This is a genomic window from Streptococcus sp. HMSC034B05 (assembly GCF_001809055.1).
Taxonomy (GTDB): Bacteria; Bacillota; Bacilli; order Lactobacillales; family Streptococcaceae; genus Streptococcus; species Streptococcus constellatus.
Window position 1 is genome coordinate 1 of sequence record NZ_KV795581.1, and the last position, 115,343, is coordinate 115,343.

The 115,343-nt window shown below is 37.8% G+C and carries 113 protein-coding genes, 1 tRNA gene, 5 pseudogenes and 1 riboswitch (1 of these 120 running past the window's edge); of the genes and pseudogenes, 86 read left to right on the top strand and 33 right to left on the bottom strand.

Annotated elements, in window-relative coordinates:
• Positions 1–189: 189 nt before the first annotated feature.
• Positions 190–1,098, bottom strand: coding sequence for a LysR family transcriptional regulator (locus tag HMPREF2542_RS00005; protein WP_049476927.1), 909 nt, complete (start codon positions 1,096–1,098; stop codon positions 190–192).
• A gap of 190 nt (positions 1,099–1,288) precedes the next feature.
• Between HMPREF2542_RS00005 and HMPREF2542_RS00010 the strand changes: the two genes are divergently transcribed.
• The 11 genes from HMPREF2542_RS00010 to HMPREF2542_RS00060 all read left to right on the top strand — a co-directional run bounded on the left by HMPREF2542_RS00010 (position 1,289) and on the right by HMPREF2542_RS00060 (position 9,274).
• Positions 1,289–2,095, top strand: coding sequence for a dihydroorotate dehydrogenase electron transfer subunit (locus HMPREF2542_RS00010; protein ID WP_058669484.1), 807 nt, complete (start codon positions 1,289–1,291; stop codon positions 2,093–2,095).
• Between the two features lie 9 nt (positions 2,096–2,104).
• Complete coding sequence (locus HMPREF2542_RS00015) at positions 2,105–3,043, top strand: dihydroorotate dehydrogenase (RefSeq protein ID WP_070484069.1); 939 nt, start codon at positions 2,105–2,107, stop codon at positions 3,041–3,043.
• A 382-nt stretch (positions 3,044–3,425) separates the two neighbouring features.
• Entirely contained in the window at positions 3,426–4,121 is a 696-nt protein-coding gene (gene pyrF / locus HMPREF2542_RS00020) for an orotidine-5'-phosphate decarboxylase (RefSeq protein WP_058669485.1), read from the top strand.
• Positions 4,114–4,440 carry an inorganic diphosphatase gene (locus HMPREF2542_RS00025; RefSeq protein WP_037597116.1) on the top strand — a complete coding sequence of 109 codons (327 nt, stop codon included), beginning with the start codon at positions 4,114–4,116 and terminating at the stop codon, positions 4,438–4,440. The genes pyrF and HMPREF2542_RS00025 overlap by 8 nt, the downstream gene beginning before the upstream one ends.
• A gap of 10 nt (positions 4,441–4,450) precedes the next feature.
• Complete coding sequence (pyrE, locus tag HMPREF2542_RS00030) at positions 4,451–5,083, top strand: orotate phosphoribosyltransferase (protein WP_049480626.1); 633 nt, start codon at positions 4,451–4,453, stop codon at positions 5,081–5,083.
• Positions 5,084–5,333: 250 nt separating this feature from the next.
• On the top strand, positions 5,334–6,863 hold the full coding sequence (locus tag HMPREF2542_RS00035) for a glycosyltransferase family protein (protein WP_058669486.1): 1,530 nt from the start codon (positions 5,334–5,336) through the stop codon (positions 6,861–6,863).
• Complete coding sequence (locus tag HMPREF2542_RS00040; protein ID WP_003072551.1) at positions 6,860–7,075, top strand: YozE family protein; 216 nt, start codon at positions 6,860–6,862, stop codon at positions 7,073–7,075. The genes HMPREF2542_RS00035 and HMPREF2542_RS00040 overlap by 4 nt, the downstream gene beginning before the upstream one ends.
• 75 nt (positions 7,076–7,150) lie before the next feature.
• Entirely contained in the window at positions 7,151–8,221 is a 1,071-nt protein-coding gene (locus HMPREF2542_RS00045; RefSeq protein ID WP_058669487.1) for a PhoH family protein, read from the top strand.
• Positions 8,199–8,438, top strand: a complete 240-nt coding sequence (locus HMPREF2542_RS00050) for a DUF3781 domain-containing protein (RefSeq protein ID WP_003072556.1) — start codon at positions 8,199–8,201, stop codon at positions 8,436–8,438. Before HMPREF2542_RS00045 ends, HMPREF2542_RS00050 begins: the two co-directional genes overlap by 23 nt.
• A 12-nt stretch (positions 8,439–8,450) precedes the next feature.
• Positions 8,451–8,951 carry a GNAT family N-acetyltransferase gene (locus tag HMPREF2542_RS00055; protein ID WP_058669488.1) on the top strand — a complete coding sequence of 167 codons (501 nt, stop codon included), beginning with the start codon at positions 8,451–8,453 and terminating at the stop codon, positions 8,949–8,951.
• A gap of 2 nt (positions 8,952–8,953) precedes the next feature.
• On the top strand, positions 8,954–9,274 hold the full coding sequence (locus HMPREF2542_RS00060) for a TfoX/Sxy family protein (protein ID WP_058669489.1): 321 nt from the start codon (positions 8,954–8,956) through the stop codon (positions 9,272–9,274).
• Positions 9,275–9,490: 216 nt separating this feature from the next.
• Here HMPREF2542_RS00060 and ald read toward each other — a convergent pair whose 3' ends face one another.
• The gene (gene ald / locus HMPREF2542_RS00065) at positions 9,491–10,603 is read right to left on the bottom strand and encodes an alanine dehydrogenase (protein WP_058669490.1); all 1,113 of its coding nucleotides are present in this window, start codon (positions 10,601–10,603) and stop codon (positions 9,491–9,493) included.
• 131 nt (positions 10,604–10,734) lie between these two features.
• On the opposite strand from ald, the gene HMPREF2542_RS00070 reads away from it, so the two are divergent.
• The 36 genes and pseudogenes from HMPREF2542_RS00070 (at position 10,735) to HMPREF2542_RS00235 (ending at position 42,306) form a co-directional block, all read left to right on the top strand.
• On the top strand, positions 10,735–11,304 hold the full coding sequence (locus HMPREF2542_RS00070) for a GNAT family N-acetyltransferase (RefSeq protein ID WP_058669491.1): 570 nt from the start codon (positions 10,735–10,737) through the stop codon (positions 11,302–11,304).
• A 142-nt stretch (positions 11,305–11,446) separates the two neighbouring features.
• Positions 11,447–11,519, top strand: a tRNA-Thr gene (locus HMPREF2542_RS00075).
• A 41-nt stretch (positions 11,520–11,560) separates the two neighbouring features.
• Positions 11,561–12,276, top strand: a pseudogene (locus tag HMPREF2542_RS10015) (FAD-binding protein); the annotation flags it as partial.
• A gap of 285 nt (positions 12,277–12,561) precedes the next feature.
• Entirely contained in the window at positions 12,562–14,292 is a 1,731-nt protein-coding gene (locus HMPREF2542_RS00085) for an ABC transporter ATP-binding protein (protein WP_058669492.1), read from the top strand.
• A complete protein-coding gene (locus tag HMPREF2542_RS00090; protein WP_058669493.1) occupies positions 14,289–16,025 on the top strand; it encodes an ABC transporter ATP-binding protein in 1,737 nt (578 codons plus the stop codon). The genes HMPREF2542_RS00085 and HMPREF2542_RS00090 overlap by 4 nt, the downstream gene beginning before the upstream one ends.
• Positions 16,026–16,143: 118 nt before the next feature.
• Positions 16,144–16,641 carry an rRNA maturation RNase YbeY gene (ybeY, locus tag HMPREF2542_RS00095; RefSeq protein ID WP_058669494.1) on the top strand — a complete coding sequence of 166 codons (498 nt, stop codon included), beginning with the start codon at positions 16,144–16,146 and terminating at the stop codon, positions 16,639–16,641.
• Positions 16,622–17,026, top strand: a complete 405-nt coding sequence (locus HMPREF2542_RS00100) for a diacylglycerol kinase family protein (RefSeq protein ID WP_058669495.1) — start codon at positions 16,622–16,624, stop codon at positions 17,024–17,026. Before ybeY ends, HMPREF2542_RS00100 begins: the two co-directional genes overlap by 20 nt.
• Before the next feature lie 61 nt (positions 17,027–17,087).
• Complete coding sequence (gene era, locus HMPREF2542_RS00105) at positions 17,088–17,987, top strand: GTPase Era (RefSeq protein ID WP_058669496.1); 900 nt, start codon at positions 17,088–17,090, stop codon at positions 17,985–17,987.
• A gap of 48 nt (positions 17,988–18,035) precedes the next feature.
• Complete coding sequence (locus HMPREF2542_RS00110) at positions 18,036–18,410, top strand: ComEC/Rec2 family competence protein (protein ID WP_058669497.1); 375 nt, start codon at positions 18,036–18,038, stop codon at positions 18,408–18,410.
• A gap of 60 nt (positions 18,411–18,470) precedes the next feature.
• A complete protein-coding gene (locus tag HMPREF2542_RS00115; protein WP_058669498.1) occupies positions 18,471–18,947 on the top strand; it encodes an NUDIX hydrolase in 477 nt (158 codons plus the stop codon).
• A 28-nt stretch (positions 18,948–18,975) separates the two neighbouring features.
• A pseudogene (locus HMPREF2542_RS00120) lies at positions 18,976–19,530 on the top strand (GNAT family N-acetyltransferase).
• A 50-nt stretch (positions 19,531–19,580) separates the two neighbouring features.
• Entirely contained in the window at positions 19,581–20,105 is a 525-nt protein-coding gene (locus HMPREF2542_RS00125; RefSeq protein ID WP_058669499.1) for a mycothiol transferase, read from the top strand.
• 11 nt (positions 20,106–20,116) lie between these two features.
• A complete protein-coding gene (locus HMPREF2542_RS00130; protein WP_058670384.1) occupies positions 20,117–20,560 on the top strand; it encodes a GNAT family N-acetyltransferase in 444 nt (147 codons plus the stop codon).
• 7 nt (positions 20,561–20,567) lie between these two features.
• Entirely contained in the window at positions 20,568–21,392 is an 825-nt protein-coding gene (mutM, locus tag HMPREF2542_RS00135) for a DNA-formamidopyrimidine glycosylase (RefSeq protein WP_058669500.1), read from the top strand.
• Between the two features lie 3 nt (positions 21,393–21,395).
• The gene (gene coaE / locus HMPREF2542_RS00140) at positions 21,396–21,989 is read left to right on the top strand and encodes a dephospho-CoA kinase (protein WP_003069231.1); all 594 of its coding nucleotides are present in this window, start codon (positions 21,396–21,398) and stop codon (positions 21,987–21,989) included.
• A gap of 16 nt (positions 21,990–22,005) precedes the next feature.
• Positions 22,006–23,211: a multidrug efflux MFS transporter gene (locus HMPREF2542_RS00145; protein ID WP_186822119.1), complete on the top strand. Its 1,206-nt coding sequence runs from the start codon at positions 22,006–22,008 to the stop codon at positions 23,209–23,211.
• Positions 23,195–23,344, top strand: coding sequence for a 50S ribosomal protein L33 (rpmG, locus tag HMPREF2542_RS09385; RefSeq protein ID WP_003024746.1), 150 nt, complete (start codon positions 23,195–23,197; stop codon positions 23,342–23,344). Before HMPREF2542_RS00145 ends, rpmG begins: the two co-directional genes overlap by 17 nt.
• A gap of 39 nt (positions 23,345–23,383) precedes the next feature.
• On the top strand, positions 23,384–23,617 hold the full coding sequence (gene secG, locus HMPREF2542_RS00150) for a preprotein translocase subunit SecG (RefSeq protein ID WP_003024744.1): 234 nt from the start codon (positions 23,384–23,386) through the stop codon (positions 23,615–23,617).
• Positions 23,618–23,709: 92 nt separating this feature from the next.
• Positions 23,710–25,846: pseudogene (gene rnr / locus HMPREF2542_RS00155) on the top strand (ribonuclease R); the annotation flags it as partial.
• 165 nt (positions 25,847–26,011) lie between these two features.
• Entirely contained in the window at positions 26,012–26,479 is a 468-nt protein-coding gene (smpB, locus tag HMPREF2542_RS00160) for an SsrA-binding protein SmpB (protein WP_006267184.1), read from the top strand.
• 167 nt (positions 26,480–26,646) lie between these two features.
• Positions 26,647–27,351, top strand: coding sequence for a helix-hairpin-helix domain-containing protein (locus tag HMPREF2542_RS00165; RefSeq protein ID WP_058669502.1), 705 nt, complete (start codon positions 26,647–26,649; stop codon positions 27,349–27,351).
• The gene (locus HMPREF2542_RS00170; protein WP_058669503.1) at positions 27,335–29,563 is read left to right on the top strand and encodes a DNA internalization-related competence protein ComEC/Rec2; all 2,229 of its coding nucleotides are present in this window, start codon (positions 27,335–27,337) and stop codon (positions 29,561–29,563) included. Before HMPREF2542_RS00165 ends, HMPREF2542_RS00170 begins: the two co-directional genes overlap by 17 nt.
• A 79-nt stretch (positions 29,564–29,642) precedes the next feature.
• Positions 29,643–30,131, top strand: coding sequence for a DUF805 domain-containing protein (locus HMPREF2542_RS00175; RefSeq protein WP_082663089.1), 489 nt, complete (start codon positions 29,643–29,645; stop codon positions 30,129–30,131).
• A 90-nt stretch (positions 30,132–30,221) separates the two neighbouring features.
• A complete protein-coding gene (locus HMPREF2542_RS10020) occupies positions 30,222–30,362 on the top strand; it encodes a hypothetical protein (RefSeq protein WP_227743444.1) in 141 nt (46 codons plus the stop codon).
• Positions 30,363–30,806: 444 nt separating this feature from the next.
• Entirely contained in the window at positions 30,807–31,793 is a 987-nt protein-coding gene (locus tag HMPREF2542_RS00180) for a Gfo/Idh/MocA family protein (protein ID WP_037597080.1), read from the top strand.
• A gap of 24 nt (positions 31,794–31,817) precedes the next feature.
• Positions 31,818–32,471 carry a uracil-DNA glycosylase gene (locus tag HMPREF2542_RS00185; protein ID WP_006269516.1) on the top strand — a complete coding sequence of 218 codons (654 nt, stop codon included), beginning with the start codon at positions 31,818–31,820 and terminating at the stop codon, positions 32,469–32,471.
• An 8-nt stretch (positions 32,472–32,479) separates the two neighbouring features.
• Positions 32,480–32,950 (top strand): NUDIX hydrolase, encoded by a 471-nt coding sequence (locus tag HMPREF2542_RS00190; RefSeq protein ID WP_058669504.1) that lies wholly within the window; start codon positions 32,480–32,482, stop codon positions 32,948–32,950.
• A gap of 11 nt (positions 32,951–32,961) precedes the next feature.
• On the top strand, positions 32,962–34,236 hold the full coding sequence (locus tag HMPREF2542_RS00195; RefSeq protein ID WP_037597078.1) for a dihydroorotase: 1,275 nt from the start codon (positions 32,962–32,964) through the stop codon (positions 34,234–34,236).
• Positions 34,237–34,503: 267 nt separating this feature from the next.
• Positions 34,504–35,697: a methionine adenosyltransferase gene (gene metK / locus HMPREF2542_RS00200; protein ID WP_003069208.1), complete on the top strand. Its 1,194-nt coding sequence runs from the start codon at positions 34,504–34,506 to the stop codon at positions 35,695–35,697.
• A gap of 357 nt (positions 35,698–36,054) precedes the next feature.
• The gene (locus HMPREF2542_RS00205) at positions 36,055–37,314 is read left to right on the top strand and encodes a UDP-N-acetylglucosamine 1-carboxyvinyltransferase (protein ID WP_003042302.1); all 1,260 of its coding nucleotides are present in this window, start codon (positions 36,055–36,057) and stop codon (positions 37,312–37,314) included.
• A 78-nt stretch (positions 37,315–37,392) separates the two neighbouring features.
• Complete coding sequence (locus tag HMPREF2542_RS00210) at positions 37,393–37,944, top strand: GNAT family N-acetyltransferase (protein WP_003069207.1); 552 nt, start codon at positions 37,393–37,395, stop codon at positions 37,942–37,944.
• The gene (gene spxR / locus HMPREF2542_RS00215) at positions 37,937–39,214 is read left to right on the top strand and encodes a CBS-HotDog domain-containing transcription factor SpxR (protein WP_058669505.1); all 1,278 of its coding nucleotides are present in this window, start codon (positions 37,937–37,939) and stop codon (positions 39,212–39,214) included. Before HMPREF2542_RS00210 ends, spxR begins: the two co-directional genes overlap by 8 nt.
• Positions 39,215–39,238: 24 nt before the next feature.
• On the top strand, positions 39,239–40,096 hold the full coding sequence (locus tag HMPREF2542_RS00220) for a methionyl aminopeptidase (RefSeq protein ID WP_058669506.1): 858 nt from the start codon (positions 39,239–39,241) through the stop codon (positions 40,094–40,096).
• Between the two features lie 52 nt (positions 40,097–40,148).
• Positions 40,149–41,051 (top strand): YihY/virulence factor BrkB family protein, encoded by a 903-nt coding sequence (locus tag HMPREF2542_RS00225; RefSeq protein WP_058669507.1) that lies wholly within the window; start codon positions 40,149–40,151, stop codon positions 41,049–41,051.
• A gap of 86 nt (positions 41,052–41,137) precedes the next feature.
• Positions 41,138–41,599, top strand: coding sequence for a MarR family winged helix-turn-helix transcriptional regulator (locus tag HMPREF2542_RS00230; RefSeq protein ID WP_020997766.1), 462 nt, complete (start codon positions 41,138–41,140; stop codon positions 41,597–41,599).
• Positions 41,599–42,306: a B3/B4 domain-containing protein gene (locus tag HMPREF2542_RS00235; RefSeq protein ID WP_058669508.1), complete on the top strand. Its 708-nt coding sequence runs from the start codon at positions 41,599–41,601 to the stop codon at positions 42,304–42,306. Before HMPREF2542_RS00230 ends, HMPREF2542_RS00235 begins: the two co-directional genes overlap by 1 nt.
• A 67-nt stretch (positions 42,307–42,373) precedes the next feature.
• Here the strand turns inward: HMPREF2542_RS00235 and HMPREF2542_RS00240 are convergent, their stop codons facing one another.
• Entirely contained in the window at positions 42,374–42,817 is a 444-nt protein-coding gene (locus HMPREF2542_RS00240) for a GtrA family protein (RefSeq protein ID WP_058669509.1), read from the bottom strand.
• A 28-nt stretch (positions 42,818–42,845) separates the two neighbouring features.
• Positions 42,846–42,955, top strand: a riboswitch (PreQ1 riboswitch).
• Between HMPREF2542_RS00240 and HMPREF2542_RS00245 the strand changes: the two genes are divergently transcribed.
• A complete protein-coding gene (locus HMPREF2542_RS00245; RefSeq protein WP_058669510.1) occupies positions 42,953–43,462 on the top strand; it encodes a QueT transporter family protein in 510 nt (169 codons plus the stop codon). It overlaps the preceding riboswitch by 3 nt.
• A 55-nt stretch (positions 43,463–43,517) precedes the next feature.
• On the opposite strand, the gene HMPREF2542_RS00250 is transcribed toward HMPREF2542_RS00245, so the two are convergent.
• Together HMPREF2542_RS00250 and HMPREF2542_RS00255 are read right to left on the bottom strand one after the other, a co-directional pair.
• On the bottom strand, positions 43,518–44,567 hold the full coding sequence (locus HMPREF2542_RS00250; protein WP_003029822.1) for a PTS sugar transporter subunit IIC: 1,050 nt from the start codon (positions 44,565–44,567) through the stop codon (positions 43,518–43,520).
• 24 nt (positions 44,568–44,591) lie between these two features.
• Positions 44,592–45,539 carry a 2-dehydropantoate 2-reductase gene (locus HMPREF2542_RS00255; protein WP_003069195.1) on the bottom strand — a complete coding sequence of 316 codons (948 nt, stop codon included), beginning with the start codon at positions 45,537–45,539 and terminating at the stop codon, positions 44,592–44,594.
• 319 nt (positions 45,540–45,858) lie between these two features.
• On the opposite strand from HMPREF2542_RS00255, the gene ligA reads away from it, so the two are divergent.
• The 5 genes from ligA (at position 45,859) to kphA (ending at position 51,745) form a co-directional block, all read left to right on the top strand.
• Positions 45,859–47,817 carry an NAD-dependent DNA ligase LigA gene (gene ligA, locus HMPREF2542_RS00260; protein ID WP_022524662.1) on the top strand — a complete coding sequence of 653 codons (1,959 nt, stop codon included), beginning with the start codon at positions 45,859–45,861 and terminating at the stop codon, positions 47,815–47,817.
• A gap of 8 nt (positions 47,818–47,825) precedes the next feature.
• Positions 47,826–48,797 (top strand): diacylglycerol kinase family lipid kinase, encoded by a 972-nt coding sequence (locus tag HMPREF2542_RS00265; RefSeq protein WP_006269514.1) that lies wholly within the window; start codon positions 47,826–47,828, stop codon positions 48,795–48,797.
• Complete coding sequence (gene pulA / locus HMPREF2542_RS00270; RefSeq protein ID WP_058669511.1) at positions 48,798–51,098, top strand: type I pullulanase; 2,301 nt, start codon at positions 48,798–48,800, stop codon at positions 51,096–51,098.
• Between the two features lie 116 nt (positions 51,099–51,214).
• Entirely contained in the window at positions 51,215–51,487 is a 273-nt protein-coding gene (gene rpsP / locus HMPREF2542_RS00275) for a 30S ribosomal protein S16 (protein WP_003034395.1), read from the top strand.
• A gap of 18 nt (positions 51,488–51,505) precedes the next feature.
• Positions 51,506–51,745, top strand: coding sequence for an RNA-binding protein KphA (kphA, locus tag HMPREF2542_RS00280; protein WP_003001620.1), 240 nt, complete (start codon positions 51,506–51,508; stop codon positions 51,743–51,745).
• 59 nt (positions 51,746–51,804) lie between these two features.
• Here the strand turns inward: kphA and HMPREF2542_RS00285 are convergent, their stop codons facing one another.
• Positions 51,805–52,314, bottom strand: a complete 510-nt coding sequence (locus HMPREF2542_RS00285; RefSeq protein ID WP_058669512.1) for a transcription repressor NadR — start codon at positions 52,312–52,314, stop codon at positions 51,805–51,807.
• A gap of 38 nt (positions 52,315–52,352) precedes the next feature.
• Entirely contained in the window at positions 52,353–52,877 is a 525-nt protein-coding gene (locus tag HMPREF2542_RS00290) for an ECF transporter S component (protein ID WP_003034468.1), read from the bottom strand.
• Between the two features lie 140 nt (positions 52,878–53,017).
• Between HMPREF2542_RS00290 and HMPREF2542_RS00295 the strand changes: the two genes are divergently transcribed.
• The 5 genes from HMPREF2542_RS00295 to HMPREF2542_RS00315 all read left to right on the top strand — a co-directional run bounded on the left by HMPREF2542_RS00295 (position 53,018) and on the right by HMPREF2542_RS00315 (position 58,833).
• On the top strand, positions 53,018–53,881 hold the full coding sequence (locus tag HMPREF2542_RS00295; protein ID WP_058669513.1) for a GNAT family N-acetyltransferase: 864 nt from the start codon (positions 53,018–53,020) through the stop codon (positions 53,879–53,881).
• Positions 53,882–53,936: 55 nt separating this feature from the next.
• A complete protein-coding gene (locus tag HMPREF2542_RS00300; protein WP_006269549.1) occupies positions 53,937–54,569 on the top strand; it encodes a copper homeostasis protein CutC in 633 nt (210 codons plus the stop codon).
• Between the two features lie 12 nt (positions 54,570–54,581).
• Positions 54,582–55,253, top strand: coding sequence for an MmcQ/YjbR family DNA-binding protein (locus tag HMPREF2542_RS00305; RefSeq protein WP_003069177.1), 672 nt, complete (start codon positions 54,582–54,584; stop codon positions 55,251–55,253).
• 95 nt (positions 55,254–55,348) lie between these two features.
• Complete coding sequence (locus HMPREF2542_RS00310) at positions 55,349–57,091, top strand: ABC transporter ATP-binding protein (RefSeq protein ID WP_058669514.1); 1,743 nt, start codon at positions 55,349–55,351, stop codon at positions 57,089–57,091.
• On the top strand, positions 57,091–58,833 hold the full coding sequence (locus HMPREF2542_RS00315; RefSeq protein ID WP_058669515.1) for an ABC transporter ATP-binding protein: 1,743 nt from the start codon (positions 57,091–57,093) through the stop codon (positions 58,831–58,833). Before HMPREF2542_RS00310 ends, HMPREF2542_RS00315 begins: the two co-directional genes overlap by 1 nt.
• A gap of 30 nt (positions 58,834–58,863) precedes the next feature.
• Here the strand turns inward: HMPREF2542_RS00315 and HMPREF2542_RS00320 are convergent, their stop codons facing one another.
• A complete protein-coding gene (locus HMPREF2542_RS00320; protein WP_070484072.1) occupies positions 58,864–60,135 on the bottom strand; it encodes an aminotransferase-like domain-containing protein in 1,272 nt (423 codons plus the stop codon).
• A 236-nt stretch (positions 60,136–60,371) separates the two neighbouring features.
• On the opposite strand from HMPREF2542_RS00320, the gene HMPREF2542_RS00325 reads away from it, so the two are divergent.
• The 3 genes from HMPREF2542_RS00325 (at position 60,372) to rpsU (ending at position 63,617) form a co-directional block, all read left to right on the top strand.
• On the top strand, positions 60,372–62,675 hold the full coding sequence (locus HMPREF2542_RS00325) for a CAP domain-containing protein (protein WP_070484075.1): 2,304 nt from the start codon (positions 60,372–60,374) through the stop codon (positions 62,673–62,675).
• Positions 62,676–62,940: 265 nt separating this feature from the next.
• Positions 62,941–63,279 carry an ATP cone domain-containing protein gene (locus HMPREF2542_RS00330; RefSeq protein WP_003069168.1) on the top strand — a complete coding sequence of 113 codons (339 nt, stop codon included), beginning with the start codon at positions 62,941–62,943 and terminating at the stop codon, positions 63,277–63,279.
• A gap of 161 nt (positions 63,280–63,440) precedes the next feature.
• The gene (gene rpsU / locus HMPREF2542_RS00335) at positions 63,441–63,617 is read left to right on the top strand and encodes a 30S ribosomal protein S21 (protein WP_000048054.1); all 177 of its coding nucleotides are present in this window, start codon (positions 63,441–63,443) and stop codon (positions 63,615–63,617) included.
• Between the two features lie 115 nt (positions 63,618–63,732).
• Here rpsU and mscL read toward each other — a convergent pair whose 3' ends face one another.
• Entirely contained in the window at positions 63,733–64,110 is a 378-nt protein-coding gene (gene mscL / locus HMPREF2542_RS00340; RefSeq protein ID WP_006269480.1) for a large conductance mechanosensitive channel protein MscL, read from the bottom strand.
• Positions 64,111–64,264: 154 nt separating this feature from the next.
• On the opposite strand from mscL, the gene dnaG reads away from it, so the two are divergent.
• From dnaG to HMPREF2542_RS00385, 9 genes and pseudogenes are all read left to right on the top strand, one after another.
• Complete coding sequence (gene dnaG, locus HMPREF2542_RS00345) at positions 64,265–66,040, top strand: DNA primase (RefSeq protein WP_022525636.1); 1,776 nt, start codon at positions 64,265–64,267, stop codon at positions 66,038–66,040.
• A 2-nt stretch (positions 66,041–66,042) separates the two neighbouring features.
• On the top strand, positions 66,043–67,155 hold the full coding sequence (gene rpoD / locus HMPREF2542_RS00350) for an RNA polymerase sigma factor RpoD (protein ID WP_003031450.1): 1,113 nt from the start codon (positions 66,043–66,045) through the stop codon (positions 67,153–67,155).
• A gap of 18 nt (positions 67,156–67,173) precedes the next feature.
• A complete protein-coding gene (locus HMPREF2542_RS00355; RefSeq protein ID WP_003069160.1) occupies positions 67,174–67,503 on the top strand; it encodes a metal-sulfur cluster assembly factor in 330 nt (109 codons plus the stop codon).
• Positions 67,504–67,651: 148 nt separating this feature from the next.
• Positions 67,652–68,974 (top strand): annotated as a pseudogene (brnQ, locus tag HMPREF2542_RS00360) (branched-chain amino acid transport system II carrier protein); the annotation flags it as partial.
• Positions 68,975–69,114: 140 nt separating this feature from the next.
• Positions 69,115–69,825: a thiol-disulfide oxidoreductase-associated membrane protein CcdA2 gene (ccdA2, locus tag HMPREF2542_RS00365; RefSeq protein WP_058669521.1), complete on the top strand. Its 711-nt coding sequence runs from the start codon at positions 69,115–69,117 to the stop codon at positions 69,823–69,825.
• 16 nt (positions 69,826–69,841) lie between these two features.
• On the top strand, positions 69,842–70,426 hold the full coding sequence (locus HMPREF2542_RS00370; RefSeq protein WP_003069149.1) for a redoxin family protein: 585 nt from the start codon (positions 69,842–69,844) through the stop codon (positions 70,424–70,426).
• 12 nt (positions 70,427–70,438) lie between these two features.
• On the top strand, positions 70,439–71,548 hold the full coding sequence (msrB, locus tag HMPREF2542_RS00375; RefSeq protein WP_070484081.1) for a peptide-methionine (R)-S-oxide reductase MsrB: 1,110 nt from the start codon (positions 70,439–70,441) through the stop codon (positions 71,546–71,548).
• A 57-nt stretch (positions 71,549–71,605) separates the two neighbouring features.
• Positions 71,606–72,340 (top strand): response regulator transcription factor, encoded by a 735-nt coding sequence (locus HMPREF2542_RS00380; protein WP_006269551.1) that lies wholly within the window; start codon positions 71,606–71,608, stop codon positions 72,338–72,340.
• Complete coding sequence (locus HMPREF2542_RS00385; RefSeq protein ID WP_058669522.1) at positions 72,337–74,046, top strand: cache domain-containing sensor histidine kinase; 1,710 nt, start codon at positions 72,337–72,339, stop codon at positions 74,044–74,046. Before HMPREF2542_RS00380 ends, HMPREF2542_RS00385 begins: the two co-directional genes overlap by 4 nt.
• A 27-nt stretch (positions 74,047–74,073) precedes the next feature.
• Here the strand turns inward: HMPREF2542_RS00385 and HMPREF2542_RS00390 are convergent, their stop codons facing one another.
• The 3 genes from HMPREF2542_RS00390 to HMPREF2542_RS00400 are packed head-to-tail and all read right to left on the bottom strand — an operon-like array spanning position 74,074 to position 76,611.
• Positions 74,074–74,853 carry an ABC transporter permease gene (locus HMPREF2542_RS00390; RefSeq protein ID WP_058669523.1) on the bottom strand — a complete coding sequence of 260 codons (780 nt, stop codon included), beginning with the start codon at positions 74,851–74,853 and terminating at the stop codon, positions 74,074–74,076.
• Between the two features lie 2 nt (positions 74,854–74,855).
• A complete protein-coding gene (locus tag HMPREF2542_RS00395; RefSeq protein WP_058669524.1) occupies positions 74,856–75,635 on the bottom strand; it encodes an ABC transporter permease in 780 nt (259 codons plus the stop codon).
• Positions 75,628–76,611 carry an ABC transporter ATP-binding protein gene (locus HMPREF2542_RS00400; protein WP_058669525.1) on the bottom strand — a complete coding sequence of 328 codons (984 nt, stop codon included), beginning with the start codon at positions 76,609–76,611 and terminating at the stop codon, positions 75,628–75,630. The genes HMPREF2542_RS00395 and HMPREF2542_RS00400 overlap by 8 nt, the downstream gene beginning before the upstream one ends.
• 544 nt (positions 76,612–77,155) lie before the next feature.
• On the opposite strand from HMPREF2542_RS00400, the gene nox reads away from it, so the two are divergent.
• The 4 genes from nox to HMPREF2542_RS00425 all read left to right on the top strand — a co-directional run bounded on the left by nox (position 77,156) and on the right by HMPREF2542_RS00425 (position 82,919).
• A complete protein-coding gene (gene nox / locus HMPREF2542_RS00410; protein WP_049476875.1) occupies positions 77,156–78,529 on the top strand; it encodes a H2O-forming NADH oxidase in 1,374 nt (457 codons plus the stop codon).
• Positions 78,530–78,675: 146 nt separating this feature from the next.
• Complete coding sequence (locus HMPREF2542_RS00415; protein WP_058669526.1) at positions 78,676–80,232, top strand: ClC family H(+)/Cl(-) exchange transporter; 1,557 nt, start codon at positions 78,676–78,678, stop codon at positions 80,230–80,232.
• 184 nt (positions 80,233–80,416) lie between these two features.
• Complete coding sequence (gene guaC, locus HMPREF2542_RS00420; protein WP_037597040.1) at positions 80,417–81,400, top strand: GMP reductase; 984 nt, start codon at positions 80,417–80,419, stop codon at positions 81,398–81,400.
• A gap of 181 nt (positions 81,401–81,581) precedes the next feature.
• Positions 81,582–82,919 (top strand): MATE family efflux transporter, encoded by a 1,338-nt coding sequence (locus HMPREF2542_RS00425; RefSeq protein WP_049476873.1) that lies wholly within the window; start codon positions 81,582–81,584, stop codon positions 82,917–82,919.
• Between the two features lie 76 nt (positions 82,920–82,995).
• Here the strand turns inward: HMPREF2542_RS00425 and HMPREF2542_RS00430 are convergent, their stop codons facing one another.
• Positions 82,996–83,196 (bottom strand): 4-oxalocrotonate tautomerase, encoded by a 201-nt coding sequence (locus tag HMPREF2542_RS00430; protein WP_255313457.1) that lies wholly within the window; start codon positions 83,194–83,196, stop codon positions 82,996–82,998.
• 103 nt (positions 83,197–83,299) lie between these two features.
• On the opposite strand from HMPREF2542_RS00430, the gene HMPREF2542_RS00435 reads away from it, so the two are divergent.
• The 8 genes from HMPREF2542_RS00435 (at position 83,300) to HMPREF2542_RS00470 (ending at position 90,234) form a co-directional block, all read left to right on the top strand.
• A complete protein-coding gene (locus HMPREF2542_RS00435; RefSeq protein WP_006267725.1) occupies positions 83,300–83,905 on the top strand; it encodes a thymidine kinase in 606 nt (201 codons plus the stop codon).
• Entirely contained in the window at positions 83,902–84,981 is a 1,080-nt protein-coding gene (prfA, locus tag HMPREF2542_RS00440) for a peptide chain release factor 1 (protein WP_058669528.1), read from the top strand. Before HMPREF2542_RS00435 ends, prfA begins: the two co-directional genes overlap by 4 nt.
• Positions 84,981–85,811: a peptide chain release factor N(5)-glutamine methyltransferase gene (gene prmC / locus HMPREF2542_RS00445; RefSeq protein ID WP_070484084.1), complete on the top strand. Its 831-nt coding sequence runs from the start codon at positions 84,981–84,983 to the stop codon at positions 85,809–85,811. Before prfA ends, prmC begins: the two co-directional genes overlap by 1 nt.
• A complete protein-coding gene (locus HMPREF2542_RS00450; RefSeq protein ID WP_070484087.1) occupies positions 85,804–86,406 on the top strand; it encodes an L-threonylcarbamoyladenylate synthase in 603 nt (200 codons plus the stop codon). The genes prmC and HMPREF2542_RS00450 overlap by 8 nt, the downstream gene beginning before the upstream one ends.
• A 36-nt stretch (positions 86,407–86,442) precedes the next feature.
• Positions 86,443–87,699: a serine hydroxymethyltransferase gene (gene glyA, locus HMPREF2542_RS00455; RefSeq protein ID WP_070484090.1), complete on the top strand. Its 1,257-nt coding sequence runs from the start codon at positions 86,443–86,445 to the stop codon at positions 87,697–87,699.
• A gap of 1 nt (position 87,700) precedes the next feature.
• Positions 87,701–88,675, top strand: coding sequence for a nucleoid-associated protein (locus HMPREF2542_RS00460; RefSeq protein WP_049476867.1), 975 nt, complete (start codon positions 87,701–87,703; stop codon positions 88,673–88,675).
• Positions 88,675–89,277 carry a lysozyme family protein gene (locus HMPREF2542_RS00465; RefSeq protein WP_058669532.1) on the top strand — a complete coding sequence of 201 codons (603 nt, stop codon included), beginning with the start codon at positions 88,675–88,677 and terminating at the stop codon, positions 89,275–89,277. The genes HMPREF2542_RS00460 and HMPREF2542_RS00465 overlap by 1 nt, the downstream gene beginning before the upstream one ends.
• A gap of 111 nt (positions 89,278–89,388) precedes the next feature.
• Positions 89,389–90,234: an alpha/beta hydrolase gene (locus HMPREF2542_RS00470; protein WP_006269538.1), complete on the top strand. Its 846-nt coding sequence runs from the start codon at positions 89,389–89,391 to the stop codon at positions 90,232–90,234.
• 56 nt (positions 90,235–90,290) lie between these two features.
• Here the strand turns inward: HMPREF2542_RS00470 and guaA are convergent, their stop codons facing one another.
• Positions 90,291–91,850 (bottom strand): glutamine-hydrolyzing GMP synthase, encoded by a 1,560-nt coding sequence (gene guaA, locus HMPREF2542_RS00475; RefSeq protein ID WP_070484093.1) that lies wholly within the window; start codon positions 91,848–91,850, stop codon positions 90,291–90,293.
• 141 nt (positions 91,851–91,991) lie between these two features.
• On the opposite strand from guaA, the gene HMPREF2542_RS00480 reads away from it, so the two are divergent.
• The 4 genes from HMPREF2542_RS00480 to xerS all read left to right on the top strand — a co-directional run bounded on the left by HMPREF2542_RS00480 (position 91,992) and on the right by xerS (position 96,001).
• Positions 91,992–92,690: a GntR family transcriptional regulator gene (locus HMPREF2542_RS00480; protein WP_020997788.1), complete on the top strand. Its 699-nt coding sequence runs from the start codon at positions 91,992–91,994 to the stop codon at positions 92,688–92,690.
• A 115-nt stretch (positions 92,691–92,805) separates the two neighbouring features.
• Complete coding sequence (locus HMPREF2542_RS00485; protein ID WP_003069097.1) at positions 92,806–93,138, top strand: putative DNA-binding protein; 333 nt, start codon at positions 92,806–92,808, stop codon at positions 93,136–93,138.
• A 60-nt stretch (positions 93,139–93,198) separates the two neighbouring features.
• On the top strand, positions 93,199–94,740 hold the full coding sequence (gene ffh / locus HMPREF2542_RS00490) for a signal recognition particle protein (protein WP_058669534.1): 1,542 nt from the start codon (positions 93,199–93,201) through the stop codon (positions 94,738–94,740).
• Between the two features lie 190 nt (positions 94,741–94,930).
• Positions 94,931–96,001: a tyrosine recombinase XerS gene (xerS, locus tag HMPREF2542_RS00495; RefSeq protein WP_058669535.1), complete on the top strand. Its 1,071-nt coding sequence runs from the start codon at positions 94,931–94,933 to the stop codon at positions 95,999–96,001.
• A gap of 195 nt (positions 96,002–96,196) precedes the next feature.
• Here xerS and HMPREF2542_RS00500 read toward each other — a convergent pair whose 3' ends face one another.
• From HMPREF2542_RS00500 to HMPREF2542_RS00585, 19 genes and pseudogenes are all read right to left on the bottom strand, one after another.
• Complete coding sequence (locus HMPREF2542_RS00500) at positions 96,197–97,186, bottom strand: lipoate--protein ligase (protein WP_058669536.1); 990 nt, start codon at positions 97,184–97,186, stop codon at positions 96,197–96,199.
• Positions 97,187–97,197: 11 nt separating this feature from the next.
• Positions 97,198–98,904, bottom strand: coding sequence for a dihydrolipoyl dehydrogenase (gene lpdA, locus HMPREF2542_RS00505; protein WP_070484096.1), 1,707 nt, complete (start codon positions 98,902–98,904; stop codon positions 97,198–97,200).
• Between the two features lie 35 nt (positions 98,905–98,939).
• Complete coding sequence (locus tag HMPREF2542_RS00510) at positions 98,940–99,983, bottom strand: dihydrolipoamide acetyltransferase (RefSeq protein ID WP_070484099.1); 1,044 nt, start codon at positions 99,981–99,983, stop codon at positions 98,940–98,942.
• Between the two features lie 155 nt (positions 99,984–100,138).
• Positions 100,139–101,131, bottom strand: a complete 993-nt coding sequence (locus tag HMPREF2542_RS00515; RefSeq protein WP_058669538.1) for an alpha-ketoacid dehydrogenase subunit beta — start codon at positions 101,129–101,131, stop codon at positions 100,139–100,141.
• Between the two features lie 20 nt (positions 101,132–101,151).
• Complete coding sequence (locus tag HMPREF2542_RS00520) at positions 101,152–102,120, bottom strand: thiamine pyrophosphate-dependent dehydrogenase E1 component subunit alpha (RefSeq protein WP_058669539.1); 969 nt, start codon at positions 102,118–102,120, stop codon at positions 101,152–101,154.
• 161 nt (positions 102,121–102,281) lie between these two features.
• Positions 102,282–103,442: an ATP-grasp domain-containing protein gene (locus HMPREF2542_RS00525; RefSeq protein WP_058669540.1), complete on the bottom strand. Its 1,161-nt coding sequence runs from the start codon at positions 103,440–103,442 to the stop codon at positions 102,282–102,284.
• A 19-nt stretch (positions 103,443–103,461) separates the two neighbouring features.
• Positions 103,462–104,202 (bottom strand): esterase family protein, encoded by a 741-nt coding sequence (locus tag HMPREF2542_RS00530; RefSeq protein ID WP_058669541.1) that lies wholly within the window; start codon positions 104,200–104,202, stop codon positions 103,462–103,464.
• Between the two features lie 34 nt (positions 104,203–104,236).
• A complete protein-coding gene (locus HMPREF2542_RS00535) occupies positions 104,237–105,061 on the bottom strand; it encodes an alpha/beta hydrolase (RefSeq protein ID WP_006269503.1) in 825 nt (274 codons plus the stop codon).
• Between the two features lie 131 nt (positions 105,062–105,192).
• Positions 105,193–106,527: a methylenetetrahydrofolate--tRNA-(uracil(54)-C(5))-methyltransferase (FADH(2)-oxidizing) TrmFO gene (gene trmFO / locus HMPREF2542_RS00540; RefSeq protein ID WP_058669542.1), complete on the bottom strand. Its 1,335-nt coding sequence runs from the start codon at positions 106,525–106,527 to the stop codon at positions 105,193–105,195.
• Positions 106,528–106,701: 174 nt separating this feature from the next.
• Entirely contained in the window at positions 106,702–107,199 is a 498-nt protein-coding gene (locus HMPREF2542_RS00545; RefSeq protein WP_058669543.1) for a hypothetical protein, read from the bottom strand.
• Positions 107,200–107,260: 61 nt separating this feature from the next.
• Positions 107,261–109,354: a type I DNA topoisomerase gene (topA, locus tag HMPREF2542_RS00550; RefSeq protein WP_102989250.1), complete on the bottom strand. Its 2,094-nt coding sequence runs from the start codon at positions 109,352–109,354 to the stop codon at positions 107,261–107,263.
• Between the two features lie 85 nt (positions 109,355–109,439).
• On the bottom strand, positions 109,440–110,282 hold the full coding sequence (gene dprA / locus HMPREF2542_RS00555) for a DNA-processing protein DprA (RefSeq protein WP_037597009.1): 843 nt from the start codon (positions 110,280–110,282) through the stop codon (positions 109,440–109,442).
• A gap of 84 nt (positions 110,283–110,366) precedes the next feature.
• The gene (locus HMPREF2542_RS00560; protein WP_037597008.1) at positions 110,367–110,924 is read right to left on the bottom strand and encodes a sugar O-acetyltransferase; all 558 of its coding nucleotides are present in this window, start codon (positions 110,922–110,924) and stop codon (positions 110,367–110,369) included.
• 65 nt (positions 110,925–110,989) lie between these two features.
• Positions 110,990–111,203 (bottom strand): annotated as a pseudogene (locus HMPREF2542_RS09390) (CAT RNA binding domain-containing protein); the annotation flags it as partial.
• Positions 111,200–111,982, bottom strand: a complete 783-nt coding sequence (locus tag HMPREF2542_RS00565; protein ID WP_006267744.1) for a ribonuclease HII — start codon at positions 111,980–111,982, stop codon at positions 111,200–111,202. The gene HMPREF2542_RS00565 and the pseudogene HMPREF2542_RS09390, both read right to left, overlap by 4 nt.
• The gene (gene ylqF / locus HMPREF2542_RS00570) at positions 111,969–112,820 is read right to left on the bottom strand and encodes a ribosome biogenesis GTPase YlqF (RefSeq protein WP_058669545.1); all 852 of its coding nucleotides are present in this window, start codon (positions 112,818–112,820) and stop codon (positions 111,969–111,971) included. Before ylqF ends, HMPREF2542_RS00565 begins: the two co-directional genes overlap by 14 nt.
• A 119-nt stretch (positions 112,821–112,939) precedes the next feature.
• Positions 112,940–113,857 (bottom strand): MBL fold metallo-hydrolase, encoded by a 918-nt coding sequence (locus HMPREF2542_RS00575; RefSeq protein ID WP_058669546.1) that lies wholly within the window; start codon positions 113,855–113,857, stop codon positions 112,940–112,942.
• 3 nt (positions 113,858–113,860) lie between these two features.
• Complete coding sequence (locus HMPREF2542_RS00580; RefSeq protein ID WP_006269540.1) at positions 113,861–114,973, bottom strand: acyl-CoA dehydrogenase family protein; 1,113 nt, start codon at positions 114,971–114,973, stop codon at positions 113,861–113,863.
• Between the two features lie 22 nt (positions 114,974–114,995).
• Positions 114,996–115,343 carry the 3' end of a LysR family transcriptional regulator gene (locus HMPREF2542_RS00585; RefSeq protein WP_006269593.1) on the bottom strand. The gene runs 561 nt beyond the window's last position, so only the last 348 of its 909 coding nucleotides appear in the window; the start codon falls outside the window, past its right edge; its stop codon occupies positions 114,996–114,998.

The window sequence follows — 115,343 nt, forward strand, 5'->3', positions numbered from 1 at the left end:
TTTTGTAGCAAAGGGACTATTGTCCCAGACTCTTCAACGTTTTTTCCTGCTATTGCTATTTCACGATATAATAAAAACAAGTAAGCACAGGAGGAAATGGAATGAATTTTAAACAGCTATCTTATTTGGCTCTGTAATTTCTGTAGTGGGTAAAACTACTTTAGGAATTATGGAACCGATTTTGATAATTCACTTATCAAATTGAACTTCATTCAACAGATACTCAATGAATTTATCCCCCATTTTAGATAAGCTAGCTTTTTCATGTTTAATATAAACCAGCTCAATAGGGTCATCAATATCTAGTGGAATAGAAACAATATTGTCACCATTGAGATTACTATTTAGAATACCAGTTGCAATAGTGTAGCCATCAAGACCAATCAAAAGATTAAAAAGAGTTGCTCGGTCGCTGACGACGATGGACTTTTTATGGTGTTCTTGCGATAGGATTTCTTCTGAAAAGTAAAAGGAATTGTGGGTTCCTTGATCGTAGCTGAGGTAAGGAAAATCTTCCAAATCTGATAATTGGATCAGTTTCTTCTTTGCTAGAGGATTGCTCTTGCTAACAAAAATATGTGGCTGGGCAGTAAAGAGATGTGTGGCAAGCAAGTGATTATCATCTAGCATTTTAGAGAGGACATCGCGGTTGTAGCTGTTGAGAAACAGTACGCCAATCTCGCTGCGGAAATTTTTGACATCATCAATGATTTCCCAAGTTCGTGTTTCGCGCAAGAAAAGCTCATACTTTTCCATATCACTTTTTTTGAGCAGAGAAACGAAAGCATTGACTACAAAGGCGTAGTGTTGAGAAGAGACGCTGAAAAGCTCTCGATTGGCAACTGGATTTTTGTAACGTTCTTCTAATAACTGAGTCTGTTCTACCACTTGACGAGCATAGGAGAGAAATTCCATACCGTCTTTGGTCAGAGTAATACCTTTGGGATTGCGGATGAAAATCTCAATGCCCATTTCATTTTCCAAATCGCGCACCGCATTAGACAGACTAGGCTGGGTAATAAAGAGTTGCTTGGCAGCCTCGTTCATGCTGCCAGTCTCGACGATTTTAATAATATAGTGCAATTGTTGAATTCTCATAAACTTATTTTATCATATTGGAATTGACAAAACACATTTGAAGTTGTAAAATAGATTAAATTTAACCTTTAAGAAAGTCCAGCGAGGCTTCCAAGGTTTCGGGTGAAGGAAGAGTGAGAAAACCGACTCTTTATTTTCGTGAGGCCTTGTGTATATGCAAGGTCTTTTTTAATAAAGAAATGAGGTAGAAATGACAAGCAGCTCATGCGAGAAGAGACTCGGAAAAATCATGTTGGAAAAGATGACCATTGTGCACCAAGAGAAAATTGCTCCACGAATTTTTGCTATGGATTTACTAGGAGAAATGGTTGGCCAGATGCAGGTTGGACAATTTCTGCATATCCGAGTTCCAGATGATACAAAGCTTCTACGTCGTCCTATTTCGATTTCAGAGATTAACAGAGAACGGAAAATCTGTCGGATTATTTACAGGATAGAGGGAGCAGGTACAGAACTCTTCTCTCGGTTGGAAAAAGGTTTTCAGTTAGACGTCATGGGGCCTCAGGGAAATGGTTTTGATTTATCTGGTTTAGGTATTGCAGATACAGCTCTAATTATAGGAGGTGGGATTGGTGTTCCCCCCTTGCTACAAGTGGCAAAAGAATTATATAGCAAGGGAGTGAAGGTCACTTCAGTTCTTGGATTTGCAACAAAAGCAGTTGTCATTTTGGAAGAAGAAATGAAAAAATACAGTCGTGTCCTGATAACAACGGATGATGGTTCTTATGGTCGCAAAGGCTATGTTTCCTCCATTGTGAATGAGTTATCAGAAGATTTTACTGCGGTATATGCTTGTGGAGCTCCTGGTATGCTCAGATATGTGAATGAAACATTTTGCAGTCATCCGCGAGCTTACATTTCTATGGAATCACGAATGGCGTGTGGAATGGGGGCTTGTTATGCTTGTGTACTTCATGTTGCTGGCGAGGATCAAGCAGTCAATAAGCGGGTTTGTGAAGACGGTCCAGTTTTTGAGACTGGTACAATCGTGATGTAGGAGGTTGATATGTCTAACAGTCGTTTAGCAATTTCTCTTCCTGGTTTGGAATTGAAAAATCCAATTATTCCAGCTTCGGGGTGTTTTGGTTTTGGTCAGGAATATGCCAAATATTATGATCTCAATATACTTGGCTCCATAATGATTAAGGCGACCACGCAGTACCCTCGTTTTGGCAATCCGACGCCACGAGTGGCAGAAACACCAGCTGGTATGCTCAATGCTATTGGACTACAAAACCCTGGGGTAGATGTGGTGTTGACAGAAAAACTTCCTTGGCTGGCTCACCATTATCCTAGTCTTCCGATTATTGCTAATGTTGCGGGATTTTCTAACGAAGAATATGCTTTTGTTGCAGAAAAAATATCTAAAGCTCCAAACGTCAAGGCTATTGAACTTAATATTTCCTGCCCCAATGTTGATCATGGTAATGGGGGCTTGCTAATTGGTCAGGTGCCAGATTTAGCATATCAGGCTGCTAAGGCAGCGGTAGACGTGTCGGAAGTGCCAGTCTATGTAAAATTGACACCTAGTGTAGCAGATATTACACAAATAGCGAAAGCAGTTGAAGATGCAGGAGTTTCTGGTTTAACCATGATTAACACTTTAGTTGGAATGCGATTTGATTCAAAGAGCAGAAAGCCGATTATTGCAAACGGAACAGGTGGCATGTCGGGGCCGGCAATTTTTCCAGTTGCCCTGAAGTTAATTCGTCAGGTAGCACAATCTAGTAGTTTACCAATTATTGGTATGGGTGGAGTAAACTCAGCAGAAGCAGCCATTGAAATGTTTATCGCAGGAGCTTCAGCGATTGGTGTTGGGACAGCAAATTTTACAAACCCTTATGCGTGTCCTAATATTATTGAGGATCTACCTAAAGTCATGGATAAATACGGTATTGAAAGTTTGGAAAGCTTGCGAACAGAAATTAGAAAAAACTTGTTGTAGCCTCATTTTTTGCTTGACAATAGACGGAGTAAATTATAAAATAATTGAAATGGAACCTTTAAAGAAGTCCAGAGAGGCTACTAAGGCTGATACGGTTTAAAGCGGCAGTAAACTGTCAATTTTCGTGTAACCTTGCCTCAGGCAAGGTTTTTCTATAGCTCTTAAGAAGTTTGTACGAAGTGTGCTTAAAAGTTTCGGCGGGGATTTAAGACGATGGGTAAAGCTTTCGTTAGGAAGTGTCAGTAACTTTACTTCTATTGAAATTAAGTGGTCAGGATTAGCAAACGAAACCGTAGTACAGACAGTATTTCAAGTTATTAAGACCCTGTGTCCAAAGGTTAAAACGACAAACTGCCTATAAATTAAATAAGGAGATGAACCTATGCGTGAAGAACGTCCTATTATTGCTCTTGATTTTCCCTCTTTTGATGATGTTAAAACCTTTCTGGAACATTTTCCAAAAGATGAAAATCTTTATGTCAAAATTGGTATGGAATTTTTTTATGCTATTGGTCCAGAAATCGTTCACTATTTGAAAGGTTTGGAACACAGCATTTTCCTAGATTTGAAATTGCATGACATTCCCAATACGGTGCGCTCGGCTATGTCTGTTTTAGGAACTTTTGGAGTAGATATGGTCACTGTGCATGCAGCAGGTGGTGTCGAGATGATGCGGGAAGCTAAAAAAGTTTTGGGAGATAAAGCAAAATTAGTGGCTGTAACTCAGTTGACTTCTACTAGCGAAGCCGATATGCGAGACTGCCAAAATATCCAAACAACTGTTTCAGAATCGGTTGTCAATTATGCTTGCAAAGCTAAAGAGGCCGGCTTGGACGGAGTTGTGTGTTCAGCTCAGGAAGTTAAGCTGATTAAAGCGGCGACGTCAGAAGATTTTCTGTGCGTTACTCCAGGTATTCGACCAGCTGGTTCTGAAATTGGGGACCAAAAACGGGTCATGACACCGCAAGAAGCACATCAAATTGGTAGTGACTATATTGTGGTTGGACGTCCCATTACACGAGCTGCAGATCCAGTAGCTGCTTATCGCGCTATTAAGACGGAATGGATAGATGGCTAGAAAAGTATATCAAGCAATCATTGACAGACCCATCGGTTATCAAGATAGTTTTGGAAATCGTTATCCTATCAATTATGGTTATATTCCGAATTTGTTTGCTGAGGATGGTGAAGAGCAAGATGTTTACATTGTGTCGGAAAAGGTACGAGAACCGTTAGAATACTTTGAAGGAGAATTAGTTGCTGTTATTCATCGACAAGATGATGTTGAAGATAAATGGGTGTTAACTTTATCTAGCGAGATCGTCACTTTAGAAGACATAAAAGAAAAGACTTATTTTTTGGAACAATATTTTGATTCCACTATTGAATTATTATAAAGGAGAAATCATGACTTTAGCAAAAGATATTGCGCGTGACTTACTGAAAATTGAGGCTGTTTACTTGAAGCCGGAAGAGCCTTTCACTTGGGCTAGTGGCATCAAGTCTCCAATCTACACAGATAATCGTGTGACCTTGGCCTATCCAGAAACGCGGACTTTGATTGAAAATGGTTTTGTGGAGAAAATCAAAGCTGAATTTCCAGAAGTAGAAGTGATCGCTGGGACAGCAACAGCAGGTATCCCTCATGGTGCTATCATTGCTGACAAGATGACTTTACCATTTGCCTATATTCGTAGCAAACCAAAAGATCATGGTGCTGGAAATCAAATTGAAGGTCGAGTAAAAACAGGTCAGAAAATGGTCGTGATTGAGGATTTGATTTCAACTGGAGGGTCGGTTCTGGATGCGGTGTCTGCTGCTAAGCGTGAGGGGGCTGACGTCCTTGGAGTGGTAGCTATTTTTACTTATGAATTGCCTAGGGCAGAAAAGAATTTCTCAGATGCGGGTGTTCGATTGGTAACGTTATCGAACTACACTGAATTAATCAAGCTGGCAGAACAAGAAGGCTATGTTTCGGCAGAAGGCTTAGCTCTACTTGAGAAATTTAAACATGATCAAGAAAATTGGCAGGGATATTGATGAGGAAGTCCTTTCCCACGAAATGAGAGACTATTAACTTTTTCGTCCAATAAATTTGCAGCGAGATTTAATTTCTAAACTTATTTTTCTTCTTTTAACAATATTTGTTTATACACCACTCATGAGTTTTGGTATTTTAATTGACTTTTTTGTTCTGAGGATTCTGGGTCCAATTAGAGGTTAAGCAGCAATCTGATGATTGTTGTTTTTTTAAATAGAGAAACAAATTAGATTTTGATATAATGGTCCTATGCTAAAAATGTACTCTTTTTTCTTTGGAATCTTGCAAAAAATCATGTTCATTATGGGCTTGCATTGGTTTTTTACTGCTATTATTCATCTAGGGACAATTTCTAGTCTTGCTTTGATTGGAGCAGTCATACTAGTATTTCTAGCTTATCGTTATCTAGAAAATTTAAAAAAATGCTACCACTACATGATGAGACACAAAGTTGCTATTATGATAGCAGTGATTGTATTTCAGTTGGCAATGCTTTTGTCTGCTCAGTTGCTGATTCGGCGAGATGCAGCAGTTGTTTTCAATGGTGCTTTCAAGTACTCAAAAGAGACTTCTATTTCCAGTTATTTGACACGCAATCCTAATAACTTGTTTCTCTTTTTGTATGAGCGCTTTTTTTATAATATCTTTGGAAGCTCAGCTTTATGGATTTTGCAGGGATTAAATATATTTTATGCCGATATAACGGCACTCATTTTGTACAAGGGAATGAAAAAATATGTGAGTGAGTCTGCTGCTGATGTGACATTTAGTTTGTATGTCTTGCTAGTTGGCTTTTCACCTTATTTTTATTCGATGTACACGGATATATGGCCTCTTCCGCTCATTGCTTTACAAATATTCTTACTTTTTGATTTACTTGGGCTTCGATGGCAGGATAAGAGGGTACTCTTCATAAAGACAATCAGATTAGGTTTGATAAGTGGGCTTGCAGTGCTGATACGACCAACTGTGTTGATTGTTATTATGGCAGGTTTTATTTTGCTGTTGTTCAAAAAGGAATGGAAGAAATTTATCCTCATCTTTTTCACCTTTCTTCTATCGTTTGGCGTAACTTCTATCGGCGGAAACTATCTGAAAGCGACGCAAACAGAAGTGACATTGATACAAGAGAAAGGATTGTCTAAAAGTCCTCTGCTCTTTATTGACTTAGGGTTGACTTTTATTGGACACGATCAAGAAGACATGAAAGAGGGCTTGCTTCAATACATTGATGTGGATCAGAGAGAACAGTATAATAATGGAATGTTTAAGCAAGAAAATGTAAAAAAAGAAATCAAACGACGCTTAAAAGAATATTCGTTTTTGGGATTTCTCAATCATCTTTACTATAAGCATTCATTAACTGTTTCAGAAGGAACTTTAGGTTGGTTATATCGAGATGTGGAATATGAAAAAACGCCTTATATCTCCCCTCTTTATCCTTATACAAAAAAGAATCTTGTGGCACAGTTTATCAGAACTTATTTTTTGAGTGTGGATAAGAGTGAGTATCGCTATTATGAGATTGTGAAGCAAGTTGTTTGGATTGTGATGAGTGTAGGGATTATTTTTGCCTTATGGAAATATCATGCAGATGATAAATTGAATGGTATCAGTCTTGCAGTTTTTGGAGGTTTGTTGTTTTTGCTAATTTTTGAAGGTGGAAAGACGCGGTATTTGATACAATTTTTACCCCAAATCATCATGTTATCTGCATTAGGTTTGACTGAATATTTACCAGATTGGTTAAAAAGCAAGAAAGGAGAAAAGATAGAATGAGAAAATCATTTTATACTTGGTTGATGACAGAGCGCAATCCCAAAAGTACAGCGCCGAAGGCAATACTAGCCGATTTAGTTTTTCATGAATCAACTTTTCCTAAGCATACGGATGATTTTGATGAAATTAGCCGCTATTTAGAAGAGCATGCTGATTTTTCCTTTAATCTTAGTGATTTTGATGCGATCTGGGAAGAATATCAAGCGCATTAGTTCGGGAAAAAGATAGAATTTTCCGAATTACTTTGCTATAATAAAGTAAATAATGTGAAGAAAGAGGTTCTTTGTTTGCAAGAACATTCAGTAGAAATCATCCTACAGCATCCAGATGATACATTTCATCTTTTTGGTTCTAATGAACGTCATTTGCGTTTAATGGAACAGGAGTTGCGGGTGACGATTCATGCGCGGACAGAAATTGTCCAGATTATTGGTGAGGAGATGGCCTGTGAAGAAGCCCGTCAGGTTATTCAGGCTCTGCTAGTCTTAGTTAACCGTGGAATGACGATTGGAACACCAGATGTAGTGACAGCTATTACAATGGTCAAAAATGGTGAAATTGATAAGTTTGTGGCTCTATATGAAGAAGAGATTATTAAAGATTCTTATGGTAAACCCATTCGAGTTAAGACTTTAGGGCAGAAAATTTATGTTGATAGCATTAAGAACCATGATGTTGTCTTTGGGATTGGACCAGCAGGAACAGGTAAGACTTTTCTTGCTGTGACTTTGGCTGTGACAGCGCTGAAGCGAGGGCAGGTCAAACGGATTATATTGACCCGACCGGCGGTTGAAGCTGGTGAGAGTCTAGGATTTTTACCGGGGGATCTAAAAGAAAAAGTAGACCCTTATCTACGACCGGTTTACGATGCATTGTATCAGATTTTAGGCAAGGATCAAACAACGCGCCTTATGGAGCGAGAAATCATAGAGATAGCCCCCTTGGCTTACATGCGTGGACGAACATTAGATGACGCTTTTGTCATCTTAGATGAAGCGCAAAATACGACTATTATGCAGATGAAGATGTTTCTGACACGACTTGGTTTTAATTCTAAGATGATTGTCAATGGGGACATTAGCCAGATTGACTTGCCGAAGAATAGTAAATCAGGTCTCATTGATGCGACAGAGAAATTGAAACATATCAAGCAGATTGATTTTGTTTATTTATCTGCAAAAGATGTTGTCCGCCATCCTGTGGTAGCTGAAATTATCAAGGCTTATGAACATTCTACTGAAGTGACACATAGTCATTTTTCTAAAGAAGAACATTCAAGTTTGGCTAGTTCCGAAATCGTTGGCGACCCAATCAAGGAGAAGGAATCAGAAGATAATGAAGGAAATTCTCTTAGCTAATCTAGACAAGTTGCACACGACTGATTTTGGGAAAGTCCGTCTGCAAAAGAATCTGCTTTTGAGAGAGGAAAATCCAGTTTTATGGGCTAAGGGTTTTATCCAAAGATCTGAGACAAAGATTAGTCATAAAGAAAAGAACTTCTATGTGTCTGATAATTATATTGTGTTGGCCATCAATACATCGTCCTATACCATCATTATAGGACACAAAGAGTAGGGATTTTAAAAGATGATTGAACAACTATCTAGGCATTACAGCTGTAGGATACTAGCAGAAAAGGATGTTCCAAGTATTTTATCTTTATATGAAAGCAATCCTCTGTATTTTCAGCATTGTCCACCAGCTCCAAATTTGGAAAGTGTAAAAGAAGACATGGCTCGTCTGCCTGAAGGCAAGGCTAAGGTTGATAAATTTTATGTTGGCTTTTGGGATAGCTCTAACCTTGTAGCTGTTATGGATTTTGTCTATGCCTATCCTGATGAGGAGACAGTTTTTATTGGTCTATTTATGGTTGATCGGATCTATCAAGGGAAAGGTATTGGCAGCCAGATTGTGACAGAAGCGCTAACCTATTTTGCTAAAAACTTTCGAAAAGCACGTTTGGCTTATGTCAAGGGGAATCCGCAATCTCAGCATTTTTGGAAAAAGCAGGGCTTCAAACCCATTGGAAGTGAGGTCAAGCAAGAACTCTATACGGTTGTTATCGTTGAACAGAGCTTAAGAGGTTAGAAATGGCATCAAGTAAAAACTATTTGGAATTTGTTTTGGAGCAATTATCAGGATTAGATGATGTGACTTACCGTTCTATGATGGGAGAGTATATTCTTTACTTCCGTGGTAAGATTATTGGTGGTATTTATGATAATCGCTTTTTAGTTAAGCCAGTTCAAGCAGTCTTAGATAAGATTGCCCAACCCTCGTATGAGTTTCCATACGAAGGCGCCAAAGAAATGATTTTAGTGGAAGACCCTGAAAATAAGGTGTTTCTAGAAGATTTAATTTTAGCCATGTATGATCAATTGCCGCTACCTAAACCTAAAAAGAAAAAATAAATGGAATGAAGCAAAGAGGTGGATTTGAAAGCTCTTTTCTTATAGTTATACGACTTAAAATGATAAGTAAAAAAGAGTCTGGGACAATAGCGTCTCAGACTCAAATTATTTTTATAATAAATGAGCAGTGTAGTAGGTGATTGTTCAAAAAAACTGCTTAAAAGGTGGTGTATAGGACCTGCGAAGCAAGTTGGCATATCCTTTTATTTTCAAAATTTATACTAAATCATTGATATCGGTGTAGTCACGATTAAGCCCTTCTGCGACGGGTCGGCTAGTGAGATAACCTTTATAAGTAGTCACTCCTTGTTGTAGCCCCAAATCATCTGCTATAGCTTGTTCAAAACCTTTGTCAGCCAAAGCTTCAATGTAAGGAAGTGTTACATTTGTTAAAGCAAGAGTTGATGTGCGAGCAACAGCACCAGGTATGTTGGCAACGGCATAGTGAAGTACACCATGTTTTTCATAGACAGGTTCATCGTGAGTAGTTACACGATCAGCAGTTTCAACGACTCCACCTTGGTCAACGGCTACATCCACAATAACAGATCCAGGTCGCATTTTACTGACCATTTCATCAGTAACAAGCTTGGGAGCTTTGGCACCAGGGATTAACACCGCTCCAATCACTACATCGGCCTCTTTGACACTTTCAGCAATATTGAAAGAATTAGACATAAGGGTCTGAATTTGATGACCAAAAAGATTTTCTAGTTCGGATAGGCGTTTAGCGCTGATATCTAGAATAGTGACTTGAGACCCTAAGCCGAGAGCGATTCGAGCGGCATGGGTTCCGACCACACCACCTCCGATGATAGTGACTTTTCCTTTTGGAACACCTGGAACACCACCCAGTAATACACCAGAACCACCTTCTTGTTTGGTTAGAAAGTGAGCACCAATCTGTACAGCCATACGTCCTGCCACTTCACTCATAGGCACAAGTAAGGGGAGATTCCCCTCTTGGTCACGAACGGTTTCGTAAGCAATTCCTATTGTCTTGCTAATCGTCATAGCATCAGCTAATTCAGGCGCAGTAGCCATATGCAAGTAAGTGAAGAGCAGGAGATCATCACGTAAGAAGCTGTATTCAGTAACTAAGGGTTCTTTTACTTTGACAACTAGATCAGCTGCCCAAGCTTCCGCTGCAGTTGCAACAATTGTCGCTCCCTGTGCCTCATAGTCAGCGTCTATAAATCCAGAACCAAGCCCAGCTTTAGTTTCAACTAAAACCTGATGACCTTTTTGGACGATACTGTGAACACCAGCTGGCGTTAAAGCAACACGATTTTCATTGTTTTTAATTTCTTTTGGGATACCAATTAACATAGATTTCCTCCTTTTTTGGGATGTTTTTATTGTATATGAAAACGCTTTAAAAATCAAGATGAAATCAGAAAATATTGATTTAAGTGAATATTTGTGTTATGCTATGAGACAAAAAAGGAGGTTCATTCAAGATGGAAAGTATTTATCTAAAACTAGTTGAAAACCGAGTTGTAGAAACAAAGCGCTTACTTTTGAGACCTGTGACATTAGATGATGCTGAAGATATGTTTGAATATTCCTCTGATGAAGAAAATACTCGCTATACTTTTTTACCTAACAAAGACTTGGAAGAAACTAAAAATGTTATTGCTCGTTTATTTATTGGTCGACCGCTTGGAAATTGGGGAATTGAGTTAAAAGAAAATGAAAAACTGATTGGCAGCATTGACCTACACAAGCTAGATCCGGTCCTCAAAAAGGCGGCTATCGGCTATGTGATTCATAAGAATTACTGGAATCAGGGCTTGGCAACGGAAGCTTTGAAAGAAATAATCCAGCTGGCTTTTGAAAGTTTGGATATGAATATGTTGGTTGCTCTCCATGATGTAGAAAATCCAGCTTCAGGACGGGTTATGGAAAAGGCTGGTATGAAGTTTTCCCATATTGACCCATACGCAGCACTCGATGAGCACGAGGAAGGCCGAATTTCTCAAAGAGCTTATTATCGTTTGACAAAGAAAGATTATTTTGAAAAATACTGATGTGAATGTGAGATTTATAGGAAATTTTAATGGTGACTAGGTTCTTTTCTGGAACCTTCTAGCAAAATTTTTTTCTTTTAATGAAAACATTTTTCAAATCTATTGACAAGTACCTCTCTGCATGATATAGTAGATAGGGACTGCTGATTTAGCTCAGTTGGCAGAGCGCATCCATGGTAAGGATGAGGTCGCCGGTTCGATCCCGGCAATTAGCATGAAGAACAGGAAAAAGCCCAATTTTAATGGGCTTTTTTGCATTGGTGACGATATTAAGATATCAAATTCACCAGCTATTATGGGTGATGGTATTCTCTTAGGTCAAAGCGTTGGTACAGACCTAGTCGGTTTGGACTTCTATCAAATAATGCTGGTATCTGACCCGATTACAGGCGCCTCCGGCTAACTTCATCATGGTCAATACTTAAGGAAAACGTTTTGTAGATGAGTACGGTAGTCGGGATAAATGAGTTCAGGCAGCAATTGACAATGGTGGTTTTTTCTATCTGATTGTAGACGATAATATGAAAGAAACAGCTTATAATACAGTCAAGAAAAGATTGATGCACAGGTAGCACATGGAATGATTTACCGATCAGATAGTTTGGAAGAGTTGGCTTAACAGCTACAAATGGATCCACAGGTCTTTACCAAGACGATCACAGCTTATAATATTTATGTTGATGTAGGCTATGGTCCCGAATTTGAAAAAAGAGCTTTCGACCTCAAGGTTGAAAAGTCACCATTTTATGCCACTCCTTGAAAACCAGTCGTTCACCATACTATGAGCGGTCTTAAGATTGATACGAAAACGTATGTTATCAATAAGCAAGGACAAGTTATCCGAAGTTTCTACGCAGCTTGAAAGTAGCTGGCGAATTGCATGTTGGAAACCGTTTGGGTGGTAATTTCCTTACTGATATTTTTACTTTTGGACGTATTGCAGCCGAAATTGCTATTACAAAGAATTGTTAATCTTGATTTTAAGGCAGAAAATTCATTCAGTTTTGGGAGGATTTTTTGTAAATATTCTTGACAAGCATTTCTTTTAATGTTAAAGTATTAACTAATTAAAAGTAGAAAGGAGAATGTATCATGAATAATGTAAAACAAAACAGTACTCAGGTATATCATACGACAGAACTCCTTTCTAGCACAGCACTGTAATTTATTTTTGATGAAAAAATAAATAAAAACAAGTAAGCTCAGGACAGGTTTATTCTGTCTTGAGCTTTTTTGTGTGTTTAGGAAAGGATTAGGATGATTAAAAGTTTATTTGGATATATAAAAGAGCATAAATGGTTATATTTGTCCATTGCTCTGGTTTTACTATTGTATGATTTTACAATGTTGATTCCAACACAGGTAATTCAGCGTTTAGTAGATCATCTTTCGCATCATAGTTTGACACAGCAGAATTTAATTAGAGATGTTAGTTTGTTGGCTCTGGTGACGATTTGTAACTATCTTTCAGCTTACTATTGGCATTTAAAGATATTTCAATCGTCCATTGATTATAAATTTCTCATTCAAAGAAGAGCTTTTGAAAAATTGGTAGCTATGAGAATGCCTTTCTATGAAAAATTTCGTTCTGGTGATATTCTAACGCGTTTTTCAACAGATGTTGAAGGAATGATGGAGATGGCTGGTTATGGAATTGTAATTCTCTTATATGCTGGAGGTATGATTGTCTTTGTCATTCCGACCATGTTTTTTATCTCATGGGAAATTAGCTTACTGGCTATGATTCCGCTTATGACATTGATGATCTGGATTTATTTTCTTGGTAAAAAACAAGATAAACTAGTCGAAAATAATCGTGAAGCAGTGGCATCTTTGAATGATGAGGTGCTGGAAACAATAGAGGGAGTCCGAGTTGCGCGTGCTTATAGCAAGAAGACAACTCAGAAAGAACAGTTCCAATTGCGCACAAAAGCTTTATCTAAGGTTGGTGATCAAATTGCCAGCATTCAATATCTTTACGCGCCTCTCTCCTCTGTCTTTATCGCTTTATCAACGATTATTGTACTTCTTATTGGGGCTATTTTTATAAAAATGGGACAGTTAACAATTGGGCAAGTGATCGCTCTTCAATTGTATATGATTAGCCTTATTGAACCTTTTTGGATGTTGTCGGACTTTATCTTGGTTTATCAAACAGGGAAAACGTCTTTTAAAAAGGTCACAGAATTGATTGAAACGACAGATGATATGAAAATGAGTGGCAAAGAGGAGTTAAAACATCTTATCTCTATTCGTTTTCAGAATTATCATTTCACTTATCCACAAACAAAAAGACCTAGCTTGCGTAACATAGCTTGGCAAATTGAAGCAGGAAAGACGTATGGTATTGTTGGAAAAACAGGATCTGGTAAAACAACCTTAGTTCGTCAGCTTCTTCAGCAATATCCTGTTGGACGAGGTACATTTCAGATAAATGGAAAATCCGTCAGTCACTATTCACGTCCATCGATTGAAGCAATGATTGGCTATGTCCCTCAGGAGCATATTTTGTTCTCAAAATCTGTCAAAGACAATATTGCCTTTGGTAAGAGAAATGCGACATTAAGCGATATTGAGAAAGCTATTAAAACAGCAGCATTTTCAGAAGATTTAAAACGAATGCCAGACGGACTGGAAACTCTTATTGGTGAGAGAGGAGTGTCAATATCTGGCGGTCAAAAACAAAGAATTTCTTTAGCACGCGCCTTTATTAGACAACCAGAAGTCCTCATTTTGGATGATTCTTTGTCAGCAGTTGACGCTCAAACAGAGCGTCGAATTATCAAAAATCTTCAGGATATGCGAGCTAATCAGACAACGATCATTGTGACACACCGTTTGTCAGCTATCCAGCAGGCAGACTGGGTTCTTGTCTTAGAAGATGGACAAATTGTTGAAGAAGGGACACCGAACCAGTTGCTAAATAAAGGAGGCTGGTATGCCGAACAATATCAGCGGCAGCAACATCAGAAAGGAGGGAGCAAATGAGTATCATTAGTCGTTTATTAAAAGAACTAAGAGTTGTTCGAACTGCATTCTTTTTTGCGGTTGGAATTGCTGTTTTAGCAACGGTGACTAGCCAACTGTCTCCTCTCTGTTTGAGAAATATGATAGACGGACCGCTTACACAGATTGGAAGCGGAAAAGATCGTCAGGTTCAGCTTTTGCAATTAGCTGGATTATACATAATTGTTGTAGTTTTGGGGAGCATACTGACTTACTTAGGTGATCGCCTTTTAGCGCATTGTGGAAACAAAGTAGCAGAACATCTGAGGAATGAAGCTTATCAGGTTATGCAAAATTTGCCGATTTCTTACTTTGATGATAAACCAGCAGGTAAGATTGCAACCAGAATTGTAAATGATACGGAAACCTTACGAAGACAATTTTATGCTAGTTTGGTTAGTGTTTTGATTCAAGTTCTTCGGATTGTTTTTACCTACGCTCTATTGTTTTACCTTAGTCCACTTGCTGCCTCGGTACTTTTGCTATTGCTTCCTGCTTTTTATGGGATACAAGTATTTTATAAAAAACTAACGGACAAGCCGATGAAAGACTTTTATGATTCACGGAGTGATATCAATAATCAAGTGAATGAATTGATGCATGGAGCCAGCTTGATACAGTTATATCATCAGGAAAAAACAGTTCTTTCAGAATTTAATGCAACTGCTCGAAAAATGAGCCAAGCTGATAAACAAATTGTATGGGTGAGTGCTCTTTCGTCTTGGCCATTAACGGAATTTTTAAAAAATACAGTGCTTGCTGTCATTTTGACGATAGTTGGCCAGCAATTTTTAGGCGGTCGCAATGTCATTACCGCTGGTGTACTGTTTATCTATCTCAATTATATTATCAATTTATTTGAGATGATGGGTTTTCTGGTTCGGCTTTTCCCAAATGTACAACGATCATTGGAAACAGGAAAACGAGTTTTAGAATTGTTAGATCAACCTCAGGAAGAGGATGTAAAATCACAGTTGGCAGTTGTTAAAGGACAAGTTACATTTGAACATGTGAGCTTTGCATATGAGAAAGGCAAGACAGTTCTGCACAATATTAGTTTTAAAGCAAAGAAAGGAGAGACGGTTGCTTTGGTAGGACATACCGGCTCTGGAAAATCTTCTATCATGAACCTACTTTATCGTTTCTACGATCCTCAAAAAGGGAAAATCTATGTTGATCAACAAGATATTCAACAATATTCTCGTGAAAGTCTTCGTAGTCACATGGGGATTGTTTTGCAAGATCCTTATCTATTCACAGGAACACTAGCAACTAATGTAGCTATGAGCCATTCAGGTATCAATCGTGAAAAAGTTTTGGAATCTTTAGAAAAAGTCGGTGCAGGGGACTTGCTGGCTCGTTGTAAAGAAGGAATTGATGAGCCTGTAAAGGATAAAGGGGCAGCATTTTCGAGTGGTGAACGTCAACTGATTTCATTTGCTCGAGCTCTCTATGCTAATCCTCAAATTTTAATATTGGATGAAGCAACTTCTCATATTGATACAGAAACCGAAGAACTGATTCAAAAAGCAATGGCTGTTGTAAAGGAAGGGAGAACAACTTTTATCATTGCTCATCGTTTATCAACCATTCAAGAGGCAGATCAAATCCTGGTTATTTCTGAGGGAAAGATTGTAGAGCGAGGGCAACATGACACATTGGTAAAACAAAATGGAATCTATGCTCAAATGAGCCGTCTCCAGCAACAAGTATAAGTTTTGAAAGAAAAAATGTGCAATAAAGAGCAGAACTAAATAGTAAATGATTTATAAATCAGCCATCCCTAATTGAAATATGGTATAATGAAAATGATACTAATAAAGTGGGTGCATGATGTATATTGAAATCATAGATGAAACAAATCAAGTTTCGGAAAAAATGATAAAGCAAACGCAGGAAATTTTGCAGTTTGCTGCGAAGAAGATTGGGAAAGAAAATAAGGAAATGGCTGTAACGTTTGTCACAAATGAGCGTAGTCATGAGCTGAATTTAGAATATCGAGATACGGACCGTCCGACAGATGTTATTAGTTTGGAGTACAAGCCTGAGTTGGACATTGCCATTGATGAGGAGGACTTATTAAAAAATCCTGAGTTGGCGGAAATGTTAGAGGACTTTGATGCTTATATCGGAGAACTTTTTATTTCCATAGATAAGGCGCGCGAGCAAGCAAAAGAGTATGGTCACAGTTTTGAGCGAGAGATGGGGTTTCTTGCAGTGCATGGTTTTTTGCATATCAATGGATACGATCACTATACGCCAGAAGAAGAGGCGGAAATGTTTGGTTTACAGGAAGAAATTTTGACTGCTTATGGACTTACAAGACAATAAAAAAAACAAGCGCAAATGGAAGAATCGGGATGTCATTTCGAGTTTAGAATTTGCTCTGACAGGGATTTTTACGGCAATCAAAGAAGAACGTAATATGCGTAATCATGCCGTTTCAGCAGTTGTAGTGGTGCTTGCAGGCTTCCTTTTTCAGGTATCTGCGATAGAATGGCTTTTCCTTTTTTTGAGCATTTTTTTGGTTATCGCTTTTGAGATTATAAATTCGGCTATTGAAAATGTGGTGGATTTAGCTAGTGATTATCACTTCTCCATACGAGCTAAAAATGCCAAGGATATGGCAGCTGGTGCAGTTTTAGTAGTTTCTGGATTTGCAGTTGTGACAGGTTTGGTTATTTTCATTCCTAAAATTTGGAATTTGATTTTTTAAAGATTTGGAAATCGGGGGAGACTGCCGATTTTCTGTTATTTAGTGAAATAGAGGTGAAATAATGACTTTTAAATCTGGTTTTGTAGCCATTTTAGGACGTCCTAATGTTGGGAAGTCAACTTTTCTGAATTATGTCATGGGACAAAAGATTGCTATTATGAGTGATAAGGCTCAGACAACTCGTAACAAGATTATGGGGATTTATACGACAGACATGGAGCAAATTGTCTTTATTGATACGCCGGGAATTCATAAGCCTAAAACAGCGCTCGGTGATTTTATGGTAGAGTCTGCTTATTCAACGTTACGGGAGGTAGAGACAGTCCTGTTTATGGTTCCTGCTGATGAAAAGCGTGGTAGGGGTGATGATATGATTATGGAACGGCTCAAGGCAGCAAAAATTCCTGTCATTCTCGTTATCAATAAAATTGACAAAGTACACCCAGACCAGCTGCTGGAGCAGATTGATGATTTTCGGACACAAATGGAATTTAAGGAAATTGTGCCCATTTCTGCCCTGCAAGGCAATAATGTCCCTCGTCTGATGGAATTGCTGAAAGAAAACTTGGAAGAAGGCTTTCAATACTTTCCAGAGGATCAAATTACCGATCACCCGGAACGCTTTTTGGTTTCTGAGATGATTCGAGAGAAAATTTTGAAATTAACAGAGCAAGAAGTACCGCATTCAGTGGCGGTAGTTATTGAATCTATGAAACGTGAGGAGGAGACGGACAAGGTACATATTCGTGCCACCATCATGGTGGAGCGTGATAGTCAAAAGGGGATTATCATTGGCAAGCAAGGTGCTATGCTAAAGAAGATTGGTAAAATGGCACGCCGTGACATTGAAATCATGCTAGGCGACAAAGTCTATCTCGAAACTTGGGTTAAAGTCAAGAAAAACTGGCGGGACAAGAAATTGGATTTGGCAGATTTTGGCTATAATGAGAAGGAGTATTGAGGACGACTTTTAGGGACAGAGAATCTAACGTAGGAGAGGGAGAAGAAAATGGTTTATTCAATTTGGTTTACTACTTTAGATAAGGAAATAAAGGACGGCTTGCTTTGTAATCGTTATAAAGAGGATGAAGTAAGGTCTATCTACCATCAGTACTTAGAATTGAAAGAGCAACGGTACAAGGGATTCAAGACAGCTGGCGTGACATTAGTAGTTGTTCTTGTCTTAATGCCGTTGCTGGCGATATTTAGTGGTAGAGCAAATTTAATTTTCCTCATAGTACAATTATTCTTGGTGCCAATATTCGCTTTATTGTGTCTTGGTCTGGCTTATTATTTTATGTTTGGGATGTTTAGCCAACAATTGAGGAAAGCTATGAAAGTCCATTATGCTCATATTATAGAAGAAATGGATTATCAGAAATAGACAAAGCAATCAGAAAATAGAGTTGGTGGACTTTGGGTGGAAAGAGAAGGAGTATTAAACATGACTCAAGATTACATTTCCTATATCCGATCAAAAGTTGGGCATGACAAGGTTATTCTGACTTTTGCTGGGGGCATTTTGACGGATAAGGATGGATGCGTACTTTTGCAATTACGCGGTGATAAGAAAACATGGGCAATTCCAGGTGGTGCAATGGAGCTTGGGGAGTCCACGCTTGATACCGCTAAGCGTGAGTTTTTTGAAGAAACGGGAATTAAAGTACAAGCAACACGTTTTCTCAATGTTTATAGCAATTTTGAGGAAGTCTATCCTAATGGTGATAAGGTGCAGACGGTTGTCTTCATCTATGAGCTGGCGGCTGTTTCACCAGTAAATATTTCTGATTTTCACAATGAAGAAACCTTGCGTCTGGGTTTCTTTTCTAAGGAAGAAATTGAGAAGCTGGATTCTGTAAGTGATAAACACCGTTTGATGTTAGCGGAATATTTTGCAGACAGCTTTGCTCTGGGGCATTGAATAAAGAATAATGACGAGGTAAGATTTTATGAAACATATCGGAACACAAAGATTGTTAACAGAACGGTTGCTGCTTCGCCCTTTTGTAGCTAAAGATTACCTTGCCATGTATCGTAACTGGGCCTCTGAACCAGACAATCTTCGTCATATAACTTGGTCTACTCATGAGAATACTGACGTTACCAAACAATCAGTGGCTCAGTGGGTTTAACAATATCAAGATCTGGATTTTTATAAATGGGCGATTTGTCTGAAAGAAAATTCTGATGAAGTGATTGGCGATATTAGTGTGGTGGACATAGATGAAGATATTAATGCTTGCGAAGTTGGTTATGTCCTGAGTAAAAGATATTGGGGACGAGGTTTGATGACTGAGGCACTCCAAGAGGTGCTTTCTTATCTTTTGAAAGAAGCAGACTTTAATTGTGTCACAGCAGACTTTGTTACTAACAATCCTGCTTCAGGACGTGTTATGGCCAAGGCTGGAATGATATACGAGGCAACCTTTCGTAAAGCAGTATTTCATAAAGGGAAGATCAAGGATTTTTCCTCTTATGGAATTTTAAAATCAGATTTGCAGTGATAATAGATGTATTTTAGTGTTTGATACAGTTTAATAAAGGAGGCAGGACAATGGAATTTGTAGAACTTTTAGTGGAAAATGTAGAACGAGCTCAGGAGCGTTTTTTGTCTGTATTGGAAGGTTTGTCTTTAGAAGAGGTGAACGCTTTTCCACTTGTAGATACTGCTCCATCTATTAAGTCTATCACTTGGCTGACTTGGCATACGGCACGGGAGTTGGATTTCCAGATTGCTGATTTAGCAAAGACTAATCCAGTCTGGTTTTCTAAAGGTTGGAAGAAAAAATTTGCTTTGGATTTACCAGATGATACGGAAGATTGGCATCACACTCCTCAAGAAGCGCATAAAGTTGTGGTGACAGATATTGATTTTCTTAAAGGTTATCTGTCTGATGCGGTTGCGGCAACAATTGCTTATTTATCAAAGGTAAATGAAGATAGTCTGGATGATGTTGTCGATGAGAATTGGATTCCAGTTGTTAAACGTGGAAATCGTTTAGTATCTATCATTGACGATGCGGCTATGCATTCAGGTCAGACAGTATACGCACGCCGTTTACTAGGAAGAGAAGATTGAAAGAAATAATCATGATAGGAGAAATCCGAGAGGTAGAAAAATCTCAGCTAGCTGATTGGGCTTACTTTGCTCATTTAGCTTGGAAGACAGAGAAAAAGAAATTATTAGTAGCATTTTCTGAAGGAAAATTTCCTAATGAATTTTTGTACTACATAGAAGGAGAAGCCGTTGCTTGGGTCAGCTTATCTATGCGTTCGGAGTATGTGGAAGGATCGGAGCAACTTCCTGTCGCATATATTGAAGGCATAGCGGTAGTACCTGTTTTTCAAAGACATGGTATCGCTACTCAGCTTCTTGACTTTGCTCAGTCGTGGGCGACAGAAAAAGGAGTGTCTCAGCTAGCTTCAGATTGTGATATAGACAATGCAGTCAGTCAAGCTTTCCATAAGAAGGCAGGATTTAAAGAAATAAGTCGAACAGTCCATTACACGTTAAATTTGGATAAGAAAGGATAAAAATTTCATGCCTGAATTACCAGAAGTAGAAACGGTACGCCGTGGTTTGGAGCGGCTGGTTAAAGGAAAAGAGATTGAAAAGGTAGATGTCCGTTATACCAAGATGATTGGGACAGGGGTAGATACTTTTGTCTTAGATTTACCGAGACAAAGTATTGATGCTGTTGAGCGTCGGGGCAAATATCTGATTTTTTATTTGACAAATTGGGTGCTGATTTCGCATTTGCGCATGGAAGGAAAGTATCTTTTCTACCCTGAAGAGGCCCAATTGACTAAGCATTCTCATGTAATTTTTCATTTCACAGATGGCAGCAACCTCGTTTATCAGGATGTTCGGAAATTTGGTACAATGGAATTGTTGAAAAAAGAACAGCTGGATAGCTATTTTCTCTCTAAAAAGTTAGGACCAGAACCAACCGAATTAGACTTTCATTTACTATCATTTGCAACAGCTCTGAGAAAGTCTAAGAAACCGATTAAACCTTACCTATTGGATCAAACCTTAGTAGCGGGTCTTGGTAATATCTATGTGGATGAGGTTTTATGGCGGGTACAGATTCACCCAGCAAGAGCAGCCCAAAGCCTGAATAGAGCAGAAATGAAGCATCTGCGAGAACAAATTATTGCGGTCTTGCAGTTAGGAATTGAAAAGGGAGGCTCGACCATTCGCACTTATCGCAATGCTTTAGGAGAAGACGGCACAATGCAAGATTTCTTGCAAGTCTATGGAAAAACAGGGCAACCTTGCACTAGATGTGGTCATGAAATTGAAAAAATCAAACTAGCTGGTCGCGGAACTCACCTTTGTCCACATTGTCAAAAAATGAGGTAGGACATGGCAAAAATAATTGGAATTACAGGCGGAATTGCCTCTGGAAAATCAGTTGTAACAGACTTCCTGCGCTCTCAAGGTTATCAAGTGATTGATGCGGATCAGGTAGTTCATGAATTGCAGAAACCGGGAGGTCGACTTTATCAAGTTCTGTTGTCAGAATTTGGAACAGAAATTTTATTGGCAGACGGTCAATTGGATCGAAAAAAGCTAGGAGCTCTTCTCTTTAGTCGTCCCAATTTACTAGAGAAGTCCAGTCGCTTGCAAAATGATATTATTCGAGAAGAATTAGCTTTAAAACGTAATCAATTGGCAGCAACAGAAGAGCTTTTCTTTATGGATATCCCACTCTTATTTGAGCAGGAGTATGAAGATTGGTTTGATCAAATCTGGCTAGTAGATGTGAGCAAAGATACTCAATTAGAACGTTTGATGGCTCGAAATAATCTTAGTCAAGAAGAGGCTCAAAGACGCATAGCAGCTCAGCTTTCTTTGGAAGAAAAAAGACAAAGAGCTGAGATTGTGATTGACAATAATGGTGCGCTTTTGGCTACTTTAAAGCAGGTGCAGGCATTTTTAGACAAAGAAAGAAGATGATTTTATTAAGAATCAAGTGAATTGGAAACGGAATTTATGGATTGCTTGGCTGGGAAACTTTCTTGTAGGTTCTAGTATGTCACTAGTTGTTCCATTTATGTCTTTGTATGTGGAAGAATTAGGCGCTAGAGGCTCTATGGTTGAATTTTATTCAGGTTTAGCGGTTTCGAGTACAGCTTTGACAGCCGCACTTTTATCACCTGTCTGGGGGAGTTTAGCTGATAAATATGGTCGCAAACCAATGATGATTCGGGCAGCTTTTGCAATGACTTTTACGATGGGAGGCTTGGCTTTTGTGCCGAATGTATTTTGGCTCATTGTTTTGAGACTTTTAAATGGTGTGTTTTCTGGTTATGTACCTAATAGTACTGCTTTAATAGCTAGCCAAGCACCCAAAAAACATTCTGGATATGCTTTGGGAACATTGTCAACAGGTGTAGTAGCGGGAACTCTGATGGGACCTCTTTTGGGAGGTGTAATTGCACAAAGTTTAGGGATGAGAAATGTTTTTCTTTTGGTGGGATTTTTCTTATTTCTTGTTACTGTGTGGACCATTTTTGGGATAAAAGAAGATTTTCATCCCGTCTCTAAGGAAAAAGAAGTTTCGACCAAGCAACTATTTCAACGAATTCCTCAAAAATCAATCCTTTTTGGCTTATTTATTACTAGCATGGTGATTCAAATGATTGGGCAGTCCATTTCCCCTATTCTGACGCTTTATATCCGTTCTTTAGGACAAAAAGAAAATTTGTTATTGGTATCTGGTGCAATCGTTTCGGCAATGGGCGTTTCAAGCATATTTTCATCTAGTTGGTTGGGAAAATTAGGGGATAAAATAGGAAACCACCGTTTGCTCTTGCTGGCTCTCTTGTATAGTTTTGTTATTTATATTTTTTGTGCTAGAGCTGAAACACCACTTGAATTGGGAATTTATCGCTTTCTATTTGGATTGGGCACTGGAGCTCTTCTGCCTGGAGTTAGCTCTCTCCTCAATAAAATCACACCAAAAGAAGGTATTTCACGGATTTTCAGTTACAATCAAACTTTCTTTTATATCGGTGGTGTTATTGGGCCGTTAATGGGGTCAGCTATTTCTGTTCATTTTGGCTATCATTGGGTTTTCTATAGCACAGCAGGTTTAGCGTTATTGAACTTCTTCTTTTTATTGTTTAGTTTTAGAAAATATTTAGGAGTAAAGGAAATCAGTGCGAGTAAAAATTAATTTAAAGTGTTCTTCTTGTGGCAGTCAGAATTATTTAACAAGTAAAAATATGAAAACACATCCAGAAAAGGTTGAGGTATTAAAATACTGTCCCAAAGAAAGAAAAGTGACCTTACATCTTGAATCAAAATAAGTTTTATGGTAAAATGAATGAGATTTTAAGGAGTTTGATATGTATAATTTATTATTAACCATTTTATTGATTTTATCAGTATTTATTTTAATCGCAATTTTTATGCAACCTACAAAAAATCAATCAAGTAATGTATTTGACGCAAGTGCAGGAGATTTGTTTGAACGACCAAAAGCAAGAGGCTTTGAAGCAGTTATGCAGCGTTTGACAGGAGTGATGGTTTTCTTTTGGTTGTTGATTGCACTAATGCTGACAATCTTATCTAGTAAATAAAATGGGCTCTGACTTTGTCTTTGCCTATTTTTTCTGTATTAGGTGAGGAAAAAGTAACTTAAAGTTTAGAGAATATAAGAAAAAAGGAAAGAATGAAAGAAGAAATTTTAAACTATTTAAGAGAAAAGAAAGAAGCTAGTATGGATGAGCTGGCACAAAGATTAGGAAAAGAAAAAGCAAAAGACTTTAGAAATTTAGTTCAGACGATTTCTGAAATGGAGCGAAAACGTCAATTGACCTTTAGCAATGCTGGGAAAATCCAACTTCGTAAAGAAAAGCAGATGCTTACTTTGAAAGGGACCTTTCACGCCCATAAAAATGGCTTTGGCTTTGTTACCTTAAATGAAGAAGAGGATGATCTTTTTATTGGTCGCAATGATGTCAACTATGCGATTGATGGCGATACGGTAGAAGTTGCAATCACTAAGGTTGCAGATCGCAGCAAGGGAACGTCTGCTGAAGCGAAGGTTATTGATGTTTTGGAACACAGCTTAAAAACAGCAGTGGGTCAGCTCATCTTGGATGAAGAAAAGCCTAAGTATGCTGGTTATATTCGGTCAAAAAATCAGAAAATATCTCAACCTATTTATATCAAGAAACCAGCTTTGGTTTTGGATGGGACAGAAATTTTAAAAGTAGAGATTGATAAGTACCCGACTAAAAAACATGATTTTTTTGTAGCTACTATTTTGGATGTAGTGGGTCACAAGGATGATCCGGGTATTGATGTTCTGGAAGTTTTGGAGTCCATGGACATTGTGTCTGAGTTTCCAGAGAGAGTTTTGAAAGAAGCGTCAGCAATTCCGGATATGCCATCTAAAAAGGATTTTGAAGGTCGTTTAGATCTGCGTAATGAAATTACCTTTACTATTGATGGGGCGGATGCTAAAGATTTGGACGATGCAGTTCATATCAAGAAACTATCAAATGGACATTTTGAACTGGGAGTTCATATTGCAGATGTTTCTTACTATGTTCAAGAAGGTTCTGAATTGGACAAGGAAGCGCTCAATCGAGCAACATCTGTTTATGTGACGGATCGAGTAGTACCTATGCTGCCTGAGCGTCTGTCAAATGGCATCTGTTCACTCAATCCTAATGTAGATCGGCTGACGCAATCAGCCATCATGGAGATTGATCAAAAAGGGCGAGTTGTTAAGCATACTGTTACTCAAACAGTCATTAAAACTACTTTTCGTATGACCTATAGCGATGTGAATGACATGATTGCGGGAGACGAGAAAAAACGAGCAGCTTTTAAAGCGATTGTGCCAAGTATAGAGCAAATGGTAGAGCTTCATGCTATCTTAGAAACGATGCGTTTCAAGCGAGGAGCCCTTAATTTTGATACGAAAGAGGCTAAAATTTTGGTCAATAAGGCTGGACGTCCAGTAGATATTATTTTACGTCAGCGTGGCCTTGCGGAGCGTATGATTGAGTCTTTTATGTTGGTCGCAAATGAAACGGTGGCAGAGCATTTTGCTAAACTAAAGCTGCCCTTTATCTATCGGATTCACGAAGAACCTAAAGCTGAAAAAGTACAGAAGTTTATTGACTTTGCTTCTACCTTTGGAGTTCGAGTATATGGAACGGCTAATTCTATAAGTCAATCTGCTCTTCAAGATATTATGAAAGCGGTGCATGGTCAGCCCTATGAAGAAGTGCTATCTATGATGCTTTTGCGCTCCATGCAGCAGGCTCGTTACTCAGAGCATAACTACGGTCATTATGGTTTGGCAGCCGAGTTTTACACTCACTTCACCAGTCCAATCCGCCGTTATCCAGACCTTTTGGTTCATCGCATGGTGCGCGATTACGGGCGTTCTAAGGAAATAGCAGAGCATTTTGAGCAAGTCATTCCAGATATCGCTAGTCAGTCTTCCAGCAGGGAACGGCGAGCTATTGAAGCGGAGCGAGAAGTAGAAGCTATGAAAAAGGCTGAGTTTATGGAAGAATTTGTGGGAGAAGAATTTGATGGTATTGTGTCGAGTGTAGTCAAATTCGGTCTATTTGTCGAACTTTCAAACACAGTTGAAGGTTTGATTCATGTAGCTAACTTGCCAGAGTTTTTCCACTATAATGAACGTAATCTAACTTTGCAGGGTGAAAAATCCAGTGTTGTTTTTCGAGTCGGTCAACAGATTCGCATTAAGTTAGTTCGATCGGATAAGGCGACTGGTGAGATTGACTTTGAATACCTACCTAGTGAATATGATGTAATTGAAAAGAAAAAGCACTCCAAGTTCAGGCAAGACGGACGTCAACAGTCTTATCGCGGTGACGGAGAGCGAAAGAGCAAATCTTCAAAAGGAATCATTTCTAGGGATAAGAAATCAAAGAAAAGCAAAGGGAAGAAACCATTTTATAAAGAAATGACTAAGAAAGGAAGTAAGAATGGCAAAAGGAGAGGGAAAGGTCGTCGCTCAAAATAAGAAAGCACGTCACGACTATATTATTGTTGATACGATTGAAGCGGGCATGGTTTTAACTGGAACTGAAATTAAAAGCGTACGCGCTGCACGAATTAACCTAAAAGATGGCTTTGCTCAAATCAAAAATGGAGAAGTCTGGCTCAGTAATGTCCATATAGCTCCTTATGAAGAAGGAAATATTTGGAATCAAGATCCTGAACGTAGGAGAAAATTGCTGTTGCATAGAAAGCAAATTAAAAAATTAGAGCAGGAAACCAAAGGAACTGGGATGACTTTAGTTCCTCTCAAAGTTTATCTTAAAGATGGTTATGCTAAGTTGCTTTTAGGATTGGCTAAAGGGAAACATGACTATGATAAGCGCGAATCTATTAAACGTCGTGAGCAAAATAGAGATATTGCTCGGACTATGAAGACTTATAATATACGATAATATCCATTATATTACTCTCATTTTTTAATAGGGTGAAGTGTTTCATTGGTTAATCCTTATCAAAATTCTTTTTCTAATATCGCAAAAGCTGAAAAATTTTTTCAGCTTTTTTATTTATTTTACGAATAAACAGATAAAGTAAATTTTCATTCAGTTTAGGAGGAAAAATGTTAGAGGTAATCATCGCAAAAATAAAAGAGTATAAAATTTTAGTTGGTTTAAGCCTGATTGGTTTGATCATAGCAGGATTTTTTATGATGACTAGTAAATCTGCTAGACAATCTAATGTGGGAGATATTGCACAAGAGACCACAAATGCAAAACTAGAACGGAAAGAAACTTCAACTGAAACGAAGAAAAAACAACAGAAAGAAGAAACAGAATCTCAAAAGAATTTAGCGAGTGAAGAATTGGAATTTTTAACTGTAGATGTTAAAGGTGCTGTTAAAAATCCAGGTATTTATCAATTAAAAAAAACAAGCCGAATAAATGATGCTATCCAAAAAGCGGGTGGACTAACGACAGACGCTGACAGCAAATCTATCAATTTGGCTCAAAAACTAACAGATGAGGCTGTGATTTACGTGGCAGTTATGGGTGAAAATGTAACAAATGCTGCAAGTAGTAATGGACAAACTTTAACGACAGATACCAATGGAACTGCGGCACAAAAAGGGAATAAGGTCAATCTAAATAAGGCCAATTTGTCTGATTTACAGTCTATTTCTGGTATTGGACAAAAGCGCGCCCAAGATATTTTAGATTATCGTGAGGCAAATGGAAAATTTAATTCTGTTGATGATCTTAAAAATATATCAGGAGTTGGTGCTAAAACATTAGAGAAATTGAAAGAATATGTCACAGTGGATTAAGATATTTCCGATTAAACCAATTTACATTGCTTTCTTACTTGTCTGGCTATATTTTGCAATCTATCAAAGTAGCTGGTTGGCTTGGTTTTGTTTTATTTTTCTAATAATCCGTCTTTTTGTCCTTTATTCACCGAAAAAATGTTTCACAACTTTAATGTTTCTCGCTTGTTTTGCTGCTTTTTTCTTTGTTCGTAGAGAAATGGCAGAGTGGCAAACAAAAGCAGAACCTTCTTCTGTAAGACAAGTAGCAGTTCTACCTGACACGATTAAGGTAAATGGAGATTCGCTTTCTTTTCGCGGTAAAGCAAATGGACAGACTTATCAAATTTACTACAAATTGAAATCAAAAGAAGAACAGTTGGCTTTTCAAAATCTATCCAGTCTTGTCACATTAACTGTTGAGGGGGAATTTGAATCTCCTGAAAAGCAGCGCAATTTTTCTGGTTTTGATTATCAAGTCTATCTAAAAACACAAGGGATTTATCGAATTTTAAAGGTGGATCAAATTTTGTCTAGTCAAGATAGGGTTAGCTTCCAACCGTTTGAGTGGTTGTCTAGCTGGCGAAGAAAGGCATTGGTTTTCATTAAGAGAAATTTTCCAAATCCGATGAATCATTACATGACAGGGCTCTTATTTGGCGCATTAGAGACAGATTTTGATGAAATGAGTGATCTTTATTCTAGCTTGGGAATTATTCATTTATTTGCGTTATCTGGCATGCAAGTTGGCTTTTTTATGGAAGGATTTCGTAAGTTGCTTTTGAAGCTGGGACTTACGAAGGAAATGGTTCATAAATGCCAATATCCGTTTTCTTTCTTTTATGCAGGAATGACTGGATTTTCAGTATCCGTTGTACGGAGCTTAATTCAGAAATTATTGTCGCAACATGGTATCACTAAATTAGATAATTTTGCTTTAACAATAATAGTGTTGTCCTTGCTTATGCCATCTTTTCTTTTAACGGCAGGAGGAGTTCTCTCCTGTGCCTATGCTTTTGTTATTAGTGTTATAGATTTTGAAAGTCTGACTTCTTGGAGAAAAGTTGTGGTAGAGAGCAGTATCATTTCACTTGGTGTTTTACCGATTCTAATCTTTTATTTTGGAGAATTTCAACCTTGGTCTATTTTATTGACATTTGTTTTTTCACTAATTTTCGATATAGTGATGTTACCGGGTTTAACGCTGATTTTTCTCATTTCACCTTTCATAAAGCTCATTCAAGTAAATTTTCTTTTTGAAGGTTTAGAAAATAGTATTCGTTGGATAGCCAATGTCTTTGGCAGACCAATCGTTTTTGGACAACCTGGCTCGCTTTTGTTAGTTGTTATGCTGCTTGTACTGGCTATTTTGTATGATGTTAGAAAAAATAAAAAATGGGTGATATTGCTCAGCTTGTGTCTTGCTATACTATTTTTTATAACTAAATTTCCTTTGCAAAATGAGATCACAATGGTTGATGTTGGACGGGGAGATAGTCTTTTTTTGAGAGACTGGAAAGGTAGAAATGTATTGATTGACGTTGGAGGACGTGAAGAAATTAGAACAAAAGAATCTTGGCAAAAACGAACAACTAAATCAAATGCGGAGAAAACTTTGATTCCTTACCTAAAAAGTCGTGGTATAGATACGATTGATACTCTAATCTTAACAAATCCTAATGCAGATTATGCGGGAGATGTAATAAAAGTGGTTAAAAAGTTTGCGGTAAAGAAAATTTTTATTTCCAGAAGTAGTTTGAATGATGCAGACTTTTTAAATAAATTAAAGGAGACAAGGGCATTTGTTCATGTCGTAAAACAAGGAGACAAACTTCCTATTTTTGATCATCATTTGCAAGTTCTTTCTGGTACGAATAAGAATGATCAATCGCTAGTTTTATATGGTCAATTTTTTCGTACAAGGTTTTTATTTATGAGCAATTTAACAGAAGAGGATGAAGTAAAGCTAATGCAACTTTATCCAAAGCTAAAAACAGATGTCTTGAAGGTTGGGCAACATGGAGCCAAAAATTCATCACATTCAAAATTTTTACAGCAAATAGAACCGGCAGTTGCACTCATTTCTGTTGGGAAAAATAACCAATCCAAATCTCCGAATCAAGAAATGATAGAGCGATTGAATCGCTTAAATGCGAAGATTTATCGAACAGATGAACGAGGGGCGATCAAGTTTTCAGGATGGACAAAATGGCAATTAGAAACTGTTCAATAGTCAGAGTTCTAAAATTGAAATTCCGTTGATTTAGTAGGAAGAGTATGATATTTAAAAATAAAAACTTAGGAGATTTATTATGTTTACAGTTTATAAAAAGTTTTGGACTCATTATGCTGATTTTGAAGGAAAATCAACAAGACCTGAGTATTGGTGGTCTGTTTTGTGCAATGTGTTGATTACACTGCCATTTGGTATGATAGCTTTTGGGTCGATTTTAACTGCAACTTTCAACATTGTGCAACAAGCAGTTTACTATCGGGAAGAACTTGGTGAATTTGATCCAAGTGTTTTTATAGCTAGCTTAGGTTCTACATTTATTATCATTATTTTATTGAGTATTTTCTGGATAGCAACTTTAGTTCCAAATTTAGCAATTATTGTGCGTCGCTTGCGCGATGCTGGCTATCATTGGGCATTCATCTTTTTATATGTAGCTCCTGTACTTTTGATGTGGGTTCCACTTTTAAATATCTTAGCTGTTTTAGCTATGCTACCATGTTCTATCGCTTTGATTATCTTACTTTGTATGCCGACTAAAGAAGCGCAAACATCTACTGTTGATTAAGGACAATTTACGACACAACAAATACAATCTCAACAACCTGTTCAAACGCAACAATTTACTCAACCGCAAGAATCAGCACAATCTCAAGCGATGAAAACAGAAGTAACACCAGTTCAACAAGAAATGAAAGTGACAGAAATAACTGATCAAACTATTCAATCGGAAGAGGAAACTTTAGCCTCAGCAATCACGGAAAATGAACAATTTAAAAAAGATGAACTCGGACAATAGACGACATTTTACAGTTAAATAATTACATATAAAGAAAAGCCCATTGAATGGGCTTTTTAAGTTTACAATATTAAATAAGGATAGCAACTAGTTTTTATTAGGATCGTTATGAAAATCAATTATGAGGCAAATTATTGCAATAGCAAAAATAAATAATATGATTCCGATGATGATTTTTATCATCATATTTGAAAAGTAAAATAAGGCAATAAACAAGAGTAAAAATAAAATAAACCAAGACCACATAAGGTTGCTCCTTCCTCAGTTTATTATAACATAAAGAAATACTCTGATTTTATTCGATTGTTTATATAGAAAAGTATGTGTGTCCTTACAGTTTGATTTTAGAAGATTTTGATACAGGTAATATCTCTACATAAAAAGTCAGCTAAATGAAGGAAAATTTGGTATGATAAGAATAATCATGTAGCTAGGAGAAAGACTATGGAAAACAAAGTACGTTACAATTGGGCAACTTTAGGTACAGGTGTGATTGCTAATGAATTGGCACAAGCTTTGGAGAAATTGGGAGGGAAGCTTTATTCGGTTGCTAATCGAACATATCAAAAAGGCTTGGAGTTTGCACAAAAATACGGTATTGAAAAAGTCTACGACCAGATAGATGACGTATTTAGTGACGAAAATGTGGATATTATTTACATTTCCACGCCACACAATACGCATATTGATTTTTTACGAAAAGCACTAAAAAATGGAAAACATGTTCTATGTGAGAAGTCTATTACACTTAATTCTGAAGAATTAGAAGAAGCTATCTTCCTAGCGGAACAGCATCATGTTGTTTTAGCTGAAGCTATGACAATTTATCATATGCCGATTTATCGTCAATTAAATAAAGTAATTTCTAGCGGGCGATTAGGCGACTTAAAAGTGATTCAAATGAACTTTGGCAGTTATAAAGAATATGATATGACAAATCGTTTCTTTAATCGTCAGCTTGCAGGCGGAGCCCTTTTGGATATTGGTGTATATGCCTTATCATTTGTTCGCTGGTTTATGACATCTCGACCCAATCAAATTCTTTCACAAGTGAAATTTGCACCAACGGGCGTTGATGAGCAGGCGGGGATTCTTCTGACGAATGCTGAAGGAGAAATGGCAACTTTGACCTTGAGTCTCCACGCTAAACAGCCTAAGCGAGGAACAATTGCTTATGATAAAGGCTATATTGAAATATATGAATATCCTCGAGGACAAAAGGCGGTTATTACCTATACGGAAGACGGGCATCAAGAAATCATTGAAGCTGGAAAGACGAGTGATGCTTTAATGTATGAAATTCTTGATATGGAAGAAGCAGTAGCTGGTGACAAAGATGAGATGTACTTGCATTATAGTCGTGATGTCATGAAAATCATGACAGATTTACGAAAAGAATGGGGAATGACCTATCCTGAGGAAGAAAAGTAATTGAGTATAGAAGAGGAGAAAACAATGGAACACTCAGCTTGGCATAGTTTGATTAAGCAACAATTACCTGATGGTTATTTTGGTAAAATTAATTATTTTTTAAATCAGGTTTATTCATCAGGCACAATCTATCCGCCGCGTGAAAAAGTATTTAATGCGATACAAACGACTGATTTAGTAGATGTAAAGGTGGTAATTTTAGGGCAGGATCCTTATCATGGTCCGCGTCAGGCACAGGGGTTGAGTTTCTCAGTACCAGATGATATTCCAGCGCCACCTTCTCTTCAAAATATTTTGAAAGAGTTGGCAGATGACATTGGAATGAAAGAATCTCATGATTTGACATCTTGGGCGCGTCAAGGAGTACTGTTGCTAAATGCGAGTTTGACTGTTCCTGCTGGTCAAGCAAATGGGCATGCTGGTCAAATTTGGGAACCGTTTACGGATGCCGTTATTAAGGTTGTCAATGAAAAAGATACACCTGTTGTTTTTATTCTCTGGGGTTCTTATGCACGCAAGAAAAAAGCATTGATTACCAATCCAAAACATCTCATTTTGGAATCTCCTCATCCGAGTCCTTTATCGGCTCATAGAGGTTTTTTTGGAAGTAGACCTTTTTCTAAGACAAATGAATTTTTAAAAAATCAAGGATTAGAACCCGTTGACTGGTTAGTTTAGGAGGAGAAATGGTTAAATTAGCAACGATTTGTTACATTGACAATGGAAAAGAAATTTTACTACTTCATCGCAATAAAAAGCCTAATGATATTCATGCTGGCAAGTGGATTGGTGTTGGTGGTAAATTAGAAAAAGGTGAAACACCGCAGGAGTGTGCGGTGCGAGAAATCTTTGAAGAAACGGGATTACAAGTAAATAAGCCAGTACTAAAAGGTATTATCACTTTTCCGGATTTTACGCCTCACCATGACTGGTACACTTATGTATTTAAAGTGACAGAGTTTGAGGGAGAACTAATTGACTGCGACGAAGGTACTTTGGAATGGGTACCGTATGAACAAGTTCTATCTAGGCCAACTTGGGAGGGAGATCACATCTTTGTATCGTGGCTTTTAGAAAATAAACCGTTTTTCTCGGCCAAATTTTTTTACAAAGGAGAGACGTTAGTGGAGAGCCATGTTGATTTTTATGAAGATTAAGGAGAAAATTTATGTTGTTAATTAAAAATGGTCGACTTATGGATCCTAAATCTGGTTTAAATCAGATTTGTGATATCTTGATGAAGGATAAAAGAATTCTTCAAATTGGTCAAGATTTGAAAGTAGAAAATGCTCAGGTAATTGATGCGACTGGATTGGTGGTAGCACCAGGATTGATTGATATCCATGTTCATTTTCGTGAGCCTGGTCAGACACATAAGGAAGACATCCACACAGGTGCTTTGGCAGCGACAGCAGGCGGATTTACAACGGTTGTCATGATGGCAAATACCACTCCAACGATTTCAACAGTAGAGACACTAAAGGAAGTATTAGCATCTGCCGATCGTGAAAAAATTCATATTAAAGCTGTTGCAACTATTACAAAGAATTTTGATGGACAACATTTGACAGATTTTAAAGGGCTTTTAGCAGCGGGAGCTATTGGTTTTTCAGATGACGGAATTCCATTAAAAAGTACGAAAATGGTACGCGAAGCTTTAGAAGAAGCTGACAAACATGGTGCATTTATTTGTCTTCATGAAGAGGATCCAGAACTAAATGGTATTTTGGGATTCAATGAGCATATCGCTAAAGAACATTTTGGATTCTGCGGTGCGACAGGTGTTGCTGAATATAGTATGATTGCGCGTGATGTCATGATTGCTCATGCAACCAATACTCATATTCATATTCAGCATTTATCAAAAGCAGAAAGCGTGAAAGTCGTGGAATTTGCTCAGCGATTGGGCACTCATGTGACAGCAGAAGCAGCACCCCAGCATTTTTCTAAAACAGAAGAGCTATTGTTGCTCAGAGGTAGCAATGCTAAGATGAATCCCCCCCTTCGTTTGGAATCAGATCGTTTAGCTGTCATTGAAGGGCTTAAATCAGGAGTGATTTCGGTTATTGCGACAGACCATGCACCTCACCATGTCGATGAAAAAAATGTAAAAGATATCACCCAAGCACCGTCTGGTATGACAGGTTTAGAGACATCGCTTTCACTTGGCTTGACGTATTTGGTAGACGCAGGTCATTTGACCCTCATGCAGTTGCTGGAAAAAATGACGATTAACCCCGCACAGCTTTATGGTTTTGACGCGGGCTATCTTGCTGAGAACGGTCCAGCCGATCTCACGATTTTTGATGCAAATGCCGAACGCATGATAACAGAAGATTTCGCCTCAAAATCAATTAATTCACCATTTATTGGCGAAAAATTGAAAGGTGTTGTTCGCTATACTATCTGTGATGGACAAATCGTGTATGAAGGTAAATCGTGATAAGGACATAAGGTTGGAAATGTTTTTCAACCTTTTTATATTCTTAATTTCTTCTAATTTTTATCAAATTGTCTGTTTATTTTAATAAAAAATGATACAATAGAGAAGTTAAAAGAGTCCCGAAAAGGTAGTCAAAGGTTAAATATTGACCGTAGAGACTAGTGCTTTGTAACTTTTTAACGTAAGTCTGTTTACAGATTTTCAAGTAACTTCCTAGCAATAATAGAATTTCTAGGGATAATATTTCATTAAAAGGGGGACATGAATATGTCAGAGCGTAAACTTTTCACGTCTGAATCTGTATCTGAAGGACATCCAGATAAGATTGCAGACCAAATTTCAGATGCTATTTTAGATGCTATTTTAGAGCAGGATCCAGAAGCTCATGTAGCTGCTGAGACAGCTGTCTATACAGGTTCCGTCCATGTTTTTGGAGAAATCTCTACAAATGCTTATGTGGATATTAACCGCATAGTTCGTGATACGATTGCAGAGATTGGCTACACAAATGCTGAATATGGTTTTTCTGCAGAGACGGTGGGAGTGCATCCGTCGCTTGTTGAGCAGTCGTCAGACATTGCTCAAGGGGTGAATGAGGCCTTAGAAATTCGTGGGAATGTTGATCAAGATCCACTTGATTTGATTGGCGCTGGAGATCAAGGTCTTATGTTTGGTTTTGCCGTAGATGAAACGCCTGAACTAATGCCACTGCCTATTTCTTTAAGTCACAAATTAGTCCGTCGTTTAGCAGAGCTTCGCAAATCTGGAGAAATTTCCTATCTTCGTCCGGATGCAAAATCTCAGGTAACGGTTGAATACGATGAAAACGACCAAGCAGTCCGTGTTGATACTGTAGTTATTTCCACTCAACATGACCCAGAAGTAAGCAATGAGCAGATTCATCAAGATGTAATTGAAAAGGTCATTAAAGAAGTTGTTCCAGCAGAATATTTAGATGAAGAAAGCAAGTTTTTCATCAATCCAACTGGTCGCTTTGTTATTGGTGGTCCTCAAGGAGATTCCGGTTTAACTGGACGTAAGATTATCGTTGATACTTATGGCGGGTATGCACGCCACGGAGGAGGAGCTTTCTCTGGTAAAGACGCTACAAAGGTCGATCGTTCCGCTTCCTATGCTGCTCGTTACATTGCCAAAAATATTGTCGCTGCTGGCTTGGCCAAGAAAGCTGAAGTCCAGCTAGCCTATGCTATTGGGGTTGCACATCCAGTATCAGTCCGCATTGATACTTTTGGTACAGGTGTAGTTTCAGAAAGCAATCTTCAAGAAGCGGTTCGACAAATCTTTGACCTTCGTCCAGCTGGTATTATTCAAATGCTTGATTTGAAACGCCCAATTTACCGTCAGACTGCTGCCTATGGGCACATGGGACGTACGGATATTGACTTGCCGTGGGAAAAACTTGATAAAGTAGATGCTTTAAAAGCAGTTGTTGCAAAATAAAGAAGAAGTTAGGATACAAGTCTCTTGTTTATAAATTTTTTATGTGGCATTTTACAATCAGCCGCAGTTGCAATCTGACTTAAAACGTATTTATTTGTGCCGATTATATTAGTGTTATCTGCAAACTCCAGCAGTTCCCTAGATTGTCGGATCTAGTTATCATTTTGTGGAGCGGGACAAAATTGATTTTTGTCCCGCTCTTTTTAGAATGCCACCAAAATAAAAGAGTTTTGTAATCGTTATATAACAAGAATGACAAGTTAAAAGAGATTTCTTTAAAAGGATAGGATTTTCACAGAAACTGTGTTATAATAAAGTGCAGTATATTTGATTATAAATTCCTTGAAAGAGCTAAAAATGAAAAAAATTGTAATTAATGGTGGTCGCCCCTTAAAGGGAGAGGTGACCATTAGCGGTGCTAAAAATAGCGTGGTTGCTTTAATTCCAGCGATAATTTTATCTGATGAAATTGTAACATTGGATTGTGTGCCAGATATTTCCGATGTTGTGAGTTTGATTGACATCATGGAAGCTATGGGAGCAAGCGTTGAGCGTCAAGACGATACGCTGAAAATTGATCCTCGTGGGATAAAAAATATGCCTATGCCTTATGGTAAAATCAATAGCTTGCGTGCTTCTTATTACTTTTATGGTAGTTTGCTTGGACGCTATGGCGAAGCAACAGTTGGCTTGCCTGGTGGCTGTGATTTGGGGCCTCGACCGATTGATTTGCATATCAAAGCTTTTGAAGCTATGGGGGCTACTATGACCTATGAGGGAAATTCCATGAACCTTTCGACAGGTGGCGAGCGGCTTCATGGAGCTAGTATTTACATGGATACAGTAAGTGTCGGAGCGACTATTAATACCATGCTTGCAGCGGTAAAGGCAAAAGGGCGTACTGTTATTGAAAATGCGGCTCGTGAGCCTGAAATCATTGATGTAGCGACACTTTTAAATAATATGGGAGCCCACATCCGAGGGGCCGGTACTGACATTATTATCATTGAAGGTGTTGATAAGCTCCATGGAACTCGTCACCAAGTTATTCCGGATCGAATTGAAGCAGGAACTTATATCTCAATGGCAGCGGCAATTGGTGAAGGAGTGCAAATCAATAATGTCCTTTATGAACACTTAGAGAGCTTTATTGCGAAATTAGAAGAAATGGGAGTCCGCATGACCGTTTCTGAAGATAGCGTGTATGTCGAAAAGCAGCATAATTTGAAAGCAATCAACATTAAGACTGCTCCTTATCCAGGCTTTGCTACAGACTTGCAACAGCCTATTACGCCGCTTTTATTAACGGCTAAGGGACGTGGTTTGATTATTGATACGATTTATGAAAAGCGAGTAAATCATGTCGCTGAATTAGCAAAAATGACCGGTAAGATTTCAACAAGTGCCAATCATATTGCTTATGAAGGACCTAATCAATTGCAAGGGGCAGTCGTCAAAGCAACTGATTTGCGAGCAGGAGCAGCTCTTGTAATCGCAGGATTGCTAGCTCACGGAAAAACTGAGATTACAAATGTAGAATTTATTTTGCGTGGCTATTCAAATATTATTGAAAAGTTGACTAATTTAGGAGCAGACATTCAACTTGTTGAAGAGTAACTCTGAATAGTGTTGGCGCGATGAAGTGAAATAGCTCAGTTGGTACGCGCCAGCTGAGCTTTATCTTAGAGGTAAGATATGAATTTGTGGACAAAATTGGCAGAATTTGCCTTTATAGAAACAGAACATTTAGTATTGCGTCCCTTTTCCTTTATGGATAGTGAAGATTTTTATAAAATTGCCTCCAATCCTGAAAATCTACATTTCATTTTTCCTGCACAGGCTAATTTGCAAGAAAGTCAACATGTATTGGCTAATTATTTCATGAAATATCCTCTTGGAATTTGGGCGATCTGTGATAAAGATTCTGGGCAAATGATTGGTTCTGTTAAATTTGAAAAAATGGATGAAATCAGAGGCGAAGCAGAATTAGGTTATTTTCTTCACCAAGCCTATTGGGGACGCGGTTTGATGACTGAATGTGTCAAAAATATTATTTATCTTTCTTTTACACAATTTGGGTTTAAGAAGTTACGAATTGTCACTCATCTGGAAAATAAAGCTAGTCAACGAGTTGCTCAAAAGTCTGGTTTTCGGTTTGGTCGTCAATTTAGGGGAAGCGATCGTTATACACGTAAAATGCAGGATTATTTAGAGTTTTGCTATGAAAAAGGAGACTTTCATGAGTAAGCATCAAGAAATTATCACTTATTTAGAAGAATTACCAGTAGGAAAGCGTGTCAGTGTACGCAGTATCTCTAATTTTTTAGGAGTAAGTGAGGGAACTGCTTACCGTGCAATTAAAGAAGCAGAAAACCGTGGATTGGTTGAAACGCGTCCTCGTAGTGGCACGATTCGTGTAAAATCTCCTAGGGTGGAGCTAGAACATTTAACATATAAGGAAATTGCAGAAATTACAGGTTCTGAAGTCTTAGCTGGTCAGGATGGACTTGAAAAGGAATTCAGTAAATTCTCAATCGGAGCAATGACCGAAAAGAATCTCTTACGCTACTTAACGGAAGGAGGTCTCTTGATTATTGGAGACCGCACCCGTATTCAGTTATTAGCCTTGAAGCATGAAAATGCTGTATTAGTGACAGGTGGTTTGGAAGTAAGCCGCGATGTTTTAAAATTAGCGAATCGCTTAAGCATTCCTGTTCTAAGATCACAACATGATACCTTTACAGTTGCGACAATCATCAATCGTGCATTGTCTAATATGCAGATTAAAACAGATATTTTAACAGTGGAGCAAGTGTATCGGGGGAGTCATGAATATGGATTCTTGAAAGATACTGATACCGTTCGTGATTTTATGGATTTGGTCCGGAAAAATCGCAACAGTCGTTTTCCTGTCGTTAATCAGCACAATATGGTAGTTGGTGTGGTAACAATGCGTGATGCTAGCGATAAATCACCTCACACTATTTTGGATAAAGTGATGACGAAAAATATCTATGCCGTCACTTTAAATACTAGTATTGCCAATGTTAGTCAGCGTATGATTACAGAAGATTTTGAAATGGTGCCAGTTATTCGCAACGATCAAACTCTGCTTGGAGTCATCACGCGTCGTGATGTCATGGAAAAAATGAGTCGCGACCAAGTCTCCAGCCTGCCCACTTTCAGCGATCAAGTCTCTCAAAAACTGCGTCACATTAATGATGAATTTACTTTTGTTGTAGAACCCTTTATGTTAGAAAATAACGGTGTCTTATCTAATGGTATTTTGACAGAAATTTTAACGACAGCAACGCATCAGTATGTGACATCTGGCAAGAAAAATATTGTCATTGAGCAAATGACAATTTATTTCTTACAAGCTGTTCAAATTGATGAAACCTTGATACTTCGTCCAAGAATAGTTCGACAAACAAGGCATTCTGCCATTTTAGATTATGATATTTATTTAAAACTTCAATTGGTTGCAAAAGCGACGATTACAGTAAAGATAAACTAATACTTCAGATATTAAGGAGAAAGAATGATAACTTTAAAATCACAACGTGAAATTGATTTAATGGATAAGAGTGGAGCATTTCTTGCCAGTATCCACATTGGTTTAAGAGATTTGATTAAACCAGGTGTTGATATGTGGGACATAGAAGAATATGTTCGTAGACGCTGTAAAGAAGATAATGCGCTTCCTCTTCAAATTGGTGTGGAAGGCAGCATCATGGATTACCCTTATGCCACTTGCTGCTCATTGAATGATGAAGTGGCACATGCTTTTCCACGTCACAAAAAATTAGTTGAAGGTGACTTAATCAAAGTAGATATGGTCGTTGGCTTGGTTGATAAAGCTGAGTTAGATGTTTCTAAACTTGATTTCAATAATGTGGAACAAATGAAACACTATACGGAAAATTTCCGTGGAGGTGTGGCGGATTCTTGCTGGGCTTATGCAGTTGGTCAAGTGAGTGAAGAAGTACAACAATTGATGGAGGTTACAAAAGAATGCCTTTATCGTGGAATTGAAGCTGCTCAAGTTGGCAATCGGATTGGTGACATTGGTGCAGCGATTCAAGAATATGCGGAAAGTCATGGTTATGGTGTTGTTCGTGACTTAGTAGGACATGGTGTTGGACCAACTATGCACGAAGAGCCAATGGTGCCTCATTACGGACGTGCTGGACGTGGTTTACGTCTTCGTGAAGGAATGGTCTTGACAATTGAGCCGATGATTTCAACAGGCACTTGGGAGATTGACACAGATTTTGAGACGGGGTGGGCTCATAAAACGCTGGACGGTGGACTTTCTTGTCAATACGAACATCAATTTGTGATTACCAAAGATGGACCTGTTATCTTGACCAGTCAAGGGGAAGAAGGAACGTATTAAAACTAGAAGTAGAATGAGGGGGCTTTTTGCTCCTTCTTCTATAGGGGATGAGATGAAGAAGTTGGTTTCTAGGATCGGACATAATCCATATTTACAAGCTTTTTTTAAATTTTATCAGGCATCTGAGATTGATTTGACCAGCATTGCAGTGGCTTATTATTTGTTGATTTCAATTTTTCCATTGCTGTTAATTGTTGTGAATATATTGCCTTATTTTCAAATTCCAATAGCAGAATTTTTAGAAGCGATAGAAGATGTTCTGCCAGAGTCACTTTATGAAGTGATTGCAAAGGTCATTCGTAATGTATTAACCCAACCGTCTTCTGGCTTGTTGAGCTTCTCCATTCTTTCGGCTTTATGGGCTTTTTCACAATCAATGTCTTTCTTGCAAAAAGCTTTTAATAAAGCTTATGGTGTCGCCAAAGATAGAGGACTCATTTCGCACAGATTGTTTAGTATAGTGATGAGTTTAGGATTACAGTTGCTCTTTGCTCTTTCTCTTTTGATGACAATGTTTGGGCGAATGTCTCTTCGTCTGCTCCATAGTTTTTGGGGATTTGATAACCAGCTTTATACTAGTCTACAAAAGATGACGCAGCCAACCATTTACACTTTACTTTTTCTTTCTTTATTGATGTTGTATTACTTTTTACCTAATGTCAAAATCAAGAAAATTCGCTACGTACTACCAGGAACGGTTTTTGTAGTTCTTACAATTGGTGTATTGCTAAATTTGTTTTCCGTTTATTTGGACACCTATGTAAATCACTTAATGGATGTTCGATTTTTCAGTTCCATTTTTGTTGTGGTCGTGATGATTTGGTTTACTCTCATTGCTCAAATACTTATTATTGGCGCGATTCTAAATGCAAGTTATCAACGTTGTCACGAAAGTTCATTTGAAACAAGGCATAAACAATTGACCACACGACTCATTCAAAAAACAAAAAAATGAAAAAAGAAGATAAAACTTCTTTTTTTAATATTATTTTATTGCATTTGCAACAAAAATAGTTTATAATAATTGGCGAAGGAGGGAATATGACTATTTTGCGGGAAATTGGAATTATTGCTCGAGCGCTGGATTCGATTGCGAATATTGAATTTCGTGATATTGATTTGGCACGTGGACAGTATTTGTATTTAGTCCGAATTGCTGAAAATCCAGGGATTATTCAGGAAGAGTTGTCTGAACTTTTAAAAGTAGATCGTTCAACGGTTGCCCGTTCTGTGAAGAAATTGGAGAAAAAAGGATTTTTAGAACAGAAGTCAGCACCTGATAACCGAAAAAACAAAGAATGGTTTGTTACAAAAAAAGGCGCGGCTCTCTATCCATTTATTTTAGCTGAAAATCAATATTCTGAGCAAACTTCATTGCAGGGTTTTTCGATAGCAGAAGCAAAGCAGTTGGAGGAAATGTTGATTCGAGTTCGCGAAAATATCACAGGTGATTGGGATTCAGTAAAAAAAGGACAAAAAAGAAATTACGAAAGAGGTAGATGATGAAAGTTACAGTTGAAAATGAATTTTGGGAGTTATTTCCTCAAGCACAAATTAGTATTATGGTAGCTAAAGGATTGGATAATAGTGTTGATGAAAGTAAGGACCTTTATTTTAAATCCCTGTTAGACAAGGGAAGCAAACGAGCAGAAGATTTTATTTCTGATGAACCATTTACGCAAAATGAGGTTATTCAGGAATGGCGGCAGGCTTTTACCAAATTTAAAACTAAAAAAGGAGCCCGTTCTTCCATTGAAGCACTTTTAAAAAGAGTGAGTCAAGGTCGTGAGTTCAATCCAATCAATCCATTGGTGGATATTTATAATAGTGTTTCACTTTCTTATGCTGTGCCTTGTGGTGGTGAAGATATTGACAAAATTGAGGGAGGACTACATTTAGCTAAAGCGCAAGGTGGAGAACCTTTCTTTCCGCTTGGAGCAGAGACGGATGCACCAGCTCTTCCAGAAGAAATCATCTACCATGATGATGAAGGAGCGGTTTGTCGTTGTCTCAACTGGCGCGAAGCTAAGCGAACTATGCTGACAGAAGAAACCAGAGATGCAGTGCTAGTTATTGAAGCTGTCAATGAAGAACAAGCAAAACGTGCACAAGCTGCTATGCAAGAATTGCAATATTTGGTAGAAGATTATTTTGATGTAAAAGGAGAAATCACTCACTTGACAATGGAGCATCCAAGTGTAGAAATTTAAGAATAAAAAAGAGCTTCAAAGCTCTTTGGGATTAAAAACAAGCCACCATTTTGAGTAGGTTTGTTTTTTATTTCTTTGATTTATTTTTAAATACAAAGATTTTACTGAAAACATAATTGAGCACAATAATAATAATTTGAGCAAGCAAAGTTTCAATAGTGTTGACCGTTTTAATGTCATTGTGGACAAATTGACCAATAATAGCAGGAAAAGTAGTAACGAAAACGAGTGTGAGTCCCATATCCAATAAAAAGGTAGAGAGTCGCGCAACAACAAACTTGATAAAACGAGAGAACCAACCCTTTCTTTCTTGTTTAAAGACAATCGTATCGTTTGTTACAAAAGCAAAGAGGATACCAGCGATATTTCCTAAGGCGGTCGCCAATAGTTCGTTGTTACTCAATGCATAATAGAGTATGCGTGTGATGATAGCAACAATCGTGGTAGACAATCCAAAAAACAGGTAAGATAAAATTTCATTGTCAAAAAAGTGTGTAATATATTTTTTCATATATTTACTCTATCATATTTAAAAAAATTGTGCTATACTTGAAAAGCTGTATTAATGTTCTCAATGCAGCCCTTGGCGCTTAGTTTCCTTTCGCCAAGCATATTATACGCGGTTATAGCCGCCAAAGGAGAAAACATGGAAAAATTTACTATTCGCGATATGGCTCAGATTGCTCTCGTTGCTGCGATTTATGTCGCTCTAACAATGACACCGCCCCTGAATGCTATTAGTTATGGAGCCTATCAATTTCGGATTTCTGAAATGATGAATTTTATGGCTTTTTATAAACCCAAGTACATCATTGGGGTCACACTGGGCTGTATGATTGCTAATTTGTTTAGTTTTGGAATCATTGATGTCTTTGTTGGTGGCGGATCAACCTTGGTCTTTTTGAGTTTGGGTGTGTATTTCTTTAGAAAACACATGAACGAATATTTGTTTAACGGATTGATCAATAAAGCTTTCTTTTATTTTGCGATTTTCTTTTCATTTTCAATGATTACAATTGCTGCAGAGTTATATTTTGTTGCGAAAGCCCCGTTTCTTTTTACATGGTTTACAACGGCAATTGGAGAGTTTGTTTCACTCATTATTGGTGGAATTTTAATGGACAAGCTAAATAAGCGGATTGACTTGGAGAAATAAATGCTTTGAATAGCAGACTAATAAAAAATCTGTCGAAGATTCGACAGATTTTTTATTAGTCTTGGAATTTAAATACAACAGAAGAGTCATATAGTTTCAAGATTTTTTCAAAAACAATTTTACTTGCAAGAGCTGCAAGGATTGGAACAATGAGCCATACAACAACTGCTAAAGCTATATTTAATCCTGCATCAATAGAGGCTAATGGTCCCACCAAACCTACGAGACCAAAACCTGCTGATTGAGCTGTTCCACTGACTGAGAAAAGAGCTACCGGGATAGCGGATATAACGGCTGTTGTCAAACACGGAACTAAAATAATTGGATATTTAAAGACGTTTGGCATCATCAATTTCATAGCTCCCAAAGCAATAGCTAAAGTCACCCCTGAATTATTCACTTTCCAAGAGTGAACAACTAAAGCAACGGCTGTAGCTGCCACACCCATTGCTGAAGCTCCGGCTGAAATTCCATTTAATTGAATGGCTAAACCAATGGCAACGGTTGAGATTGGAGAAATGATAATAAAGGCAAATGAACAACAAATTAAAATAGACATCAATAGCGGTTGTAAGTGTGTAAATTCATTGATAACCACTCCAATGCCAGTTGTAATTTGTTTAACAAATGGCAAGAGCAGTAAGCCAATCAAGGCTGCACCTACCCCGACGACAATTGGCATAGCTACCACAGCTGTTGAACCAAATCGATCTTTGATTAACATAAGCATGCCAACTGCGATAGCTGCTGTTAACATGGTGTTAATTAGGTCTCCTGTGCCAGCTCCGACATATTTTCCAAGTTCAGTATTGAAAGTGACGACACCTGAAGCTACAAAAGCAGCTCCTGCAGTGACCATCATCTGCATGGGTTTAAATCCAAATTGCAAAGCGATTAACCCACCGATAATCAATGGTGTAGCTAATTGGAAGATAACAGCAATATGAATAATGGTCTGTGCAATTGGCACGGTGCTGAAATATTTTAAAATAGCTGATAAAACAGCGTTTGGAATTAAACCAATAATAACTCCTAATGCCGTTCCCGACAATACTTTATTGACAAATATTTTTGCCGTCATCTTTTCTTGTGCTTGTGTTTCCATCTAATTTCCCTTTCTGTTTCCAAATTATTTAGCGCCTAATATTTGTTCTTTGCAGTGAACCAATTCTGTCAAGAAGGAGCAATATGGAGTTTGTATACCATACTTTTGACCTTTTCGTACGACAGCTCCGTTGATATAATCAATTTCTGTCAGACGATTATGCTCGTTCAAATCTTGATACATTGATGGGTGATGTAATCCGATTGTATCTCGATTGTAGCAATTTTTTTCGATGTAATCTACAGTTTCTTCAACATTCAAATCGACATTTTCATATTTTGCAACCGCCGCAAATTCGCTGACAATGCGCTCAACAATCGTATGGGCGGGAGTGGTGTCACCGAAATCTGCCATATTAGAAAGCAAAATAGTGCATAAACCATTCATTGTCCCGTTTACACAGGCTTTTTTATAAATGGCGTGCAAGATATTTTCAGAATACTGTGCGTTCAATCCAGCAGAATTTAAGATTTCTACAATGTGATCAGCTGCTTGTTTAGCTTTTGAATCTGAAACTAGATTTTTCAGTGCAACAGTTCCGTTTCCGAATAACTTCACTCGACCTGGTCCTTCCATACCTGCTGTCCACATAGTATTTCCGATCATGATATGCTCTTTTGGAACATATTTTTCAATGATTTCTTCATGTCCAATTCCATTCAATAAACAAAGAACATTTGTGTGCTCTTTTATCAATGGCTGAATGTCTGTTAGCATTGCTTCTAACTGCATTGCTTTAGTAAATAGAATGATTAAATCACTGGACAAAGTTGGTTCTACTTCGTTTTGAAGATAAATTGGCAATTTCGCAACAAGCTCCTCGCCATTAAAATTAGCCTGCAAGCCATTTTTTTGGATAGCTTTTACATGGTCTGCCCAACCATCTACTAAAATGACCTTATGACCCGCTTGATGCAACATGAGACCAAACCGGCTGCCCATTGCACCTGCACCTGCAATTGTAATATTCACAATAAGATTCCTCCTCTATATTGTTTGGATTATTTCTTTATTAAAAGAAAATGAACTATATATATATTTTACTTCTTTTATCTTTTTTTATCAATTAAATTTTGAATTTATAATTTTTGAAGTTGTAGGCTGGCTCTAGCTTTTTAACCAAAAAAATTCATTAAATTATTTGTAAAAATACAGCAGATTTTAGCTAGTAAATACTTATAATATTTAGACATCATTGTTTTTACGCTGTTTTATTTGATATGTCTAAATTTTTTATGATATTAACAGTAATAATCCTGTAGAATCGTATGTTTTATGATAAAATAGAAATATGAAAGACAGAATGTTAGAACTGGTGAATCTACTAAATCAATATGCGCATGAATATTATACAACTGATAATCCAAGCGTATCGGATAGTGAATATGATAGGTTATATCATGAATTGTTAGATTTAGAACAGCAATACCCAGAGCTCGTTCAGGCTGATAGCCCAACTCATCGTGTGGGTGGTAAGGTTTTAGAAGGGTTTGAAAAATACCAACATCAGTATCCGCTATATAGTTTGCAGGATGCTTTTTCACGTGAAGAGTTAGAGGCATTTGATGTACGGATTCGCAAAGATTTTCCAAAGGTGAGTTATCTGTGTGAGTTAAAAATTGATGGTCTCTCTATTTCTCTTATGTATGAAAATGGTATTTTGGTTGCAGGAGCCACTCGGGGAGATGGCTCCGTCGGAGAAAATATCACAGAAAATTTAAAAAGGGTGAAAGATATTCCGCTAACTTTGCCAACTGCTGTAAATTTGACAGTTCGTGGTGAATGTTACATGCCACGTAGTTCTTTTGACGCAGTGAATCAACTGCGTCAAGAAAATGGAGAGCCAGAATTTGCAAATCCGAGAAATGCAGCGGCAGGAACGCTGCGTCAGTTGGATACTGCAATTGTTGCCAAGCGAAATCTAGCAACTTTTCTTTATCAAGAAGCCAGTCCAACAGATGTGTCAACTCAAGAAGCTGTTTTAAATAAGTTATCTAAAAATGGATTTAGCGTAAATGAACGGCATATTTTGGCATATTCGATGGATGAAGTATGGCGATTTATAGAGCAAATCAATCACGAACGTGCGCAATTGCCTTATGATATTGACGGTGTTGTCATCAAGGTAAATGATTTATCTGTTCAAGAAGAGCTCGGTTTTACCGTGAAAGCTCCTAAATGGGCGATTGCTTATAAATTTCCGGCGGAAGAAAAAGAAGCACAGCTTTTATCGGTTGATTGGACGGTTGGGCGAACTGGAGTGGTTACACCGACCGCTAATCTTACACCTGTGAAATTAGCAGGGACAACCGTCAGTCGAGCAACTCTGCACAATGTTGATTACATTGCTGAAAAAGATATTCGTAAAGACGATACAGTTATCGTTTATAAGGCGGGTGATATCATTCCAGCTGTTTTGCGAGTGGTTGAAAACAGGCGCCAATCAGAAGAGCAACTAGAGATTCCGACGAACTGTCCAAGTTGCAACAGCGAGCTGATTCATTTTGAAGATGAGGTGGCTTTGCGCTGTATCAATCCGCGCTGTCCTGCACAAATTAAGGAGGGGTTGATTCATTTTGCTAGTCGTGATGCCATGAATATCACAGGGCTTGGACCAGCAGTGGTGGAGAAATTATTTGCTCAGGAATTGGTGAAAGATGTGGCTGGCATTTACCACTTGACTGTCGAAGATTTGTTGCAATTGGAGAATATTAAGGAAAAATCAGCTAACAAGTTGTACTCTGCTATTCAAGCTTCTAAAGAAAATTCAGCAGAGAAATTACTATTTGGGCTGGGCATTCGCCATGTTGGAAGCAAAGCGAGTCAGATTTTGTTAGAGCATTTTCATGATTTGGAACAATTAGCAAAAGCAGAAAGAGAAGAAATTGTTGCACTGGATAGTCTAGGAATGGTGATTGCTGAAAGTTTGACTAGTTATTTTGCTCAGGAAGGATCGCAAATTCTACTGAGAGAATTGAAAGAAGCAGGGCTTAATCTAGCTTACTTAGGTGAAAAAGTTGCAGCAAACGCAGTTCTTTCTGGATTGACCGTTGTCTTAACAGGAAAATTAGAACGCTTGAATCGTTCAGAAGCAAAAGTAAAATTAGAAAGTTTAGGTGCAAAGGTGACGAGCTCTGTTTCTAAAAAAACGAGTTTAGTCGTTGCTGGAGCAGATGCAGGAAGTAAATTAATAAAAGCTCAAGAGTTAGGCATTGACATTCGTGATGAATCTTGGCTTGAGAGCTTGTAGAGGTTTGTATGGAAACAGCTAGAAAAAGAGCACGATTGATTTATAATCCGACCTCTGGTCAGGAAATTATTAAAAAAAATATCGCAGAAGTTTTAGACGTTTTAGAAGATGTGGGTTATGAAACAAGTGCTTATCAGACAACGCCCGCTCCTTTATCAGCTCAAAACGAAGCAGAGAGAGCGGCTAAAGCAGGATTTGATTTAATTGTGGCAGCTGGTGGCGATGGAACAATTAACGAAGTGGTTAATGGCGTGGCACCTTTGGAAAACCGTCCTAAGTTGGCGTTTATTCCTACTGGTACAACCAATGACTATGCGCGTGCTCTCAAAATTCCAATGGGAGATCCAGTAGCAGCTGCTCGGATTATTGAAAAAGATCAAACCATAAAAATGGATATTGGTCAGGCTTATGGGAAAAAATATTTCATCAATATCGCTGCGGCAGGGACTTTGACAGAATTAACATATAGTGTTCCAAGTGAAGTAAAATCGCGCCTTGGTTATCTTGCTTATGTAGCCAAGGGAGCGGAAATGCTGCCAAAATCTAAATTACGTAAAGTACATATTGAGCACGACCACGGTGTGTTTGAAGGCAAGGTCTCTTTAATCTTTGTTGCCTTAACCAATTCAATCGGTGGTTTTGAAAAATTAGCGCCAGATACGGTGTTAGATGACGGAAATTTCACCTTGATTTTAGTGAAAACTGCTCGCTTATTTGATATGCTGGGCTTAATGATTCAAGCCATCAATGGCGGACAGCATGTGACTGATGCGAATGTAGAATATTTAAAAACAAGTAAATTAAAATTAGAAGTTTTAGATAAAAAAGCACCATTTATGTTGAATTTGGATGGTGAATATGGTGGAGACACTCCTGTTGAGTTAGAAGTTCTTCATAACCATTTAGAATTTTTTGCAAATATTGATGAGATTAGCGATAGCGCTTTGTCATTAGAAAATAAAAATAATCAGGAGAATTAGATGTTAGACTATCGTGTCTTAATTCATTACCACAATCAGTTAGACAATTATGCTGCTTACAATATGTGGAAGTGGCAAATGAATCAATGGGGAGAGGAGGCTTCTTTTTTTCAGAGAGATGACTTTGGCATTCAAGGGAATTTATCGTATAAGAGTAATCAGGCTTTGGGATATGTACATGTCATTGTAAAAACAATCGATTGGTCTCACCAGTCGGTTGATTATTCCATTCAGTTATTACCTCCTCATCTGGTGACGGAAATTTGGATTATTGAAGGAGACAGTCAAGTTTATTATTCCCGACAAGCTGCTATGACTAGTCCGTATTATGCAAAGCAAGATCCTCATGCTTTTGATATGGCATTAGACAGCAAACGTTTTGATCAGCATTGGGGCTATCAAGGTTGGCTAGGTTGTCGGTATGATGGTAAAAAAGCTGAATTTAAACTTTGGGCACCAACTGCAAAAAAAGTTCAATTAGTGGTGTATAAGAATGGTAGTAACCACTCGAAAATCTGGAAAGTTTATGACTTACAAAGAGGGAAAAATTTTTCAAAAGATCATTCTGAAAATACAATCGGAATTTGGTCTCGAGTGATTTCAGATGATCTAGCAGATAGAGCTTATCAGTATCAATTAGAGTTTGAACATCACAAAACATTGACGCGTGACTCATACGCCGAAGCAACAACTGAAGACGGGAAACGCTCTGTCATTTTGTCACCTACAGAGCGAAATCCAAAACATTTTCAAGTGAAACAAGGCCAACAAGCGACTTGGCGTTTGGATAATCCTTGTCAGGCAGTTATTTATGAAATGCATGTGCGAGATTTGACAAAGTCTAGTAGTTCTGGTGTATCTAAAAAATACCGAGGTACCTTTTTAGGTGCTTGTCAAAAAGGAACTAAAAATCGATCTGGTCAGGCGACGGGATTTGATTATATCCAATCTTTAGGTATCAATGTTGTACAATTGCAACCAATCTCTGATCGACACAAAGAGTATGATTGGCATGGAAATGTGACCTACAATTGGGGGTATGATCCACAAAATTACAATACTCCAGAAACGAGTTTTTCAACAAATCCAACAAAGCCATCTCAAGGCATGCGGGACTTGAAAACAATGATTCAAGCCTATCACGATGCAGGCATTTCCGTGGTGATAGACGTTGTCTACAACCATATTTATTCTACCTATGATTCTCCTTTTCAAGCCACAATGCCCGATTATTATTATCGAATGAATCCAGATGGCTCTTTCCAAAACGGAACAGGTGTAGGGAGCGAGACAGCTAGTGAGCACGAGATGTTCCGGAAATATATGATTGATTCGCTCCTTTATTGGGTAAAAGAGTATAATATTGACGGTTTTCGTTTTGATTTGATGGGAATTCATGACATTGAAACCATGCGTCAGATTCGAGAAGCGTTAGATGAGATTGATACGAGAATCCTGACTTATGGAGAAGGATGGGACATGGGAACAGGATTGCTTCCTCTTGATAAAGCTAAGAAAGATAATGCTTTTGAATTATCAAATATCGGATTTTTCAATGATACTGAACGTGATGCGGTTAAAGGAGCAGAGGTCTACGGTGGCTTAAAAGCTGGTTTTGTCAGTGGAGAGGCAACAGAGGCTATTATTGCGAAAGCAATATTAGGAAGCAATGAGTTAGGGACTTATCTGACGCCAAACCAAGTTGTGAACTATGTAGAAGCGCATGATAATTATAATTTGCATGACTTGTTAGTGGAACTACACCCAGATGATGATGACTTGACTCGTACTAAACGGATTGAATTAGCGACTGCGATGAATCTGCTGTTGCAAGGTATGAGTTTTATGGAACTAGGACAGGAATTTTCACGTAGCAAGCTAATAGCAACTGGAGAAAATGGTCAAACTATTCAGGAAGATCATGAGCGTGCTATGAATAGTTATAACGCTCCTGACACTGTCAATCAGGTAAATTGGGATTTGATAGCTGATCACCAAGAAAGTATTGACTACATCAAACAGATTATCCATTTAAAAACTATGACAAAAGAATTTTCTTATCAACATTACGAAGACATTTACCAGCACGTCTTTGTGCACTCAGCTCATTCAGGGAGTGGGATTGTTATTTTTGAGGTGAAAGATGAGAAATATTATCTCATTATTTTCAATGCAAGCGGTCAAAGTTACAACATTGAAGATATTGGCAATTTGAGACTTGTAGCTGGAAATAGTCGTCAAGTTAGTGATTCTTTTGTTGAAGATTTGACAGCGACAGTCTTTGAAGTTGTAGAGTGGTAAATTTAAAGATGTCAAGTTTTTTTCTTGACACCTATTCTTACTTGTGATATGATAGAGTACGTTGGTAATAGCTCTGCTATACCTAAAAATAAAAAGAGAAAAGAGAAATTTTAAAAATGGCAGTTAAAATTCGTTTAACTCGTATGGGTTCTAAGAAAAAACCTTACTATCGTATTAACGTAGCAGATTCACGTTCACCACGTGATGGACGTTTCATTGAAACAATCGGAACTTATAATCCACTTGTTGCTGAAAACCAAGTGACCTTGAAAGAAGATCGTGTTCTTGACTGGTTGTCGAAAGGTGCTCAACCTTCTGATACAGTTCGCAACATCCTTTCAAAAGCTGGTGTGATGAAGAAATTTCACGATTCAAAATACTCTAAATAACAGAATTGCAGGTTGACTATGGACACGATTGAAAATCTTATTATTGCAATAGTGAAACCTTTGATTTCACAACCAGATGCTTTAACTATCAAGATTGAAGATACACCAGAATTTTTGGAATATCATTTGGATCTTGATCCAAGTGATGTTGGACGTGTAATCGGTCGTAAAGGTCGCACAATTTCTGCGATAAGAACGATTGTTTACTCTGTTCCAACCGAAGATAAAAAAGTTAGAATTGTTATTGATGAAAAATAAAATAGAGCCACTTAGGCTCTATTTTTGGAAATCTATACTTAAAATGACTTGTGTATGTTTTACATTAGAAAACCTAAGTTTTCTAATGCTTTTTCGATATAATCTAAATCTTGCTGCGAATCGGCTTCAACCAAATGATAATGAATGCCATCTGTCAATTCAGATAAACCTCGAAAATTACTTTCATGAATTTGTTGGATAAAATGTTGGACATCTCTGCGACAAGTTAATTTCAGATACGTTTGGATTTCCCCATAAACGGGATGCTCCACCATAATATTTTTGACTCGTCCGCCATTGTCTACGATTGCTAACAATTCTGTTTCGATATCTTCAATTGTGTGCTTGACTTTAAAAAGCTGGTGGTAATATTTAACAGTATCGTTCATTTTGTAAATATAACCCCGATTTGTGCTAATAATAGGAGCACCATCAGCTCGAAGAACGGCAATATCTTGAACAATAATTTGGCGCGTAACATTGAATTTTTCTGCTAGAATTTGACCATTTAAAGGAGTTTCCGCATTTTTTAAAAGTTGTAATAAATCAGTTCTTCTTTTTTTTATCATAAATTCATTGTAGAATAAATCCGTTAAATATTCAAGGTTTAACGGATTTTTTGTAGAGTCTTATAAATAAATTGTGCAATGATAAAGTCAACGATGCTATGAATAATTGTTCCAACACCTACGAGAATGAAGAGAAGGTAAAACATATTTTCTGGAAAAGAAGTAGAGGCGTAAAAGATGAGACAAGCAAGAACTTCAGCAATCGCGTGAACGAAAGCAAGAATAATATTTAGTATCCAAGTTTGAATTGGTTTATCTAAAGTTTTAGGATATTTTCTAAGGTAAAGAGCACCTAACAATCCGAAGAAGAGATGAGATAAGGCACGAAGAACAATAACAATAGGATAACCAGCTGCTAAGAATCCAAAGGTGGAACCTAGAATAACGACTAAAGTCATCAAAGGAGAGATAAACATGGCTAAAAAGATAGGGACATGGCTTGCTAACGTATAAGAAGCGGGTGGAATAATAATTTTTACAGGCATAATCATAGGAATGACAATAGCTAGCGCTGTCAAAAGAGCTGTGAGAGTTATAAATTGGTTTTTTGTTTTTGGTTTCATAATCCCCTCCATTTACTGTATACACATAAGTATATTTTACTGTTTTTACAGATAATGTCAAGAGAAATTTCGATAAAGTAAACAAAATTCTTAAATAGTAGGTACTATGTTTGTTAGAATATTAATAAGAGGAGAAAACTATGATAGATATGTTGGAACAGCCAGAGTATATTGCTATTCATTCTTCCTTACGTTTGCGAAAGTATGATGGACAAGCTCATCTAGCTTTTTCTTGGTATCAGAATCCTGATGTAATCCGTTTGATTGATGGTAGTAGAGAGCCTTATACACTTCAGCGAATCAAGAAAATGTATGACTATCTTACTCAGCATGGAGAAGTGTATTTTATTGAGATTCTGATAAATGAAAATTGGATGCCAATTGGTGATGTAAGTTTTTGGCAAGAGGATATGCCTATTGTTATTGGTAACTCAGATTATCGTGGTCATGGAATCGGGAAGACTGTTGTTCAAGCATTAATTGAACGTGGACGTCAGCTGGGCTATGAACGTTTGTATGTTCGAGAAATTTATGATTACAATACTGCTTCTAAAAAGATGTTTGAATCGGTAGGATTTTATCCCATAGAAAAGACTGAAAAAGGACATCGCTATACTTTGGATTTACTGCTTCCTTTATCAGCTATTCAACCAAGTCAATTTTATCTTTCAGAAGAGAAACTAAAGCAGGTTCAGACATGGTTTGATACAAAGAACATAAGTAGTTTAAAACCCTTGCCAATTAAGCGCTTCCAAGACAAAATCTTTTTTACTGATGGACACAGTAGAGCATTTATAGCTTATCAAGCTGGTTTTGAAGAGATTCCAGTTTATGCAGAAAAAGACGATTTGAATTGGGAGTTCTATTCCTATTGTCTTCAAGTTTGTGACAAAATAGGTATTGCTACAATAAAAGATTTAGAAAATCGGATTTTGTCTGTGTCGGATTACAAGAAAAATTGGTTAGATTGGTGTCAACGAGTCGCAAAGAAGTTTGAGGAATAAATAAAGATTGTGTTATAATGGTCAAGAAAACTGTTTCATATAGAAGAGGTCAAAAATGATTTATGAATTTTGTGCAGAAAACGTGACTGATTTGGAAAAAGCCATGCAAACAGGTGCTCGGAGGGTTGAGCTTTGTGATAATCTGGCGGTGGGTGGAACGACGCCTAGCTATGGTGTCATAAAAGCAGCTGTAGAGTTAGTGAGTCCTTATCATACAACTGTTATAACGATGATTCGTCCACGTGGAGGAGATTTTGTATACAATGATTTAGAAATGAAAATCATGTTAGAGGATATTCAAATGGCTCGCAAAGCTGGTACACATGGTGTAGTGTTTGGTGCATTGACAGTTGCTAATGAAATTGATTATCTAAAAATGGAAAAGTTGGTAGAAGCTGCTCAAGGATTAGAAATCGTCTTTCACATGGCTTTTGATGCTATTCCAAAGGAACAGCAGTTCAGTACAATAGATTGGTTAATCGAACATGGTGTGAGTAGAATCTTAACTCATGGAGGAGTAGCTACAGAGCCGATTCAAAATCATTTTCTCTGGTTAAATACTTTGATAAAGCATGCAGCTGGTCGAATTGAAATTTTACCAGGAGGTGGTATTACGGTTAATAATCGTGATGAAATTATCGCAAATCTTGGCGTGAACCAACTTCATGGCACCAAAATTGTATTTTAGAAAGTAAAAATCATGTTAGACTTATTTGAGAAATACCAAGCAAATCCAGAAAAATTACAAGCCTTTGGTTTTGAAAAAAGAGGAGTAGAGTTTGTTTATTCTCAGGAAATAATGAAGGGCGACTTTTTATTACAACTAAAATTACAGGGTGAGAAGCTGGACTACCAAGTGCTTGATCAAGAAACAGGCGATGAATACGTGCAGGTCAAAATGGAGCAGATGATGGGGGAATTTGTCGGACAGGTTCGTGAAGCTTGTCAAGAGATTTTCCTGATGATTCGAGCTAACTGTTTTGACGAAGTTGGCTTTCTTTATAAACAGAGTAGCCGTTTGCAAGATTATGTTGCAAAAACCTATGATGGAAAGCTAGAATACCTCTGGGAAAAGTCTTCCAGGAAGAGTTCTACCAAAGCTGGAGTTTTCCGCCATCAGGACAGTAAAAAATGGTATGGGGCCTTTCTGACTACAGATTGGTCTAAGTTTGAAGCAGATCGAAGTGGTATTATTGAGATACTTAATATTAAGAATGAACATGTGGTAGAGCTAATTCAGAGAAAGGGGATCTACCCAGCCTTTCACATGAACAAAAAATATTGGCTTAGCCTGCCCTTGGATGATACTTTAACAGATATAGAACTTTTTGCTCTTTTGGACGAAAGTTTTACATTAACCAAAAAGAAATGAGAAACACAGTTAGCTTGCACTGACTGTGTTTTATTTTTACGAGTGATTGTACAAAATAGTGTATAATGGTAATCAGCAATAATTGAGGAGAGAATATGAATCTTATCAGAAAATTAGGTTGGTTTTTCAAGCTAGAGAGAAAGCGGTATATAATTGGAATTCTAGCCTTGTCTTTGGTTAGTGTTTTTAATTTAATCCCCCCTAGAGTAATTGGTGTGGTAATTGACCGTATTGCTAGTCGAAATCTAACATCAAACCAATTAGTTTTAAATCTTTCGGTTTTGCTTGCTTCAGCTTTTATCATGTATGGACTGCGTTATCTTTGGCGGCTATATATTTTTGGTACAGCAAATCATTTGGGAAGACTGTTGCGTTCTCGGCTTTTTGAGCATTTTACTAAAATGTCTCCGTCTTTTTATCAAAAATATCGAACAGGAGACTTGATGGCGCATGCAACAAATGATATTAATGCAGTTGTGAGCGTGGCAGGTGGAGGCGTTATGTCGGCAGTAGATGCCACTATCACAGCTCTGGTAACGCTGTTGACTATGTTTTTTGTTTTAGACTGGCGCCTGACTTTGATTGCCACCTTACCATTGCCATTTCTTTCTTGGGGAACGAGTCTAATTGGGCGAAAAAATCATGAGAGTTTTAAGGCAGCCCAAGAAGCTTTTTCTGATTTGAACAATAAGGTGCAGGAAAGTGTTTCGGGAATTAAAGTGACTAAATCATTTGGCTATCAAACAGCAGAAAGTCAATCTTTTGCAAAAATAAATCAGGATGTCTATGAAAAAAATATTCTAGCTGCAAAATACAATTCTCTCTTTGATCCTATGGTGTTGATTTTCATCGGCTTATCTTATGCTTTAACCTTGATTTTTGGTGGACTGTTCATCTCTAGAGGACAATTTACAGTTGGAGAATTAGTAACATTTATCACTTATCTGGATATGTTAGTGTGGCCTTTGCAGGCAATGGGTTATCTTTTTAATATTAGCCAGAGGGGAATGGTTTCTTATGAGCGGATTGAGCGACTGTTAGCAGAAAAATCTGATGTCAAAGAGACAAAAAGCCCTGTTTCCCCTATCCAAAACGGTCGTTTGGTCTATAACATTAAATGTTTTTCTTATAAGGAAACAGCAACTTTGTCCAATATTCACTTTTCGTTAGAAAAAGGGCAAACGTTAGGAATCGTCGGACAAACAGGTTCTGGTAAGACGACACTTTTGCGCTTACTGATGAGAGAGCAAGATATTCAAGATGGTGCTATTTATCTGAATGATCATGATATTCGAGAGTATAGATTAAAGGATTTGCGGAGTTTGATTGGTTATGTACCACAGGAGCAGATTCTTTTTGCAATGTCAATTATAGATAATATTCGATTTGCAAATCCAAGTCTATCAGATGATGAAGTGATTCAAAGTAGTAAGCTGTGTGGTCTTTATGAAGATATTGTTGCCATGCCAGAAGGTTTTCATACGATTGTTGGTGAGAGAGGTGTGTCTCTTTCAGGGGGACAAAAGCAACGTTTAGCAATGAGTCGAGCACTTGTTCTTAAACCAGATATTTTAATATTGGACGACTCTTTATCTGCTGTTGATGCTAAAACAGAACACTTGATTTTGAAAAACCTCAAAACAGAAAGAGACGACAAAACAACTATTATTACCGCCCACAGACTGTCAGCAGTTGTTCATGCTGATTTGATTTTAGTGATGGAAAATGGACGAATTAAAGAACGGGGTACTCACCAAGAGTTATTAACTCAAAATGGTTGGTATGCACAAACTTATCATAAACAACAATTGGCAGAAAATCTAAAGGAGGATCGATAATGAGAAAACAAGTAACCTTTTATCGCCTTCTAACTTATATGTGGCGTTATAAATGGATTAGCATTTTGGCGCTCGTTTTCATCTTTGCGACAACCTTGGTAACAACAACTTTGCCACTTTTAGCTCGCTATTTCATTGACCATTTTATTAGTCGTTATCAGATTATGACAGGTTTTTATGTTCTGATTATGTACTATGCTCTTTTTCTTTTGCGAGTGTTATTTACTTTCTTGGGACAATATTCTTTTGCGCGTGTGGCACATAGCATTGTTCGCGATTTTCGTCAAGAAAGTTTTGAAAATATTGAGCATTTAGGGATGGTCTATTTTGATCAGACCCCAGCAGGAGCGATTGTCTCCCGTTTGACAAATGATACACAAGCAGTAGCGGATATGTTTAGTAGTATCTTTTCAAGTTTTTTAAGCTCTGTTTTTATTCTTGTCGTAACATTGGTGACGATGTTTAGCTTGAATTGGCGATTGACAGGTCTTATTGTACTCTTTTTACCAGTCATATTAGGTTTCATTTTGCTTTATCAACGCTTATCTCATCGTCTCCTCAAGCTTGTCAGAAGTAAACTAAGCGATTTGAATGTTAAACTTTCTGAAAGTATTGAGGGAATGCGTATTATTCAGGCATTTGGTCAGGAAAATCGATTAATAAAGGAATTTGAAACTATTAACGGTGAGCATTTGGATTATACAGTTCGCTATCTTAATATTAATAGCCTTTTTCTGCGGCCAGCCATGTCTTTGTTGAAAATTTTAGCTTATGCGGTCATTTTAGCTTATTTTGGTTTTACTTGGCAAATTGCAGGAGTAACAGCCGGAGTTATGTATGCCTTTGTCCAATATGTCAATCAGCTTTTTAATCCTTTGATTGATTTGATGCAGAATTATTCTGTTTTGCAAACATCTATGGTAGCTGCAGGCCGCGTTTTTGAAATCATGGACCGTAAGGATTATGAACCGAAGCAAACCAATTTACCGCTAGAGATTACAGATGGAAAGATTGAATTTCGGCATGTTTCCTTTTCATATGATGGCAAGCATGATATTCTTAAGGATATCTCATTTTCAGTCAAACAAGGGGAGACAATTGCTTTTGTCGGTGCAACGGGCTCAGGCAAGTCTTCTATCATCAATCTCTTTCTGCGTTTTTATGAATTTGAAAGAGGAGAAATTTTAATTGATAATCAAAACATTAAGGATTACGGCCAAGCTGAACTGCGTCGCAATGTTGGATTAGTTCTTCAAGACCCATTCCTTTATCATGGTACCATTGCTTCTAATATCAAAATGTATCAAGAAAATCTAGGACGAGAAGAGATTATAGAAGCTGCTAAATTTGTTGACGCGCACGACTTTATCAGTCGGCTACCTGCAAACTACGATAGCCCAGTGACAGAGAGAGGGGCGACTTTTTCGAGTGGTCAAAGACAATTGCTAGCTTTCGCTAGAACAATTGCAAGCAAACCTAAAATCTTAATTTTGGATGAAGCAACCGCCAATATTGATTCAGAGACTGAGGAACTGATTCAGGCTTCGCTAAGAAAAATGCGTCAAGGACGAACGACTATTGCCATCGCTCACCGCCTGTCCACTATTCAGGATGCTAACTGTATTTATGTGATGGAGCAAGGACGAATTATCGAATCAGGCACTCACGAGGAACTCTTAACTCTCAACGATACTTATTATAAAATGTACCAACTTCAAGCAGGTATGATGGGAGAGGAGTGATTTCTTAGAAAAAAGGAGCTTCGGCTCCTTTTATAAATATTTATTTAAATGTTGTAAGGTTTTTTCTAGATTTTCATATCTAATTTTTGCGTATTGATAAGGACAATCATGTATGTAACTTGATTCAAAAAAATCCAATGGTAGATTGCTATGTTTGAAAGAGCTGACAGATTTAAGTCCACGTAGATCCAGTAAGATACCATCCCTATTGAGAAAGTAGGAAAGTTTGAGTTGATTTTCACTTAAAAGTTTTTTAGCTCTCATTACTTCTTTTTCTTGTTTATTGAGAAGAAAAAGACGATTTTTCTCAAACATAAGATTATCAATGTAAAGAGATAGGGCTTTTTGCATGATGAGATTGCTATCGTAGTCTACTGCTTTCTTATAAGCAATGAAAGCCGATTGAATATCCGATGGCAGTAGTAGAGCTGTTATTCGTAAGGCGGGAAAAAGACTGGCAGAAAAAGATTTGATATAAATGACATGTTGGCTGTCGTCCAAGTAATGAAAGGTCAACTCATGTTTGCTGTCAAAGTCAGCTAAATAATCATCTTCTACGATATAAACATCATAAAGCTGAGCAAGACGAATAATTTCCTCTTTTTCTTTTCGGTTGTAAGAATGTTCTAAGGGGTAGTGAAAGCGTGGAATGGTATAGAAAAACTTGATATGACCCGTTCGGAAAATCCATTCCAATTCTTCTAAATCAATTCCTTCCGGAGTCCGTTCAATCGTTTGATAAGGAAGTTTTTGGGCAGTTAGCAAATCGTTTATTCGATGATAAGTCGGCTGCTCAACTAAAATTTCATGTTTTTCGTTTGGAAAGACAATTTGTGACAGAATATAAAGAGCTTGCTGGGTACCAGAGGTTAGAACCAGTTTGTCGGCAGATGTGTAAACAACTGAATCGAGAAGCAGTTGCTGAACCGACTGACGCAAGTCCTCCAGCCCCTCCTGCTGTGAATAGTAGTTAAAAAGATAATTTTCTCGTCCAATCAGTGTTTCATTGAGACAAATTCGAAAATCTTCATAAATTTGGTGGCGGTCATCCCTGACAGATAATTCCATATCTTGCTGATCTTCCAGACTATTTTCTAAGACATAGTAGCCACTCTTTGGAACAGCATAGATGTATTTTTGATATTTTAATTCCATTAGTGCCTTCTGGGCTGTATCTTTGCTGCAATGATACTTATCTGCTAACTTACGAATAGAAGGAATCTTCTGCCCCTTGAGCAATTTCCCATTTTGAATATCTTGACGAATCCGATCTACGATACATTGATATTTAGATTTTGGCATCTTAACTGTCCCCGTACAGAAGAAATTTTCTTTATTGTAGCGTATTTTGAAATCTTTTACAATCAGGAAATGATAGTTTGTGTTGTATAAGATTGTCCTGTGGATTACTCTCCACTAAATAATCAGTGTAAAAGAAATTTAATGAAATAGTTATCTGCGTAATACATTAGTGGAATTGTAATTTGGGTTGAAATGGTTTATAATAAAAAATAGCAAGTATATTAGGAGGTCCTCTAATGGAGAGAAAACTAAAAAAGTCAGTCGTTGCGACCGGTTTAGCTGCAACGACAATTATTTCGGGTAGTTTATCACATCAAGTAAGCGCCGAAGAAGTAAAACCACAATCTACTGAACCAAAGACATCTGAAAAAATTACCAAACCAGTTACAGAATCTGACGTTCAATCAGCAAAATTGGAAGCAAATGCTGCGAAAGTTCAGAAAGATACACAGCAGAAAGTTGTAGATAAAGTAAAAGAGGATGTAAATACTTCAAAGGAAGCGGTCGTAAATAGACAGAAAGCCGTAGCAGATGCAGAAACAGAAAAAAATGCAGCAACTTCAGAAGTGATTGAAACTGCAAAAGAAAAAGTAAAAACAGCAGAGGACACTGTTGTAACAGAGGAGAAGAAGGTTCAAGAAGCAAAGTGTTCGGAAGAAAAGGCAAAAGAAGCTGTTAAAAATCAAGAAAATATTGTAGCGGGGCAGCAATCACTTGTTGATGTTGCACAACGTGAATTAGACACAGCTAAAGCTCCAGTTGTCAATGAGGAACACGATCTTAACCGCGCAAAAGAAGAAGAAAAACAAGCGGAAAAGAATTTGGCAGAAAAGCAAAAAAATCTTGCTAAAGTGAAAAAAGAAATCACTAATCTTCCTAAAGAAATCAATGCAGCTACTGAACAAGTCAAGCAAAGTGAGCAAAAAGTTGCAGAAAATCAAGCGGCTATTGATCAAAAAGTTGCTGAAGTAACCCGCGCTGAACAATCAGTTGCTAATAGAAGAAATGTTGACTTGAGTAAAGCGACCTATGGTGAATTTTTGCAACATGCTAAAACAAATGGAGCCAACCAAGCGATTCGTAATGCAGCTGCTGAAGCTCTAGCGACTTATGAAAGAGCTAAACATGAAGACGGTATTACAGTTGGTTCTGATTCAACAAGTCCAGCAACTTTGGAAAATAATTTAAAAGCGATTGAATTGGTTAGGGCAATCAATGCTTACCGTAGACAAGCTGGATTAAAAGAACTGTTGGTTGATCCTTACAAAAATCCAGCCAGCCAAGTCCAAACTCTTTATTTTAGAAGAGCAAATTGGCATATGGGCAAATATTTTGGCAATGAAAACGTGGCCATTAATAGCTCTGTAAGAGGAGCGGTTGACTACTGGTATAAAGAAAAAGCCTTATATATGGCTGAGGCAGCTAAGTATGGGCTAACAACAAATGAGCGAGACATTGATTCCAATAAAATTTATACTACTCTTTACAAGCGAGGTCAGCTTGATTTCTTCTACAAAGTTGGTCACTATCTTCAAATGATGGATAAAAACTTTAATTCGATTTCAGCAGCATATTGTAGTAATCCAAATCCATATAATAATTTATATGAAGTTGGTTTCCACACAGCATCTAATGAACGTTTCAATAACGGTACTCTTCTTAGCGCAGACGCTTATGAGCAAGCAATCCGTAATTTTGCTGGTGCTGCAAAAGCCGCAAATGCGCAAGCGACAGCAGCCAAGAATCAATTAGGTGTGTTGCGAGCTCAAAGAACGGGTTATGTATCTACTTTAAATATCCAAAAGGCAAAATTAGCAGACCTTCAAAAATTAGCTGCGAATCGTTCGGCTGCTCTTGCTACTGCGAATGCTGGAGTGATTACAGCCGAAGCAGCTTTGACAAAAGCGAAACAAAATGTTGTGACAAAAGAAGCAGCTTTGAAGCGTGCAACTGCAGCTATTGCATCCAAGTTGGCGCCAAAACAAGCAGCGTTAGCAAAAGAACAAGGATTACTAGAAACCGCTAAAAATAAGTTAGCAGAACTAAAGAAAGCCTTAATTACAGCAGAATTGAATGTTGCTAAAGCAAAAGACGCTTTGCAAACTAGTCAAACTGCACTAAAAGTAGCACAAGATAACTTGGTAAAATTACAAAATGCACCACAAGCACTTGAAGCAGCTCAAAAGGCTTTTCAAGCTGCACAAGCTGATTATGCTGCTAAGGTTAAAATGTTAAATGAGGAAGAAACAAAACTGGCTATTTCTCGTTCAATTTATACCAAGTTACAAGAAAACTACGAACAATTGCAAAGTCAACTTCCTCCGAAGGCTCAAAAAGAAACAGGTGTAGAAGTACAAAGATTACACTTATCTAGAACTTACCAACCAAAACCATTGCTAGTTAGACAACAACAAAATAGCAGTCAAAAAGTTCTGCCTGCTACTGGTACCAAAACAAATCAGGTTGCTGCATTAGGGCTGCTACTTGGTTTGGGAACTTTATCCAGTGCTCGCCATCGTAAAAGAAATAACGAAGATTAAATAGCTGAAGATTTTAGAAAAGTCTAATCTTTTGACCCAAAGACAAACAACTCTATTTCTAAGTGTTTGTCTTTTTTAGATTGAGAGATCAAAAGCTAACATTGAAGAATGAAAATGTTTGTAAATAAAATCAGGCTTGAGAAAGCGTAATTTTCATCTACTAAACTTCTCAAAATATCTATCGTTTTGAGAATTAGTGAAAAAATAGTATAATATTTTTACTGTACTAAGTACACGAAACTAACTAATTTTAAAGGAGTTTCTCATGCAAGTCATCAAACGTAATGGAGAAGTTACTGATTTTAATCCAGATAAAATTTATCAAGCTATTCTGAAAGCAGCACAAACAGTCTATGTCTTGACAGATGATCTACGTCAAAATTTAGCACTTGTAACCAAAAAGGTAGTGCTAGATTTGGAAGAAGCGAGGGTTGAGCGAGCTACTATTAGTATGATCCAATCTATGGTAGAAAATCGTCTGTTAGGTGCTGGTTATATTACGATTGCTGAGCATTACATTTCCTATCGCTTGCAACGTGATTTAGATCGGAACGGCTATGGCGATCATATCGCAGTTCATTTGCATTTTGAACAAATCCGATAAATTTGTAGCCTAGATTACAGAATGAGGTAGTTGTCAGATGCTCAATCAATTTTTTCATTTTCTCCCAAAAACAGACACATTCCACATTCTCATGGGACTTGACAAGTGTATTTCAATATGATAAAATTTAAAGGATTTTAAGCTTGAAGGGAGTGAAAAAAATGTCAAAAACAGTAGTACGTAAGAATGAATCCCTTGACGATGCTCTTCGTCGTTTTAAACGTGCGGTTACTAAAGCTGGTACTCTTCAAGAAACACGCAAACGTGAATTCTATGAAAAACCTTCTGTAAAACGCAAACGCAAATCAGAAGCAGCTCGTAAACGTAAAAAATTCTAATAATAGAAAAAGCAGGATTGAAATCCTGTTTTTTTTTGTTTCTATTTCAAAAGAAAAGAGTCTGAGATAAAAATTTTCTCAAACTCCTACAATGTTTTATTTTTCTCCCAAATCTCTATTTCTTTTCGAGCAAGGCTTTGATTTCTTGAAGAACTTCTAATTCAGTTGGTCCTGCGGATTCTTCAACAGTATCTTCTTTTTTAGTAAGGTTTTGTGCTTTTTCAACAGACTTAACGATGAAGAAGAGGACTGTTCCAATGACGAGGAAATTGATAATAGCACTCAAGAAGCTGCCGTATGCAATCCCATTCCATTTTAGACCAGCAATTTGTTCTACACCAGCAGCTTTTATAGCTGGATTGAGAAACAAAGGAGTAATAACGTCTTCAATCAATGATTTGACGATGGCTCCAAAAGCATTAGCGATGACGACACCGACCGCTAGGTCAATCACGTTACCGCGAAGAAGAAAGTTTTTTAATTCCTTTAACATTTTCTTTTTCCTTTCAAAATACTAAACTATATTATATCTAAAAAAAGGGGAAAGTCAATAAAATGTCTAAAAAATATAGTGAATATTTTACTTTTTGGTAAATTTATTATAAAATGTAAGTTGTTATTCTATGATAAATTGGGGGTGTTGTCTATTGATTGATAAAGAAATCATTTCTGATATTAAAAATAGCGTCAATATCGTCGAAATCATAGGAGAAGTCGTTGCTCTAACAAAGGCCGGAAGGAATTATCTGGGGCTTTGTCCTTTTCATGGGGAAAAAACTCCATCATTCAATGTAGTAGAAGAAAAACAATTTTATCACTGTTTTGGCTGTGGGAAGTCAGGTGATGTCTTTAAATTTATTGAAGATTATCGCGGCGTTTCTTTTATGGACGCTGTACAAATTGTTGCCGATCGTGCAGGGTTTCCGTTAGAAATAGAGCATAGTAGAACAGAACAGTCAACTCATACTAATCCTCATCAAGCACTTTATGACATTCACACGGAAGCTGCAAGGTTTTATCATGCAGTATTGATGACAACAAAGATAGGAGAAGAAGCACGTTCTTATCTTTATGAGCGTGGCTTGACAGATGAGGTGATAAAGCATTTTCAAATCGGCTTAGCGCCTAATGAAAACAACTATCTTTATAGAAGTGTTAGTGGGAAATTTGACGAACACGTCATTATGAATTCAGGTTTATTTAACTTAGCTGATAATAATCTGGTTTATGATGCTTTTCAAAATCGGATTATGTTTCCGTTGACAAATGATACAGGGCAAGTCATTGCTTTTTCGGGTCGTGTTTGGCAGGCTAGTGATATAGAGCAGAAAGTTGCTAAATATAAAAATAGCCGCAGCACACCAATTTTCAATAAAAGTTATGAGTTGTATCATCTAGACAAAGCTAAAGCGACTATCAAGAGAAGTCATGAAGTTTACTTAATGGAAGGCTTTATGGATGTTATTGCAGCTTATCGCGCTGGAATTGAAAATGCTGTGGCCTCTATGGGGACAGCTTTGACGCATGAACATGTAGAGCATCTTCGTAAGTTCACAAAGAAAGTCATTTTAACATACGATGGTGATAAAGCGGGACAGGCAGCAACACAAAAAGCACTGGATGAATTACATAATTTGTCAGTTGAAATTGTTAGGATTCCCGATAATATGGATCCAGATGAGTTTATCAAAAAAAATTCTGCTGACGATTTACAAAATTTACTAATCAAAACACGAATTAGTGATATAGAATTTCTTTTAAACTATCTGAAGCCAGATAATGTAGAAAACTTGCAAGCTCAAATTGAATTTGTGGAGCGAATGTCGCCTTTGATTGCACAAGTCAAGTCGATTACTGCACAGAATTCATATATTTATATGTTAGCTGAGCTGTTACCTGATTTTGACTATCAGCAGGTGGAGCAAGCTGTTAATAATCATCGCCTGGTCAATAGAAAAGAACAGCAACAGCAAGTTCGTCAGCAGGTGACACGATTTGATATTCCAATAACGAAGCAAGTATCGCGATTGATTAAAGCTGAAAGTCATCTCTTGCAACGTATGATTGAGAATCCTGTCATCTTAAATGATTATCGTTTAAGAGAAGATTTTCATTTTGCAACAGCTGAATTGCAAACTTTGTATAATATTTTAAAAACGAATGGTGAAGTTACGCCACAAGATTTATCTGAACAAAATGACTCAGTACAGCAATCCTGGTATCGGGTTTTAGAAGAGAATCTGCCCAAAGAGGTATCTGAGCAGGAGCTAGTCGAAGTGGAACAGACTCGAGATAAAGAATTGCTTCGAAAAGAAAATCAATTGATTGGCAAAAAAGTTCGTGAAGCATCTCACAATGGTGATGCAGATACGGCATTAACAGAGTTAGAGCGATTTATTGCTCAAAAAAGGAGAATGGAGTAAGAATGGCTACAAAACAAAAAGAAGTAACAACTTTTGATGTTCAAGTTGCAGAATTTATTCGCAACCATAAAAAAACTGGTACAGCAACCGATGATGAGATCAATGATCAATTAGTCATTCCATTTACTTTAAATGCTGATGGTATTGAGGATCTTCTTCAACGAATTCAGGACGCAGGGATTGCTATTACGGATAAAGAGGGCAACCCAAGTGAACGGGTCTTAAATACAGAGGAAGAAGAAGCTGAATTAACAGATGAGGAGTTGCTTGGTAGCAATTCTGCTAAAGTAAACGACCCTGTCCGTATGTATTTAAAGGAAATTGGTGTTGTTCCGCTGTTGACCAATGAAGAAGAGCAAGAATTAGCTGTCCTCGTGGAACAAGGCGATTTAGAAGCCAAGCAACGTTTGGCGGAAGCTAATTTGCGGTTGGTCGTTTCCATCGCTAAGCGCTATGTTGGGCGTGGCATGCAGTTTCTTGACTTGATTCAAGAAGGAAATATGGGATTGATGAAAGCTGTTGATAAGTTTGACTATACTAAAGGTTTCAAATTTTCAACATATGCTACTTGGTGGATTCGTCAAGCGATTACTCGTGCGATTGCTGATCAAGCTCGTACGATTCGGATTCCGGTTCACATGGTTGAAACGATTAATAAATTAGTGCGGGAACAACGAAATCTTTTACAAGAATTGGGACAAGATCCAACACCAGAGCAAATTGCAGAGCGGATGGATATGACGCCTGATAAAGTCCGTGAAATTTTGAAGATTGCACAAGAACCTGTTTCTCTTGAAACACCAATTGGAGAGGAAGATGATAGTCATTTGGGTGATTTCATTGAGGATGAGGTTATTGAAAATCCAGTTGATTATACAACGCGTATCGTTTTGCGTGAGCAATTAGATGAAGTTCTTGATACATTAACAGACCGTGAAGAAAATGTGCTGCGTCTGCGTTTTGGGCTAGATGATGGGAAAATGCGTACACTGGAAGATGTTGGAAAAGTATTTAACGTAACTCGTGAACGGATTCGACAAATTGAGGCTAAAGCCCTGCGCAAATTGCGTCATCCAAGTCGCAGCAAACCGCTTCGTGACTTTATTGAGGATTAGTAGATAAAAGGAGACACCATGACATACACAAATGAACAAATTGATGATATTAAAAATCGTATCTTGGAAAGTTTGGAACAAGTTATTGATCCTGAATTAGGAATTGATATTGTTAATCTTGGTTTGGTCTATGAAATTCGTTTCAATGACGAAAATGGTGAAACGCAGATTGATATGACTTTAACTACTATGGGATGTCCGTTGGCTGATTTCTTGACTGATCAAATCCGTGACGTGATGACCGATGTGCCAGAAGTTAGCAAAGTAGACGTGAGATTAGTATGGTATCCGGCATGGACTGTAGATAAAATGAGTCGCTATGCACGTATTGCTTTAGGAATTAAATAAAGCAAAAAAAGCAGTGTAATCTATTTTGTTGTGCTGCTTTTAATTTTAATCTAAATATTCAGAATTTATGAAATATTTAAAATTATATCGGGGTTTTTTTGAATTATAATAAATGAATCTATCAAAATTTTTAAGGAGATAAGATGATAAAAAAGGAGCATTAACAGGATTACTCTTGTTCGGAATATTTTTCGGCGCAGGTAATTTAATTTTTCCGCCAACTTTAGGAGCCATGTCAGGTAAGAATTTTTGGCCAGCAATTTCTGGATTTGTACTTTCGGGAGTTGGAATTGCTATTTTGACATTGATTATTGGTGCATTAAATCCAAAAGGTTATGTTTATGAGATTTCTAAAAAGATTTCTCCGTGGTTTGCAACGAGTTACTTAGTGGCTCTTTATTTAGCAATTGGTCCTTTTTTTGCCATACCACGAACAGCAACTACCTCCTATGAAGTTGGGGTCGCACCATTGCTTCCGAGTAATATGACTGGTTTGGGACTCATTATTTTTACAATTTTATATTTTGTATCTGCTTATCTGATTTCATTAAATCCTTCTAAAATTTTGGATCGGATTGGTCGTATTTTGACCCCTGTCTTTGCCATCTTGATTATCATTTTAATCATTTTAGGAGTCATTAAATATGGGGCTACCGTACCACAAATAGCTAGTGCAGAATACGCAAAGGCAGCTTTTGGATCCGGCTTTCTTGAAGGGTATAATACGCTTGACGCACTTGCTTCTGTTGCCTTTAGTGTTATTGCTGTCCAAACATTGAACCAACTTGGTTTTGCCAATAAAAAAGAATATATTTCGACTATTTGGATTGTTGGAGTGGTTGTGGCACTTGGGTTTAGTGCGTTGTATATTGGATTGGCTTTCTTAGGGAATCATTTCCCAATTCCTGCTGATGTAATGGCGTCTGATGCCAATAAAGGGGTCTATGTCTTGTCCCGAGCTACACAGGCTATTTTTGGACCAACAGCGCAAATTTTCCTTGCTGTAATGGTGATAGTGACTTGTTTTACCACAACGGTCGGTTTGATTGTCTCAACATCTGAATTTTTCAATAAAACGTTTCCTGCGATTGCTTACAAAACTTATGCGACAGTCTTTACATTGATTGGATTTGCAATTGCAAATCTTGGCTTGGAAACAATTATTCAGTATTCTGTGCCAGTTTTACAAATTCTTTATCCAATTACTATTGCAATCGTAATGATTGTGATGGTCAATAAATTTGTTGCCTTATCTAAAATAGGAATGCAATTGACAGTAGCCGTTGTGACAGCTATTGCCTTTACAAGTATTATTGGACAACAATTTAAATTAACTGCTCTTATAAGTATAATCAACACCCTACCACTTGCCCAAGCATCTATTCCTTGGCTAATACCAACAGTTATTGGAATTATAGTCTCTTTGTTTTTACCGAACAAGCAAAAAAGCGATACTTTTGAAATGGAATAATCTCAAGAAGTCTATCACGAAAGTGGTAGATTTTTTTATGACCATATTAAATTCAAGTTTTTTCAAATCGTCGTCTCTATTTTTTTTTGCTCATCACATATATACTAGCTATATAAAGAAAATTAGTAAGGAGAAAAGGTATGGCATCAACCGTATTTTCAATTTCTGTATTTTTGGCCGGTATCTTATCTTTCTTCTCGCCGTGTATTTTACCTCTCTTACCGGTGTATGTTGGAATTTTGTTAGATACAGATGAGCCGAGGACAGTGACTGTTTTGGGAAAGAAAATCTTTTGGTATGGCATTGTAAAAACACTATTTTTCATTGCTGGTTTATCAGTTGTATTTCTAATTCTTGGATATGGAGCAGGATTTTTAGGAAAAATCTTGAACGCTGATTGGTTTCGTTATGTACTGGGGGCTATTGTCATTCTACTTGGTATTCATCAAATGGAGTTGATAAATTTCAAGGTATTACAACGACAAAAAAGTCTCCAATTAAAGCAAAATAAGAATAGGAATGATTTTTACAATGCTTTCTTATTAGGTGTAACTTTTAGTTTTGGTTGGACACCTTGTGTTGGCCCAGTCCTTAGTTCAGTATTAGCTATTGCTGCTTCTGGTGGAAATGGAGCTTGGCAAGGTGGATTGCTCATGTTGGTTTATACCCTAGGATTAGCTATCCCATTTCTTATTTTAGCTTTTGCTTCTTCAATTGTATTGCGCCATTTTGGGAAAATTAAACCTTATATGAGCACATTGAAGAAGATTGGAGGGGCTCTCATTATTTTAATGGGAATCTTACTCATGCTAGGAAATTTCAACGTTCTGGCTTCAATATTTGGTGGATAAAAAAGGAGGAAATCCCATGAAAAAATCAATGTTAGTTGTTACGAGTTTGTTATGTGCTACCTTTTTAGGTGCATGTGCAAATCAAAAAACAAATTCTTCAGCAAATGATACAAATAAAGCTGAACAAGGACAAGTAGCTAACAAGAACAATGAGGTTACTGCTACAAAAGCAAATCAAGGAGAAGCTGTTCCTGATTTTAATCTAAAAGGAGTCGATGGCAAGACTTATAAACTATCAGATTTTAAAGGAAAGAAAGTTTATTTGAAATTCTGGGCATCATGGTGCTCAATCTGTCTATCCACGCTGAAACACACAGATGAATTGGCGAAAGAAAATGGCAAAGACTACGTTATTTTATCAGTCGTTTCTCCAGGTCATAAGGGTGAAAAATCAGAAGCAGATTTCAAAAAGTGGTATTCAAAACTAGATTATAAAAACTTACCTGTTTTGATTGATTCAAGCGGAAAATTACTAGAGCAATATGGAGTTCGCTCTTATCCAACAGCCGCATTTATTGATAGTAATGGAAAATTAGTTAAAACTCGTCCAGGTTTTATCAAAAAGTCTGAAATTGAATCAACTCTGAAAAGTATCAAATAGGAGGTAATGACAATGGATCACAAAATGAAATTGCTTTTACTCCTCGGATCCATTTTACTTATCGTTGGTACAATTGTTTTGGGTGGGCGTTTTATGACAACGAAGTCTTCTATTGACAAAATAAAAGAAGCGTCCGTTAGTCAAACGACACCCGTCAACAACAAGAAACCTGATTTGAAAAATGCTAATTTAAAACATATTTATCTTGCAGGTGGCTGTTTCTGGGGGGTGGAAGAATATTTTTCTCGTGTTAATGGTGTAGTAGACGCAGTTTCTGGCTATGCGAACGGAAATAGCGAAACAACGAATTATGAACTAATCTCACAAACTAAACACGCTGAAACGGTTCATGTGACTTATGATGCCAATAAAATTTCTTTAAGAGAAATCTTGCTGCATTACTTTAGAATTATCGATCCAACCAGCAAAAATAAACAAGGAAATGACCGTGGCGTACAATATCGCACAGGAGTATATTACAAAGATCAAGCTGATGTTGAAACGATTAACAAGGTTTTTGAAGAACAAAGCAAAAAATTTAAAACAACTTTGGCGGTTGAAAAAGAGCCGCTCAAACATTTTATCAAGGCGGAAGAGTACCATCAAGATTATTTGAAGAAAAATCCAAATGGATATTGTCATATCAATGTTAAACAGGCTGCCTATCCAGTCATTGATGCTTCTAAATATAAAAAACCGTCAGATGCTGAAATTAAGAAAAAACTGACAGAGGAAGAGTATGCAGTGACTCAAAAAGATGATACAGAGCGCGCTTTTTCAAATCGTTATTGGGATAAATTTGATGCAGGAATCTATGTCGATGTTGTAACAGGTGAGCCATTATTCTCATCAAAAGATAAATTTGAATCAGGCTGTGGCTGGCCAAGCTTTACACGTCCGATTAGCCCGGATGTCGCAAACTATAAAGAAGACCATAGCTTTAATATGACTCGGACAGAAGTACGAAGTCGAGTTGGTAATTCCCATCTGGGGCATGTTTTTACAGATGGTCCTAAAGATAAAGGTGGACTTCGTTATTGTATTAATAGCTTGTCTATCAAGTTTATTCCTAAAGACCAAATGGAAAGCAAAGGTTATGGATATTTATTGAACTATGTCTAACAGCATTTTAAGAAAAAATTTGCTATAATGAGTTTAGTAAATAGTAGGAGTGCGTTCGTGTATTCAATTATGATTGTAGAAGATGAATACCTTGTTCGACAAGGTATTTCGTCTTTAGTAGACTTTAAAAAATTTAACATGCAAGTGATAGGTGAGGCTGAAAATGGTTTAGAGGCTTGGGAAAAAATTCAAGCAGAATGCCCAGATATTATCCTGACTGATATTAATATGCCTCAGATGAATGGTATTAAATTAGCCCAATTAGCAAGAGAACAGTATCCGCAATTACATATTATTTTTCTGACGGGGTATGACGATTTTGATTATGCTCTTTCAGCTGTTAAATTAGGTGCGGATGATTATTTACTAAAGCCGTTTTCGCGAGAAGATGTTGAAGCTATGTTGATAAAAGTAAAAGAAAAATTGGATAAGGAAAAGAAACAGCAACAAGTGCATGAGTTAGTGGAGAAAGCAGAGTTTTCGGACTTGGAGCAAGCGATTCATGACCGATTAGCTGACACAGAATTATCCTTGAAATCTTTATCATTTCAATTGGGCTTCAATTCTTCCTATTTAAGTGTATTGATTAAAAAAGAGCTAGGCTTGCCATTCCAAGATTATTTAATTCAGGAACGAATGAAGCGAGCTAAATTACTATTGCTGACGACGGATTTAAAAGTGTATGAAATAGCAGAGCAAGTTGGATTTGAGGATATGAATTATTTTTCTCAACGCTTTAAGCAAATCGTTGGAGTGACACCTCGGCAATTTAAAAAAGGAGATAGTAAATGAAACGTTATTCGCTACTGATTCAGTTAGTGATTTATGTTTTTGTGATGATATTAGTTCTTTTAGGAATTGTTGGAGGGTTGTACTATCAAACTAGCTCGGCGGCTATTCGACAAACGACGGAGCAAACGACGCGTAATACCATTCAACAAAGTGGACAATTTATCACTTCTTATTTACAAAAGCTAAAAGAAACTACCAGCAGTTTAGCTGAAAGCGATAAAGTAAAAGCGTATGCTCAAAAGCCCGATGCGGATAATGCTGAACAGCTTCGTCAATTGATGGGAATGATTTTAAAGACAGATTCAGATTTGGTATCCGCTGTTTTGGTAACAAAAAATGGCAATCTCATCTCAACTGATCCCAATTTAACAGTGAAAACATCTAATGATATGATGCAAGAAAGCTGGTATCAGGATGCTATTCATAAGGGCGCTATGCCCGTACTGACACCAGCACGAAAAACTGTTGATAAGGAAACGGATGAAAAGTGGGTTATTTCTATTACACAAGAGGTAGTGGATAAAGATGGGAAAAATCTAGGAGTTATTCGGCTTGACATTGGTTATAAGACATTGGAAGCTTACCTGGACCGATTACAATTAGGAAAAAAAGGTTTTACCTTCATTGTGAATGACAAACATGATTTTGTCTATCACCCAAAGAAAACAGTTTATTCGTCCGCTACTGAAATGCGCGCGATGGCGCCCTATATTGCTGCAAAAAATGGTTATGTAAAATCAAAGCAGGCCTACGTATCTCAGTACCAAATTCCACATAGTGACTGGACCTTGATTGGTGTATCTTCTATGGAGCAACTGCATGCTGTGCAAAAACAAATTCTTTGGTCTTTTATCGGAACAGGATTATTAGCTTTAGGTATTTGTCTTATTGGCATTTGGTTTATCTTGCGTTTATGGATTAAGCCCTTGCATGAGTTACAAGAGACCATTTTAGCTATCGGATCTGGGAATGCGCACTTGCGAGCTGTTGAAAAAGGATCCCCTGAATTGATTGATTTGGCCAAGCAGTTTAATACAATGCTCAATCAGATTGATAAATTGATGATGGCTGTCAAAGAAGAAGAGCAAAATGTCAGAAAATATGAATTACAGGCGCTTTCCAGTCAAATTAACCCTCATTTTTTGTACAATACATTAGATACCATTGTTTGGATGGCAGAATTTAATGATAGCAAAAGTGTTGTAGAAGTCACAAAATCACTGGCTAAGTATTTCCGTTTGGCACTTAATCAAGGTCATGAACAAATTTCTCTCAAGGATGAAATTGATCATGTTCGACAATATTTGTTCATTCAAAAACAGCGGTATGGAGAGAAATTACAGTATGAAATTGAAGAGTTAAGTGCTTATGATAATTATCAGATTCCAAAATTAATTTTGCAGCCTTTGGTTGAAAATGCGATTTATCATGGTATCAAGGAAATGAATCGTCAAGGGATGATTCGAGTTAGTGTTTATGAAAATAGTCATCAACTAATTCTTTCCATTTACGATAATGGTCGAGGATTTGTCGCTCATGATACAGCTGATACCCTCTTGATGCACCTAGGTGGTGTCGGTTTGAAGAATGTTAATCAGCGTTTGCAATTACAATTTGGTAAATCCTATCACATGGAAATTAAATCTGAAGAAAATACTTATACGGAGATTCGTCTCTATTTTCCAAAGGCAAATAAAACCAACTGATGAAAGATTTCAGTTGGTTTTTAATATTTAATTCCCAACACTGGAGAATTTTTTCATGCCGTATTTGAATAGAGCGTAGTTGATAGTAAAAATAACAAGTAGGACTAAAGGAAGTAGCAAACCAACCCAGCCTAGATTTAAAAAATAAAGAGCTGGAAAAAAAGAAGTAAAAGCATAAGGAAATACAAAAATTAGGATCAATTGGATAAAGGTTGGGTAAATTTTGATAGGGTATTGTGCCATTTGATTGAAGGAGAAAATCCCCATTGTGATAGGGAAAGATTCGACAATCCAAAAAGCAAGAGCAGTAGGTCCTAATTGAATAGCAGCATAGAGTAAACCAATACAAATACAGATAAAGACAAAGAGAAGTAGATGAAAAACGTTCCAATGCAGTCCGAGTAAATGATAGGATTGATAAGTTGCAATAGCTCCCATCAGTGTTGTGCCAAACCCTTGTAGCTGCACGCGTTCACAAATTAGCTGAAAAAGAGGATTGATGGGCATGATAAGTAGGCGTTCAAACTCACCTTTGCGAATATAGCGGCTTCCAAACATCCAAAGATTGTCAAAGAAAATCAGGTGAACTGAACGTCCGATAGTTGCCATTCCATAAATAAATAGCATTTGTCCATAGTTGAATCCGGCAATTTCCTTGATATTTGCAAATAATACATTTAAAAAGATTAAATAAACAATCTGTTCAATCAAAGAAGAAATAAGTCCAATAAAGAAGTCCATCCTATAAGACATACTAGCAATCAAGTAAGCTTTGAGGTTATAAAAATAAATGCTGATGTATTTCATCTTCAACCTCCTAAAATGACTAAACGACGTTTAGCTTGGTACCAAAGTAGAGCAATAAAAGCTGAAAGTATCGGAATCCAAGCCAACTGAATCCAGAAAAGCTCAAAATCAACCTGTCTTCTCAAAAGGATATTGACCGGAAAATTAACAGCAAAGCTGTAAGGTAATAGTTTCAAAATGTTTGCAATATTTTCTGGATAAAAACTTAGTGGCAAAAGCGCTCCTGAAGCGAGTGAAAAAAGCCCGTTTCTGAGAATCAAAATTCCCCAAGTATTTGCCGTGAAGAAGGCTGTTAAGCTAAATCCTAAATCTAACAGGAGGATGATAAACATTCCTAATAAACTAGAAAATAGGAAAAGCAATCCTGTCTGCCAATTTGGAAGATAAAGCTGTCCTTGAAGCAAAGGGATAACTAATAAAATTGGAATGAATTTGACAATTTCAACGATTTTGACAGCAAAGTCTTGGAAAAAGAGAGAAGTAATGAGGGAATAAGGATAGAGTAGCTCGCCAGTAATATTCCCATCAACAATCATTATAGACAAATCCCGTCCAATGCTGAAACTATTTAGATTTCCCAGTAGATTTGCAAAGATAATATAGGTTGTGAAAGTTTCTAAAGTATAACCATTGACTTGAGATTGGGTGAAAAAAATGGTTTTCCAAACGAAAATAGAGACCAGCACTTGTATGAAAGTACGAATCAGGGTCGCGACAAAGAAAGATTTATATTGAAGTTGCGTAATAAGAGCTAATCGTGTGATATGAATATATTTACTCATCAAGCCCCTCCTCATAAATTTGTTTGACGATATTTTCAATTGTCAATTCTTTGATAGCTAGGTCTTCGATTGAATAATGCTCAAAAATCTGATTGATAACTTGGGCATTAGTATAAATATCCGTCTGATAATGAATATTGAAATGATAAGAGTCAATTTTCTCAAAACGAAAACCATTGATTTGGAACAGCTCTTCTATTGGCGTTTGCGTTTTGAAAGAAATGGTTTTAATTGTTGAAAACTTTTCTCTTAATTGCGTCAGACTTCCGTCATAAACCTTTTTGCCCTTATCAATAATGAAAATTCGTTCGCAGAGCGACTCAATATCCTGCATATCATGAGACGTAATGAGGAAAGTTGTCTGATACTCTTTATTCATAAAGCGAATGAAAGAGCGGATGGTTTCTTTTACACTGGCATCAAGACCGATTGTAGGTTCATCCAAGAAAACAACGGCAGGTTGATGAATGAATATAGCAGCAAATTCGCAGCGAACTCGTTGCCCGAGCGAAAGATTACGAACAGGCTGGTGAATAAAATCTCCTAGCTGCAACAGCTCAATTAATTGCTCCAAGCGTTTCTCAAAAACTTTATCAGGAATGTCATAGATCTTCGCATGCAAAATAAAAGATTCCAGCACAGGAATATCCCAACGTAAATGTGATTTTTGTCCGAACAAAACGCCAATTTGCTTATTGACTGCTGTGCGATGTTTCTGTGGGGTAAGTCCATTAATTTTAACACTGCCTCGATCTGGATAAAGAACACCCGTCAGCATTTTTATAGTCGTGGATTTTCCGCTTCCATTCGAACCAATATAACCAATAATTTCACCTTTTTGAACCGTTAATGAAATATTCTGTACAGCATGAATTTGTTTTTTCTTAGGGCGAAAAAAGGCTTTGATAGAACCTTTAAGGCCTAATTCTTTCTCGACAATACTATATGTCTTATATAATTGATTTGCTTCAATCATCATTATCTCCTTGTGGCAGAAAACGTTTGCGTATATTCATTATTATAGCAAGTTCACGAAATCTGCGCAAGTGAGTCTTATGGAATGATCTTTTGCACAGAAAAAAGGATGAGACAAGATTTCTCAACCTTTTCTTTAGATCAATGACTGGAAACAGCAGAAGTAGCATCTCCTTCACCCGCACCGTCACTGTGGCTACCTGCATCCGAAGCGCCAGAAGTAGTGTCGACACTGGCTTGACCACCTACAAGACGTCATCAATACCTTTTATTATATCTTTATTGTAACAGATAAATAGTACTTTCATAAAGTTTTTCTAAATAATTTTATGATAATGACAAAGGAACTATCTACCTCAAACAGAATAATACCGTCTGGAGGGAGCTTACATACATTGAGATTAGAAATGAAATCATTCATGAAAAGTTCTATTAAATTGATAAGAAATGTAATATTTTTCAGTTTTATGAACAAATATATTGTAAACGTTCACACGAGATGTTATAATAAGTCTGTAAATTAAAATTAAGGTAGGAATTGCTCTATGAGTAAAATTGTCGTTATCGGTGCCAATCATGCCGGCACAGCTTGTATCAATACGATGCTTGACAACTTTGGAAATGAAAATGAAATTGTTGTGTTTGATCAAAATTCAAATATTTCATTTTTAGGATGTGGAATGGCACTTTGGATTGGAAAACAAATTGATGGTCCAGAAGGTTTGTTCTATTCAGATAAAGAAAAGCTTGAAGCTAAAGGTGCTAAAGTTTATATGGAAAGTCCTGTTTTGTCCGTTGATTACGACAAAAAAGAAGTGACTGCACTTGTAAAAGGGCAAAAGCATGTAGAAGCTTATGAAAAATTGATTTTTGCAACAGGTTCACAACCAATTATTCCAGCAATAAAAGGCGTAGAAATTGTTGAAGGTAATCGCGAATTTAAAGCAACTCTTGAAAATATTCAATTTGTAAAATTGTATCAAAATTCTGCCGAAGTTATTGAAAAGCTGAAAAACAACGAAGGTATTAATCGTGTTGCTGTTGTAGGAGCTGGTTACATTGGTGTTGAACTGGCAGAAGCTTTCGAACGTCTCGGAAAAGAAGTGACCTTGATTGATGTGGCAGACACTTGTCTTGCTGGTTACTACGATCGTGAATTGTCTGACTTGATGAGTAAAAACTTGGCAGATCATGGCATTAAACTTGCCTATGGTCAAACTGTGCAAGCGGTTGAAGGTGAAGGCAAAGTTGAACGGATTGTAACGGATAAAGAAACGTTTGATGTTGACATGGTCATTATGGCTGTTGGCTTCCGTCCAAACACGGCTCTTGGCGCTGGCAAAATTAAGCTTTTCCATAACGGTGCTTTCCTTGTTGATAAAAAACAAGAAACAAGCATTCCAGGAGTTTATGCAGTTGGTGACTGTGCAACGATTTATGACAATGCTCTGGATGATATGAGTTATATCGCCCTTGCTTCAAATGCTGTTCGTTCAGGTATTGTCGGAGCTTACAACGCTACTGGTCATGAGTTAGAAGGCATTGGTGTGCAAGGTTCAAACGGTATCAACATTTACGACCTTAAAATGGTTTCAACTGGTTTGACCTTAGAAAAAGCAAAAGCTGCTGGTTACAATGCCGTCGAAACTGGCTTTAACGACCTTCAAAAGCCAGAATTTATCAAACACGATAACCATGAAGTGGCTATTCGTATCGTATTCGATAAAGATACACGTGTCATTCTTGGAGCACAAATGGCTTCACACGAAGATATTTCAATGGGTATTCATCTCTTCTCACTTGCAATCCAAGAAAAAGTGACTATTGATAAATTAGCGTTGACAGATATTTTCTTCCTGCCACACTTTAACAAGCCTTATAACTACATTACAATGGCAGCTTTGACAGCTGAAAAATAAGGATAAGATATTGAGTTTACAAACCAGTTTCGTATGAGGCTGGTTTGATTTTTTATCTAGATTTCATTCTCCAAAACAATTTCCGCAGGCAATAAAAAAGGAAAAATTATGCTAAAATAGAAAGAGAAAATATTCGGGAGGCAATGATGTCTGTTCAGACAGAAAAAGGAGTATCAAATACTAAGAAAGAATTCGCATTTACATCTAGTTCAATCATTCTGCAAGTTTCAAGAGGAATTTTAGTCGGAATCATCGTGGGTGCAATTGTTGGTTCTTTTCGTTTTTTGATTGAAAAAGGATTTCATATTGTTCAACATTTCTATCAACAAGGCCATGGCAATATCATTTGGTTTGTTTTCATTCTGCTGTTTTACGCTTGTGTCATTTGGATTAGTGCAAAATTAACGCTTTCAGAAAAGAATATTAAAGGTTCTGGAATTCCGCAAGTAGAAGCGGAATTGAAAGGACTGATGAGCTTGTCATGGTGGAGCGTCCTCTGGAAAAAGTATATTCTTGGGGTTTTAGCCATTGCAAGCGGCTTGATGTTAGGGCGTGAAGGTCCAAGTATTCAGCTTGGAGCAATGGGAGGAAAGGGAATTGCCAAATATCTTCATTTAAGCCCTGTGGAAGAACGTTCTCTGATTGCGAGCGGAGCAGCAGCAGGCTTAGCAGCGGCTTTTAATGCTCCGATTGCAGGGTTACTATTTGTTATTGAGGAAGTCTATCATCATTTTTCGCGTTTCTTTTGGGTCTCGTCTTTGGCGGCAAGTTTGACGGCGAATTTTGTTTCACTCATGATTTTTGGGCTGACTCCTGTATTAAATATGCCTGATAATATTCCTCTGATGGGACTAGGGCAATATTGGCTGTATCTGTTGTTGGGAGTTTTTCTTGGTTTTTTTGGATTTTTATATGAAAAAGTCGTCTTAGCTATGCCTCGTATTTACGATGCGCTCGGAAAACATCTTCACCTTTCTTTGCAATACTATCCCATTATAGCTTTCACTTTCATTCTTCCAATAGGGTATATCTTTCCGCAGCTTTTAGGCGGTGGTAATCAGCTAGTTCTTTCTTTGACCAGTCAGCATTATTTGCTGCTGACATTGGTGATGTTTTTCATCATCCGCTTTATTTGGAGTATGCTCAGCTACGGTAGCGGGCTGCCTGGTGGTATTTTTCTACCTATTTTAGCTCTTGGCTCTCTTTTGGGAGCGATTGCTGGTGTTGTTTGTGTACAATTAGGCTTTGCAACACAAGAGCAATTTCCTATTTTTATTATTTTAGGCATGAGCGGCTACTTTGGTGCAATTTCTAAAGCTCCGTTGACAGCAATCATTTTGGTGACCGAGATGGTTGGAGATATACGGAATCTTATGCCTCTTGGTTTAGTAACTTTAGTGGCCTATGTTGTAATGGATTTATTGGGCGGAGCACCTGTGTATGAAGCTATGTTAGAGCGAATGCTTCCAGATAGTGTAGCAGATGACGGAGAGACAACACTTATCGAAATTCCTGTCTCTGAAAAAATAGCCGGCAAGCAAGTTCACGAATTAGAACTTCCAAGAGATCTTTTGATTACCATGCAGCATCATAATGGAAAGAATCAAACAGTGAATGGCAGCACGCGTCTTTATCTAGGAGATATGATTTATGTAGTTGTGAAGAAATCAGATATTGGTCGGATGAAGGATTTATTACTATAAAAGAAGAGGGTGTTTTTTCCTCGCAAAATAAGAATTTTGCATTTAATTCCGAACGAAAAATATCGTTTTGTGTTAATTTATTTTAATTTCTGTACTTTATGTTATAATACTAAAGGAAACGTCAGGAAAGGCGTAGCGATGCGAAAGCATAGGTAGGTCAATTTAATCATAAGGAGTCCTTTTTATGCTAAATGAATTTCCTATCTTTGACTACGAAGATGTTCAATTGATTCCTAATAAATGTGTCATCAAAAGCCGCTCAGAAGCAGACACGACAGTTACTTTTGGAAATCATACTTTTAAACTTCCTGTTGTCCCAGCCAATATGCAGACCATTCTTGATGAAGATGTAGCAGAAAAATTGGCTAAAAGTGGGTATTTTTATATCATGCATCGTTTTGATGAAGCGGGGCGCATTCCGTTTATTAAACGCATGCATGAGCAAGGATTGATTGCTTCCATTTCAGTTGGTGTGAAAGATTATGAATACGATTTCGTTAGTCAGCTGAAAGCAGACGCCCCTGAATATATCACGATTGATATTGCGCATGGGCACTCAGACAGTGTGATTGACATGATTCAACACATTAAAAAGGAATTGCCAACTACTTTTGTGATTGCAGGAAATGTTGGAACGCCAGAAGCAGTGCGTGAGTTGGAAAATGCAGGTGCCGATGCGACCAAGGTCGGTATTGGTCCAGGAAAAGTCTGCATTACGAAAGTTAAAACAGGGTTTGGAACAGGTGGTTGGCAGTTAGCAGCTCTTCGTTGGTGTGCGAAAGCCGCTCGAAAGCCAGTTATTGCAGATGGTGGTATTCGTACGCATGGCGATATTGCTAAGTCTATCCGCTTTGGGGCTACAATGGTAATGATTGGCTCCTTGTTTGCAGGTCATGTTGAGAGTCCTGGAAAAACAGTCGAAGTAGACAGCGAACAATTCAAAGAATATTATGGATCGGCTTCTGAATACCAAAAAGGAGCTTATAAAAATGTTGAAGGAAAGAAAATTCTTTTACCGGTTAAAGGGCGTTTAGCTGATACGTTGGTTGAAATGGAGCAAGATTTGCAAAGTGCCATTTCCTATGCTGGCGGAAAGGATTTAGCTGGTCTCAAACATGTGGATTATGTCATTGTAAAAAATTCCATTTGGAATGGTGATGCGCATTGATAATAGAAACACTATCTGTTTATATTCCGATTCGATGTAATAGTTCTTGATTTTATGAGAAGAGATAAGTTAGTCAAGAACAGAAACAAGACAAGACTAGGAGAATTTTCTCCTAGCCTTTTTGACTATTCCAATTGCTTATAGTATAGTTAAGAGAGAAAGAACTATTTGAGGAGATTTTATGTACCAAACTCGCAATTTAAAAGAACGAATGATATTATTCGTCTCAATTTTTTTGCCAATTTTGATTTATCAACTTGCCAATTTTTCAGCCTCTTTTGTGGACACAACAATGACGGGACATTACCATACTTTACATCTAGCTGGAGTTTCAATGGCAACTAGTTTATGGAATCCTTTTTTTACTTTTCTGACCGGCATTGTCTCAGCTTTGGTTCCAATTATTGGGCATCATTTAGGACAAAATCGAGAAGAAAAAGTCGCTTCTGATTTTTATCAGTTTATTTATTTATCTCTTGGATTGTCTCTTCTCTTGTTCGGACTCGTTTTTTTAGGTGGACCGCTGGTTTTATCCAACATGAACTTAGAACTTTTAGTAGCAAAAGTTGCTATACATTATCTCTGGTATTTAGCGTTTGGAATTATCCCACTACTTTTATTTAGTGTTGTTCGCTCTATATTAGATGCTTTAGGTTTGACGAGACTATCTATGTATCTAATGTTACTTCTGTTGCCATTGAATGCTAGCTTTAACTATATTCTAATTTATGGTGCTTTTGGATTTCCGGAAATGGGCGGAGCAGGAGCAGGGTTAGGCACTTCATTGGCCTACTGGGTACTGCTAATTCTTTCAATGGTCGTTGCAAAAAGACACCCTAAAATCAAAAAATATCAATTATGGAAAATTCGTCCTTTAGACAAAAAAGGGTTGCAGGAAGGCATGCGCCTAGGTTTTCCTATTGGAGGGACCGTTTTTGCAGAAGTTGTGATATTTTCGGTTGTCGGTTTACTCATGGCAAAATTTTCTTCATTAGTCATTGCCAGTCACCAATCTGCTATCAATTTTTCAAATCTTATGTATGCTTTCCCCATGAGTATTTCTAATGCAATGGCGATTATCGTATCTTATGAAATTGGTGCTCAACGACTGGATGACGTGAGAAAATATTGTACTCTTGGGAGAGTGACCGCACTGGGATTTGCTATTTTCACACTGACATTTTTATATCTTTTTCGTCATCAAGTCGCTTCATTGTATGGAACGAACAAAGAATTCATTCGTCTGACATCGGTTTTCTTAACTTATAGTTTGTTTTTTCAATTAGCAGATACTTTTGCAGCGCCTCTTCAAGGAATTTTACGCGGTTATAAGGATACAAAAGTGCCATTTTATTTGGGATTGATTGGTTATTGGGGGGTGGCGTTACCGGTTGGACTACTATTAGATCATATCACAAATTTAGGTCCCTTTGCTTATTGGTTTGGCTTAATTGTCAGTCTGGTTGTTAGTGGCATTTTATATCAACTCCGACTTAACCATATTCAAAAAAGAAATTAGGTTATATACCGCACATACATTCTTACTATTTTGAAACAAAAAGAATCTCAGATTTTTATCCAAGATTCTTTTTGTGTTATTTTGTACGCATTTCTCCTTGTGGGAAATAACTTCCTTCTGGCATATCATTAATAATGACATGAACAGCCGATTGTGGTGCGCCAGTATTTTTCACGACAGCAGCAGTAATTTCTTTTGCAAGAGCTTTCTTTTGCTCTAAAGTGCGTCCTTCAAACAAATCAATTCTAACAAATGGCATGTTATATCTCCTTTTTATCTTTGATATTTTTATTTTATCACAAATTAGGTTTTAAAGCGTGTCAGAATATGGTAAAATAAGAAGTATTAAAAATTGGAGAATTTGAAACGAATTAAAGAAAATGGCTCAATTGTATTATAAATATGGCACGATGAATTCGGGCAAAACCATCGAAATTTTAAAAGTGGCACACAATTACGAAGAACAGGGCAAAGGTGTTGTTATCATGACGAGTGCACTTGATACACGTGATGGTTTCGGTGTTGTTTCTAGTCGTATCGGCATGAAACGAAAAGCAATGGCAATAGCAGAAGATACTGATATTTTCCGCTTCATTCAAGAAATGCCTGAAAAGCCTTATTGCGTATTGATTGATGAAGCTCAGTTTCTTTCTCGTCATCATGTCTATGATTTGGCAAGAGTAGTTGACGAATTAAATGTACCAGTTATGGCTTTTGGTTTGAAAAATGATTTCCGTAATGAGTTGTTTGAAGGTTCTAAGTATCTCCTACTTTTAGCAGATAAAATTGATGAGATTAAAACGATTTGTCAATTTTGCTCAAAAAAGGCAACTATGGTATTAAGAACAACAAATGGTCAGCCAGTTTATGAAGGTGAGCAGATTCAAATCGGTGGAAATGAAACATACATTCCTGTCTGTCGGAAACATTATTTTCAGCCAGAAATAGAGGAAATGAGAATCGAAGGAGAGAATAGCAAACGATGAATATTTATGAACAACTACAAGCTGTTGAAGATCGTTACGAAGAGTTGGGCGAACTTCTGAGTGATCCAGATGTTGTCAGTGACACCAAGCGTTTTATGGAATTTTCCAAAGAAGAAGCAAGCATACGCGATACGGTAACAACTTATCGTGAATATAAAAAAGTGCTCCAAAACATCACAGACGCTGAAGAAATGATTAAAGACGCTTCAGGCGATGTTGATTTGGAAGAAATGGCAAAGCAAGAACTCAAAGATGCGAAAACTGAAAAGGAAGAATATGAGGAAAAATTAAAAATTCTTCTTTTGCCAAAAGATCCAAATGATGACAAAAACATTATCTTAGAAATCCGTGGAGCAGCAGGAGGTGACGAGGCTTCACTCTTTGCCGGCGACCTTCTGACAATGTATCAAAAATATGCGGAATCGCAAGGGTGGAAATTTGAGGTTATGGAAGCCTCTATGAATGGAGTAGGTGGCTTTAAAGAAGTAGTAGCTATGGTTTCGGGCCAATCTGTTTATTCCAAATTAAAATACGAATCAGGCGCTCACCGTGTACAGCGTGTCCCAGTGACAGAAAGCCAAGGACGAGTTCACACTTCGACAGCAACAGTTTTAGTCATGCCTGAAATCGAAGAAGTGGAATATGATATTGATCCAAAAGATCTTCGGATTGATATTTATCATGCTTCTGGTGCTGGTGGTCAGAATGTCAATAAAGTTGCAACGGCCGTTCGGATCGTTCACTTGCCAACAAATATCAAAGTTGAAATGCAAGAAGAAAGAACGCAACAGAAGAATCGTGACAAAGCTATGAAGATTATCCGTGCGCGTGTAGCTGACCATTTTGCGCAAATCGCACAAGACGAGCAAGATGTCGAGCGAAAATCGACCATTGGTACTGGGGATCGCTCAGAACGGATTCGTACCTATAATTTCCCACAAAATCGTGTGACAGACCACCGTATTGGTTTGACGCTGCAAAAATTAGATACGATTTTAGCTGGAAAATTAGATGAAATCGTAGATGCCTTGGTATTGTATGATCAAACGAAAAAATTAGAAAAATTGAATAAATAATGAAATTGGCTCAAATTCTTGCTGAAATGGAAAAGCAGCTTGAAGCAATTGGCGAAGAAGCAGAAAGCCTCTCCTTTACTTTTCGAGTTCTGAGAAACTTATCTTTCACCAAGTTTGTGTTGAAAATGCAAGCAGAAGCAACCGCAGATGATATAGAATTGCTGAAAGAAATTCAATCTCAATTATTAGTTCATAGGCCTGCTCAATACATTATTGGGAGTGCAGAATTTCATGGTCATTCGTTCAAAGTAGATGAACGAGTGTTGATTCCCCGTCCAGAAACAGAAGAATTAGTTGACCTTATCTTGTCTGAAAATCCTAATACCAATATAAAGGTTTTAGATATTGGAACTGGTAGCGGAGCAATTGCTCTATCTTTGGCTATTGATCGTGATAATTGGCAAGTTACAGCTTCCGACATTTCCTCAAATGCTCTGGAATTAGCGCAAGAAAATGCGGAAGTTATTGATGTAGCGATTGATTTTGTTCAGTCTGATTGCTTTCAAGAAATTACAGGAAAGTATGATATTATTGTATCCAACCCACCTTATATTTCAGAGACGGATAGAGAGGAAGTGGGGCTAAATGTCCTTACTTCAGAACCCCATCTTGCTCTTTTTGCCGTGGAAGACGGCTATGCCGTTTATCGAAAAATTGCTGAGAACGCCCAAAAACATTTAACAGAAAAAGGAAAAATCTATCTCGAAATTGGCTACAAACAAGGGAAATATGTAAAAAAGCTATTTGAGTCTGCATTTCCCAAAATGAGAATTCGTGTCTTGCAAGATCAATTCGGAAAAGATAGAATGGTAGTGGTAGATCGTGGATAAAATTGAAGAAACGTTGAGTAGCGGAGGAGCAGTCGTATTGCCAACAGAAACGGTATATGGTTTATTTTGTAAGGCATTGGACAAGCAGGCTGTCAATCATGTCTATGATTTAAAAGATAGACCTCGCGACAAAGCCTTGAATTTAAATGTTTCAAGTTTAGAAGATATTTATCAATTTTCCAAACATCAGCCTCAATATCTAGAAAGGCTTTACCGATCTTTTCTACCCGGTCCTTTAACTATTATTTTACAAGCTAATGAACAAGTTCCAACTTGGGTAAATTCAGGTATGAAAACAATTGGTTTTCGTGTTCCTAGTCATCCTAAAACCTTGGACTTGATTAGAAAATTCGGACCTCTCATTGGTCCGTCTGCAAATTTATCTGGAAAGAGTAGTGGAGTAAACTTTCAGCAAATTATGATAGAGTTCAGCCATGAAGTTCTTGGTATAGAAGATGATGCTTTTCTAACAGGTCAGGATTCAACTATTTTGGATTTATCTGAGGAAACAGCACATATTCTACGCCAAGGGGCTGTTACTCGTGCAGAAATCCTTGCTAAAATTCCAGAAATCGGCTTTCAAAACATGAACTAGTAGGTTTTGAACCATTTTGATCGAAGGGAGACTCTTATGATTTTTGACCATAAAGACTATAAAGAATATGACGGTGAGCTCTGGGAAGCTATTACTACAGAAGAAAAACGTCAGCAAAACAATATTGAATTAATAGCTTCAGAAAATGTTGTTTCAAAAGCGGTTATGGCAGCACAAGGCTCTATTTTAACCAACAAATATGCAGAAGGTTATCCAGGTCATCGTTATTATGGTGGTACAAATGTTGTAGATGTGATTGAAACGTTAGCGATTGAACGTGCCAAGAAAATATTTGGAGCACAATTCGCCAATGTCCAACCTCACTCAGGTAGTCAAGCAAATTGTGCGGCTTATATGGCCTTAATCGCGCCTGGTGACACAGTAATGGGAATGGATCTGGCAGCAGGCGGACATTTGACACATGGCGCAGCTGTTAGCTTTTCCGGGAAAACCTACAACTTTGTGCCTTATAATGTCAATCCTGAAACTGAACTATTAGATTTTGAGGCTATTTTGGCACAAGCTAAAGAAGTCAGACCCAAATTGATTGTTGCAGGAGCTTCTGCCTATTCACATATTATTGATTTTGCAAAATTTCGTGAAATTGCAGATACTGTCGGAGCAAAACTGATGGTAGATATGGCTCATATTGCTGGTTTAGTTGCTGCTGGTTTGCATCCAAGCCCAGTGCCTTACGCACATATTACGACAACTACCACTCATAAAACCCTTCGAGGCCCTCGCGGCGGTCTCATTTTAACCAATGATGAAGAATTGGCGAAAAAGGTCAATTCTGCAATCTTCCCAGGCATTCAAGGAGGACCACTAGAGCATGTTGTGGCAGCTAAAGCAGCTGCTTTCAAAGAAGTATTGGATCCAGATTTTAAAGTTTATGCTCAGCGGATTTTGGATAATGCTAAGGCAATGGTTCAAGTATTCCAGCAACATGCTAATTTTCGTGTCATTTCAGGTGGTACGGAGAATCATCTTTTTCTTGTAGATGTGACCAAAGTGGTTGAAAATGGGAAAATTGCTCAAGATCTATTGGATGATGTCCATATCACTCTCAATAAAAACTCTATTCCTTATGAAACTTTATCGCCATTTAAAACAAGTGGAATTCGAATTGGAACTGCAGCTATTACTGCTCGTGGTTTTGGCAAAATAGAAAGTATTAAAGTAGCAGAATTAATCATCAAAACTTTAGAGAACGCAAATAACAAAGCTGTTTTAGAGCAAGTTCGTGCAGAAGTCAAAGAATTGACCGATGCTTTTCCACTATATGAGGACTGAAATGGATATTTACGTAAAAAAAGCTATTATTCATCAGTTTAGTCCGTCAGACACCGACCTTCTTTTAGCAGATAAATATCTCAATATTACTCCTAAAATTGAGGAATATCTCCGTAAGAAGATTGAACATGTCTATTCGGATGAAGCCAAAACGGGTATTTTTACCGAAGATAGTGTCTTTTTATCACATATTACAAAAGACCTTTTAGAAACTTCTATCACTATTGCCAATCTCTGGAAAGAGGAATTTTTGGTAAGCGAAAATCAGAAAACCAACGATTTGATTTTTGTTCAATTTGACAAGGAAGGAGTCGAGCATTTTGCTTTTTTGCGCATTGCTCTACGAGAAACACTCACTCATTTGAGTGGAGAAGTAGACAATCCTATTAAGATCACCCAGAACAACTTGCCGGGATTTGGTACAGGTGCTGATGAAGCCTTGGTTATTAACCTTCAATCTCGTAAATACCATTTGATTGAAAAACGGATTAAATACAATGGCGCTTTCCTCAATTATTTTTCTGATAATCTATTACAAGTCAATCCTAAAACTTCGCCTAAAAAATCTATTAAAGCCTTAGAAAAAACTGCTCAAAAAGTCGCAGAAAGTTTTAAACAGGATGATTTTCAATTTCAATCCAAGGTTAAATCATCTATTTTCAAAAACTTAGAAGAAAACGATGAATTGTCGCCAGAAAAACTAGCCGATGAACTATTTGATAACAATCTTACAGCTCGCTTGACTTTCATTGATCAAGTTAAGGAAGTCATTCCAGAAACTATTAAATTCGATGAAATTGATAGTAGCCGTCAGAAGAAAAAATTTGAAAATCAAAAACTCTCCCTTTCAAATGGAATTGAACTCATTGTCCCCAATAACATCTATCAAGATGCAGAATCTGTAGAATTCATACAAAACGATAATGGAACCTATTCCATTCTCATCAAAAACATAGAAGATATCCAAAGTAAATAATGTTTAAAATTTTTAGAAAACTGATTTTTCTTATCCTTTTAATCCTTGTCTGTTATAAGTTTATCCAAGTTCATCATGATGTTAAGCAGGTGATGAACTACCGTAGCTTAGTGCGAGAAGTACTAGATGAGCAGGATACTGTAGCCAATGAAGAACTTGTCCTTGCTATGATTTATACTGAAACAAAAGGAAAGGTTTCTGATGTCATGCAATCTAGCGAGAGTGCGACAGGTCAGAAAAACTCTATTTTAGATAATAAAGAAAGCATTCGCCAAGGTGTTCAAACGTTATCCACTAATTTAAATGTAGCTCAAGAAAAGAAAGTAGATGTTTGGACCGCTGTACAAGCCTATAACTTTGGTCGAGCTTACATTGATTACATTGCAAAACACGGTGGCGAAAATACCCTTGATTTGGCAAAAAAATATTCCAAAAATATTGTTGCACCAAGTTTAGGAAACGTGACTGGAAAGACATATGCTTATTACCATCCCATTGCACTCTTACATGGTTCTAAACTCTATATCAATGGAGGAAATTTCTATTACTCTCGTCAAGTTCGGATGAATATGTATATCATGAAAGTGATGAATTGGTTTTAATGTACTAAACTTAGTGGTCTGAGGCTACTAAGTTTTTTCAATCAGATAAATTGTTATTTATATTGTTCCATGCTATACTTAAATAAATATCTTATAGAAAGAGACGGTGGAATGATGAAGAAAATAGTTCTAATTACAGGGATTTTAACGATTTTAATCGCTATATCTGCTGTATTTTTTTATCGTGTCAATGCTGAAGGAAAACTAAATAAACAAAAGTATATACAATCGACTACACCAACGCTTTTCTTTCATGGTTATGGAAGCAGCGCTAATGCCGAACGACACATGACAAATGCTGCTAAGAAAGCTGGAGTGACCAATACTATCATTCGCGCAAATGTAGATAGAAACGGTCAAGTGACTTTGAAAGGAAAAATCCCTAAAGGAGCTATTAATCCGATCGTAGAAGTGAACTATGAGGATAACCGCAATCCAAATAAGGTCAGCCAATATGCAAAAGCAGTGGTTACTAAACTGCAGCAAACCTATGGCTTTAAGAAAATGAATATGGTTGGTCATTCTCTTGGAAATATGTCCATTCTCTATTACCTTTTAGAATATGGACAAGATGAAAGTTTGCCACAGTTACAAAAGCAAGTCAATATCGCAAATTTCGCAGCTGGTTTACAGGTGATGGGAGTTTCTTCTGATTTAAAAGTTGATGAAAAAACTGGTAAGCCAAATCAAACAAGTGCGATTTTTCAAAAATTATTAGGTTTACGCGAAATTTTTCCTCAAAAACAAATTGATGTTTTGAATATCTACGGGGATTACAAAAACGGGTCAGATGGCTCCGTTTTAAATGCAGCATCTCGTGCTTTAAAATATCTCGTAGCGGATAATGCCAAATCATATCAAGAAAAGAAGATTACCGGCGCTTTGGCTCAGCATAGCAAATTACACGAAAACCCAGAAGTAGATAAAATACTGATTCAATTTTTGTGGGGAAAATAAACTAACAAATTAAAAAAGCTAAACTTTAAGAAATAAGAAGTTTAGCTTTTCTGTTTCTATTCCCACTCAACCGTTGCTGGTGGCTTGCTGGTAATATCGTAGACAATACGATTAACATGATCTACTTCATTGACGATACGAACGGAGATTTTTTGCAATACTTCCCAAGGAATTTTAGCAAAATCTGCGGTCATTCCGTCAATAGAAGTAATAGCACGAATTGCAATAGTGTAGTCATAAGTTCGACCATCTCCCATGACACCTACCGAACGAACACCAGTATTCACAGTGAAGTATTGCCAAATATCACGATCGAGTCCATTCTTCACGATTTCCTCACGAAGAATGGCATCAGATTCACGAACAGTTGTGAGTTTTTCTTCGGTAATCTCGCCCATAATACGAATGGCAAGTCCTGGACCTGGGAATGGCTGACGCCAAACAATTTCATCTGGCATACCAAGTTCTGTACCAAGCGCACGAACTTCGTCTTTATAAAGTGTATTGAGAGGCTCAATCAGCTCAAACTGCATGTCTTCTGGCAGACCACCAACATTATGGTGAGACTTGATAGTTTGAGCAGTATCTGTACCAGATTCGATAACGTCAGTATAAAGCGTTCCTTGTGCGAGGAATTTTACATCTTTTAACTTGCTAGCTTCATCGTCAAAAACATAAACAAACTCATTACCAATGATTTTACGCTTTTGTTCTGGATCAGATACACCAGCTAATTTATCAAGGAAACGCTTGGCAGCATCTGCTTTAATAATATTAAGACCAAATTTCCCGCCAAGAGAATCCATAACTTGCTCCGCCTCTCCCTTACGGAGCAAGCCATGATCTACAAAAATACAGATAAGCTGGTCTCCAATAGCTTTTTGAAGGAGAACACCAACAACTGATGAATCGACACCACCCGATAGACCAAGAAGAACGCGTTTATCTCCAACAGTTTTTCGAATTTGCTTAATTTGCATATCAATAAAATTATCCATTGACCAGTCGCCTTTGGCTCCACAAATATCAAGAGCAAAGTTGCGAAGAATATCGTAGCCAAACTCAGAATGACGAACTTCAGGGTGGAATTGGATGCCATAGATTTTCTTGGATGTATTTTCAATAGCTGCAAATGGACAATCGGCAGAAGTTCCGGTTCGTACAAACCCCTGAGGAATTTCTGTAACAGCGTCTCCATGACTCATAAGAACAATTTGTTGTTCAGGAGTGCTTGCAAACAGTTGCGAATCCGTATGAATGAGTTCTGACTGACCGTACTCACGATTTCCAGCGTTTCCTGCGGGTACAACTTTTCCACCTAATTTGTGAGTTAAAAGCTGCATTCCATAACAAATTCCTAAAATCGGAATGCCCAATTCCAAAATTTCAGGGTCAAGATCAAATGAACCTTCTTCATAAACAGAATTTGGCCCACCAGACAGGATAATTCCGACTGGATTTATTTCACGAACTTCAGCAGCTGTAATTTTATTACTTTTTAGTTCAGAAAAAACACCAATCTCGCGTATACGGCGTGAGATGAGCTGATTATATTGACTGCCATAGTCCAATACAATGATTCTTTCAACATCGTGCAATTCAGTTGTAATTGTCATTTCTTCCCTTTCTCAAATGAAATTTCTTTGTTTATTCTAACACAAAATAGAGACTTTTTCCAATCTCATTGAGTGAGAATTGACTTTTATTTCAATTGATAATACAATAAAAAGAGGAAATCCGTCTTAAAAGAGGTTACTATGCTTCCAGCTTATATGAAAATTCACGATCAAATAAAAAAAGAAATCGACGAAGAAATTTGGAAAATCGGACAACGCTTGCCAAGTGAGCGTGATTTAGCCGAACAATTTGAGGTTAGCCGCATGACACTTCGTCAAGCCATCACTCTTTTAGTAGAAGAAGGAGTACTGGAACGTCGTATGGGAAGTGGTACATTTGTAGCTAGTACACGGGTTCAGGAAAAGATGCGTGGCACAACTAGCTTTACTGAAATTATCAAAGCCCAAGGAAAGACGCCTTCGAGTCAGCTTATTTCTTATCGTCGAACATTACCAAGTAAAGAAGAAGTCGAAAAATTAGAAATCGAAAAGACTGAAAACGTCATTCGTATGGAACGAGTACGATACGCTAATCACATTCCTGTAGTTTATGAAGTCGCTTCAATTCCGGAAAAATTTATTAAAAATTTTAACAAAGAAGAAATTACTAGTCATTTTTTCCAAACATTACAAAAACACGGCTATAAAATTGGAAAATCCCAACAAACCATTTATGCACGTCTTGCCAAAGAAAGAATTGCGCATTACCTGGAAATACCTAAAGGTCATGCGATTCTTGGTTTGACACAGATTTCTTATTTCGACAATGGAACGGCTTTTGAATATGTCAAAAGTCAATATGTCGGCGAACGATTTGAATTTTATTTAGAAAACAATTAATTTATATTACCTAATTTAAGATATGTAAACACTGTCGCTGATGTGGGAGTGTTTTTAGTTAGGTAAATCTCTTCACTAGTAGAGTTTTACTATATTTTTTGGTATAATAAATCTTATGGAAATTGAAAAAACCAATCGAATGAATGCTCTATTTGAATTTTATGCAGCACTTCTAACAGATAAACAAATGAATTATATTGAACTTTATTATGCAGATGATTACAGTCTCGCTGAGATTGCTGAAGAGTTTCAAGTTAGCCGTCAAGCTGTTTATGATAACATCAAACGGACTGAGAAGATTTTAGAAGACTATGAAATGAAACTTCACATGTATTCAGATTATATCGTTAGAAGTCAAATTTTCGATCAAATAATAGAGAAATATGCTGACGATACCTATTTGCAAAAGCAAATTGCAACCTTATCTAGTATTGACAATCGAGAATAGTGAATTGTTAGTAAAAAAATACGCACGAATCAATATCATTAACTAGGAGAAATACATTTTATGGCATTTGAAAGTTTAACCGAACGTTTACAAAACGTCTTTAAAAATCTACGAAGAAAAGGAAAAATTTCAGAGAGTGATGTCCAAGAAGCGACCAAAGAAATTCGTATGGCACTCTTGGAAGCCGATGTAGCTTTACCAGTTGTCAAAGACTTTATCAAAAAAGTTCGCGAGCGCGCTGTCGGACACGAAGTTATTGATACGTTAAATCCTGCTCAACAAATTATCAAGATTGTTGACGAAGAATTGACCACTGTATTGGGTTCTGATACAGCAGAAATTATCAAATCCCCTAAAATTCCGACCATTATCATGATGGTCGGTCTCCAAGGGGCTGGTAAAACTACATTTGCAGGAAAATTAGCCAATAAACTTAAGAAAGAAGAAGCTGCTCGGCCTTTGATGATTGCTGCTGATATTTATCGTCCGGCAGCCATTGACCAGCTCAAAACTCTTGGTCAGCAAATTGATGTACCAGTATTTTCGTTAGGAACAGAAGTACCAGCAGTCGAGATTGTCCGTCAAGGTCTGGAGCAGGCCAAGGCTAATCACAATGACTATGTGCTGATTGATACAGCTGGTCGTCTGCAAATCGATGAGAAACTCATGAATGAGCTGCGTGATGTCAAAGTACTTGCTCAACCAAATGAAATTCTCTTGGTTGTCGATGCCATGATTGGGCAAGAAGCTGCCAATGTAGCTCGTGAATTTAATGCTCAGTTAGAAGTAACTGGGGTTATTCTGACTAAGATTGATGGCGATACACGTGGTGGTGCCGCTTTATCCGTCCGCCAAATTACTGGTAAACCGATTAAGTTTACTGGTACTGGGGAAAAAATTACAGACATTGAAACTTTCCACCCAGATCGAATGTCTAGTCGGATTTTAGGCATGGGAGACATGCTGACTCTGATTGAAAAAGCCTCTCAAGAATACGATGAGCAAAAATCACTTGAGATGGCTGAAAAAATGCGAGAAAATACCTTTGATTTTAATGATTTCATTGACCAACTAGATCAGGTTCAAAATATGGGTCCAATGGAGGATCTACTAAAGATGATTCCTGGTATGGCCAATAATCCTGCCATGAAGAATTTTAAGGTAGATGAAAATGAAATTGCTCGCAAACGTGCCATTGTATCATCCATGACACCAGCTGAACGAGAAAATCCCAATCTTCTCAACCCAAGTCGCCGCCGTCGGATTGCTGCAGGTTCTGGTAATAGCTTCGTCGAAGTTAATAAATTTATCAAGGACTTTAATCAGGCTAAATCTGTCATGCAGGGTGTCATGTCTGGTGATATGAATAAGATGATGAAGCAAATGGGACTAAACCCCAACAATATGCCTAAGAACATGCCTGGCGGAGGAGGAATACCAGATATGACAGCTCTAGAAGGTATGATGGGGCAAGGTGGCATGCCGGATATGAGCCAAATGTTTGGTGGTGGACTTAAAGGAAAAATTGGTGAATTTGCAACTAAACAAGCTATGAAACGCATGGCAAATAAAATGAAAAAAGCAAAGAAAAAGCGGAAATAATCAAATATAAAAAATAAGCCGTTCAATAAATCGCGCACCGGCTTATTTTTTATATATTCTAGCAACAATTTTGGAATGATTGTTTTATATGCAATCTCCTTGACATCTTTCCGAAAAACTATAATTTTCTTGAAAAAAATATAGAGCTATGCTATACTTCTTATATAGAATAAAATAATGGAGATCCTTTATGAAGCGTGAACTACTTTTAGAAAGAATTGAAAAACTAAAGACAATCATGCCTTGGTACGTTTTGGAATACTATCAGTCTAAATTGACTGTTCCTTATAGTTTTACGACCTTATATGAATACCTCAAGGAATACAATCGATTTTTCCATTGGGTGTTGGATTCTGGGATTGCTGATGCATCGCAGATTGCGGAAATTCCTTTATCGGTGTTGGAAAATATGACTAAAAAAGATATGGAATCATTTATCCTTTACCTACGGGAACGACCGTTGCTTAATGCTAATACCACGCAAAATGGAGTATCTCAAACAACTATTAACCGCACTCTTTCAGCTCTCTCTAGCCTTTATAAATATTTAACTGAAGAGGTGGAAAATGAGAATGGAGAGCCTTATTTTTACCGTAATGTTATGAAAAAGGTGTCCACTAAGAAAAAGAAAGAAACTTTAGCTGCACGAGCTGAAAATATTAAACAAAAGCTCTTTTTAGGCACGGAAACTGAACAATTTTTGAATTATATTGATGAAGAATATCCTAAAAGTTTATCTAACCGCGCCCTCTCCTCTTTCGACAAAAATAAAGAGCGAGATTTAGCAATTATAGCATTGCTTCTTGCATCCGGCGTTCGCCTATCCGAGGCGGTCAATCTTGATTTGAAAGACCTTAACCTAAAAATGATGGTCATTGAAGTGACTCGTAAGGGCGGAAAAAGAGATTCTGTCAATGTTGCAGCTTTTGCCAAACCCTACTTGGAAGCCTATCTTGAGATTCGGGCCAAACGCTATAAAGTTGAAAAATCCGATACTGCCTTCTTTTTGACAGAATATAGAGGAGTTCCCAATCGCATTGATGCATCTAGTGTAGAAAAAATGGTTGCCAAGTATTCTGAAAATTTTAAAGTTCGAGTGACTCCTCACAAACTCCGCCACACTCTAGCTACTAGGCTTTATGATGCGACCAAGTCCCAGGTCCTGGTCAGCCATCAGCTAGGACATGCCAGCACCCAGGTCACTGACCTCTACACCCACATTGTTAATGACGAGCAAAAGAATGCATTGGATAACTTATAAAATATAAATATTTTTTGAGTAACATACAATTAAACCTCCAATATGAAATCTTTTTCAAAAGATAGTTATCATTTCTGATTTTAATTATATACATCTTTTGCTAATTTTAGCAATCAACTCGTGGTTGAGTTGTAAAAAAATAAATAAAAAATTAAGAAGTTTATATTTCCTAATTTTTTATATAGACATTATTTATTACCCTACTACTGCTTCAGCGATTTCTTCCTTGCTGATGCCAGCAAAGTAGCGGCTGATATCCAGACTGCTCAGGGCCTGGAGGATATCTTCACGCTCGTATTTGACACCTCGGAGGGCTGCTTCTACTGCTGCTACGTCCTCAATTCCAAAGAAGTCACCGTAGATCTTGATATCTTGAATCTTGGATTCTACGACATTGGCAAAGACTTCGACCTTACCGCTGGTAAATTTGGTTCCGCGACGCACATTGTATTCAGGTGACTTGCCATAGTTCCAGTCCCAGTTGGCAAATTTGCTGTCACGGATCTGCCGGATCTCAGCCAATTCCTGGTCAGAGAGGACATACTCGGTCATTTCTGGGTATTCTTTTTTCATATAGCCCAGGAGCAGGTTTTTGAACTCCTCAACCGTGATTTTCTCTGGTAATTCGTCGACGATATTGGTTACGCGGGCCCGGACAGACTGGACGCCCTTGGACTCAAACTTGTCCTTGGAGACCTGAAGAGCCTGAGCTAGGACAGGCAGGTCTACGTCAAAGAGCAGGCAGCCGTGATGCATGATGCGACCATTGATATAGGCCTGGGCATTGCCGCAGAATTTCTTGCCGTCGATTTCCAGGTCATTACGGCCGGTGAATTCCGCCTTGACGTCCAGCTCTTCCAAAGTTTTGATAACTGGAGTTGAGAAGGAATTGAAGTCAAAGGCCTTGTTTTCATCTTCCTTGGAAATGATGGTGTAGTTAAGGTTGTTAAGGTCGTGGTAAACCGCACCGCCGCCGCTGATGCGGCGGACCACCTCAATGCCGTGCTCGCGGACATAGTCCCGATTGATTTCCTGGACAGTGTTTTGATGGCGGCCAACGATAATGGAGGGCTTATTAATCCAGAGCAGGAAAATTTGATCCTCATCCAGCAGGTGCTTGAAGGCATATTCCTCCAAAGCGATATTAAAGGCCGTGTCGTTGCTATTGTTGATGATATATTTCATTGAGGCCTCCTTTATTTCTTCTTAGGTGAGTGGACAGCCAGTCCCAGCACATCCGCAAAGGCTTCATACATGACTTCAGAGTAGGTTGGGTGACCATGGATGGTCTTGAGCATTTCCTCTACTGTGATTTCCATCTCGATGATGCTGGATGCTTCGTTGATCAGCTCTGCTGCTGCAGGGCCAATGATGTGAACGCCCAGAATCTCACCGTATTTCTTATCAGCAATAACCTTGACAAAGCCTTGAGCCGCATCTGAGGCGATAGCCCGGCCGTTAGCCGCGAAGTTAAATTTACCGATAGCTACGTCATATTTCTCGCGGGCCTGTTCTTCGGTCAAGCCGACTGCAGCCACTTCCGGTAGGGTGTAGATAGCGGCCGGAGTCAGGTTGAGCTTGGCTACAGCGTGGTTGCCCTTAAGGGCATTCTCAGCTGCGACCTCTCCCATACGGAAGGCAGCGTGGGCCAACATCTTAGTGCCGTTGATATCTCCCGGTGCGTAGATGCCTGAGACAGAGGTTTCCATGTATTCGTTGACCTTGATACGGCCGCGGTCCAATTCAAACTCGACCTCACCGATACCCTCCAGATCCGGTACCCGGCCGATGGAAAGAAGAGCTTTGCTAGCGATAATATCGTCCTTGCCTTCGACCTTGATGCGGAGCTGGCCGTTTTCTTCGATGATTTCCTGCAGTTTGGTGCCAGTCAGGATAGTCATGCCCTTGCGCTCCAGGATAAGACGGAGGTTTTTAGAGACTTCCGCATCCATGGCTGGGACAATCCAATCCATCATTTCAATGACGGTTACTTTACTGCCGAAAGTCATAAAGGCTTGACCAAGTTCGATACCAACAACACCGCCGCCAATGATAACCAGGCTTTCTGGCACTTCATTCATGTCTAAAATGTCATCACTGGTCATGACAAGAGGTGATTCCATACCTGGGACATTGAGCTTGCTGACTTTGGAACCACCAGCAAGGATGATCTTCTTGGTTTCCAGCAGGTCTGTGCCGTTGACCAGGACATTTTTATCCTTGGTAATGGTTCCGATACCCTTATGAATATCAACGCCGTAGCTGCGTAGGAGGCCGGCCACTCCGCCAACCAGAGTGTTGACGACCTTGTTCTTGGTTTCCAGGACCTTGTCCATATCCACGGTAAAGCTTGGGTTTTCAATGATAATTCCGCGGTTCGCCGCATGCCCCAGAGTCTCAATAATTTCAGCATTGTGGAGGTAGGTCTTAGTCGGAATACAGCCGCGATTGAGGCAGGTTCCGCCCAGTTCAGACTTCTCAACTAAGGCAATCTTACCGCCCAGCTGAGCTGCCTTGATGGCTGCAACATAACCTGCTGGGCCTCCGCCAATGACTACGATGTCATAGGCATCATCACTCTTATCGTCATCTGATGGTGCTGTCGCTGCCGGCGGTGCAGGACTTTCCGCCGGAGTCGCGCCGCCAGCGCTAGGGATGTCTTCCCCTTCCTCTCCCAGATAGCCGATGACTTCTGTGACAGGGACGGTTTCCCCATCTCCCTTGAGGATGGCAATCAGGTAGCCGTCTTCTTCTGCTTCCAATTCCATGCTGACCTTGTCGGTCATGATTTCCAGGAGAATTTCCCCTTCTTTGACAAATTCGCCGACCTTTTTATTCCATTGGACAATCTGTCCCTCGGTCATATCAACGCCGGCCTTGGGCATAATTACTTCTAAAGCCATTTTTTACTCCTCTTTTATACTTTTTAAATAACCTCTTAGACCAACATAGAGATTGGATCTTCAATCAAAGCTTTCAGGTCCTTCATAAACTTAGCTCCAGCCATACCGTCGACGACCCTGTGGTCAATGGTCAGTCCCAGGCTCATAATCGGCCGGATGACAATTTCTCCGTTCAGGGCAACAGGTTTCTCAATAGTGGCACTGACGCCCAAGATGGCCGAGTTAGGCTGATTGATAATCGGGCCAAAGGATTGGACACCAAACATGCCCAGATTGCTGATGGTGAAGGTAGAATTTTGCAGCTCGCTCGGTGCCAGCTTGCCATCCAGGGTCCGGCCGATGATATCCTTGAAGGCCACAACTAGCTCAGACAGGCTCATCTTATCAGCATTGTAGACTACAGGCGTCATGAGACCATTATCCATACCGACAGCCATGGCCAGATTGACATAGTTGTGGGTGATGATGGTCTTGCCGTCCTCGGTCAGGGAGGAATTGAGATAAGGGTGCTTCATCAGGGTTTTAACCACAGCCAACGACAGCAAATCTGTGACCGTCACCTTCTTGCCGGTCGCTTCCATGATTGGATCTATAACCTTCTTGCGTAGGGCCAGCATTTCCGTCATATCCACATCATAGTTGAGGGTAAAGGTCGGCGCCGTCAGATAGGAATCCACCATCCGTTGGGCGATAACCTTGCGCATCGGTGTCATTGGAATACGCTCAATCTCACCGTAAGGCGTGATATTATCTGGTACTTCTTCAACCTTTTCAATAACAGTCGGCGACTTGATGCTGTCACTTTCGACATTTTCAGGCAGGAAGGCCAGGACATCCTTCTTCATAATCTTGCCACGGTGCCCAGTTCCCTGAATCTCATTCCAGGCGATATTGTGCTCCTCGGCTATGCGCTTGGCCAGCGGTGAAATCCGAACCGCATGGGTATCTTGATAGGTTTCCACATCTTCCTTGTGGACGCGACCGTTTGAGCCTGAACCGGAAACATCGTAAAGATTGATTCCCAGATCGTCTGCCAGCTTTCTAGCTGCAGGGGTCGCTCTTAATTTTTTGTCATCCATGATCTCTCTCATTCTTAAATAATTCATTGGTCGAGGCAACATTTGCCCTTATTTTTGTTTTTATTCTAGTAATATTAGCAAAAATCGGATTTTTATTCTCAGTTATTTATACATAATTTAAATTACGTAAATGTTAGTCATTGTTTATCTACACCTTACTCTTTATGATAAGTCTTACGGATAGCGTCTTTGATGGATTCTACTGTCGGAATCATGGCATTTTCAAGATTTTGAGCATAAGGCATCGGCACGTCTTCTCCAGCACAGCGACGAATCGGTGCATCCAGATAGTCAAAGGCTTCAGACTCAGATATAATAGCCGAAATTTCTCCGATATAGCCGCTGGTCTTATGGGCATCGTTGACCAGAACGACTTTTCCTGTTTTTTTAACTGAGTTAATAATAATATCTTTATCAAGCGGTACCAAGGTACGAGGATCGACTACTTCTACTGAAATGCCTTCTTCTGTCAATTCTTCAGCTGCTTGCATAACTCTGCGGAGCATTTTCCCATAAGTCACAACTGTTACGTCCATTCCTTCTTTTTTGATGTCACCAACACCGAGAGGGATTGTATAATCAGGGTCAAGTGGAACTTCGCCTTTTTGGTTGAATTCTGATTTATACTCAAGGATAATAACAGGATTGTTGTCGCGAATTGAAGATTTCAACAATCCCTTCATATCTGCGGGAGTTCCAGGTGCTACGACTTTGAGACCGGGAATATGGGTAAACCAAGATTCTAAAGATTGCGAGTGTTGAGCAGCTGATCCGACACCATTTCCAGCTGCGCAACGAATTGTCATCGGAACTTGTCCTTTACCACCAAACATATAACGTGTTTTAGCAGCCTGGTTGACAATCGCATCCATGGCAATGACAGAAAAGTCCATGAAAGTCATATCTACAATAGGACGAAGGCCTGTCATGGCAGCTCCTGCTGCAGCTCCTGAAATGGCTGCTTCAGAAATTGGGCAGTCCCGCACGCGCTTAGGGCCAAATTCTTCTAACATTCCGACGGATGTTCCAAAATCTCCTCCGAAAATGCCGACATCTTCTCCCATTAACAACACATTTTCATCAAGACGCATTTCCTCAGACATGGCAAGGATAATGGTGTCACGGAAAGACATTGTTTTTGTTTCCATTATTGTTCAATCTCCTCTCTTTAATCTGCATAAATATCTTCAAAAGCTGATTCAAGCGGTGGGAATGGACTTTCTTCCGCGAATTTTACAGATGCTTCTACTGCTTCTTTAACCTCTGCTTGAATAGCCTCTAACTCTTCATCGCTTGCAATCTGATTTGCTAGTAAGTATTTACGGAGATTTTCAATCGGATCTTTTTTCTTCCACTCCTCTACTTCTTCACGCGTCCGATACTTGCCAGGGTCAGATGAAGAATGCCCCAGCCAGCGGTAGGTAATGCTCTCAATCAGGACAGGCCCCTTGCCTCTGCGGACGTGGTCCACCGCTTTTTTGAAACCTTCATAGACATCTAGGACATTGTTGCCATCCTCGATAAACAACCCCGGAATGCCATAGGCTGCACTGCGCTCGTGAATATGCTCAACATTGGTCATTTTCTTGATATCAGCTGAAATGCCGTATCCGTTATTGATGCAGTAGAAAATCACTGGCAAATTCCAAATAGAAGCCATATTAACTGCTTCATGAAAAACACCTTCGTTAGTTGCTCCGTCACCAAAAAAGCAAACGACAATCTTTCCTGTATGATGCATTTGCTGAGTAAGGGCTGCACCGACAGCAATTCCCATGCCGCCGCCAACAATACCATTTGCTCCCAAATTTCCAGCATCCAAATCAGCAATATGCATGGAGCCACCTTTTCCTTTGCAGGTTCCGTTGTATTTGCCCATGATTTCTGCCATCATGCCATTCAGATCAATCCCTTTAGCAATGGCTTGGCCATGACCACGGTGGTTGGATGTAATCAAATCATCAGGATCGAGGGCCAACATAGCTCCGACACTCGCTGCTTCTTCTCCGACTGAAAAGTGAGTCATGCCTGGAACTTTCCCCTTTTTTACGAGCTGAGCAATTTTTAAGTCCATCCGACGAATTTCTTCCATCTTCCGAAACATCTCTAACAAGAGATTTTTATCTAACATTGCCATATTTTTTACCTTTCTAAACTTGGTTTCTACAATCACATTCTAACCAATCCTAAAAAAACTGTCAAAATTTATGCTTGCAGAATTTCACAAAGAAAAATCAGCTAACCTTGCTGGCAAGCTGATTTGAATTGACAAAATAAAAATTTCACAAATAGATTTTTCTACTTTTTCCCAAAATCTTCTATCATTTGATTGATTTCTGAACGATTTGGTGTTGTTAAGATATAATGAATATCTCCTTGTAAATCAGCAAAAGCCTGTGGCATAATTTTTACTGCTTTTAACTTATCACCGTATTTTTCACGCAACTCTTCTTCTGAATATACATAATTTGAGGTTGAACGACGAGCAGTCACCAAGCCATATTGTGTTTCTACTTGAGACTGTGGGAAAGGTTCACCGTTTACAACAGCTGCATATCCACGATAAAGGTCAATGGAATGAGCAAAGTTATACAAATCAATAGTGAAAGCGCCCGCTGGACGATTATTGTATTCTATGGCGATATAATCATCTCCATTATGGAAAAATTCAATATGGAAGAAACGTTCTTTCATGCCGAACGTTTTAATGATAGCTTCCCCATATTGACGTAATTTAGGATCCATATCTTTTATAATATAGTATGAGTTTTCGTAATGATTTAATATTAAATCTAAAGGAGTATAAGCATAGTCGAAAGTTGTTGAAAACACAATATTTCCCTTTGAATCTAGTAGCCCGTCAAATGTACAAATTTGTCCAGAATCAACAAATTTTTCAAAGAAATAAACGGTCTGCTTATCCCATTCTTGCTTAAACTGTTCAACATCTTCACTGCTTTCAAGTTTATAAGTTCCCGCTGCGCCAACTCCATTATCTGGCTTCGCAATCAATGGAAGACCAATTTTACTTACCGCCATGTCAACTGCCTGCAAGGTTTTTACAATTTGACCAGGAACGACAGGAACTCCGGCCTTTTTAAAAAGTTTCTTCATTTCAGATTTGAATTTTGTCTTTTTCAAGTCTTTTGGTTTTGGTCCTACAACATTGAACTGTTCACGCAATTTTGCATCTTGATCTAACCAATATTCATTGTGTGACTCAATGCGGTCAATTGGTCCGTGCTTGTAAAAAAGGAAAGCTACAGCACGTTTCACTTCATCAAGATTTTCTAAATTTTCCACACGAAAATATTCTGTTAAAGCATTTTTCAACGGTTGATCTAGTTGATCATAAGGTTCCTGCCCGATGCCCAAAACAGTAATTCCTTTATTTGCAAGTTCAACAGTAAATTGTTGAAAATTTTGCGGATAATAAGGTGAAATAACGATATAGTTCATAATAGTGTTTCCTTTCTAATCATAGGTTTAATTGATTGAGAAAATAAGGCATTTGCTTGCGCCACCAAATCCAGTCATGCGAAACATCATATCCCCATTCAGCAAACCATGCCGGAATGTTCTTATGTTCAAAGGCTTCTTTTAAGGTGTAGAAAGAAGGTAGTCCGTCCTGTTCCCATGCACCAAGTCCTGTACAGACAATAATATCAGCATTGCGACAGCGATCAATAAACCAGCCATCATTTTGATTCCAAATATAATCTGCCGGTGAATTTTGATAAATTATTTCATCCTCTAAACAATCACCAACAAAATAGCGCGCATCATAAACTCCGCTCAGTGCAATGACTTTATTGAAGACATCGGGGTGCTGGAGAAAGAAATTAACAGCGTGATAGGCTCCCATGGAACAACCTGTCGTCATCATTGGATCAAACCAACCTGTTTTATGCTTGATAAAAGGAATGGCTTCCTCAATGACATAGCGCTCATAGGCTCGGTGCATTTCTGCTCGGTCGTGAGGAGATTTCCAATCAGCCAGCCAGCTTTCACTATCTACACTACTCAAAGTGAAAAATTGGATTTTTCCTGTTTCGATAAACCATGAACAAGCCTCAATCATACCAAAATCTGCATATTCATTATGACCGCCTCCCGATGAAGCGAAAACGATTACAGGCATTCCAGCGTGTCCATAACGATTCACATACATTTCACGGCTTAAATTACCGCTCCAATGACTTAAAAATTCAACATGCATATAAATTCTCTTCTCATATTCTTAATTGATTTATTTACCATTTTTCACTAAAGAAGCGAAGGCAATCAGGTAAATGCTCAGCCCAAGCCATTTCATTGTGTTCTGCACCGGCTTGGATATAAAACAATAGATTTTCCAAATCTAAACCACCTGCAATTAACTGACGAAAGTAGGTTAATGACGAATCAATATAAGCTTGCTTGATATTGCCAGCCATCAAGGTTTTATCTGTATCATCTGCTTCTTCTGTTCCAACATAAATATAAATATGCTGATCTGCTAATAAGTTATGACGTTCTATATAACGATTGAATGCTTCTTGGTGTAGCCAGTTCGCAGATGAGAAAACACCCAAGCAACCGATTTGCTCTTGGTATTCAATTCCCATAAACTGCGTAATATTTCCACCCAAAGAAGAACCAACCATGCCCGTGTGTGCTCGGTCTGACTTGGTACGATAATGCTCGTCAACAAAGGGTTTGACAACTTCCATGACAAACTCAGCATACTCTGTCCCTTTGCCTCCAAATTCTATACCTGGAATAGTTGACTCCTGGTATTTCCAAGCAGAATACTCATTCATTCGATTAAAACCGTCGTTGTCAATAGCTACCACAATCATTTTTTCAATGTCCGGATTTCGCTTAATTGTTGGAATAATCTTCCAAGAATGACCGCTAAAAGACTCCTTACTATAAAGGACATTTTGACCGTCATGAAAATAAACTACAGGATAAGATTTCTTAGTATTTTGCTCATAATTTCTAGGAAGGAGCACCCGAACACGACGCTTTTGTTTAGTATAAGGCACTTCTAATTCATGTGTTCTAACTTCAAGGTAAAAATAGGAATGGTTCATTATCAGAAAACTTTCTATTTTCAAAATTTTTATCTATTATATCATAAAATATGCAAAAAAGTTAGGAATTCCTAACTTTTTTAATACTTTTACAACTTATCGTCATTATTTCCATTTTTTCAGAAAGAAAATTAGAGATTTTGATAGCTTTCGATAGCTTGTAGAGCTCGTTTTGCTATTTTTTCATAGCGTTCTTTCTTGTCTCGAATTCGAGGACCGTCCAATTCTTTGATAATTCCAAAGTTGATATTCATCGGCTGGAAATGTTTGCTGTCAGCGTGCGTGATATAATGAGGTAAGCTTCCAATAGCAGTTGTTTCTGGAAAGATCACAGCTTCTGCTCTATTGAAAAGACGAACTGCATTGATACTAGCTACGAGTCCAGATGCAGCGGATTCCACATATCCCTCTACACCAGTCATCTGACCCGCAAAGAAGATATTCTGTTGTTTTTTAGACTGAAAAGTTTGAGTCAGAAGATTCGGTGAATCCATGTAAGAATTACGGTGCATCACGCCATAGCGAACAAACTCTGCATTTTCCAAACCTGGAATCATCCGAAAAACGCGCTTCTGTTCGCCCCATTTAAGATGTGTCTGAAATCCAACGATATTATAAAGACTCCCAGCTGCATTGTCTTGACGAAGCTGAACGACTGCGTATGGCGTCTTAAATTCGCCATCACGAGGACCTTGATAGTCATCTGGGTATTCCAAGCCGACCGGTTTCATAGGACCGTAGAGCATGGTTTTTATCCCTCTCTTAGCCATCACCTCAATCGGCATGCAGCCTTCAAAATATTTTTCTTTTTCAAAAGCATTGAGAGGCGCTTCCTCAGCATTGATTAAAGCATCGTGAAAAGCTATAAATTCACTTTTAGTCATGGGAGCATTTAGATAAGCAGCTTCTCCCTTGTCATAGCGAGACTTGAGATAAACTTTTTCCATATCAATCGTATTGACATCTACAATTGGTGCTGCAGCATCATAAAAGTAAAATCCAGTTCCACCATTTAGCGCATGGATTTTTTTAGCAAGCGCATCACTTGTCAAAGGACCTGTCGCAATAACAGTAATCGTATCGTTAGGGATTTCTGTTATTTCCTCACGAATAACCTCAATGAAAGGATGATTATTTAGCTCATCGGTGACTGATTTTGAAAAGCTCTCTCTATCAACCGCTAACGCTCCTCCGGCCGGTACACGCGTAGCTTCTGCTGCTCGCATAATGATTGAATCCAAACGGCGCATTTCTTCTTTTAGCAGACCAACTGCGTTTGTCAGTGAATCTCCCCGTAGAGAATTAGAACAGACTAGTTCTGCAAAATCACTAGTCTTATGCTGAGGAGTGGATTTCATTCCGCGCATTTCGTACAGTTTAACAGGAATACCGCGTTTAGCAATCTGATAAGCTACTTCGCTGCCAGCCAGACCAGCTCCTATGACATTGATGTAAGATTGAGACATACAACGAATACCTATTTGGGAGGGTTACTCCCACAAATCTTTCTAATTATTCTTTATCATTATAACAAAAAAAGCCTCTACTGACGAGTGAGACTTTCTAGAACACAAATACACTAACTTATTAGTATCCATCCTCAAACATTGGTGTAAAGAATATAATGATTGGTCATGTATCTATTTCTTTAACATTTTTTCCAGATAAGCAATTTTAACAGAATCCTTATCATTATTTTGGTCATTTCGATAGGAATCTTGCGAAGATGCTGTGTAAATCTTAAGATATTGTTCAGCATCAGGAAGAAAATAAATTACCCCTGCTGTTTCATGTTTTACCAATTCATCTAAAGGAATCCCAGCAAAGTTTTCTAAAGTATTCATGCTACCAAACTCAACCGATAGATTTCCTTTTTGAAATTCGTGCTCGTGCAAATCTACTAATTGGTAGCCAAGCCGGTTCATAATCGTTTCAATCTTTTTAAAATCATAAATTCGTACCTCATCAGGTGCGTCCCATCCCCTAGGATCTCCTGGAACATGGATATCAATATCTCGTGCTTGCCAGTCTTGACCAGTTACCTGTTCAAGACCTAGCGAGCCCATAAGAAAAGGAATAATTCCGATTTTATTTAATTCCTCGGAAATTTTTAAAAACTCATGAAACTTCTCTTTCATATAATCTCCTTTTGTGGATGCGAAAATTATTTGCATAAGTTAAATTATGTAAAACATTGAATTATTTTACTTTTTCTTCTTCGTAATCCCCGTTGCTGCAGACAACTTGTTTGCCACCACCGCGAACTTTCTTTTCTACAAGATACTGACCGCATTTCGGACAAGAGCGACCAACCGGTTTATCCCAAGAGGTGAAGTCACAATCTGGATAGCGATTGCAACCATAAAAAAGCCGATTGCGCTTGGTTTTGCGCTCAATGATTTGTCCTTGATGACATTTAGGACACTCTACGCCTATTTTTTTGACAATTGCTTGGGTGTGACGACAATCGGGGAAGTTGCTACAAGCATAGAATTTACCATAACGTCCTAACTTGATAACCATAGGACTTCCACAAACTTCACAATCAAAACCAGCCGGTTCGTCTTTAATTTGAATTTTCTCCATTTCAGTTTCTGCTTTAGAAACTTCTTTTTCAAATGGTTTATAAAATTCGTCAATGACCTTTTTCCACTGCTCTTTTCCGACTTCTACATCATCCAATTTGGCTTCCATATCAGCGGTAAACTTCACATTGACAATATCTGGGAAGAATTCAACAATCAATGAATTCACAATTTCTCCCAATTCGGTTGGTTCAAAGCGTTTGGAAACTAATTTTACATAGTAGCGTTTTTGAATAGTTTCGATCGTTGGTGCATAAGTTGATGGACGCCCAACGCCATTCTCCTCCAAGGTCTTAATTAAAGTTGCTTCTGAATAACGTGCTGGTGGTTGAGTAAAATGCTGCTCAGGATTGGTGTTGATACACTTAACCAAATCACCTTTTTTCATGTCTGGCAGCATTTTGTTTTTATCAGAGTCGTTATAAATAGCTAGATAACCATCAAATTTAACCTGACTACCATTTGCAGCAAATTGAACACCATTTTGCTCTAACTTCACACTCATCGTGTCAAATACCGCAGCAGTCATTTGACTCGCCACGAAACGATTCCAAATCAACGTATACAATTTCAATTGATCTTTATCTAGATATTTTGCGATATTGTCAGGTGTATTAAATACACTTGACGGACGAATCGCTTCATGAGCATCTTGTGCGCCAGAAGTATTTCGGACTCTACTGCCATGTTTAGAATATTTTTCGCCAAAACGATCTGTAATGAAAGTTGCAGCTTCGTTTTGAGCTACTGGGCTAATACGAGTAGAATCTGTACGCATATAGGTAATCAAACCTTGCACACCAGAACCGATATTGATTCCTTCGTAGAGTTGTTGAGCGACCATCATAGTTTTGCGAGTTCGGAAATTGATTTTATTAGCAGCGTCTTGCTGCATAGATGATGTAGTATAAGGTAACGGAGCATGACGCTTGCGTTCCTTTTTCTCAACACTTTCCACGGTAAATTCATCATTCTTGATTTGAGAAAGAACATTTTTGACATCATCGTTGATAGCAAGTTTCATTTTCTTGCCATTTATACCATAAAAGCTTGCTTGAAATTGCCGAGCACCTTTCTTGAACGTTCCATCAATCGTCCAATATTCTTCTGGATTAAAAGCATTAATTTCGTTTTCACGATCAATGATGAGCTTCAAAGCAACAGATTGCACACGTCCAGCAGATAATCCCTTTTTGACCTTTTTCCAGAGAATTGGAGAGATAGAATACCCCACAATACGGTCAAGTACACGACGAGCTTGTTGAGCATCTACCAAATCCATATCAATTTGACGTGGTTCTTTAAAAGCATTTTTAACTGCATCTTTCGTAATTTCGTTGAAAACAACGCGATTTTTATCATGTTCATCCAGATTTAGAATATGAGCCAAATGCCAAGAAATAGCTTCTCCTTCTCGATCTGGGTCGCTCGCAAGATAGACTTGTTTAGCCTTTTTAGCTTCTTTTTTCAAATCATTGATAAGAGGACCCTTTCCACGAATATTGATATATTCTGGCTCATAATTATTTTCAAAATCAACGGACATCGTAGATTTTTTTAAATCTCGAATATGACCTACGCTGGCTAAAACCTTGTAGTTCCGTCCTAAATATTTTTCAATTGTTTTTGCCTTAGCTGGCGACTCTACAATCACCAGATTTTTTTTAGCTGTTATTTTTTTCTTCGTTTTTGTTGCCAATCTAAACACCTTCTAAAAGTAATAAACCTCATAGAGTTTAAACTATTTTTTTCAAGATGTCAACTAGTAGCATTCTCTTATAGGAGAACTTGTTTTAAAATTGGAATTCAGAAAGTACGTCAGCCCCTGATGTGATGCATTTTGCTCCTTCCTGAATCAAATGATGACAGCCATCACTTCTTCCATCTAAAATTGACCCTGGAATAGCAAATACATCTCGCCCTTCTTCCATTGCTCGCTCACAAGTAATAAGGCTGCCTGAGCGCATTTTTGCTTCGGCAACAATAACCCCTCTACACAATCCTGCTATAATCCGATTACGCTCTGGAAAATGAAATTTTAATGGCTCTGCTTCAGGACCATATTCACTAAGTACTAGATGATGTTCTCCCAAATACGATTGGAGTTTTTTATTTGCCCTTGGATAAAAAACGTCTAGACCCGTTCCGATAACTGCAATTGTTCGACCACCATTTTGCAATGCTGCCATGTGAGCTGAGGTATCAATTCCGCGTGCTAAACCACTCACGATAACCAATTCATTGTTTAGCTCTTTAATAATCTTTTGAACGGATTGACTGCCTACTCGGCTACTATTCCGACTTCCTACAACAGCTACTTTAGGTAATTTTAGCAAATCCAAATTACCTTTATAAAAAAGAAGAACGGGTGGATTATAAATTTCACTCAAATCCCAAGGATATACATCTTCCAAGATAGAAAAAGATGGGAATTTCTCAAATTCTTGATGTAATAAATCATCATCTAATTGTAAATATTTTTCGATAAAAAGAGCAGGATTACGACATTCGGAGACAACTGCCATATCTTTGACTGACAATTCTTTTTCGCGAATTTCTGCGTATTCCAATACATTGATGACTTGTTGGTTGGTCAAACCAGCTGTTTTTAGTTTATAAATATCAAAATTATCCATTTTATCATTCCTTTTACTATTGCTAATTGTCTTTCAGTTATATTATTCGTAAAAGGAATTAAAAAAACGAGAAATTCTCGTTTTTTACATTCTATCTAATTCTTTAATAATCCGAGCTGGGTTTCCTGCTAAAACAACATTATCACCATAAGATTTAGTGACAACTGATCCCGCACCAACGACAACATTGTTACCTAATGTTACTCCTGGTAAAATCGTTACACCACCACCTGCCCAGAAATTATCCCCAATAGTTATCGGTGCACCATACTCTACACCTGATATGCGTTCTTGTGCATCTAAGGGATGGATAGGAGTCAGAAGTTGACAATTCGGCCCAAACAATGCATTTTTTCCAATTGTAATCGGACAGACATCAAGCATAGTTATGTTCCAATTAGAGTAGAAATTATCCCCTAAATGTATATTGATACCATAATCGCAAACAAAATTTGGCTTCATAGAAATACTTTCACCAGTAGAACCAAGCCATTCTTTTACTAAATCACTTCTTCTTTTGTCATCTCGTTCTGCGTTAAATGTGTATTGAAATTTGCAAGAACGAGATACAAGCTTGCGTAATTCTGGATCTTGAGGATTGTATAATTGTCCCGCTATCATTTTTTCATATTCAGTTTCCATTGATTTTCCTTTTCATTCTTGATAAATAAATGGTTAAATACATTTGTTCATCTATGCGCATAACTAATTTCATCAGCCATTTCAATGATATTAGAAGGCAATTCCAATAACAGGTCACGCTTGTTTTTCTGATAAAACATATTTTTTCTCAATTAGGTTGTCCTGAATGTCATCTCCCGCCTTACAACCAAAGGCTAACCCACGTCCCATTAGAACTACTTCTTGGTGATTTTCTTCAGAAATGACTACATTATTGTTTAAAACCTTGCTAATAATCATTTTTGATCCTCTGCCTTTTCAATCATAGATTTAATTGGTTCAAAGGTTTTCCGGTGGATAGGAGTAATCCCCTTTTTCTTTAAGCCTTCTAAATGGTGCTGGGTTCCATAGCCAGCATTATGCGCAAAGTCATAACCTGGATAAGTTAAGTCATAATCTGTCATCATGCGATCCCTAGTCACTTTTGCTACGATTGAAGCAGCCGCAATGGAGAGTGAATTGGCATCTCCTTTGATGATAGAAGTCTGTGGTATTTGAAGATCTAGCTTCATGGCATCAATCAGAAGATGTTGTGGAGTAATTTTAAGATTTCCAACTGCTTCTATCATAGCCAACTTCGTTGCTTCATAGATATTCACTTCATCAATAACTTGATTATCCTTGATACCAATACCAATTGCAACCGCTTGCTTTAGCACTTCTTGATAGATTGTTTCATGTTTTTTCTTAGAAATTTTCTTGCTATCGTTGAGACCTTTTATTTTAGAGTTTTTAGGTAAAATAACTGCTGCAGCCACAACAGGACCGGCCAAAGGACCACGACCAACTTCATCAATGCCGGCAATCCATTCTATACCTTGTGCATAAAAATCTTTTTCATAGCATAGCATTTTTTCCAATCGAGCGTCTTCTTCATACTCATCTTGAATTGCTTTGCGACGCTTAACAACCAATTTCTTTACCCCAGTCCGTTCATCATGAGCCAGCGCTTTAAAAAATGGATCATCCAAACCAGTAACTTGTTCCAACTGTTTCTGAATTTCTTTAATCGTTGCCATTCAAGTCTCCCAGCATATCCAATGTATATCGCCCTACTTTTCCGTCACGAATCTCTTTGATAAAAAGCTGATAAAACCGGTCATAATTATCGCGAAATCCTAATTTCTGTGTCATATCCATAATTATTTCCGGTGCTTCTTCTTTCAAGTCTATTTGCTTGAACCGTTCTCGAAGCTCTTTTGGATAATGTTCTTTAAAATAATTGATTCCGAAAATAGCAACTTCATCCATTGGGAGCAAATCGTCTTTAATTGCTCCTGTTAAAGCGAGTTTTAAAGCTACTTTTTCATCCTCAAACTTAGGCCAGAGAATCCCTGGAGTATCTAAAATTTCCAAGTCCTTATTAGACTTGAGCCACTGCTGCCCCTTGGTAACACCTGGTTTATTTCCAGTCACAGCGATTTTTTTCCCAGCTAAACGGTTCATCAGGGTTGATTTACCAGCGTTCGGGATGCCGATAATCATAGTCCGCAATGTTTCAATTTGGATCCCACGTTCTTTTTGCCGAGCAATTTTTTCTTTCATCAATGACTTAGCTGCTTCTGTGACTTTTTTAACAGTTGATTGTTCTTTAGAATTGATTGCCAAGGTCTTGATACCTTGACTTTCAAAATATCTTCGCCACTCTTTCGTCAGATCAGAATCAGCTAAATCCGTCTTATTTAAAATAAGAAGCTTGGGCTTATCGCCCACGATTTTAGTTAGCATAGGATTTTGACTAGATAATGGCAAACGCGCATCTATTAAAATTGTCACAAAATCCACAAATTTGATATTTTCTTGTACTTGTCTCCGAGCTTTTGACATGTGTCCTGGAAACCATTGAATTGTTACCATGAAAACCCTCTTTCTTACAGTATTCTAACATTTTCATTATATCAGAATTTTAAATAATCCGCATTGATAAATAGAGTCATAAAAAAAGCCTTTCAAAAATAAAAGGCGATTTTTAAATTTTAATGGTATAAAGCAGGTTTTCTATCTTGCTTATCGGTAAATGGAAGTCTTGGTTCACGAATCCGCTTTACATAATCAACAATTTCTTTTCCTTCATGGTCAAATTCTGCAACAGCAAAAAATTGATCATGATAAAAGAAAAATTTATAATGATTTTCAAATGCTTCCTTGAGCCATTTTTCTTTTGCAATAATAGAACGCATAGGATAGTCATCTACAGCAGCAACCCAAACAGGCTTACGATGCGCGTGGGTTAAGAGCAAATCTGCCATATGGATCATCGTTTCCTTTCCCTGTTTCAGTAAAATAATACTATGACCATTGCTATGCCCGCCAGTATGAACTAGTTGAATTTCTGGAATGATATTTAAATATTCAGTAAATGTCTCGACTTGATGCTGAATCGGCTCCCAATTTTCTCTTAGATAGGTTCCACGTGTTCGATTATTTGGATTCATCATTTCATACCATTCAATATCATTGACAAAAATCTTAGCATTAGGAAAGGTTGAAACCAATTGATTGTTTTCATCTAATTTCGTTAAACCGCCAGAGTGATCGTGGTGCATGTGAGTCATCAACACATGAGAAATATCTTTTGGTGTCAACCCTAAGGTTTCCAAGCTTTCCTCAATTCTGCTTTCGGATAAAATTCCTAGATTTCGTCTCTGTTTATCCGAAAGTTTAGCAGTATTAAAACTTGCATCAATTAAATAGTTTTTGTCCTTGTATTGAATCAATATGGGATCTGTCAATTCAACCATCATATTTTCTTTAGTTGTTGGATAATAGCGTGACCAAACAACTTTTGGTACAGGGCCAAAGAGAGTGCCTGCATCCGTCATTTTATCAGCACCACGTAACCAAATTAGTTTCATGTCTCCAAATTGATATTCTTGTAGAGTGAGTTTTGCCATTTCTTACTCCTTTAGCCATCTTTCAGCAATTTCTCGTCTAATAGAATTTCCAGACCTACCATAATTTTCAATAATCTCAGCATCCTTTAAGTAACGTCTGATATTAATTTTATCAAATTTTTGAAAAGGCCCGATAAGTCTAATAATTTCATCGGATATTTCAATTGCAACTTTAGTTGTGTATAATTTTATGCGAGAAACAAATTTTGCGTCTTCTTCTATCTGACTAGGATAGGAGTCAAAATAAGCTTCTGCCGAGCATAGTTTATTATACAAATCAGCAAACTTATGTTGGTGAACCTCGACATCAATCAAGCGCTTACCAAATTCTCTTTTCACTTTTGCAAATTCAAGTCCTTTCTTAAAAGCTCCCTCAGCAATCCCTAACGCAATAGCACTTAAACCAAGTTGCATATTCTTGATAATGTTAGCAAATTGTACATCTCCAAGCAATTCACCTCCCAGTAAAGCATGTTTTGGGAGTAAGACATTTTCTAAAGTAACTGAACTCAAAGGGAGACCGATTAACCCTGGCTTTTCAATTTGTTCACCAATCAGAACATCTGAATCATTCGGATCGACAATAAAGAGTCCGTACGTCTCTTCCTTACTTTGTTCTTTTACTTTTGCCAAAATTAATAATATATCTGCAACACTGCTATTAGAAATCATGGCTTTTTTCCCTGATAGATACCAGCCCTGCTCAGTTTTTGTTGCATAGGTTTCTAGGTCTTCCAGTCCATTTAAGTGCTTATATTCACAAAATCCCAGCCCTGCTATGCAGTTGCCTTTCAGTAATTTTTCAAGATATAACTCCTTTTGCTCTGCTGTCCCAAAATTTAAAATAGAATAGATGCCATAGCAGCCTTGGGTTAATAAAATAGCTGAAAGAGCAGCAAATTCATTAGCAATTTTTCGGATAAATGTGATGAAATCAGAACTCAATGTATGATTTTTTTCAGATAAAATGGGCGAAAATATCTTCATATCATTCGCTAAATTATCCCATATCTCTCTTGGGAAATCATTTGACTCATCATATTCTCTTACATAGTTTCTAATTGCTGTATTTACATATGAATCAAGCATTGTTGCTGTAGTGCTATTTTTTGACATTGATTCTCTCCTTTATTAAGTATCAAGGCTCTGAAATAGGCTGATAATAATCTTTTAAAAGTTCTTCATAAACATATGCTTCAACTTCGTTATAATTTGTTTTATAAGGTCTGCAGAACCAAATATTAAATGGTATCGGATCTTTAAAACGGACAACTTTAAATTTATCTTTATCTACAAAGTACTCTACTGGACGAGGTAAAATAGCAATCATATCGTTCTCATACGTGGACTCTGTTAAAAAGTCCCACGTTGATGATAAATAGGTAAAATTCGTTTTTATTTTTTTGTTTTTTAATTTCTCTGTTATCAATTCATAAGTGGTAAATGATTTATTAAAGGTTGCCAAATCATAAGCAGCGATGTCTTT

Coding starts and splice junctions, on each gene's coding strand:
- HMPREF2542_RS00005 (WP_049476927.1), bottom strand. CDS start 1,098: ATGAGAATTCAACAATTGCACTATATTATTAAAATCGTCGAGACTGGC.
- HMPREF2542_RS00010 (WP_058669484.1), top strand. CDS start 1,289: ATGACAAGCAGCTCATGCGAGAAGAGACTCGGAAAAATCATGTTGGAA.
- HMPREF2542_RS00015 (WP_070484069.1), top strand. CDS start 2,105: ATGTCTAACAGTCGTTTAGCAATTTCTCTTCCTGGTTTGGAATTGAAA.
- pyrF (WP_058669485.1), top strand. CDS start 3,426: ATGCGTGAAGAACGTCCTATTATTGCTCTTGATTTTCCCTCTTTTGAT.
- HMPREF2542_RS00025 (WP_037597116.1), top strand. CDS start 4,114: ATGGCTAGAAAAGTATATCAAGCAATCATTGACAGACCCATCGGTTAT.
- pyrE (WP_049480626.1), top strand. CDS start 4,451: ATGACTTTAGCAAAAGATATTGCGCGTGACTTACTGAAAATTGAGGCT.
- HMPREF2542_RS00035 (WP_058669486.1), top strand. CDS start 5,334: ATGCTAAAAATGTACTCTTTTTTCTTTGGAATCTTGCAAAAAATCATG.
- HMPREF2542_RS00040 (WP_003072551.1), top strand. CDS start 6,860: ATGAGAAAATCATTTTATACTTGGTTGATGACAGAGCGCAATCCCAAA.
- HMPREF2542_RS00050 (WP_003072556.1), top strand. CDS start 8,199: ATGAAGGAAATTCTCTTAGCTAATCTAGACAAGTTGCACACGACTGAT.
- HMPREF2542_RS00055 (WP_058669488.1), top strand. CDS start 8,451: ATGATTGAACAACTATCTAGGCATTACAGCTGTAGGATACTAGCAGAA.
- HMPREF2542_RS00060 (WP_058669489.1), top strand. CDS start 8,954: ATGGCATCAAGTAAAAACTATTTGGAATTTGTTTTGGAGCAATTATCA.
- ald (WP_058669490.1), bottom strand. CDS start 10,603: ATGTTAATTGGTATCCCAAAAGAAATTAAAAACAATGAAAATCGTGTT.
- HMPREF2542_RS00070 (WP_058669491.1), top strand. CDS start 10,735: ATGGAAAGTATTTATCTAAAACTAGTTGAAAACCGAGTTGTAGAAACA.
- HMPREF2542_RS00085 (WP_058669492.1), top strand. CDS start 12,562: ATGATTAAAAGTTTATTTGGATATATAAAAGAGCATAAATGGTTATAT.
- HMPREF2542_RS00090 (WP_058669493.1), top strand. CDS start 14,289: ATGAGTATCATTAGTCGTTTATTAAAAGAACTAAGAGTTGTTCGAACT.
- ybeY (WP_058669494.1), top strand. CDS start 16,144: ATGTATATTGAAATCATAGATGAAACAAATCAAGTTTCGGAAAAAATG.
- HMPREF2542_RS00100 (WP_058669495.1), top strand. CDS start 16,622: ATGGACTTACAAGACAATAAAAAAAACAAGCGCAAATGGAAGAATCGG.
- era (WP_058669496.1), top strand. CDS start 17,088: ATGACTTTTAAATCTGGTTTTGTAGCCATTTTAGGACGTCCTAATGTT.
- HMPREF2542_RS00110 (WP_058669497.1), top strand. CDS start 18,036: ATGGTTTATTCAATTTGGTTTACTACTTTAGATAAGGAAATAAAGGAC.
- HMPREF2542_RS00115 (WP_058669498.1), top strand. CDS start 18,471: ATGACTCAAGATTACATTTCCTATATCCGATCAAAAGTTGGGCATGAC.
- HMPREF2542_RS00125 (WP_058669499.1), top strand. CDS start 19,581: ATGGAATTTGTAGAACTTTTAGTGGAAAATGTAGAACGAGCTCAGGAG.
- HMPREF2542_RS00130 (WP_058670384.1), top strand. CDS start 20,117: ATGATAGGAGAAATCCGAGAGGTAGAAAAATCTCAGCTAGCTGATTGG.
- mutM (WP_058669500.1), top strand. CDS start 20,568: ATGCCTGAATTACCAGAAGTAGAAACGGTACGCCGTGGTTTGGAGCGG.
- coaE (WP_003069231.1), top strand. CDS start 21,396: ATGGCAAAAATAATTGGAATTACAGGCGGAATTGCCTCTGGAAAATCA.
- secG (WP_003024744.1), top strand. CDS start 23,384: ATGTATAATTTATTATTAACCATTTTATTGATTTTATCAGTATTTATT.
- smpB (WP_006267184.1), top strand. CDS start 26,012: ATGGCAAAAGGAGAGGGAAAGGTCGTCGCTCAAAATAAGAAAGCACGT.
- HMPREF2542_RS00165 (WP_058669502.1), top strand. CDS start 26,647: ATGTTAGAGGTAATCATCGCAAAAATAAAAGAGTATAAAATTTTAGTT.
- HMPREF2542_RS00170 (WP_058669503.1), top strand. CDS start 27,335: ATGTCACAGTGGATTAAGATATTTCCGATTAAACCAATTTACATTGCT.
- HMPREF2542_RS00175 (WP_082663089.1), top strand. CDS start 29,643: ATGTTTACAGTTTATAAAAAGTTTTGGACTCATTATGCTGATTTTGAA.
- HMPREF2542_RS10020 (WP_227743444.1), top strand. CDS start 30,222: ATGAAAACAGAAGTAACACCAGTTCAACAAGAAATGAAAGTGACAGAA.
- HMPREF2542_RS00180 (WP_037597080.1), top strand. CDS start 30,807: ATGGAAAACAAAGTACGTTACAATTGGGCAACTTTAGGTACAGGTGTG.
- HMPREF2542_RS00185 (WP_006269516.1), top strand. CDS start 31,818: ATGGAACACTCAGCTTGGCATAGTTTGATTAAGCAACAATTACCTGAT.
- HMPREF2542_RS00190 (WP_058669504.1), top strand. CDS start 32,480: ATGGTTAAATTAGCAACGATTTGTTACATTGACAATGGAAAAGAAATT.
- HMPREF2542_RS00195 (WP_037597078.1), top strand. CDS start 32,962: ATGTTGTTAATTAAAAATGGTCGACTTATGGATCCTAAATCTGGTTTA.
- metK (WP_003069208.1), top strand. CDS start 34,504: ATGTCAGAGCGTAAACTTTTCACGTCTGAATCTGTATCTGAAGGACAT.
- HMPREF2542_RS00205 (WP_003042302.1), top strand. CDS start 36,055: ATGAAAAAAATTGTAATTAATGGTGGTCGCCCCTTAAAGGGAGAGGTG.
- HMPREF2542_RS00210 (WP_003069207.1), top strand. CDS start 37,393: ATGAATTTGTGGACAAAATTGGCAGAATTTGCCTTTATAGAAACAGAA.
- spxR (WP_058669505.1), top strand. CDS start 37,937: ATGAGTAAGCATCAAGAAATTATCACTTATTTAGAAGAATTACCAGTA.
- HMPREF2542_RS00220 (WP_058669506.1), top strand. CDS start 39,239: ATGATAACTTTAAAATCACAACGTGAAATTGATTTAATGGATAAGAGT.
- HMPREF2542_RS00225 (WP_058669507.1), top strand. CDS start 40,149: ATGAAGAAGTTGGTTTCTAGGATCGGACATAATCCATATTTACAAGCT.
- HMPREF2542_RS00230 (WP_020997766.1), top strand. CDS start 41,138: ATGACTATTTTGCGGGAAATTGGAATTATTGCTCGAGCGCTGGATTCG.
- HMPREF2542_RS00235 (WP_058669508.1), top strand. CDS start 41,599: ATGAAAGTTACAGTTGAAAATGAATTTTGGGAGTTATTTCCTCAAGCA.
- HMPREF2542_RS00240 (WP_058669509.1), bottom strand. CDS start 42,817: ATGAAAAAATATATTACACACTTTTTTGACAATGAAATTTTATCTTAC.
- HMPREF2542_RS00245 (WP_058669510.1), top strand. CDS start 42,953: ATGGAAAAATTTACTATTCGCGATATGGCTCAGATTGCTCTCGTTGCT.
- HMPREF2542_RS00250 (WP_003029822.1), bottom strand. CDS start 44,567: ATGGAAACACAAGCACAAGAAAAGATGACGGCAAAAATATTTGTCAAT.
- ligA (WP_022524662.1), top strand. CDS start 45,859: ATGAAAGACAGAATGTTAGAACTGGTGAATCTACTAAATCAATATGCG.
- HMPREF2542_RS00265 (WP_006269514.1), top strand. CDS start 47,826: ATGGAAACAGCTAGAAAAAGAGCACGATTGATTTATAATCCGACCTCT.
- pulA (WP_058669511.1), top strand. CDS start 48,798: ATGTTAGACTATCGTGTCTTAATTCATTACCACAATCAGTTAGACAAT.
- rpsP (WP_003034395.1), top strand. CDS start 51,215: ATGGCAGTTAAAATTCGTTTAACTCGTATGGGTTCTAAGAAAAAACCT.
- kphA (WP_003001620.1), top strand. CDS start 51,506: ATGGACACGATTGAAAATCTTATTATTGCAATAGTGAAACCTTTGATT.
- HMPREF2542_RS00285 (WP_058669512.1), bottom strand. CDS start 52,314: ATGATAAAAAAAAGAAGAACTGATTTATTACAACTTTTAAAAAATGCG.
- HMPREF2542_RS00290 (WP_003034468.1), bottom strand. CDS start 52,877: ATGAAACCAAAAACAAAAAACCAATTTATAACTCTCACAGCTCTTTTG.
- HMPREF2542_RS00295 (WP_058669513.1), top strand. CDS start 53,018: ATGATAGATATGTTGGAACAGCCAGAGTATATTGCTATTCATTCTTCC.
- HMPREF2542_RS00300 (WP_006269549.1), top strand. CDS start 53,937: ATGATTTATGAATTTTGTGCAGAAAACGTGACTGATTTGGAAAAAGCC.
- HMPREF2542_RS00305 (WP_003069177.1), top strand. CDS start 54,582: ATGTTAGACTTATTTGAGAAATACCAAGCAAATCCAGAAAAATTACAA.
- HMPREF2542_RS00310 (WP_058669514.1), top strand. CDS start 55,349: ATGAATCTTATCAGAAAATTAGGTTGGTTTTTCAAGCTAGAGAGAAAG.
- HMPREF2542_RS00315 (WP_058669515.1), top strand. CDS start 57,091: ATGAGAAAACAAGTAACCTTTTATCGCCTTCTAACTTATATGTGGCGT.
- HMPREF2542_RS00320 (WP_070484072.1), bottom strand. CDS start 60,135: ATGCCAAAATCTAAATATCAATGTATCGTAGATCGGATTCGTCAAGAT.
- HMPREF2542_RS00325 (WP_070484075.1), top strand. CDS start 60,372: ATGGAGAGAAAACTAAAAAAGTCAGTCGTTGCGACCGGTTTAGCTGCA.
- HMPREF2542_RS00330 (WP_003069168.1), top strand. CDS start 62,941: ATGCAAGTCATCAAACGTAATGGAGAAGTTACTGATTTTAATCCAGAT.
- rpsU (WP_000048054.1), top strand. CDS start 63,441: ATGTCAAAAACAGTAGTACGTAAGAATGAATCCCTTGACGATGCTCTT.
- mscL (WP_006269480.1), bottom strand. CDS start 64,110: ATGTTAAAGGAATTAAAAAACTTTCTTCTTCGCGGTAACGTGATTGAC.
- rpoD (WP_003031450.1), top strand. CDS start 66,043: ATGGCTACAAAACAAAAAGAAGTAACAACTTTTGATGTTCAAGTTGCA.
- HMPREF2542_RS00355 (WP_003069160.1), top strand. CDS start 67,174: ATGACATACACAAATGAACAAATTGATGATATTAAAAATCGTATCTTG.
- ccdA2 (WP_058669521.1), top strand. CDS start 69,115: ATGGCATCAACCGTATTTTCAATTTCTGTATTTTTGGCCGGTATCTTA.
- HMPREF2542_RS00370 (WP_003069149.1), top strand. CDS start 69,842: ATGAAAAAATCAATGTTAGTTGTTACGAGTTTGTTATGTGCTACCTTT.
- msrB (WP_070484081.1), top strand. CDS start 70,439: ATGGATCACAAAATGAAATTGCTTTTACTCCTCGGATCCATTTTACTT.
- HMPREF2542_RS00385 (WP_058669522.1), top strand. CDS start 72,337: ATGAAACGTTATTCGCTACTGATTCAGTTAGTGATTTATGTTTTTGTG.
- HMPREF2542_RS00390 (WP_058669523.1), bottom strand. CDS start 74,853: ATGAAATACATCAGCATTTATTTTTATAACCTCAAAGCTTACTTGATT.
- HMPREF2542_RS00395 (WP_058669524.1), bottom strand. CDS start 75,635: ATGAGTAAATATATTCATATCACACGATTAGCTCTTATTACGCAACTT.
- HMPREF2542_RS00400 (WP_058669525.1), bottom strand. CDS start 76,611: ATGATTGAAGCAAATCAATTATATAAGACATATAGTATTGTCGAGAAA.
- nox (WP_049476875.1), top strand. CDS start 77,156: ATGAGTAAAATTGTCGTTATCGGTGCCAATCATGCCGGCACAGCTTGT.
- HMPREF2542_RS00415 (WP_058669526.1), top strand. CDS start 78,676: ATGTCTGTTCAGACAGAAAAAGGAGTATCAAATACTAAGAAAGAATTC.
- guaC (WP_037597040.1), top strand. CDS start 80,417: ATGCTAAATGAATTTCCTATCTTTGACTACGAAGATGTTCAATTGATT.
- HMPREF2542_RS00425 (WP_049476873.1), top strand. CDS start 81,582: ATGTACCAAACTCGCAATTTAAAAGAACGAATGATATTATTCGTCTCA.
- HMPREF2542_RS00435 (WP_006267725.1), top strand. CDS start 83,300: ATGGCTCAATTGTATTATAAATATGGCACGATGAATTCGGGCAAAACC.
- prfA (WP_058669528.1), top strand. CDS start 83,902: ATGAATATTTATGAACAACTACAAGCTGTTGAAGATCGTTACGAAGAG.
- prmC (WP_070484084.1), top strand. CDS start 84,981: ATGAAATTGGCTCAAATTCTTGCTGAAATGGAAAAGCAGCTTGAAGCA.
- glyA (WP_070484090.1), top strand. CDS start 86,443: ATGATTTTTGACCATAAAGACTATAAAGAATATGACGGTGAGCTCTGG.
- HMPREF2542_RS00460 (WP_049476867.1), top strand. CDS start 87,701: ATGGATATTTACGTAAAAAAAGCTATTATTCATCAGTTTAGTCCGTCA.
- HMPREF2542_RS00465 (WP_058669532.1), top strand. CDS start 88,675: ATGTTTAAAATTTTTAGAAAACTGATTTTTCTTATCCTTTTAATCCTT.
- HMPREF2542_RS00470 (WP_006269538.1), top strand. CDS start 89,389: ATGATGAAGAAAATAGTTCTAATTACAGGGATTTTAACGATTTTAATC.
- guaA (WP_070484093.1), bottom strand. CDS start 91,850: ATGACAATTACAACTGAATTGCACGATGTTGAAAGAATCATTGTATTG.
- HMPREF2542_RS00480 (WP_020997788.1), top strand. CDS start 91,992: ATGCTTCCAGCTTATATGAAAATTCACGATCAAATAAAAAAAGAAATC.
- HMPREF2542_RS00485 (WP_003069097.1), top strand. CDS start 92,806: ATGGAAATTGAAAAAACCAATCGAATGAATGCTCTATTTGAATTTTAT.
- ffh (WP_058669534.1), top strand. CDS start 93,199: ATGGCATTTGAAAGTTTAACCGAACGTTTACAAAACGTCTTTAAAAAT.
- xerS (WP_058669535.1), top strand. CDS start 94,931: ATGAAGCGTGAACTACTTTTAGAAAGAATTGAAAAACTAAAGACAATC.
- HMPREF2542_RS00500 (WP_058669536.1), bottom strand. CDS start 97,186: ATGAAATATATCATCAACAATAGCAACGACACGGCCTTTAATATCGCT.
- lpdA (WP_070484096.1), bottom strand. CDS start 98,904: ATGGCTTTAGAAGTAATTATGCCCAAGGCCGGCGTTGATATGACCGAG.
- HMPREF2542_RS00510 (WP_070484099.1), bottom strand. CDS start 99,983: ATGGATGACAAAAAATTAAGAGCGACCCCTGCAGCTAGAAAGCTGGCA.
- HMPREF2542_RS00515 (WP_058669538.1), bottom strand. CDS start 101,131: ATGGAAACAAAAACAATGTCTTTCCGTGACACCATTATCCTTGCCATG.
- HMPREF2542_RS00520 (WP_058669539.1), bottom strand. CDS start 102,120: ATGGCAATGTTAGATAAAAATCTCTTGTTAGAGATGTTTCGGAAGATG.
- HMPREF2542_RS00525 (WP_058669540.1), bottom strand. CDS start 103,442: ATGAACTATATCGTTATTTCACCTTATTATCCGCAAAATTTTCAACAA.
- HMPREF2542_RS00530 (WP_058669541.1), bottom strand. CDS start 104,202: ATGCATGTTGAATTTTTAAGTCATTGGAGCGGTAATTTAAGCCGTGAA.
- HMPREF2542_RS00535 (WP_006269503.1), bottom strand. CDS start 105,061: ATGAACCATTCCTATTTTTACCTTGAAGTTAGAACACATGAATTAGAA.
- trmFO (WP_058669542.1), bottom strand. CDS start 106,527: ATGTCTCAATCTTACATCAATGTCATAGGAGCTGGTCTGGCTGGCAGC.
- HMPREF2542_RS00545 (WP_058669543.1), bottom strand. CDS start 107,199: ATGAAAGAGAAGTTTCATGAGTTTTTAAAAATTTCCGAGGAATTAAAT.
- dprA (WP_037597009.1), bottom strand. CDS start 110,282: ATGGATAATTTTGATATTTATAAACTAAAAACAGCTGGTTTGACCAAC.
- HMPREF2542_RS00560 (WP_037597008.1), bottom strand. CDS start 110,924: ATGGAAACTGAATATGAAAAAATGATAGCGGGACAATTATACAATCCT.
- HMPREF2542_RS00565 (WP_006267744.1), bottom strand. CDS start 111,982: ATGGCAACGATTAAAGAAATTCAGAAACAGTTGGAACAAGTTACTGGT.
- ylqF (WP_058669545.1), bottom strand. CDS start 112,820: ATGGTAACAATTCAATGGTTTCCAGGACACATGTCAAAAGCTCGGAGA.
- HMPREF2542_RS00575 (WP_058669546.1), bottom strand. CDS start 113,857: ATGGCAAAACTCACTCTACAAGAATATCAATTTGGAGACATGAAACTA.
- HMPREF2542_RS00580 (WP_006269540.1), bottom strand. CDS start 114,973: ATGTCAAAAAATAGCACTACAGCAACAATGCTTGATTCATATGTAAAT.